The organism is Pseudomonas asgharzadehiana (assembly GCF_019139815.1).
Lineage (GTDB): Bacteria > Pseudomonadota > Gammaproteobacteria > Pseudomonadales > Pseudomonadaceae > Aquipseudomonas > Aquipseudomonas asgharzadehiana.
In genome coordinates this window covers 3,086,228-3,201,250 of sequence record NZ_CP077079.1, presented here as the reverse complement: position 1 = coordinate 3,201,250, position 115,023 = coordinate 3,086,228, and the positions used below count along the sequence as shown (strand labels likewise).

Genomic DNA, 115,023 nt, shown 5'->3' with positions numbered 1-115,023 from the left:
TCGCGCCGTCCGCCGCCTTGCTGCTGTTTGCCATCCTGTTCTTTGGCCTGATGATCGACGCGGGGTTGTTCGACCCGCTGATCCGCAAAATCCTCAAGCGCGTCAACGGCGACCCGATGAAAATCGCGGTGGGCACGGCGCTGCTGTCATTGCTGGTGGCTCTGGACGGCGACGGCACCACTACCTACATGATTACCTGCGCGGCGATGCTGCCGCTGTATAAGCGCATCGGCATGAACCCGATGATCCTGGCGACCATCTCCATGCTGTCGTTGAGCATCATGAGCGGCATGACGCCTTGGGGCGGCCCCGCGACCCGGGCCATCGCCGCGTTGGGCCTGGATGCCGGCGAATACTTCGTGCCGTTGCTGCCAACGATGATCGGCGGCGCCATGTGGGTGGTGTTCACCGCCTTCATACTGGGGCGGGCCGAGCGCAAGCGTATCGGCAACGTGCAACTGCAAAGCGGTGGCGGCGATTGCTACATCAACGCCATTCTTGAAAACACCCCTCACAAGCGTCCGAAACTCGCCTACGTCAACCTGGCGCTGGTGGTTGCAGTGATGGTCGCGCTGGTGATGGGCCTCATGCACTCGGCGATCCTGTTCCTGATCGGCTTCGTGCTCGCGCTGATGATTAACTACCCGCAATTGGACATTCAGAAAGAACGCATCCTGGCGCACTCGGGCAACGCGATGACGGTGGTGCTGCTGGTATTTGCCGCCGGGATCTTTGCCGGGATTTTTTCCGGCACCAAGATGGTCGACGCCCTGGCGCAGACCCTGGTCGACTGGATTCCGCCGTCCTGGGGCCACCTGTTTCCGCTGGTGGTCGCGATCACCAGCATGCCGCTGACCTTCGTGCTGTCCAATGACGCCTACTATTTTGGCGTGGTACCGATCCTGGCCAATGCCGCGGCGGCATACGGCATCGACCCGGTGGAAATTGCCCGGGCCTCGATCCTCGGGCAACCGGTGCACCTGATGAGCCCGCTGGTCGCCTCGACCCTGTTGCTGGTGGGCATGGTCGACCGTGATATCGGCGACTTCCAGAAAGCCACCGTCAAATGGGCGGTGCTGACCTCCCTGGTGGTGACCGCGCTGGCCTTGCTCACCGGGGCCATCAGCCTGTTTACCTGATTCATCTCCCTGCAGCCTTCCAGCGCGCCTCGCTTACGAGGCGCGTGTTGCCCTGTACGCCGAATAACAACAACGAGACGTTTGCCATGAACCCTATATATACCCGTCGGGCCCTTTTTTGCGCGTTCGGCCTGGCCCCCCTCGCCGGTGCCAATGCCGAAGGCTTTATTGATGACAGCAAGCTCAAGCTGCAACTGCGCAATGTGTATTTCAACGAGCACTTTCGCGACGAACACGGCATGAGCGCACGGGCCGCGAGGACGGCAAAAAGCGAGCGCACCGAATGGGCACAGGGTTTCCTGCTGGACTATCAGTCCGGGTTCACCGCAGGCACCCTCGGTGTGGGCGTGGATGCCCTGGGGCTCTATGGCGTCAAGCTCGATTCAGGGCGCGGTCGCAGCGGCACGGGGCTGATGCCGGTGCATGATGACGGCCGCGCGGCCGGTGAATTTGCCAGCGCCGGCGCCACCGTCAAAGCCCGGTTCGCCAAAACCACCGTCAAGTACGGCACCCTGCTGCCCAAGACCCCGGTGCTGATTTACAACGACGCACGCTTATTGCCACAGACCTACCAGGGTACCCAGGTCACTAGCACCGACATCGAGAACCTGACCGTCACTGGCGGGCACCTGGACCGCTTCAAGTTGCGCGACTCCACCGACAGCGTGCCGATCGTGCCGGATGGCTACAGCGGCGAAAAGTCAGGGGACTTCAACTACGCCGGCGCCGAATACAAATGGGGCAAGAGCACCCGCCTGAGCTATTTCTACGGCGAACTCGAAAATTTCTACCGACAGAACTTCGCCGGTATCCAGCACGACCTGCCGTTGGCCGGTGGCGTGCTGACCGCCGACCTGCGCTACTTCAACAGCGTTGATAGCGGCTCGGCGTACGCAGGCAAAATCGACAATGACCTGCTCAGCGGTCAATTGTCCTACGCAATCGCTGGGCATACGCTCGGCGGCGGCTACCAGACCCTGCGCGGCGATGCCGGTTTGCCCTACATCAGCGGTGCCACCGTGTACTCGTTCAGCAACGCCGGTATCGGCAAGTTCATCGAGGAGGACGAGAAGACCTGGATGCTCAACTACGGCTACAACTTCGCCGCCGTCGGCGTGCCGGGCCTGACCTTCTCCGCACGCTACCTGAGCGGCAATGACGGCAAGTCCACCACAACAGTCAAGGAATGGGAGCGTGACGCCGAGCTGGCCTACGTTGTGCAGGCCGGCACGTTCAAGGGGCTGGGTGTGCGCATGCGCAACTATGTCTACCGCTCCGAGTTCTCACGGGGCCGCGACAGCAACCGCCTCTACCTGACCTATGACATTGCCCTGTGGTAGTTCAATAAACGATGGGCTTCAGGCGTTTTTGCCCACTGGCCGGGGTCGCGTTGCACTCCCCCGGCCAACCGATCAGCCAGCTCAGGTTGCTTGTGCACTTAAACGCGGCGCGTCGACCAGAACAGCCACTATCTCGCCAGTATTTACGCAGCGGTTTTCTGCGCTAGCCTTGTCGTGTTCCGACTTCTTGCCCCGGTGAATTAATGGACACGTTAACGAAAGCAGAAATTGAAGCGGCGCTGTCGGCGCGCCTGCCCAACTGCGCGGTCAAATGCGCGATCAACCCGGACAGCAGCCTGTCGGTTACGGTGTTGGCGCATGATGCCGAGCAGTTCACCATCGCCAATATCCAACGCGCGCACTATCACGGCCCATCGGGAATCAACCGGCTCACCCGGGAAATACTCGAAGAAATGGTCATGTCCAGGCAGTCGTCCCGACGGTCATCTGCGGGGTAACGGTTTCAAGGCCGGGCCCCGCTCGTCGAAGCGCTAAGCCTGTTCACCTGCCAGGGCGCGTTGATGAAAATGCGCCAGCCATTTCAAGGCATGCTCCGATGCGGCCTGTTGAACGTGCTCACGCCCGCCCATGAAGCGCTCTTTTCGACTGAACACACTCAGCCCGCGTCCGGTGCGAAAGGCCCACGCAAAACACACGGTGCCGGGCGGGATGCCGTCAACCGCGTCCGGGCCCAGTAGCCCCGTCGTCGCGATGGCAACATCCGCTGGGCTATCGCGCAGAGCGCCGCAAGCCATCTCTTGAGCCACCTCACAACTGGTCAGGTTGAAGGTTTCCAGGGTGTACGCGCGTACGTTCAATAAGCGTTGTTTGGCTTGCGGCGAATAGACCACGTAGCCGCTTTCGATGCATGAACCCGCGCCCTCGACCTGCGACAGCAACGCGATGACTCTGCCGGCCGTGCATGACTCGGCCGTGGTGATAACCAATTGATTATGTTTAAGGTAATCGATGGTGGACGTGGCTACCGACATGCTCATGACTCCTGCGCGAAGGGCGTTTTCCTGATTGATTCTGGTAAAGCCCGGCGGGTTTGTAAAAAAGAATTTCGAGATTTTGCTGCGGTCTACAAAAGACCACAACAGAGGGATTCCATCATGAACTTCACCAAATTTTGCCAAGCACTTTCCAACCGGGCCGGCAGCCCAAAAACCTTCGTCGTGGCTGTAACGCTGATCGCCGTCTGGGCGCTCACGGGGCCGTACTTCCACTACGACGATACCTGGCAACTGATCATCAATACCTCGACCACGATCATCACGTTCTTGATGGTTTTTTTGATCCAGAACACGCAGAACCGCGACAACGACATTCTGCATTTGAAGCTCGATGAGTTGATCCGTGCCACCAAGGAAGCGCACAACACGGTCTTGTCCCTGGATAAGCTGGGCGCGCAAGAGCTCAAGAAACTGCGCGAGCAGTACAGCGCGCTGGGCCAGAACGACCCCGCTGGCGAGAACCTGCCCAAGGCGCGGGACGACGCCGCAGCGCGGGTGACCAACCACGATCAGCAACATTGAATGCCAGCCTCCTTCGGTCATTTGAATTGAACGATCATTTGCAGGCCCGCCTCTATCGCAGGACCCGCGAACGGAGGATGCCTTCATGATTGACTCAGCAACCGGAATGAGACCTGGCGAACGCTACGCAGTAGAGAACCAGGAACGAACGAAGAACTTTGGTGGTTTTTTCCTGGATGGAAAATATTACCTGGGCCCGGAACTGATGACGGCGGTCGGCTGGCTGGAAGGCCAGACGTTTATCTACGACGAACTCGATGCCACAGGCGAGCCGGTGTTCCCCGACCGCGTTGCCGGCACGGTCGAAGACCTGACCCTGGTGTTGCACGATGGTGCTCGGCTGAAGCTGCGCCCGGTGCCGGTGCACGCGCCGCAGGATCCACCGGCCCCAGCGCCCGTCATGCAAAAACACCACGGCCGACTGCACGGCAAAACGGTGGTGATCACCGGTGCCTCCAGTGGCATCGGACGCGCCGCCGCCCATGCATTTGCCGAGCAAAACACCCGCCTGGTCCTGGCCGCCCGCGACCAGGCGGCCCTGGACGAGGTGGTCGAGGAATGTGCGGTGCGCGGTGCCGAGGCGATTGCGGTTAAAACCGATGTAACCCGCAACGATCAGATGCTGGCCTTGGCCGAACAGGCCGCTGCCTTTGGCAATGGCCGCATCGATATCTGGATCAACAATGCCGGTGTCGGCGCGGTGGGCAACTTCGAAAACACCCCGCTGGAAGCTCACGAGCAGGTGCTGCAAACGGACCTGCTGGGTTACCTGCGAGGCGCCTACGCGGCATGGCCTTATTTCAAGGCGCAGAACAGCGGGATCCTGATCAATACACTGTCGCTGGGAAGCTGGGTCGCCCAGCCCTACGCCGCCGCCTATTCAGCGAGCAAGTACGGCTTGCGGGGCTTGACGCAAGCGCTGCGCGGCGAACTGGTGGGTTTCCCGGACATTCACGTCTGCGACATTTACCCAGCGGTGATGGACACTCCGGGCTTTCGGGACGGCGGCAACTTTACCGGCCACGCCTTGAAGCCGCCGCCACCGGTGTACGACCCCCATCGTGTGGCGCAAGCGATGGTGGCCTGTGCGCTGCAACCGCGCAAAAGCACCACCGTGGGCGCTGCCGCCACCGTTGCTCGAATCGCCAACTTGGTGCTCCCGGCCTTCCCGCAACTGTCCGGTTGGCTTACCCGCTTCGGCCTCAATCGCAGCCCCCGCTGCGCGACGTCGTCGGGCAATCTATTCGCTCCCGCCACCGGCGAACGTCGCGTCGAAGGGGGCTGGCGACAAGCCGGCCATCCACCCTATTGGCTCGTGGCCGCAGGCGCCGCGTTGCTGGTCGGCGGCTTTGCGGTGGCGCGCAACTATCAAGCGAACCATAAGCGTCGCCCATAAATCAGGGGGCAACCGCCCCCTCCTTTGTTATTGGAGGTACCCGCATGTCTTACGATTACCAAGGTTCTGCCAGTGTTATCACCGCGTCACGCCATCTGGGAACGCCATCGGATGAATGTCTGAATGCCGACGTGGGTATCCACCTGAGCCGCTCAGAGAAACCGACCATTGCCACCCTGAAGTTCGATGCGCCCCTTCAGTGGCCGGGCAACCCTAACGTGGTCACCGTCAACCTGCCGGATGGCACGTCCGTCAGCGGTGTCATCGTCGACCTGCAACGGCCGGCTGAAGGCCAGGGCTGGGTAACCTTCACGGTGGATGACTGAGACGTTCCCGGCCCTGGATAAGCCCGCCGGCTCGGCCATCGGTTTGTCGAACAACTTTTTTGAATCTTCGTGGGCGCCAAACATCTGTAGTTCATGAGCATAAGGAGGTCTCGTGAAACACAACTTATTCACTATCCGGTATCAGCTCCATGGTGAGCCCAAGTCCTTCATCGTGCGTGCGGCGCAGATGAACAATGCCGAAGCATGGCATTGGGCCAGTTGCGATGCCGGTGTGGCAGTCATACCCAGGTTTGGTCAACACACCCTCAAGCGTGTGTCCAAACCGATGGCGGAAAAATATGGCATCACGGATGTGCGCTGGAGCGGCTCCGAAGAGATCCAGTGGGCGGAGGGCCTCACACAATGAACAGCCAGACTCTTGATTACACGACCAGACAAAGGTGGGACGAGGAGATGGCGCACAACGCCAAGATGTTTTTCGAGGCCGACCGACTGGACGCACAGGCGTACCAGATCATCGAGTCCTACAGCGGCGATGCGGCGACCTGGGCGCGCTTTCTCGAGGCCAAGAAAATTGCCGATGCGCAACGCACCGCAGCGTATCGAGACTGGATGCGCGTCCGACGCGCGATGCGCAACAAGTGAGCGTCAGCCCTGCGCAAGGCAGGGCTGAGAGTCAGGCCCCCGACTCGGGATCTTTCGAAGGACCACCAGGGGCCACACCGCCCTGATCGACGTGCGCGTCAGCTGGGCGGTCGGCCGCTTCGTCTTGCGGTGTACCGTTTCGTTTAGCCGTTTCGGGACGCACCTTTTGCTCGGGTTGCGCCTGGTTGCGGCGTGTTCGCTGATTCATCCTGGCACCTGCCTTTTATTTCCGCCCGCCTCCCGGCAGTACGCCGGCCAGCACTTGCTTGGCGGTTTGTACAATGACGCCCGCTTCATCCGGATCGCCTTTGAGCAACGTGGTGGCGAATTTCTTCGCCTGCTCCAGTTTGATATGCGGCGGCAACGGCGGCACGTTGGGGTCGGTCTTGAACTCGATCAACACCGGCACTTGCGCGGCCAGGGCCTGCTCCCACGCGGCGGCCACCTGCTCCTCGCGCTCGACAAAAATGCCCTTGAGCCCAAGCGAAATCGCAAACAGGTGGTAGGGCACATCCGGGATAGCCTGCGAAGCTTCGAACTTGGGGTCGCCTTCCATCACGCGCTGCTCCCACGTGACCTGGTTCAGGTCTTCATTGTTGAACACCGCACAGATCCATTGCGGGCTTTGCCATTGCCGCCAATATTTGGCCACCGTGATCAGCTCGGCCATGTTGTTCATCTGCATTGCGCCGTCGCCCACCAGGGCAATCACGGTGCTGTGCGGATGAGCGAACTTGGCCGCGATGGCATAAGGCACGGCCGCGCCCATGGAGGCCAGGCCGCCGGACAGCGAACATTGCATGCCACGACGAATCTTCAGGTCGCGGGCAAACCAGTTGGCGCATGAGCCCGAGTCGCTGGTGATGATGGCGTGGTCGGGCAAGCGCGGCGACAGCTCGTGCACCACCCGTTGCGGGTTGATCGGCGTGGCCTTGGCCAGGGCACGTTTCTCCAGGGTTTTATCCCACGTGGCACGCCAGCCCTCGACCTGCTTGCGCCATTTGCGCGAGGTCTTGCGCTTGAGCAAGGGCAATAACGCCGAAAGGGTTTCGGCGGCATCGCCGAGCAGGTTCACCTCCATGGGATAACGCAGGCTCAGCATGTCGGGTTGCAGATCAATCTGCACGCCACGCGCCTGGCCTTCCCTGGGTAGGAACTCGGCATAGGGAAAGCCCGAACCGATCATCAGCAAGGTGTCGCACTGGGTCATCAGTTTGTAGCTGGGCTCGGTGCCCAGCAGGCCGATGCTACCGGTCACCCAGGGCCAGTCATCCGGCAACACGGCCTTGCCGAGCAACGCCTTGGCCGCACCGGCGCCCAAGGCATCGGCGACGGCAAGCACTTCATCGGTGGCGGCCAGCGCACCGGCGCCGACCAGGATGGCGACCTTCTCCCCGGCGTTCAGCACCTCGGCGGCGCGCTGCAGGTCGGCCTCGTAAGGCACGATGCGCGGCTTGGTATAACCCACGCCGGAATGCAGGGTGCCGTGGGCCCTGGCGGGCGGCTCATAGGCCGCCTCCTGCACATCGTTGGGCAGGATGATCGCCGTCACCCGGCGCTCGCCGACCGCCGTGCGTACGGCCCGGTCCACCAAGTGGCGCACCTGCGCGGGCACCGTGGCCTGTTGCACGAATGCCCCGGCCACATCCTTGAACATCGAAACCAGGTCCAGCTCCTGCTGGTAATGGCCACCCAAGGCCGCCCGCGCCTGCTGCCCGACAATGGCCAACACCGGCATGTGGTCCAGGCGCGCGTCATACAGCCCAGTGATCAGGTGCGAGGCACCCGGCCCGGAGGTGGCGATGCACACCCCCAACTCGCCCGTGAACTTGGCGTGGGCTGAAGCCATGAACGCGGCCATTTCTTCGTGACGGGCCTGGATGAATTCGATCTTGCCCTGGGCCCGGCGCAAGGCGCCGAACACGCCGTTGATGCCGTCACCCGGATAGCCAAAGATACGAGTCACGCCCCACTGGCTGAGCCGCTCGACCAGAAAGTCGCCTACTGTCATCGTCATCGGATGCCTCGCTGATATCAGAGAATCGGTTTGCCACCCGTTACGCCGTAGCGTTCGCCGGAGATGTAGCTGCCTTCATCCGACGCCAGCAGCACATAGATAGGCGCCACCTCGACCGGTTGGCCGGGGCGTCCCAAGGGCGTACTGCCACCGAAGTGTTTGATCGAGTCTTCGGTCATCGTCGATACGATCAGCGGTGTCCAGATCGGCCCGGGCGCTACGCTGTTGACGCGGATCCCACGCTTGCCAAGCATTTGCGCCAGGCCCGCGGTGAAGTTGGCAATCGCGCCTTTGGTCGCCGCGTACGGCAACAAGGTAGGGTTGGGCGCATCGGAATTGACCGAGCTGGTGTTGATGATCGAGCTGCCCTCGGCCATGTGCGGCAGCGCGGCCTTGCAGATCCGGAACATCGCCGTGACGTTGACATTGAAGGTCTTCAGCCAATCCTCGTCGGGGATGTCTTCGAGCGTCTCGTAGGTCATTTGGTAGGCCGCGTTGTTGACCAGCACATCGATGCGCCCGAACTTCTCCACGGTGTCGTTGACGATCGCCGCGCAGTGCGCCGCGTCGTCCAGATCGCCGGGCAGCAACAGGCATTGGCGCCCTGCCGCCTCGACCCAGCGCGCGGTTTCCTTGGCGTCTTCATGCTCGTCCAGATAGGACACCGCCACATCCGCGCCTTCGCGCGCAAAGGCAATGGCCACGGCGCGTCCGATGCCGCTGTCGGCACCGGTCACCAAGGCAATCTTGTTGGCCAACCGACCCGAGCCTTTATAGGTTTGCTCGCCGCAGTCGGGCATCGGGTCCATCTTGCGCTGATCACCGGGAACGGGTTGTTGCTGTGGGCTGAACGGCGGTTTTGGATAGTTGCTCATCGCGGGTTCCTCCGGGTTGTGAATATTCTTGCGAGGCCGGGCCGGAAGGGTTAGTTCAGACAAATTTGCAGAAAATCGGATAACCGTCAGGTGCATGCGCGCCGCTCGTCAGTCTGGATAAACCTTTCCAGGTTTTTTCGTCTCAACCGTGAGGTAAAGGTCGCAGGCGTTCTGTTACAGGTAGGTTTTCAGCTATATTTCATTTCCGTTGCGCCCTCCCCCACGCTTGAACTCGTACCCTCTACACACTCTTCACGTGCGCAGTTAAAAAGGTTGGTATTTATGAAGTCTGCCCCCCTGCGGTCTCCGAACGTTCCGCAACGCAAGGAATTGACCCCCAGCAATCTGGATTTCCCGGTGGTGGGAATTGGCGCGTCGGCAGGCGGGCTGCAAGCGGTGAAGAGTTTTTTTGAACACATGCCCAAAGACTGCGGCATGGCGTTCGTGGTGATCCTGCACCTGTCCCCCGACCATCAGAGCGTGGCGGACAAGATCATCCAGGAGTCGACCGGCATGCCGGTCACCCAGGTCAACAGCACCATGGCGATCCGTGGTGGAGATGCCACAGAAGTTGCTGGAGCTGTGGCGCAATGCCCAAGCGATCATCCTGCCCACCGCCAATGACCCCGAGATCCGCACCATCCCGCCGGCCAACGAGCGCGATGCGGCCGTGGCGGAGCAGTTGTTGCTGGACATCCTGATCCAACTGCGCGCCAGTACCGGCCATGACTTCAAGCACTACAAGCGCGCCACCGTGCTGCGCCGTATCGAGCGTCGCCTGCAAGTGACGGCGCAACCGGACCTGGCGACCTATTACAACTTTTTGCAATCACACCCGGAAGAAACCAAGGCATTGCTGGGCGATATGCTGATCGGCGTGACCAACTTCTTCCGCGACCGCGAGGCCTTCGAAGCCCTTGAGCGGGATGTGATCCCCAACCTGGTCAAGTCCCTGGAAGACAGCGCGCCGCACCGCGAGGAAGTGCGTATCTGGTCGGCCGGCTGCTCCACCGGTGAGGAGGCCTACAGCCTCGCGATGCTGGTGACCGAGCAACTGGCGCTGGATGCCAGCAACGCCAAGATGCAAGTGTTTGCCACCGATATCGATGAGCGTGCGATTACCCACGGCCGCAACGGTGTGTATCCCGAAGCGATCATCACCGACGTGCCGCCGTCACGCTTGCGCCAGTACTTCGCCAAGGAGAAAAACCAGCACTACCGCGTGCGCAAGGAGATTCGCGAAAAGGTGCTGTTCGCCAAGCACAGTCTGCTGGCTGACCCACCGTTCTCGCAGATAGACCTGATCGTGTGCCGCAACCTGCTGATCTACCTGGACCGCGACGTGCAGCGCGACATCCTGCAACTGTTCCACTTTGCGCTGCGCCCCGGTGGCTACCTGTTCCTGGGTTCATCGGAGTCGGCCGACGGTTGCCTCGACCTGTTTGTGCCGGTGGACAAGCGCAACCGTATCTTCCGGGTGCGCGCCGGCTCCTCCGCGGTGCGTCGCGCGCCCACCATGCCGCGTGGCGGTTACCTGCGCCCGAACACCACCGCCGTTGCCGCCGCGGCGCCGGCGCCCAACAAGGTTTCGTTCGCCGATATCCACCTGCGCGCCCTGGCCAAGGCCGCACCGCCCAGCGTGATTGTCGATATCCACGCCGATATCCTGCACATGAGCGAAGGCGCGGGACGCTTCCTGCGTTATGTCGCCGGGGAAATCACCCACAACCTGCTGGCGCTGGTCCACCCCGACCTGCGCCTGGATATCCGCACCACCCTGTTCCAGGTCCAGCAATCGAACACCTGCGTGACTTCGCGCAAGGTTCGCATCCAACGCGAACAGGGCACTTACCTGGTGGACATCAGCGCCCGCCCCTACCGCGACGAGGCCACCGAAAACGACTATGTGCTGGTGATGTTCCAGGAAGCCGAAATCGACCCGCAACAGTCCGAGGCCGACACCGTCAGCCATGCGGAAAACCAGATCATGAGCAACCTGGAGCGCGAGCTGCAACGCACCAAGCTGCACCTGCAGGACACCATTGAGCAGGCGGAAGTCTCCAGCGAGGAACTCAAGGCCTCCAACGAGGAAATGCAGGCGATCAACGAAGAGTTGCGCTCGGCCACCGAGGAACTGGAAACCAGCAAGGAAGAGCTGCAATCGATCAATGAGGAACTGTTGACGGTCAATTACGAGCTCAAGACCAAGGTTGAAGAGACGGACAAGGTCAACGACTACCTGACCAACCTGATCGCCTCCACCGACATCGCCACCGTGTTCGTCGACCGCAACATGCGCATCCGCTGGTTCACCCCGCGTGCCACCGATATTTTCAGCATGCTGCCGGTGGACACCGGGCGCTCGCTGATGGACATCACGCGCCGCCTCGACTACCCGCAAATGAGCGATGACGCGACGAACGTGTTTGAGTCGCTGAGCATGATCGAACGCGAGATCAGCAGTAAGGATGCGCGCTGGTACATCGCGCGGTTGCTGCCCTACCGCTCCAGCGAAGACCACATCGACGGCACCGTGCTGACCTTTATCGATATCACCAAGCGGCGCCAGGCCGAAGAGGAACTGCGCCTGGGCGAAGAACGCATGCGCCTGGTGGCCGAAAGCACCCATGATTTCGCCATCATCATCCTCAATGACCACGGCGCCATTACCGACTGGAACACCGGCGCCGAACTGATCTTCGGCTACACCAAGAACGAAGTGCTGGGCGCTTATTACGACCTGATTTTTTCGCCCGAGGACCGCTCCGCCGGCGTGCCGGAGAGCGAACTGCGCGCGGCCCGCGAACATGGGCGTGGCGAAGATGAACGCTGGCATGTGCGCAAGGACGGCAGCCGGTTCTATTGCAGCGGCGAAGTCACCCTGCTCAAGAGCGCAAGCTTGCAGGGCTACGTGAAGATTGCCCGTGACCTCACCGGGCATAAACGCACCCAGGACGAACAGAGTCAGCGGTTGATGGAAACCCAGACCAACAGCCATCTCAAGGATGAGTTCTTCGCGGTGATGTCGCACGAACTCAAGCACCCATTGAACCTGATCCAGCTGAACGCCGAATTGCTGCGGCGCCTGCCCGCCACCAAGTCGGCGGGCCCTGCGATCAGGGCGGTGGATACCATCTGCGAGGCCGTGTCCAACCAGGCGCGGATCATCGACGACCTGTTGGACGTCGCTCGGGTGCGTACCGGTAAGCTCAAGCTGAAAAAACAACCGGTCGACCTGATTCGCACACTCCAGGATATCCATAGCGTGGTGCTCGCAGACGGGCATCGTCGCCAGGTGACCCTGCAAACGCCATCCGAAGGTGGAGCGCTGATCGTCGACGCAGACCCGACGCGCATCGAGCAAGTGATCTGGAACCTGATCAACAATGCGCTTAAGTTCACGCCGGAGAATGGCCAGGTGCAGTTGGTGGTCAGCCGCAAGGACGGGCACGCCCAGTTGGACGTGATCGACAGCGGCGCCGGGCTCGCCGACGACAGCCTGGAAAAAATCTTCGACCTGTTCGGGCAAGCCGAAAACCAGCACCAGACCCATCAGCGCGAGGGCCTGGGGATCGGCTTGTCGCTGGTACGCCAATTGGTCGAAGCGCACGATGGCACGGTGAGTGTTCACTCCAAAGGCCTGGGCTTTGGTTGCACCTTCTCCATTCTGTTGCCACTGAGCCCGCAACAACACCACCTGCCGGACGCCAGCGACACTCAGGCCGAGGACGAGCGTTTGAATGGCGTCAAGGTGCTGTTGGTGGACGATTCGGCGGAGGTGCTTGAAGTACTGAATTTATTGCTGGAAATGGAAGGCGCCGAGGTCAGTGCGTTCAGTGATCCGCAGAACGCCCTTGAAAACGCCCGCGAGGCTCAATACGACGTGATTATTTCCGACATCGGCATGCCGAAAATGAACGGTCATGAGCTGATGCGCAAACTGCGCACGATCGACCATCTGCACAAGGTTCCCGCCATTGCCCTGACCGGTTACGGTGCCAGCACGGACCAGAAAAAGCACGCCGAATCGGGCTTCAACACCCATGTCAGCAAACCCGTGGCCCATGACTCGTTGATCAGCCTGATCGAAAAACTCTGCCGCTCACAGCGGTAGGTGGGGCTTATTCAAAGGGGATAATCGAAATTTTGCCGTTGCGCTCAAGGATCGCGAATTTGATCTGATCAATCGCCAGAATGCCTTGGGCGGAGCGGGCCGCTTCGAGAATATCGCTCTCATCCAGGCGCGCGTGCTTGAGACGTTCAGCGAGCACCTTGCCGTCTTCGACCACAATCGTCGGCCCGCCATCCAACACCCTGGAAAACCAGCGCGAACGCTGTTTGACCAAGGACAAACCGATATCGATGGCGATCAACGTGACAATCACCAGCACGGCGTTGGTCAACGAAAAATCTTCGCCCAGCAACGCCTGCTGAGTCGCCTCGCTGATCACCATCAATAGCACCAGGTCGAAGGTGGTGAGTTCCGCCAGGGAGCGCCTGCCGGCGATCTTGAACAGAATCATCAACACCAGGTAAATCGCGGCTGCGCGCAATACCGAGTCCATGGCGCCCCCTACGGATAGATGAATTGTGAAAAACGCACGGACGCGCCGTTGGCGAGCGCCACCTGGGTGTCGAAGCTACCCACGCCGTCGCTGCGCAACGTCAGGTACAACACCGCATGCCCGTCATCATCGGTGAGCAGCCACAGTTTCACGCCTTCGCCGGCGGTGCTGGCCTTGAGGGGTTGCGGCTGCAGCATTTCAACATTGAAGCCACGCAACAACTCGCCACTGAGGGCTACCTCCAGGGGCTCGCGCGCCTTGCCCCGCAGATGGATGACCAGCACATCGGAAGACCCGTTGCGCAGAAACCGTTGATGCTCGACGCGCAGTTGCCCATCGGCGCTGCGCACGTCGGCGGTGCTGAGCGGCCCCTTGGAGAACAGCCCGGCCAAGGTCAGCGCCATCAACACCACCAACCCATACCAACCCCACCGCTCGAAGCGCCAGACCTTGCGCTGCAGGGTCATGTCTTCATTCACCGGATAGCTCCGGCTGTGCAAGTCGTTATGCGCAGGGGGCTTCATAGGGCACCTTCGGCTCAGCCTTTGCTATGTTCGGGCGAAGATGGGCCTTTGGTCACACCGCGCGGCCCCGCGATACTCCAGATCGCCAGCCCTAAAAACGGCAGCAGCACGACCATAGCCGTCCAGCCCGCCTTGTTGCCGGTTGAATTGTCGCTTCGCCAGACGCTGTTGATGACCCACAGGTCGAGCAACAGCAGGATGACGGCCAGGAAAATCCAGAAATAAGTGAATGGCATGATGCACCTCCCGTTGATACAGGTTTGGTTTAACCAGGATGGCCGGAGTTCACTCTTTTTCGCTGTTCACAGATAAACGTATCCACTCAGCGAAGCGGCACGAACGCTATCCATGCACTCTCCCAGGCCTTGATAAAAGTTAGACGAAGCGGCGGTATTTTATGCACCTTGTATAAGTTCTTTCACACGACCGACCGTTCATCGCCGTTTTTATACATTCACAAAACGTTTTCGCAAGCGGCGTTATCGGAATAAGTACCTGTGACATTCACGGGCAACTAGCGAAGCGACAACCCGCTACCTGCTATTCAATTGGAGAAAGACCATGACGACTAGTAATAAGAACCCAGGCAACTTCGCCAACGATCGCGAAAAAGCGTCCGAGGCCGGTAAAAAAGGCGGTCAAGCATCGGGTGGCAACTTTGCCAACGATCGGGAAAAAGCCTCCGAGGCCGGGCGCAAAGGCGGCCAACACAGCCATGGTGGCGGCCGCAAATCGTAAGTGAGCGAAAAGGGGGCGGCCTTGGCTGCCCCTTTCTTACTGGGCAAAGAAGTTAGTCATTTGACCCGCACGCTCTAGGTTGCCGTGGACAACTAACCCTGCCTGCCCATGCCTAACTGTACCTATTAAGCCTTCTTCTCCTGACACAACTTCATCGCTGTAGATATTTGCCCGCGCTGATAAATACCCACCGCTGGGAAGTGCAATTTAAGTTGCATCCACTTCAATATGACGTCCCCTTCTTTATGCCCCTCCGCACGAGCCGCTGCCCCTTGGAAACAGCAGGCCGCCGCACATGCCCTCGCGCGGATGCGGGAAGACCAATGCTCTGCCCACTGCACCACGCCCCGAACGCCGTCCTGTCAACACGTGAAGGCCACATCGGAAGCGGCATGCAAGGACCTCAACATAAAAACAAATCATTTTATGATTACGCAAGATAACAATATCTGATAATTAGCTTATTCCTAAAAAGACTTTCACTCCGGTTTTTTATAGGCTTATCTTCGCTTCACAGACCGACCCCATGCCCGGCGGAGGACGTACACACCCCCAGCAGACATGGACCCCTCCCCTCATGCCAGACCTTACCGCCCCCGATCACCTGACTGTCAGCGTCGACGGCACCCACATCTTCGACGTACGCCCCGACCAACACGCGGTGTACAGCAACCTCGGCCTGGCGGCGTACGGCAACCCGCCGTTCTACCCGGGCGGTGGCTACTGGTACACCAAGCTGGCCTACGACTTTTAAGCCAAACCGAACACGAGGGCACTCCATTGAATAAATCGCATCTGCCAAGCCGTCTGCTGGCCGCCGGCGCCCTGGCCTTGAGCCTGGTCGCCTGTTCACCGGGCAGCGACACCCCGGCGGGCAAAACCCTGAACATCGCCTTTTTTGGCGACAACACCACCTTGGTCAGTGTCGACCCGTTCCAGGTGTATTGGCTCGAACACCGTGTGCTGCTGCGCAATGTGGCCGAATCCCTCACCGACCAGGACCCACAGACCGGCAAGATCATCCCGTGGCTGGCCACACGCTGGGAAGTCAGCGACGACGCGCTCACCTTCACCTTCCACCTGCGCGACCATGTGACCTTCAGCAATGGCGAGCGCTTCAATGCCCAGGCGGTGAAAACCGCGTTCGACAGTAACAAGGCCTTGGCCCGCGAGTTGCCGGCCACTTTCGGCGCCACTTACCTGGCCGGGTTCGACCACGCCGAAGTGGTGGACGACCTGACCGTCAAGCTGGTGCTGGCCAAGCCCAACGCCGGTTTCCTGCAAGCGACGTCCACCACCAACCTGGCGATCCTGGCGCCAGCCTCCTACGCGCTCAGCGCCAAGGAGCGCTCGCTCGGCAAGATCATCGGCACCGGGCCGTTCGTGCTGGCCAGCTACACGCCGGAAGTCGGCGCGCACCTGACCAAACGCAAGGGCTACGCCTGGGCCTCGGCCAACATGCAAAACCAGGGCGAAGCGCACCTGGATGCCGTCGACGTCAGCTATATCCCCGAAGAGAGCGTGCGCAACGGCCTGTTCCTGCAAGGCAAAGCCGACATCCTGTGGCCGCGCAACCCGTTCTCCGAGGTGGACCTGAAGCTGTTCCAGGCCAAGGGCGCCACCCTCCAGAGCCGCTCGTTGCCGGGCCCGGCGCTGAACCTGTACCCCAACACCCGTGGCGAGCGGGTACTGGCCGACCAACAGGTACGCCAGGCCCTGCAAAAAGCCATCGATCGCAAGAGCTATGCCAGCACCGTGTACAACGCCGACTTCCCGGTGGTGGACGGCATCTATGACGTGACCACGCCTTACTTCAAGAGCCAAGGCAGCAAGTTGGCGTATGACCCGGCCGCTGCCGCGCACCTGTTGGACCAGGCGGGCTGGGCCAAGGGCGCGGACGGTTATCGCAGCAAGAACGGCAAGCGCCTGAGCCTGAGCTACAACATCACACCGGCCGAGACCGCCGGCGATGTGTTGATCCAGGACCAACTGCGCAAAGTCGGCATCGAGCTCAAGCTCAACGTGGTCACCCGTGCCGAATGGGTCGCCAACAACAGCGCCGGCAACTATGACCTGACCAGCACCTACATGACTCGCGCCGATCCGATCATCCTGCAAACCATCCTCGACCCGCGCACCGCCAACAGCTCGACCCTGGCCACCAACCTTTACGAACCGGCCGCGCTGGACAAAGCCAAGAGCCTGTTCGATGCAGGCATCACCGCCACCCAACAGCAACAACGCGCCACCGCTTACGGCGACCTGCAGGACCTGTTGGTGGAACAAGGCTCGGCGTTCCCGGTGTACGAGCGCGTGTGGCAGGCGGCGACATCGCCCAGGGTGAAGAACTTTCGCTGGACCGCCGAGGGCTTTGCGTTACTGGGTGATATCGACGTGAGCACGCCATGAGCCGCTACCTGATCGGCCGTGTCGGCCAGGCGCTACTGGTGCTCTGGGGCGCGTATAGCATCACTTACTTCATTCTGTATCTGCTGCCGGGTGACACGCTGTCGATCATGCTCAGCGCGTCGGGCATGGAGGCCGATGGTCTGTCGGTGGAAGACCTGGCCAAGGCGCGGGCTTATTACGGGCTGGACAAAGGCGTGTTCGAACAGTACGTCGACTTGCTGCTGGGGGCACTGCGCGGGAATTTCGGCCAATCGTTATCGCTTAACCGCCCGGTGGCCGAGCTGTTGGTCGAACGTTTGCCGCAGACGTTATCCCTGGCCGGCCTGGCCATTGTGCTGTCACTGCTGGGCGGCATCGGCCTGGCTTACCTCACCGCGTATATCCGCTGGCAACCGCTGAAGAAAGCGCTGGCGCGCCTGCCGTCCCTGGGCTTTTCGGTGCCGGTGTTCTGGATGGGCCTGCTGTTGATCCAAGTGTTTGCGTTTGGCCTGGGGTGGTTTCCCGCCACCGGCAGCCGGGGCGTTGAAAGCCTGGTACTGCCGGCGGTCACCCTGGCGATTCCGAGCGCGGCGGTGTACGCCCAGGTGCTGCAACGCAGCTTCCAGGGGGTGTGGAAAGAAGCCTACATCGTCACCGCCTACGCCAAGGGCCTGAGCCGGGGCCAGGTGCAGGCCCGCCATGGGTTCAAGAACGCCGCGCTGCCGATCCTCACGCTGATCGGTTTGCAGGTCGGCAATACCGTGTCCGGCGCGGTGCTGGTGGAGACCATTTTCGCCCGCTCCGGCATCGGCCGCCTGGCCCAGGAAGCGGTGCTGCGCCAGGACATCCCGGTGGTGCTGGCGATTGTCGCGGTGTCGGCGGCTGCGTTTGTGCTGGTGAACCTGTTGGTGGACCTGCTTTACCCCTGGCTCGACCCGCGTATTTCACACACGCCAAAGGTGTCCTGAACCATGACCACACTTAATCGAAACCTGGCGCTTTCGGCGCCGCTCTGGCGCCGCCGCAGCCCCCTGCAACGGGTTGCCGCCACCTTGCGGCCCTTGCTGCGTCGGCCGGGGTTCAGCCTGGCCGTGCTGGTGGTGCTGTTTTCGTTGGTTGCCGCCGTGGCGCCGCAACTGCTGAGCAGCTTCGACCCCTACGCCACCGCGCCGGCGGACAAGCTCAGCGCGCCGAACCTGACGCACTGGTTCGGCACCGATGAGCTGGGCCGCGACCTGTTTACCCGAGTGGTGCATGGCGCCAGCCTGTCGGTGCTGGCCGCGTCGCTGGCGGTGGGCATCGCGCTGGTGGGTGGGCTGGGCCTGGGCATTCTGTCCGGGTTTACCGGCGGGCGTGTCGACGCGGTGATCATGCGGTTTGTCGATGTGTTGCTGGCCCTGCCCGGCCTGTTGCTGGCCCTGGCGATTGTCACGGCCATCGGCTTCGGCACGGTGCCGGTGGCCGTTGCCGTGGGGATCGGCATTATCCCGGGGTTTGCGCGCACCACCCGCGCTGAAGTCTTGCGCGTGAAAACCCTGCCCTACGTCGAAGCCGCGCGCCTGGGCGGCGCCAGCTGGAGCCGCACGTTGCTGCGGCACATCCTGCCGAACGCCTGGGGGCCGGTGGCGGTGCTGGCGACGCTGGACTTCGGCGCGGCGATCCTCGCCACCGCCGGCCTCAGTTTCCTCGGTTTCGGCGCCGCGCCACCGGCGGCGGAATGGGGCACGTTGATCGCCAATGGCCGGCACTTTCTGATCACCGCGCCCTGGGTGTCGTTGCTGCCAGGCCTGTTCCTGGTCGCGGTGGTGTTCAGCCTCAACCATATCGCCCGTACGTTCGAGGAGGCCCAGCGATGAGCGCGTTTCTGGTCGATGTACGCCAGCTCGCGGTCGATTACCGCGCCGGCGGCCAGCTCAACCCGGCGGTGCGCGGGCTGTCATTTAGCATCGCCCAGGGCGAAACCGTGGCAATTGTCGGCGAGTCCGGCTCGGGCAAAACCACCCTGGCCAACGCCATCCTCGGGTTGCTGCCGGATAATGCGCGGATCAGCGCCGGTGAGCTGTGGGTCGATGGCAGCGACCTGAGCCACGCCGGCGAGCGCCAGAAACGCAACCTGCGCGGCCGTACCATCGGCCTGGTGCCCCAGGACCCGATGGTCAGCCTCAACCCCACCCTGCGCGTTGGCCAGCAGATCGGCGAAGCGTTGATATCGGCCAAGGGCAAGCGCTACCCCGGCATCGACGCGGACGTTGTCGCGTTGCTGCAACAGGTGGGCATCGATAAGCCGGTACTGCGCGCGCGCCAGTATCCCCATGAACTCTCCGGCGGCATGCGCCAGCGCGTACTGATCGCCATTGCCCTGGCCGGCAACCCGCGCCTGATCATCGCCGACGAGCCCACCAGCGCCCTCGACGTCACCGTGCAGCGCAAAATCCTCGACCACCTGCAACGCTTGGTCAGTGAACGCGGGATTTCACTGCTGATCATCACCCACGACCTGGGCGTGGCCACCGACCGCGCGGACCGCATCCTGGTGATGCAACACGGCGCAGTGGTCGAACAAGGCCCGCCCCGCCAGATCCTCGCCCAGCCCGCTCACGACTACACCCGCGCCCTGATTGCCGCCGCGCCCGCCTTCGCCAAGCGCCGTGCGCCGCTGATCAATCTTGACCTGGGGCGCCAGCCGATCCTGAGCCTGCACCACGTCGGCAAGACCTTCGCGTTGCCCAAGGTCAAGGGCGAGGCCGCTACCTTGCTGGCCCTGGAGGACCTCAACTTACAGGTGTACCCCGGCCAGACCCTGGCCATCGTCGGCGAGTCCGGATCGGGCAAGAGCACCGCGCTGCGTATCGCCCTGGGCCTGGAGAAACCCAGCCAGGGCCGCGTCTGCTTCGAGCAACAGGACGTCACCGACCTGAGCTGGCGCCAGTTCCGCCCGTTGCGCCAACGCCTGCAACTGGTGCAACAAAACCCGTTCGCCGCCCTCGACCAGCGCTTTACGGTGTTCGACAGCATCGTTGAGCCGCTGGTGTCGTTCGGCCTGCTCAAGGGGGCGGCGTTGGAACACGCCGCGCGTGAGTTGATCAGCCGCGTGCACCTGCCGGTGAGCTTCCTCGACCGCCTGCCGCGCGAGCTGTCCGGGGGCCAGTGCCAACGCGTCGCTATCGCCCGCGCCCTGGCCTTGAAACCCGACCTGTTGCTGCTCGACGAACCGGTCAGCGCGCTGGATGTGTCAGTGCAGGCGCATATTCTGGAGCTGCTCGAAACGCTGCAACGGGACATGGGTATTGCCTATGTGCTGGTCTCCCATGACCTGTCGGTGGTCGCCAACTTTGCCCACGAGGTACTGGTGCTGCGCAATGGCCGAGTGGTGGAACAGGGGTCGGTGGAGCAGATCTTCAACCGCCCAGCCACCGCGTACACCCGTGAGCTGATCGCGGCGATCCCAGGCCAGGTGGCCGCCGAGTTCAGTTGAGAACGAACCCTGCACCTATGGCGAGGGAGCTTGCCCCTCGCCACAATAAACACGCCTTTATTGCTTGGCGTGCTTGACCTGCATTTCGGGCATCGCCGACGAATGATGGTTGAGGATCTTCCACTGCCCGCCCACCTGTTCGTAAACGAACGTATAGCGCGCCTGTACCTCACGCTTCTTGCCGTTCGCTTCGGTCAGGGTGAAGGTATAGACCCCGCTGTCCATGGCCACATTGCTGCCCAACTGGCGGATCTCGCGGTAATTGATCTGGCCTACCGGCTTGAGCGCCAGGAAGTGGTCGAAGTAATCCTTGATCTGGTCTGGCGTGGTGCGTACCTGGTTCGACACCGTAGGCTGCAACACCGCGCCCGGCGCATACAGGGCAACCACCGAGTCAACGTTGCCGGTCTGCAAGGCGCTGTTCCAGCGGTCGAACAAGCCGGCGATCTCGCGGTCTTTGAGGTTGGTCGGGGCCTGCGCCACCTCACGGTAAACATACGGGGCGGTCTCGGCGGCCTGGGCAAACGGTGCGCTCAAGGCAAACATCAGGGCGATGGCGGCGGGTTTGAATTGCATGACGAAACTCCAGTGGTGATCGGTGAGCCCACTTTGCCAACCTGCCCAGCCGCCGCCATCGGCCAACCGGAGTCATTTGCCTATGCCATTTGGCAGATAGCGCCCAAGGGCCTAGCAAGGTCTAATAAGCGTCCTCGCGACCGGAACATTCAGCATGCACGACACACCTCATGATCCCGGCAGCGCCTTGGCCATGCGCGCGCATTTTCGCCAGTCGCAAAGCCGCGCAGCGCGCCTGCGCCTGTTGGTGGAGACCGGGCAGGAACTGGCTCAACTGGCCCCCGAGGCCATGCGCGAACAGGTGCTTGTCAGGGCCTGTGCGTTCCTCGCGATGGACCACGGGGTGCTGCAGGAATGGGATGCCGAGGGCAGCGCCAGTGCCACCGCCCGCCATGGCAGCCCCGCGCGGGTGGCCAGCCTGGCCGCCCTTGCCGACCGCGACCTGCGTGCGCCACGCTGGCACGACCAGCCGCACAGCGTGCTGCAAGTACCCTTGCGCGGCAGTGACGGCCAGGCCTTTGGCGTATTGGTGCTGGCCAATAGCGTCAGCCTGCGCGCGCCGGAGCATGAAGACAGCGAATCCGTGCAATTGCTTGCCACGCTGCTGGCCACTCACCTGGAAAACCATCGGCTGTTGACCACCCTCAAGGCGCGCGACCGTACGCTGTCCGACCTGGTCAACCGCTTGCTTCGCGCCCAGGAAGACGAACGCAAACGCGTAGCCTACGACCTGCACGACGGCCTGGCGCAAACCCTCGCCGGTTTGCATCAACGGCTGCAAGGGTTCGCCGGCCGCTGCCCGCCCCTGCCACACGCCTTGGCCGCGGACTTGCAGGCGATTCTCAGCCTGGCCCAGCACTCCGTCGGCGAAGGCCGCCAACTGATTGCGGGCCTGCGCCCCACGGTGCTGGACGATTTCGGCCTGTTCAAAGCCCTCGACAAAGAAGCCGACCGCCTGCGTGACGCCGGCATCAACGTGGTGTGGCGCTCGCACTGTGCGCAGCGGCTGCCCAGCCAGGTGGAAATTGCTGTGTTCAGGATCGGCCAGGAAGCCATCAATAACGTCCTCAAGCATGCGCGCGCCAGCCAGGTACAACTGGCCCTGGGGCTGCGCGACGAGATGGCCGTTTTACAGGTGGACGACAACGGCAAAGGCTTCGCACACGACCACCCCCGGGATGAGGCCCGGCATCTGGGCCTGGCCACCATGCACGAGCGCGCCAGCCTGCTGGGCGGGCGCTTCACCTGCGCCAGCGTGATCGATGGCGGCACCCGCCTGCAGGCCAGCGTGCCGGCCGGCCTCAACGGAGTTGCACCATGAGCAAGGTGTTACGCCTGGTCCTGGCGGACGACCATGAAGTCACGCGCACCGGTTTTGTCGCGCTGCTGGCCGGCCACCCGCAGTTCGAAGTGGTCGGCCAGGCGTGTGACGGCCAACATGCCGTGGAGCTGTGCGAACAACTGCTGCCGGATATCGTCATTCTCGATATCCGCATGCCGGTGCTCAACGGCCTGGGCGCCGCGCGCGTGCTGCAACAACGCCTGCCGACGGTGAAAGTGGTGATATTCACCATGGACGACAGCCCCGACCACCTGGAAGCGGCGATGAATGCCGGCGCGCTGGGCTACCTGCTCAAGGACGCCAGCCGTGCCGAGGTGATCCAAGCCTTGCAGCAAGTGGCCGCCGGCGGCGAAGCGCTCAACGCGGCTGTCAGCGCACGCCTGTTACGGCGCATGGCCGAACGCCAGGCCAGCGGCGTGGCGCCCAGCGAACACCTCACCCCACGGGAGCGCCAGGTCCTGGGGCTGGTGGCCAACGGCATGAGCAACCGCGCCATCGGTGAACACCTGGGCATCACCACCGGCACGGCCAAGGCCCATGTGGAACGGGTGATCGGCAAGCTCGGCGCGGCCGACCGCACCCAGGCGGCCGTGCGTGGTATCGCCCTGGGCCTGGTGGCACAACCATGAAGCGCCGTTGGGCCGACCTGCCCCTGCGGGGTAAGGCGCTGGTGGTTATTTCGTTGCCGTTGGTGGTGCTGTTACTGTCCCTGGTGCTGATCTACACCACCGAACGCCAGACCGCGCGCGCCGAAGAAGACGTGCGCCGGGTGCTGCGCGTGCAAGGCGATATCCAGGCCGTGCACACCCTGCTCGCCGAAGCGGCGGCCAGCGTGCGCGGCTACCTGCTGACCCGGCGCGAGGACTTCCTGCCCAGTTACCGCAACGCCAGGCCGCAGATTGACGCCGCGCTGCTGCGGCTCGACCGCAACGTTCGCGATCAGCGGGTGCGCGAGCAACTCAACGCGATAAAGCCGCTGATTGACGGCAAGATCGACGGGCTGCAAGACATGCTCGACGACAGCCACGCCACACCGCACTCGATCAGCGCCATTTTGATCAGCAACAAACACATCCTCGATGCCTTGCGCCAACACATCGGCACCATGCTCACCCTGGAAGCGTCTTTGCTGGCCGAGCGCAGCGCGGCGGCGTACGAGACCCGTCAGCGCTTATTGCTGTCGACCTGGCTGGCGGCGGTGTGCGGCTTGTTCGGCGCCATTGTCGCGGTGCTGTTCCTGTCCAAGGGGATTGTCGCGCGGGTACAGAACGTACAACGCAATGCGCAACGCCTGGCGCTGGGCCACCCGCTGTTGCCGCAACCGCCGGAACACGACGAAATCGGCCAACTGGGCACGCGCCTGGTGGAAGCCGGCTTGCTGCTGGCCGAACGCGAACGCGCCTTGCGCGACAACGAGGAACGCTTGCGGCTGATCATCGACGGGGTCAAGGACTACGGGATCTTTGCCCTCGACACCGCGGGCCATGTCACCAGTTGGAACAACGGCGCCGAGCGCATCAAGGGTTACACCGAGCAGGAAATCATCGGGCGGCACTTCTCGGTGTTCTACCTGCCCCAGGAGTGCCCGCAGCACCCGGACATGGCCTTGCGCGAGGCCACCGGCAACGGCGATTACACCGAAGAGGGCTGGCGCTGCCGCAAGGACGGCACGCGCTTCTGGGCCAGTGTGGTGATCACCGCGCAGTACGACGGCACCGGCGCGTTGCGTGGCTTCTCCAAGATCACCCGCGACATCACCGACCGCCGCGCCGCCGAAATCGCCTTGCGCACCGCCCGCGAGGAAGCCGAACGCGCCAGCCGCGCCAAAAGCGAGTTTCTGTCGCGCATGAGCCACGAGCTGCGCACGCCACTCAATTCGATCCTGGGTTTTGCGCAGTTGCTGGACATGGACGCGGCCAAGACACAAAAGGCCCAGGTCGGGCATATCCTGCGCGCCGGCCAGCACCTGCTGACGCTGATCAACGAGGTGCTGGACATTGCCAAGATCGAAGCGGGAGGCCTGGCGTTGAACATTGCCCCGATCCCGTTGACGCAGGTGTTGCAAGAGGCGTTGACGCTGGTGTCCCCCATGGCGACCGACGCGGCTATCCAATTGCAGCCCCTGCCCCCGCTGGCGGCCGATATCGGCATCGTTGCCGACCGCCAACGCCTCACCCAGGTGCTGCTGAACCTGCTGTCCAATGCGATCAAATACAACCGCCGCGAAGGCCAGGTGAGCATCGAGGTCACGGTCGACGGGCCGCGTATCGGTGTAGCGGTGTGCGATACCGGCACAGGCATTGCGGCGGGTCACCTGGGGCAGTTGTTCACCCCGTTCGAGCGCCTGGGTGCCGACCCGAATGTGGAAGGCAGCGGCCTGGGCCTGGCGCTGAGCAAAAGCCTGCTGGAGCAAATGGACGGCCGGCTGACCGTGCAAAGCCAGGTCGGTATCGGCTCACGCTTTACCCTGGAGCTGCCGTTCGCGCGCCTGCCGGGCTCACCGCTCAGGGTGCCCACGGTGATCGACAGCGAATGGAAGCGCCCTGCCCCCGCCGCTTGCCGGGTGCAGGGCAACGTGTTGTGCATCGAAGACAACCTCTCCAGCCTGGCGCTGATCGAAACCCTGCTGCAACGCCGGCCGGGGATAAAGCTGCTGTCGAGCATGCAAGGCCAACTGGGCCTGGACCTGGCCGCACAGCATCGGCCGCAGCTGATTCTGCTGGATGTTTCGCTGCCGGACATCGACGGTTTGAAAGTGCTGCAGCGCTTGCGCGGCTCGGCGCTCACCCGCGACATCCCGGTACTGATGATCACCGCCGATGCCAGCGACCCTACCCGCCGGGCCTTGCAGGACGCCGGCGCAACGGCGGTGCTGAGCAAGCCCATCAACATCCCGGCGTTTCTCGCCCACCTCGACCAGTATTTTCCGGAGCCCGCGTGAACACCGACCTGCGCATTCTGATCATCGACGACCAACGCCCGAACCTTGAACTGGTGGAGCAACTGCTCGCCCGTGAAGGGTTGACCCATGTACTGAGCAGTACCCAGCCGCTGCGCACCCTGGAACTGTTCAACAGCTTCGAGCCGGACCTGGTGATCCTCGACCTGCACATGCCCGAATTCGATGGCTTTGCCGTGCTCGAACAACTCAACCGACGCATCCCCCAGGGCGAATACCTGCCGATCCTGGTGCTCACCGCCGACGCCACCCGCGACACCCGCCTGCGCGCCCTGGCCCTGGGCGCACGCGACTTCATCAGCAAACCACTGGACGCGCTGGAAACCATGTTGCGGGTATGGAACCTGCTGGAAACCCGCGCGCTGTACAAAACCCTGCGCAAGCTGATACCCGCGCAGCAGATCGAGTTGTTGCAACGGCGTGAATCAACGGGCAATCTCCACGCCGCCGGGGACGCTCCGGTCTAGTTCCCCCATCGATCGCACCTCAAGGACGACCCGCACATGGCGGCTTCGAACAAATGGCTGATGTCGTCAGTCGCGTATTACCTGGATTTTTTCACCATCCCCTTGTTCATCGGCTTTGCGCTCTGGCTGGCGCCGCTTGCCCCGTGGCAATTGCTCGCCGGCCTGTTGGCCTGGACGCTGGTGGAGTATTGCGCGCACCGTTTTCTGTTCCATTCGCTGTATCGCCGCGAGCACTGGACCCATCACATTGATGTACTGGCCTATATCGGGGTGTCGAGCTGGAAAACCAGCTCCACCTTTGCCGCGCTGCTGTTGTTTGCCTGGTACACCGGCCTGACCTCGGCGTTCATCGGCGCGGTGACCGGCTACTTCTATTACATCTCGGTGCATTACGTGATGCACCGCCCCGAGCATTGGGCGTATCGCTATATTCCGGGGCTGGTTGCCAACCACGACCTGCATCACCGCCAAGGCATCGAAAAAAACTTCGGGGTCTCTTCACCGCTGTGGGACCACGTGTTTCGCACGTTTATTCGCACGCCGGCACGGGTTGAAACAACGGAGTGAACGTAACGTAGCGGTCATAAACCAGACGGAAGGCATACAGGGAGGTCTAAAGTTACGGCGGTTGGGGCGGATAACTCCTATGTTGTTTATATCCGCAACACTGTTCAGGGACCGAACTCATGACCCAGAGTCAATCCAGCCGTACTGCCCTTCCTGGTCATCCGCGTTTTCTTTGGTTCGCTTTCATCCCGGTCATCCCCGGCGCCGCCTGGATACTCGTGCAGTCCGCCTCCCCGGCCAACCTGGCGGCCTGCGTGGGGCTGGCGTTGGTTGGCCTGGGCGCGTGCGCCTGGAGCGCCCGGGCGCAGCGCCAAGCCGTGCAGCGCGCCCTTGCGCTGGCCGCCCCTTGCGCGGCGCAGGCCGGGCAACAGAGCGCGGATGCACGGGCACAACTCGACGAAGTCTTGCTGGGCGCCATGCCGATCTGGGCCAAACACGTGGAAAGCTCGCGCCAGCAGACTGAAGACGCCATTGTCAGCCTGGCGAATCGTTTCACCGGTATTTCCACGCGGTTGCAAGACACCGTGCAGGCCTCGCAGCAAGCCGCCGGCGAGCTCGACGGGCAGGCCGCCGACGGAGCCCTCAAGGTGTTGGCGCGCAGCGACAGCGAATTGAGCCAAGTGATCGACTCCCTCAAGGCCGCGCAATCGAGCCGTGACCAGACCCTGTCCCAAGTGCGCAGCCTCACTGCCTATACCGGTGAGTTGCGCAGCATGGCCGCCGACGTGGCGGCCATTGCGGCACAAACCAACCTGCTGGCCCTCAACGCGGCGATCGAAGCGGCACGCGCCGGTGAAGCCGGTCGTGGTTTTGCGGTAGTGGCCGATGCGGTACGCAGCCTGTCGAGCAAGTCCAGCGAGACCGGCCAGCAGATGTCGGCCAAGGTCGACATCATCAATAACGCCATCACCCAACTGGTGCAAGCGGCCTCCAGCAGCGCCGACCAGGACAGCCACTCGGTCGCGGCGTCCGAGCAGAGTATCCAGCAGGTGCTCGAACGCTTTCAGAACATCACCGGTCGCCTGGCCGACTCCGCCGATCTGCTCAAGCAGGAAAGCTACGGGATTCGCGACGAGATGACCGACGTGCTGGTCAACCTGCAATTCCAGGACCGGGTCAGCCAGATCCTCAGTCACGTGCGCGACAACATGCATGCCCTGCATGAACACCTGCTGCAGGCCAGCCAGTCGCCGGACCAGCCGGTCAACGTGGATGCGCGGCAATGGCTGGCGCGCATGGAGGCCACTTACGCCACCGACGAGCAGCGGCGCACACACCATGGCGACGCCGCTGCGCAACAGACTTCACAAGACATCACCTTTTTCTAGGAGCACAGCATGGCAAAGAATGTATTAGTGGTGGACGACTCCAGCAGCGTGCGCCAAGTGGTCGGCATTGCCTTGAAGAGCGCCGGCTATGAGGTGATCGAGGCGTGCGATGGCAAGGACGCGCTGGGCAAGCTCAACGGGCAGAAGGTGCACTTGATCATCAGCGACGTGAACATGCCCAACATGGACGGCATCACCTTCGTCAAGGAGGTCAAGAAGCTGGCCAGCTACAAGTTCACGCCGATCATCATGCTGACCACCGAATCGCAGGAATCGAAAAAAGCCGAGGGCCAGGCCGCGGGCGCCAAAGCCTGGGTGGTCAAGCCGTTCCAGCCGGCGCAGATGCTGGCGGCGGTGTCCAAGTTGATCCTGCCCTGATCGCCGACGGCCCGGAGGCCCCATGCCTATCACCCATGAAACACTCGACGGCGCCGCCCGCGTGGGCATCGAGGGCGAGCTGACGATCTACACCGTGGCCGAACTGGCCGCTGCGCTGCTGCCCCGGATCAGCACTGCGCCGCGCCTGGAGGTCGACCTGTCAGAGGTCACGGAAATCGACGGCGCCGGCCTGCAATTACTGGCGGTGATCCGCCGTGAAGCCGCCGCCGGCGGCACGCCGGTCAGCCTTGTAGGGCAGAGCCAGGCGATTACCCAAACATTGCATTTATGTGGCGGCACGCTGTTTTAGCGCGCCATAGCCGATCAATGAGCGACAAAGGAATGTCCAGGTGAGTATTAATCTCGATCAGGCACAGCAGACCTTTATCGTCGAGGCACGCGAGCTGTTGCAGGTCATGGAGCAATCCCTGCTGCAATTGGAAAACGAGCCAGGTGATGAGGATGCCATCGGCGCGGTGTTTCGCGCCGCACATACCATCAAGGGCTCCGCTGGGTTGTTTGGCCTGGCGCCCATCGTCGGGTTCACGCATATCGTCGAAGATGTACTCGACCGCCTGCGCGAGGGCAGTGTAACCGTGGATGCGGCGCTGATCGCGCTGCTGCTCAAGTGCGGCGACCACATGCTCGAACTGATCGAGGCGGTCGACCATCACGACGGCGCGCTGCAGCCTGCCACGCTGGAACGCGGTGAGGTGTTGCGCGAGGCGCTGAGCGCCTATCAGCCGCTGCAGGCCGCCCCCGCCGGCGGCGAAATCGCCGTGACGGATGACGCGCCTCAGGCCGAGCTGCTCTGGCATATTTCCCTGCGCTTCGGCGTGGACGTGTTTCGCAACGGCATGGACCCGTTGTCCTTCCTGCGTTACCTCGACACCTTGGGCCAGGTGCTACAGGTCACTACCCTGACCGACAGCATTCCACCCGTGGACGCCTGGGACCCGGAAAGCTGCTACCTGGGATTCGAGATCGACCTGCGTTCGAATGCCAGCCACACAACCCTCAACGAAGTCTTCGATTTCGTGCGCGATGACTGTGAAGTACAGATTTGCGCCGTTGATGAGCCGAGCGACAGTGGCCCCGCCACCGGCACCGAGCTGGTCACCCAGGCCGCGCCCGCCAGCCCCACGCAAGCTGCGCAACAGCGCGTGGCCACGGGCAGCGACGCCAAGCCCCGCGATGGCGCCTACGTGCGGGTCAATGCCGACAAGCTCGACGAATTGATCAATCTGGTGGGCGAGCTGGTTATCGCCAGCGCCGGTGCCAGCCTGCTGGCCCGCTCCTGCAACAACGACCCGTTGCAGGAAGCCACCTCCACCGTGTCGGGGCTGGTGGAAGAGATCCTCGATGGCGCCCTGCACCTGCGCATGATCCCGATCGGCGACACCTTCAATCGCTTCCGCCGCGTGGTACGCGATGTCAGCCAGGAATTGGGCAAGGACATCGACCTGATCATCAACGGTGCGGAAACCGAGCTGGACAAAACCGTGGTGGAGAAAATCGGCGACCCGCTGATGCATCTGTTGCGCAATGCCATGGACCACGGCATCGAAAATGCCGACGCCCGGCGCGCGGCAGGCAAGTCAGCCAAGGGCCACCTGAGCCTGAACGCATATCACGATTCGGGCAGCATCGTGATCGAGATCGCCGACGACGGTGCCGGGCTCAACCGCGAACGGATCCTGGAAAAAGCCCAGGAGCGCGGGCTGGTCGCCAGCGGCGCGCAGCTCAGCGACCAGGAGATCTACAACCTGATTTTCGAAGCCGGCTTTTCCACGGCCGAGGCGGTGACCAACCTCTCCGGACGCGGCGTCGGCATGGATGTGGTCAAGCGCAATATCACCCTGTTGCGCGGCACCGTCGACCTCGACAGCCGCCCTGGCCAGGGCACCGTGGTGCGCATTCGCCTGCCGCTGACCCTGGCGATCATCAATGGCTTCCTGGTGGGCATCGACCAATCCACTTACGTGATTCCGCTGGACATGGTTCAGGAATGCATCGAACTGGACGAACGCCAGCGCCAATCCAGCCGCGACCAGGGCTACCTGGACCTGCGTGGCGAGGTGTTGCCGCTGGTCGACCTGCGCGAGCATTTCAGCCACGAAGGCCCGGCGGCGCGCCGCCAGAACGTGGTGGTGGTGCGCTATGCCGAGCACAAGGCCGGGCTGGTGGTGGATGACCTGCTCGGCGAGTTCCAGACCGTGATCAAACCCTTGGGCAAGCTGTTCGGCGCGCTGCGCGGCATCAGCGGCTCGACCATCCTGGGCAGCGGCGCGGTGGCCCTGATCCTGGATGTGCCGGCACTGCTCAATCAAATCGTACAACAAGAAGCGCGCACGCCTCAGGTGCCCCCCCAGGCCTCGGTCGTCGTGCGCTGAAGCATTTGCAATTTCCATGGAGGTTCCCCGATGAAATGGTTCTACGATCTTAAAATTTCCACCAAGTTGATCAGCTCATTCCTGGTGGTCCTGGCGCTCACGGCGGGGATGGGCGCGTTCGCCATCCTCCAACTGGGCGCCGTCAACCATGCGGCGCAGGAGATCCGGGGCAACTGGATGCCGTCGATGCGCGCGGCGGCCGGCATGCGCTTTTTTGCCGCCAACTACCGGCTGAAGGAAAACCGCAATATCAGTACCGAAGTGGCCGAGGAGAAAGCCCAGGCCGAGCGCGAAGCAGTGGAAGCGCGCCAGCAGTTCGAAACCCGGCTGGACACCTACGAACAACTGCTGTCGAACGACGAAGACCGTCAGTTGCTGGCCGGAGTGAAAAGCGCCTGGAACGCTTACCTCGCGGCCAGCCAGCAATTGCTGGAGCTGTCCCGGCAGAACCAGGAAGCCCAGGCGCGCGCCCTGCTGCGCGGCGAATCCAAGACGCACTTCGATGAGTTGACCAACCGCCTGCAGAAAATGGTCGAACTCAACGATGCCGGCGCCACGGTAGCCGGTGACCGGGGCTCGGTGCTGTATGAAGAATCACGCCTGTTGATCATCGTGGTACTGGGCGCGGCGCTGCTGATCGGCCTGGGCCTGGCCCTGTTCATCGCGCGGATTATTTCGCGCCCGCTGCGACTGGCCGCGACCGCCGCCGAACAATTGGCCGAAGGCAATCTCACTGCGCCCATCGCGCCCGGCTCGAAGGATGAAACCGGCATGGTGCTCAACGCCATGCGCGATATGGTCGGCAAGCTCGCGCATATCATCGGCGAAGTGCGCAACGCCGCCGACAACCTGGCCAGCGCCTCGGAGCAAGTCAGCGCCACCGCGCAGTCGATGAGCCAGGCCACCAGCGAACAGGCCGCCAGCGTCGAGGAAACCAGCGCGTCGGTGGAGCAGATGAGCGCGAGCATCAACCAGAACACCGAAAACGCCAAGGTCACCGATGGCATGGCCAGCAAGGCCGCCAAAGAAGCCACCGACGGCGGCGAGTCGGTGCAGCAAACCGTGGTGGCGATGAAGAAAATCGCCCAGCGCATCAGCATCATCGATGACATTGCCTACCAGACCAACCTGCTGGCGCTCAACGCCGCCATCGAGGCCGCGCGGGCCGGCGAGCACGGCAAAGGCTTTGCCGTGGTGGCCGCCGAAGTGCGCAAACTGGCGGAGCGCAGCCAGGTGGCCGCCCAGGAAATCGGCGAGTTGTCGTCCAGCAGCGTGGACATGGCCGAAAAAGCCGGCAAGTTGCTCGACGAAATGGTGCCCTCGATCAACAAGACCTCCGACCTGGTGCAGGAAATCAGTGCCGCCTCCGAGGAACAGGCCGCCGGTGTCGCGCAGATCAACACGGCCATGACCCAGCTCAACCAAGTGACCCAGCAGAACGCCTCCAGCAGCGAGGAACTGGCCGCCACCGCCGAAGAAATGAGCAGCCAGGCCGAGCAACTGCAACAAGCGATGAGCTTTTTCGTGCTCGACTCCGCCCCGAAGGCCGTGGTGCAAAACAGCAACCCCGACAGCCCGGGCAGCAAGCCCAGCCGTCAGCCACCGCGCCCGGCCCCGCAGGCCCCGCGCAAAGCCTTCGCCTACAACATGGCCAGCGCCCCGGACGAATCGGAATTCACCCGTTTCTGATGGCAACCCTCAATGCGGGCTCACAGGGAGAATGACATGGGTGCAGTAATGACTACCCGGCAGGCCGTGGTTGCGGCCGATGAGGATGCGCAATACCTGACCTTCATGCTTGGCGGCGAGATGTTCGCCATCGGCATTCTGGGCATCAAGGAAATCATCGAATACGGCAGCCTGACCGTGGTGCCGATGATGCCCGCGTTCGTGCGCGGCGTGATCAACCTGCGCGGCGCCGTGGTGCCGGTGGTTGACCTGTCGGCGCGTTTTGGCCGGGCTAACTCGTCGATTACCCGGCGCTCCTGCGTCATCATCATCGAAGCCAGCACTGACGATGGCCCGCACCAGGACATTGGGCTGCTGGTGGACACGGTCTCTGCCGTGCAGGAGATCCCGGCGGCGCAGATCGAGCCGCCGCCCAGCTTCGGCGCGCGGATTCGCGCCGACTTTATCGGTGGCATGGCCAAGGTCGATGGCAAGTTCGTGATTGTGCTGGAGGTGAACAAAGTGCTGTCTATCGATGAGATGTCCAGCCTGGCCGAAAGCGCCCAGGCGCCGGCGCTCGACCTCGACGCGCGTTGAGGCTCGATCATGGCAGACACCGCCTCGCTCAACGACCGTGAATTCGGTCAGTTCCAATCCTGGCTGTACCGTGCGGCAGGCATCAACCTGTCGTCGGCCAAGAAAGCCCTGGTGGCCGGGCGCCTGTCCAAGCGCCTAAAGCACTATGAGCTGCAGAGCTATGGGGATTATTTCCAACTGATCATGAGTGACCAGCGCCAGGGCGAGCTGCAAGTCGCGCTGGACCTGCTGACCACCAATGAGACCTACTTTTTTCGCGAACCCAAGCACTTTGACTTTCTGCGCCAGCAGGTATTGCCCAGGGCCGCGCCAGGCAAAGTGTTTCGCGTATGGAGCGCGGCCAGCTCATCGGGCGAAGAACCCTACAGCCTGGCGATGACCCTGGCCGAGGCGCTGGGCACCACGCCCTGGGAAGTGATCGGCTCGGACATCAGCACCCAGGTACTGGCCAAGGCGCGCACCGGGCATTATTCGATGGAGCGCGCCGGCACCCTGCCCCAGCCGCTGCTGACCAAGTACTGCCTCAAAGGTATCGGCCGCCAGGAAGGCACCTTCCTGATCGACAAGAGCCTGCGCAACCGCGTGAGCTTCGTGCAGGTCAACCTGAACGAACCGTTGCCCGGCCTTGGTGAGTTCGATGTGATTTTCCTGCGCAACGTGATGATCTACTTCGACCAGCAGACCAAGCGCCAAGTGGTTGCGCGCTTGTTGCCGCAGCTTAAACCCGGCGGCCACTTCATCATCAGTCACTCCGAAAGCCTCAACGGTGTGAACGACACCTTGAAGCTGGTGGCGCCGTCGATTTACCGCAAGCCATGAAAAAGCCGGTCGATGCCGCCGAGGTGGTCCTGGCGCCAGGCCAGGTCAGCTTTGTGACGCGGCCGACACGCCTGCGCACGCTGTTGGGATCCTGCGTGGCGTTCACCTTCTGGCACCCGCAACGGTTGATCGGCGGCATGTGCCATTTCATGTTGCCGGCGCGCATGCGGGTTGATCAGCCACTGGATGGCAAATACGGTGACGAAGCGCTGGAGCTGCTGCTTCAACACGCGCACGCCCACGGCACGCGGCCACAGGATTATCAGGTAAAGGTGTTCGGCGGCGGCGAGATGTTCCCCACGCAGGTGTACCTGCCGGCGCGCAATGTGGCCAGCCTGAACGTCCTCGCGGCGCTGGCCCTCGCCGAGCGCCATGATTTGCACCTCACGGCCCAGGACATGGGCAGTACCGGCTATCGCACTATTGTGTTCGACCTGTGGAACGGCAACGTCTGGGTCCGGCATCAACCAATGGGAAAACGTTAAAACCATGCCTTCCAAAAAAATCAGTGTATTGCTGGTCGATGACTCGGCCGTGGTACGCCAGGTGCTGCTGGCGATCTTCAACGACACGCCGGACATCCACGTCATGGGCGCGGCCTCCGACCCGATCTTCGCCATGGACAAACTCGCCCGGGAATGGCCGGATGTGATCGTGCTGGACGTGGAAATGCCGCGCATGGACGGCATCACTTTTCTGCGCAAAATCATGAGCGAGCGGCCGACGCCGGTGGTGATCTGCTCCTCACTGACCCAAAAAGGCGCGGAGACCTCCCTGCAGGCGCTGTCGGCCGGCGCGGTGGAAGTCATCACCAAACCCACCACGGGCTTGAAAAATTTCCTGATCGAGTCGGCGCCGGAATTGGTCGCCGCGATCCGCGCGGCGGCCCATTCCAACGTCAAGAACCTGGGCAAGCGCAGCGCACGGCTGACACCCGCCCCCGCACCGGCGGGCAAACTCAGTGCCGACGCGATCCTGCCCGCCGCCAACGGCCAGGCCATGGCGCAGACCACCGAACGCATCGTCGCCATCGGCACCTCCACCGGCGGCACTCAAGCGCTGGAAGCGGTACTCACGGCGCTGCCCAGGGTGTGCCCAGGCATGGTGATCGTGCAGCACATGCCGGAGAAATTCACCGCGTCATTTGCCGAGCGCCTCAACAGCGTGTGCCAGATCGAGGTGCGCGAAGCCCGCAACAACGACCGCATACTCCCCGGCCTTGCGCTGATCGCCCCTGGCGGCAAGCACCTGATGGTCACCCGCAGCGGCGCCTTCTATCACGCCCAGGTCATCGACGGGCCGCTGGTCAACCGGCACCGCCCCTCCGTCGATGTGCTGTTTCGCTCGGTGGCCAAGTTTGCCGGCAAGAACGCCACGGGCATCATCATGACCGGCATGGGCGACGACGGCGCCCGCGGCCTCAAGGAAATGCTCGACGCCGGAGCCGCCACGGTGGCCCAGGACGAAGCCAGTTGCGTGGTGTTCGGCATGCCCAAGGAAGCCATCAAACTCAATGCCGCCCAGCGCATCATGGCGTTGCAGGATATTCACCAGGCGATTTTGCATAAGTAAACCGCCCGTGGCGCAGGCAGCTTGCTCCCGATGAGGGCGTGTCAGTGAATGCATCCGTTCCTGACCCACTGCCATCGGGAGCAAGCCCCCTCCTACATTTGGATCTCTACCCGTGAGCCAGATATGTGTCGGCTATCAGGGCGTCACAGGAGTAAGCTCGGCCGCCAGGCCCCCCTGCTTCGTCGGTATTGCTATCACGGCCATCGATAGCACCCTAACGAAAGCCCCAGGCTAGAGGGCTCATCCCGTGCTTATATCATTCCGAATGATAGTTACCTTTGCTTCATTCGATTCGTGACATACCGCGTCCCCGCGCATGATCCGCCCATCTCAAATACATTGGCGGATGCACCTCATGGAACAGTCACTCAAACATTTGCGCTTCCCCCTGGCGATTTTGGCCGTGGTGGTGATGAGCGCGTGCGGCAAGACCCCGGAACAAGCGGCCGCCATGCCGGCGGCCAAAGTCAGCGTGGCCAAGGTGCTGGAGCAACCGGTCAATGAGTGGGACGAGTTCACCGGGCGCCTGGAAGCACCGGAAACCGTACAGATCCGCCCACGGGTTTCCGGCCAGATTGACCAAGTCGCTTTCACTGAAGGCGCTTTGGTCAAGAAAGGCGACCTGCTGTTCCAGATTGACCCGCGTCCGTTCCAGGCTGAAGTGCGCCGCCTTGAAGCCCAGCTTGCCCAGACCAAAGCCGCTGCCACCCGCAGCGACAACGAAGCCCAGCGTGGCGAACGCCTGCGCCAGAGCAATGCGATCTCCGCCGAACTGGCCGACTCGCGCACCACCGCCGCCCAGGAGGCCCGCGCCGCCGTCGCCGGGATCCAGGCGCAGTTGGACCTGGCCAAGCTGAACCTGAGCTTCACCCGCGTGACCGCGCCGATCAGCGGCCGCGTCAGCCGTGCCGAAATCACCGCCGGCAACCTGGTGACCGCCGATACCACCGCGCTGACCAGCGTGGTCTCCACCGACAAGGTCTACGCCTACTTCGACGCCGATGAGCGCGTGTTCCTCAAGTACACCGAGTTGGCCCGCCAGGGCCGTCGTGGCGCCACCACCCCGGTGTACCTGGGCCTGTCGAACGAAACCGGCAACCCGCACCTGGGCCAAATGAACTTCGTCGACAACCAGGTCAACCCGGCCACCGGCACCATCCGTGGGCGCGCGGTGTTCGATAACAGCAAGGGCGAATACACCCCAGGCCTGTATGCGCGCCTCAAGTTGGTGGGCAGCGGCACCTACTCCGCCGTGCTGATCAACGACGAAGCCGTGGGCACCGACCTGGGCAAGAAGTTCGTGCTGGTGATGGACGGCGACAAGCCGGCGTATCGCTCGGTAGAGCTGGGGCCGAAGATCGAAGGTTTGCGCATCGTGCGCAGCGGCCTGAACAAGGACGACACCATTATCGTCAAGGGCCTGCAGCGTGTGCGCCCAGGCTCGCCGGTCGCCCCGGAAACCATCCCGATGGCCAGCAAGGAAACCCTCGCCGCCTTGGCCCAACAACGACAAGCGCTTGAAGCCAGCAACCTGGAACAAGTGGCGCCGGAAAAACCCGCGCCCAAGCTGGCCAGCGTCGCGACTCCACGCGGTTAAGGGATACGACTCAAGATGAATTTTTCCAAGTTCTTCATTTCGCGGCCGATCTTCGCAGCGGTACTTTCGCTGTTGATCCTGATCGCCGGCGCGATCTCGCTGTTCCAATTGCCGATCAGCGAATACCCGGAAGTGGTGCCGCCGACCGTCGTGGTACGCGCCAACTTCCCGGGCGCCAACCCCAAGGTCATCGGTGAAACCGTGGCGGCCCCGCTTGAGCAGGCCATCACCGGCGTCGAGAACATGCTGTACATGTCCTCGCAGTCGACCGCCGATGGCAAGCTGACCCTGACCATCACCTTCGCCCTGGGTACCGACCTGGACAACGCACAGGTGCAGGTACAAAACCGCGTCACCCGTACGCAGCCAAAACTGCCCGAGGAAGTGACCCGCATCGGTATTACCGTGGACAAGGCCTCCCCCGACCTGACCATGGTGGTGCACTTGACCTCCCCGGATCAGCGTTACGACATGCTCTACCTGTCCAACTACGCCTTGCTCAATATCAAGGATGAGTTGGCGCGCCTGGGGGGCGTGGGTGATGTGCAGCTGTTCGGCATGGGCGACTACTCGCTGCGTGTATGGCTGGACCCGAACAAGACCGCTTCGCGCAACCTGACCGCCACCGATGTGGTAACGGCCATTCGCGAACAAAACCGCCAGGTGGCTGCCGGTGCCCTGGGCGCGCCGCCCGCACCGAATGCCACCGCGTTCCAGTTGTCGGTGAATACCCAAGGCCGCCTGGTCACTGAGGAAGAGTTCGAGAACATCGTTATTCGCGCCGGCGATAACGGTGAAATCACCCGCCTCAAGGACATCGCACGGGTGGAGCTGGGCTCCAGCCAATACGCCCTGCGTTCGTTGCTCAACAATCAGCCGGCCGTGGCGATCCCGATCTTCCAGCGGCCGGGTTCCAACGCTATCGAGATCTCCAACGAAGTGCGCGGCAAGATGGAAGAGCTGAAAAAGAGCTTCCCGCAAGGCATGGACTTCAGCATCGTCTACGACCCGACCATCTTCGTCCGGGGTTCCATCGAAGCGGTGGTGCACACCCTGTTTGAAGCACTGATCCTGGTGGTGCTGGTGGTGATTCTGTTCCTGCAAACCTGGCGCGCCTCGATCATTCCGTTGGTGGCGGTGCCGGTATCGTTGATCGGTACGTTTGCGGTCATGCACCTGTTCGGCTTTTCGCTCAACGCCCTGTCATTGTTCGGCCTGGTATTGGCCATCGGTATCGTGGTGGACGACGCCATCGTGGTGGTGGAGAACGTCGAACGTAACATCGAGCTGGGCCTGGAACCGTTCCCGGCCACTGAAAAAGCCATGAGCGAAGTGACCGGCCCGATCATCGCCACCGCGTTGGTGCTGTGTGCGGTGTTCATCCCAGCGGCCTTCATCAGCGGCCTGACCGGGCAGTTCTACAAACAGTTCGCCTTGACCATCGCAATTTCCACGGTGATCTCGGCCTTCAACTCGCTGACCTTGTCCCCTGCCCTGGCCGCCGTGTTGCTGCGCAGCCACGACGCGCCAAAGGACCGCTTCTCCAAGGTGCTCGACAAGATTTTCGGCGGCTGGTTGTTCCGTCCGTTCAACCGCTTCTTCGAGAAAGCCAGCCACGGTTATGTCGGCACCGTACGCCGAGTGATTCGCGGCAGCGGCATCGCCCTGTTCCTGTACGCCGGCCTGATGGTGCTGACCTGGTTCGGCTTTGCCCACACCCCGACCGGTTTCGTACCGGCCCAGGACAAGCAATACCTGGTGGCCTTCGCTCAACTGCCGGACGCCGCGAGCCTGGACCGCACCGAAGACGTGATCAAGCGCATGTCCGAGATCGCCTTGAAACAACCGGGCGTGGACAGCGCGGTGGCGTTCCCCGGCCTGTCGATCAACGGTTTTACCAACAGCCCGAACAGCGGCATCGTGTTCGTGACCCTCAAGCCGTTCGACGAGCGTAAAGACCCGAGCATGTCGGCCGGTGCGATTGCCGGCGCCTTGAACGGCCAGTACAGCAACATCCAGGAAGCCTACATGGCGATCTTCCCACCGCCGCCGGTACAGGGCCTGGGCACCATCGGCGGGTTCCGCCTGCAGATCGAAGACCGTGGCAACCTGGGTTACGACGAGCTGTACAAAGAAACCCAGAACATCATCGCCAAGAGCCATAACGTGCCGGAGTTGTTCGGCCTGTTCACCAGCTACACGGTCAACGTGCCCCAGGTCGATGCCGCCATCGACCGCGAAAAGGCCAAGACCCACGGCGTGGCGATCAGCGACATCTTCGACACCCTGCAGATCTACCTGGGCTCGCTGTATGCCAACGACTTCAACCGCTTTGGCCGCACCTACCAGGTCAACGTGCAGGCTGAGCAGCAGTTCCGCCTGGACGAAGACCAGATCGGCCAATTGAAAGTGCGCAACAACAAGGGCGAGATGATCCCGCTGGCGACCTTTATCAAGGTCAGCGACACCTCGGGGCCGGACCGCGTGATGCACTACAACGGTTTTATCACCGCCGAAATCAACGGCAACGCCGCACCGGGCTACAGCTCGGGCCAGGCCCAGGCCGCGATCGAAAAACTGTTGAAGGATGAACTGCCCAACGGCATGACCTACGAGTGGACCGACCTGACCTATCAGCAAATCCTCTCGGGCAACACCGCGCTGTTCGTGTTCCCGCTCTGCGTATTGCTGGCGTTCCTGGTACTGGCCGCCCAATACGAAAGCTGGAGCCTGCCGCTGGCGGTGATCCTGATCGTGCCGATGACGCTGCTGTCGGCCATTACCGGGGTGATCATGTCGGGCGGCGACAACAACATCTTTACCCAGATCGGCCTGATCGTACTGGTGGGCCTGGCCTGTAAGAACGCGATCCTGATCGTGGAGTTCGCCAAGGACAAACAGCAGGAAGGCCTCGACCCGCTCGCCGCGGTACTGGAAGCCTGCCGTCTGCGTCTGCGGCCGATCCTGATGACGTCGTTCGCGTTCATCATGGGCGTGGTACCCCTGGTGTTCTCCAGCGGTGCCGGTGCCGAGATGCGTCATGCCATGGGTGTGGCGGTGTTCTCCGGGATGATCGGGGTGACCTTCTTCGGTCTGTTGCTGACGCCAGTGTTCTACGTACTGATCCGTCGCTATGTGGAGCGCCAGGAAGCGCGCAAAGCGGCCAAGGCCTTGAAGCTGGAGACACAGCAATGAGTGTGAACGTGTTTTTGCCAAGCTTGCTGGTACTGGCGCTGAGCGCCTGTGCCGTGGGCCCGGACTACAATGCCCAAACCCCGGAGGCGGCGAACATCACCGCCGCCGCGGATGCCAAGCAATATGACCACGCCAAGTTCGAAGGCATCTGGTGGCAGCAGTTCGAAGACCCGACCCTGAACCAGTTGGTGACGCAATCCCTGCAAGGCAACCGTGACCTGCGCGTGGCCTTTGCCCGCCTGCGAGCGGCACGGGCGATCCGCGATGACGCCAGCAATGACGCCATGCCGACCATCACCAGCCGCGTCAGCAGTGACCAGGGCAAAGGCCAGATCCCCGGGCAAACCACGCGCAGGGTCAAGACCGAGCGTTACGACCTGGGCCTGGACATGGCGTGGGAACTGGACCTGTTCGGCCGCATCCAGCGCAACCTGGAAGCCACCGACGCCGACCAGCAGGCCGCCGAAGCTGACTTGTACCAACTGCAAGTCAGCATGATTGCCGAACTGGTCGACGCCTACGGTCAACTGCGCGGCGCGCAACTGCGTGAACGCATTGCCCTGGACAACCTGAAGAACCAACAGGAATCGCGCACCATCACCATCAGCCTGCGCGATGCCGGGGTGGGCGACCAGCTCGACGTGGAACGTGCCGACGCACGCCTGGCGGCGGTAGAAGCCAGCGTGCCGCAACTGCAGGCCGAGCAGGTGCGCGAGCGTAACCGCATCGCCACCCTCCTCGGCCAGCGCCCCGACAAACTGAGCGTAGACCTGAGCCCCAAAGACCTGCCGGCGATTGCCAAGGCGTTGCCGATCGGCGATCCAGGACAACTGCTGCAACGGCGCCCGGACATCCTCAGCGCCGAACGCAAACTGGCCGCCGCCACCGCGCGCATCGGCGTGGCCAAGGCCGACCTGTTCCCACGGGTCAGCCTCAGCGGCTTCCTCGGCTTTACCGCCGGGCGCGGTTCGCAGATCGGCTCGTCCGCCGCAAATGCCTGGGCCCTGGGCCCGAGCATCACCTGGGCCGCGTTTGACCTGGGCAGCGTGCGTGCTCGCTTGCGCGGCGCGGATGCCGAAGCGGATGGCGCGCTGGCCACCTATGAGCAACAAGTGCTGCTGGCGCTGGAAGAATCGGAAAATGCCTTCAGTGATTACGGCAAACGCCAACAGCGTCTGGTCTCATTGATTCGTCAAAGTGAGTCCAGCCGCGCCGCCGCCGACCTCGCCGCCATCCGCTATCGCGAAGGCACCGTGGACTTCCTGGTCCTGCTCGACGCCCAGCGCGAACGCCTGGCCGCCGAAGACACCCAGGCCCAGGCCGAAGTGGACCTGTATCGCGGGATTGTGGCGATCTACAAGGCGCTGGGCGGTGGATGGCAGCCGGATACGGTCGTCGCGACGGCCAAATGATGTAAAGAGCTCCTTTGGTTGGTCGCATCCAGCCAATTTTTAGCCCCGTGGTCCATTCGGCCATGGGGCTTTTTTTGTTTGGAGCGTCCTAAAATGTTGAAGGTTGCTTCTGTAAGTTAAAAACGAAGTACCTTGTAAGAAAACTCTTAATACTGCGCTGCGCCTGGCGATCAGACTCAAGTCATTTATTCGTCGAAAAATGGACTTTCAAAAACAGAAATATGCCTTAACCTTAAAGCTCAATGTCTAGGGCGCCAACAAAAAAATGAGAAGATGGGGATTCTTAAAAAACAAAAACGACAACTTATATTATTCTCTATCGATATTTATGAACCTGGACGTTCAGAGAAGCCTGTTTGTACTTTACTTGCTGCAGCTGGGTATCACACAGGGCGAGATAGGCATTCTGCAATCCTTTTTATTCTTCTCTTGCGTAGCCTTGGAAATCCCATCCGGTTTACTCGCAGATCGCTATGGGCGTAAATACTCTCTTATCATTGGTTTTTCAGGGTTGTTTTTAAGTGGCATTGGCTTTTTACTGTTTTCTTCTTTTATTCCTTTCGCCATTATATTTTGTCTATTTGGCGCAAGTATTGCCATGGGCTCCGGCTCCGATAGGGCGTTACTGTATGACAACTTACTCGCTGAGAACCGCACAGCGGAATATCCTAAAATACTGTCACGCGCCCGTGCTATTGGCGCTGTATCATTAGGCTTGTCCATGTTTGTGGGCGGCGTACTACAGGACACCTTGTCCTGGAACAGTGTTTACATCGTTTTTGCGGTATCAAAACTGATCGGTGCTTTTGTTGTTACATTCATTACTGAAGCCAAGCCCCCGCCCACCTCACTGACGCCCAATGAAAAAATCAATATACGCAATGAGGAAACCGAGGGGGTTTTTACTTCACTAACTAGGTTTTTCCGCTCGAAAAAAGGTGCCTTTCTTATACCCTTGTTTATTGGATTCGCGTTATTCGAGCTATCAACGATCCCCTTGTTTATTTATGGTCAGCCATTTTTTTCAATGCAGGGATTGGAGATACCTACCATTGCCGGCATTTATGCTGCCGTTGAAGCCGTCTCGGCATTGATGTTCATGGCTGCGGGTTTTATTTGCAGCCGACTTTCTCTGGGCATCATTGCCTTCACTACAACCGGCATCGTCACGCTTCTGCTTTTCATTTTGTCATTCAACATCGGCATCGTTACTTCAATTGCTGCCTTCCTACTTATTATGTCGCTGCCTGCTCTATATGAGACTTCCTATGAAACCTATATTCATGACAATGTTGAGTCACGTATTCGAGCCTCTTGCCTGTCTGTTGCGAATCTAGTCAACTCGATCATCATCGGCATCTCCTACAGCGTGTTTGGAGGACTAGTAGATGTCTACGGCTTCTCGCTGACGTTGATCATAGTTGCGGCCTTCTGCCTGGTTGGTTTGTTGGGTGTAAGCGCCACGTTGCTGTTAGGTGGACAAAAAAACCGTTTAAACCAACAAAACGCTTGAGATACGCAGTTTCATTTGCGAGCTGATCATCACACTGACAGGCATCCGACTGAAAACCTGACCTGTTTTGTCCGTACCCTTACGCCCTACATAGCATCGTTAAGAATCAAACTCCGATAATGCCCCGGATTCGACCCACTCCACTTGCGAAACGCCTTATAAAACGAACTGGTATCGGCAAACCCCAGCCGCTCTGCAATCTCGGCAAAGCTGATCTGCGGTTCGGCCAGCCACACAATCGCCAGTTCCTTGCGCACGCTGTCCTTCAACCCCTGATACGTCTGCCCTTCTTCGGCCAGGCGCCGCCGCAGGGTCGAGGCGGAGATACAGTGGGCCGCCGCCAGGCCATCGGTTTCCGGCCAGGTGTCGGGCGGCATTTGGCGCAGGTCGTGCTTGATGCGGGTGGCCAGGCTGTCGGGGTCGCGGTATTTGACCAGGATGTTGGCCGGCGCGTGGGCCAGGAAACGTTGCAGTTCTTGCGGGCTGCGCTTGATCGGCAGGTCGAGGCAATCGGCGGAGACGATCATGCGCGTGCGTGGCCGGTTAAAGCGCAGGTTGTCGGAAAACATCACCCGGTAGTCATCACAATAATCCGGCGGCGGGCAGCGCAACTCGATGGCCAGGATGGGGATGCGCCGCCCCGCCAGCCAACAGGCAACACCGTGGACAATCATCCAATAGGTGAAGTAGGTGAAGGCGCGATTGGGCTCGGCATCCGGTTCCAGCAGCACGATTTCCGCCAGACTCTGTTGGCGCACCAATTGGGCGGGCAGGCGCTCCAGCATCAGTGAGAGAAACCCCAAACCGGTTTCCAGGCCGGCCGCCAGGGTCGGTTGCGCGATGGCCGCCCGGCAGAGAAACGCCAGGCTACCGGACTTGAGCCTGCGCGGGTCCATGCCGAAGAACTCATCGTCGCAACGCCTTGCCAGCAAGCGCCACAGGCGTGCATAGGCCGTGGCCGGTACACGGGCGGCGGGCTCTTGCAGCAGCGCCGGGTCGATCCCGACTTTGCTCAGGGCCTCGACGGTGGCCGCCCCCGGCGCGCAACTCTGCGACAAGGCCTCGCGCACGAGGTGGATGGAGATGGTGTCTTTTTCCGCCATGGAAGTTGGGCAATCCGGTCGTGCATGAGGTGGCGTGCATCATAAGGGCGCTTGCGCTTTGCCACCACCGTTCAGCCGGCGTTCAGCTAAAGTCAATATTTCCTGTTTGGCAATGAGTATCATTATGTTACAACTTAGCACCCTAACTAATTGCCCTGCGGTGCCGAATGCTTGTCCCCTTTCTCATCATGCTGCGCGAAGGCATTGAAGCCGCATTGATCGTCGGCATCATCGCCAGTTACCTGCAACAGACAGGCCGCGGCCAGTGGATGCCCGCCGTGTGGATTGGGGTGTTCCTCGCCGCTGCGCTGGCCTTGCTGGTGGGCGGCGGCCTGGAATGGGTCAGCGCGGAGTTCCCGCAGAAACAACAGGAGCTGTTCGAAGGCATCGTCGGCCTGGTTGCCGTGGGTATCCTCAGCTCCATGGTGTTCTGGATGCGCAAGGTTGCGCGCTCCATCAAGCATGCGTTGCACGCCTCCCTTGATCAGGCGTTGACCGGCTCCAGGCACCAGGTCACCGCACTGATCCTGATGGTGTTTTTCGCCGTGGCCCGCGAAGGCCTGGAAACCGTGTTTTTCCTGCTGGCGGTGTTCCAGCAGAGCGAAGGCCCCGGCGCGCCGATGGGCGCCCTGCTCGGCCTGGTGTTGGCGATTGTCGTCGGCTGGCTGATTTACACCGGCAGCATGCGCCTGAACCTGGGTGCGTTTTTCCGCTGGACCGGCCTGTTCATCCTGGTGGTCGCGGCCGGCATCCTCGCCAACTCGGTGCAGGCTCTGCACGAGGCCGGGGTGTGGAACCATTGGCAAACCGTACTCTTCGATTTCAGCGCTGTATTGCCGATGGACAGCCCATTGGGTTCGGTGCTGGCCGGCATGTTCGGCTATCAGGAAGCGCCGACCGTCAGCACCCTGGGCGCCTACCTGATTTACCTGGTGGTGGCGCTGGTGATGTTTTTCCTGCCAGCCACGCCGGCCAAGCCTGCCGCCACCCCCTCCTCCGTTTCCAGCCAGTAAGGACCGTCTCTTGTCCAGCCCAACGCCTCAACCTGCCTCGCCACCCCGCGCCCTGCGCTGGGCGGTGGCCGGCTCGGTGGTCGTGATGATCGCCGCCGGTGGCCTGTTCTACTACGCCTCGCAGATGGCCGCCGCCAAGCGCCAGGCCAACGGCAATGAAATTGCCGTGACCATCCACGGCCACGCCTGCGAGCCCAACGCACTGACCGTTCCGGCCGGGCGCGCGAGCTTTCGTATCATCAACCGCTCCGACCGTGCCGTGGAATGGGAAATTCTCGACGGCGTGCTGGTGGTCGAGGAGCGCGAAAACATCGCCCCCGGCCTTAGCCAGGTTATCAACGCCAACCTGTTGCCCGGCGACTATGCCATCACCTGCGGCCTGCTGAGCAACCCGCGTGGCACTTTGCATGTGACGCCCACGGCGCAGTCCGACGCCCAGGCCAAGGCCAAGCCGTCGATGGTGGCGTTTATCGGCCCGCTGTCGGAGTTCCGCGTGTACCTGAGCAGCCAGGGCAATGCGCTTATAAAGGCCACGACGGCGCTGCAACAGGCGATCGAGGCCGGTGACCTGGCCCAGGCGCAGGCGGCGTATGTACCAGCCCGTGAGGCTTATCAACGGCTGGCGCCGGCGTCGCAACGCCTGGCGGAACTGGACAACGCCATCAACGCCCGCGCCGATTATTTTGAAAAACGCGAACAGGACCCGGCGTTCAGTGGCTTGCATCGCCTCGAATACAGCCTGTTCCAGCAACGCAGCCTCGCTGGCCTGGCCCCGGTGGCGCAGCGCCTGGTGACCGACGTCAGCGGCCTCAAACAACAACTGCTGGCCCAGTCGCTGCCGCCGGAGCAACTGGTGAGCATCGTGGTGCGCAACCTCAACAGCCTGGCGGATGTGCGCGCCATCAGTGGTGAGGAAGAGCGCTACAGCCACATCGACCTGAACGGTTTCGCCGCCAACCTGCAAGCCGCGCACAAGGTGGTCGAGTTGATGCGCCCGCTGCTGGCCAAGTCTGCCGCTGACCTGCTCCCCAAAGTCGACAGTGCCCTCGCCGCGTTCGATGCCGAACTCGCAGGCTTTAAGGTCAATAACACTTACCGCACGTACGACAGCGTTACCGCCGATCAGCGTCAGCAGATCGCCGACAAGGCCAAGGCTCTGGCCGTTGCACTCGATGGAATCGACCCCGCCCTTGGCCTTTCCGGCCTGCAGTGAAGACGACCGAATTTATGAGCGATTCAGCACACTTTTCAGCACAACGTCGCCGCGTCCTGCTGGGCATGGCCGCCACCGGCGCGGCGATTGCCGGCAGCAGCCTGGCCTGCCCGGCGATGGCCGCCGCCGCCGAGCAAGTCACCACGGCGCCACGCAGTGACAAGACCCAGGACCACCATGACTTTTTCGGCCAGCACCAAAGCGGCATCGTCACGCCGCGCCCGGCCTGCGGCATGCTCGTGGCGTTCGACGTGCTGGCCGGCGACCGCGACGACCTGGAGCGGCTGTTTCGCACCTTGAACGAGCGCATCAGCTTCTTGATGACCGGCGGCGCCGTGGCACAAGTCGACCCGAAACTGCCGCCCACCGACTCCGGGATTCTCGGCCCGGTGGTGACGCCGGACAACCTGACCATCACGGTTTCGGTCGGTGAATCGCTGTTCGATGAGCGCTTTGGCCTTGGCGCGGTGAAGCCCAAGCGCCTGAGCCGCATGGTGGGTTTTCCCAACGACGCGCTGGAGCCGACGCAGTGCCATGGCGACCTCAGCGTGCAGTTTTGCTCCAACACCCCCGACACCAATATCCATGCCCTGCGCGACATCGTGAAGAACCTGCCCGACCTGCTGCTGGTGCGCTGGAAGCAGGAAGGCAGCGTGCCGCCCCAGGCCCCTGCCAAACCCGGCACGCCTGCGCAGAGCGCGCGTAATTTCCTGGGGTTTCGTGACGGTTCGGCCAACCCCGACTCCAACGACGACAAGGCGATGAACCAGATTGTGTGGGTACAGCCGGGCAGCGACGAGCCAGCCTGGGCGGCTCATGGCAGCTATCAGGCGGTGCGCATCATCCGCAACTTCGTCGAGCGCTGGGACCGCACGCCCCTGCAAGAACAGGAAAGCATCATCGGTCGGGTCAAGACCACCGGCGCACCCATGGATGGCCAGCAAGAAAGCCAGGTGCCCGACTACAGCCAGGACCCGCACGGCAAGTTGACCAAGCTCGACGCGCATATCCGCCTGGCCAACCCGCGTACCCCGCAGACCCAGGCCAACCTGATCCTGCGGCGGCCGTTCAACTACTCCAACGGCGTCAATAAAAACGGTCAGCTCGACATGGGGCTGTTGTTCATCTGCTACCAGGCTGACCTGGAGAAAGGCTTTATCAGCGTGCAGACCCGGCTCAACGGCGAGCCCCTGGAGGAGTACCTCAAGCCGGTGGGCGGCGGGTACTTTTTCAGCCTGCCGGGGGTCACCGGGCCCAAGGATTTTCTTGGACGCACACTGCTTGCGGCCGCGCACCCTCAAACCACTGCCAATACCTAAAACAAACCCCACAGCGGAAACCGTCCCATGAAGAAGTCGACTCTCGCGTTGTCGTTGTTAATGACCCTTTCGCCCCTGGCCGCCTTCGCCGCCACCACGGCGCCGCTGGACCTGGTAGGCCCGGTGTCGGACTACAAGATCTACGTCACCGAAGAAATCGGTGAGCTGGTGACCCAGACCCAGGCCTTCACCGACGCCATCAACCAAGGCGACCTGGCCACCGCCAAAAAACTCTATGCGCCGACCCGTGTGCACTATGAGTCCATCGAACCGATCGCCGAGCTGTTCAGCGACCTCGACGCGTCCATCGACTCCCGCGTGGACGACCACGAAAAAGGCGTGACCGCCGAAGACTTCACCGGTTTCCACCGCATCGAATATGCGCTGTTTTCGCAGAACTCGACCAAAGGCCTGGAGGCGCTCACCGCCAAGCTCAACACCGATGTCAACGACCTCAAGACCCGCGTCGATGGCCTGACCTTCCCGCCGGAAAAAGTCGTGGGCGGTGCCGCCGCCCTGCTTGAAGAAGTCGCCGCCACCAAGATCTCCGGCGAAGAAGACCGCTACAGCCACACCGACCTGTACGACTTCCAGGGCAACATCGACGGCGCGAAGAAAATCGTCGACCTGTTCCGTGGCCAGATCGGGCAGCAAGACAAGGCTTTCCTGGCCAAGGTCGACAAGAACTTCGCCAGCGTCGACAAGATCCTGGCCAAGTACAAAACCAAGGACGGCGGGTTCCAGACCTATGACAAGGTCAAGGAAGCCGACCGTAAAGCCTTGGTCGGCCCGGTCAATACCCTGGCTGAAGACCTCTCGATGTTGCGTGGCAAGCTGGGCTTGAACTGATTGGCCGCCTCGACATGCGCGCAGCCTGTACGGGCTGCCGCGGGGCCTCGGCCGCCGTGGTCTCAACTTGCCTGCGGCACGAACCGCTCCAGAGGGCTCCCTTCGGGTCTTTGGGTCAGGGGATTGATCGCATACCAGGAACCCTGTTTCTGAACCGCATCGACCTGTTGATTACCGATGAAGCCTTTGCGCGATCCCGCCCAGTGATTGGCCGAGGTGCCTGGGCCGGCGAAGAGGGCATCGCGCGCACCCATGGTCCATCGCCACTGCTCAAAGGTTTTCACCGGCAATAGGGCGCTTGATCCAATGCGAAATGGGCGCCCTAGCGCAAACGTTGCAAGGGCGTTCGGAGTCGCGCGCAAAATCTCGGGGACGCTTTCCACTGGATTGAATACCCCACGCAAAAATGTACCTGCCCCTTTCAATGCAACCGTGCTGAACGGCTTGCCATTGAAGCGCATCAGCAACTTCACCCCCTTGGCAAAGCTCTTAGCTCCCGCCAGCCCACCGGTGGCGACAAAAGATGCCAAGTCTATCAGCAGCCCTTTTACCCCCTCGCCGGTATTGCCCTCGACCAAATCAGTCAATGCGCCCACAAAAGGGATCAGGCTGAGTACCGTATGCACATTTTCAGCGGTAAAAATATTCTTGCCGGAGGGGAATGGGTAGGCACGGCGCCATTCGAGGTTGGTGGGTTGGTTGGCGTAGTCGATCAGCGCCTCACGCTTATCGTCAAAGCCATAGGCCAACATTGTTTCCACAAGCTTAGAGGTCGTGGAAGAAACGAAGGTATCGGGTGTGCGTTGATTTGTCTTGTCCACTGCTCCGCGCAATGGGCTGCCGTACTTTTCAATGATCACCTGCGAATTCATCCCGGGGCGTGGCACGGAGCCTGAGCGATAGGCCTCAAAATCATAGGGCAGCGACACACCGTCCTGCACGTTGATTTGATAATAGCCACCCAGCCCAGTGGGCTCACTGCCTTTGGTGATCTTGTCGCCAAGCGGAAGATTATCGGGCAAGTCCGTTCGTTCGATCATTTTCATCGAATTGGGGAACACTTCGTAATAGCCATATTTGGGGTTGGCCTGACCCGTTTCGTAGCGCATCAACAGGCCGTGAGTGCCGCGTTTGTTGGCCACGTTCGAGTCCGGCGCCTTATCTTTTTCCAGGCGTTCCCCGGTCCCTGTCCGAAGGCTAAAAAACTGGATCTCGTTTGACGATTCCAGCGCCATGCGCTGTTTCAGTGGTAATTCAGCGAAAGCCAGTTTCATCGCCGTAGCCTGGGCCTTTCGGATGTCGGCGATGTATTTGTCAACGGCGGGTTCCACCAGGGGCGCGATCGGCGGCAGCTGGCTAATACGCTGGAAGAAAGTCGCCTGGGAAATAGCGGGGTGATTGAAGTTGTATTTCTTGTCACCTATGAACAGAGCGTCGAGAGAAGAACTGAGCTTGAGCCAAAAGCTCTCATCTTCGGCCTGCCCCGCCAAAATGAAGTCAACCAGCAACGGCTGGCGAGTCTCCAGGTGTCCATGATTGCGAGGGTCATAAGGTTCATCGGTAATGAGGTCCAGCTTAGCCGTGCGAATTTCTTCCTCGGTCATTTCAGGAAACAACAAGGCCAGTTGTTTGACCAATACACTGGCTCGGGTAGGCGGCGCACCCGTCAACACTTCGAATGCACCGCGCGTGGTGTTTTCTCGCTCAGTAAAGGCGTTAGATGCCGCTTCATAATCCGTACTGGAGTAGGTGCGATCCGAAGTTGCCGGATAGACGCCCACCATGACACCCCAGTCCAACAGTGCCCGGGCCCCCAACGCTTTGATCAATTTTTCTTGGTTAGGCCCTGCCGACTCCTGGCGTGCCAAAGCCAGGGCTTGCTGAAGGTTCAACCGCGAATCGCCTGCCATTGCACTGGCCAGGCGTAAGTTCATCCAGGCCGTGGAGCCAACCTTGATAGCGCCCGGGTCTGGGTTGAGTACGTTCAGGGGTTCGGCAGCCAAGCCTGGGTCTCTCTTGATCAGCATCTCCGGCGCCGCCTGGGCCAGATACAGGTGAGCCATCAGCGCCAAGACCTTGGGATCAACGCCTTTGTCTGCCAAGTGCCGCTCGACGTCGCCACGTACCTCTTTAAGCGTGCGGCCCCTATTAGCGGGCTGGTACAGATCGTAGCCTGCCACAACCCCTGGCAGGCCCGGCACCGGCGCGTTCACACTGAATTTGAGGGCCGTAGCCAAAACTTGATGGCGGTCGGCCCTTGTCAGCGCTTGACCATCGGCCACGGCAAACAGCTTGAGGGATTTAGCGATTGTGTCGGCCAGCGCGGTGGCGCCAGGGGAATCAAAAAAAGCCGCGAGTTGGCTGTCCGGATCGGGAAAGGATTGGAAACCCGACGAGGCAGGGGAAAAGTCCTTGAACAACGCCATGACCTGCGTCGAGGCGCTTCTGAATGTTTGACTGGAGGCGTCAGACAGGGCTTCCGTGCCCTGCCCATAGGGCGTCATGCTTGCGTAATTACCGGCCAGTGGAGGGTTGGGTAATTTCACGTTGAAACCGCTCAGGGCCGCGCGCATCTGGCCGACGGTCTGCGGAACGTCGAGGGCGTAGTGCGCCATGACCTGACGGGCGTCATAAGTACGCGTGGAATACAATGCATCACCGATTTTTTTACTCAGCACCACTAACGATTCCAGCTCCGCCCCCATCGTTCGCGCTGCAGCTTGCTCTTGCGCACTTTCCCAGCCTGACAGCTTCCCGACCTCGTCGTCGAAAGCACGCCGCAGCGATACCCACTGACCTGCACCGTCGCGCGCCTGCAAGTCACCGTCGGACAGCCTGTATTCATGCCGCCTGAATTCACCGTCCTGCCTTTGAAAGCCGGCCTTATGCAAAAAGGCTTCGAACCGGGGCGATGCCAGGAATTTCAGAAACCGTTCACGGGGCTTTTTACTGCGCTGGTCCAAGGTGGAGCCGGGGGCGGCAACCAAGCTCAGCTCTTTCAGATTCAGCGTGTCGTTGTCACCTTTGCCCTCAACCAAGGGTTGTAACAGTTCGGACAGACGCCCCCGTAAGGCACTGTCCTCGTGGGACCGCCGCTGTTGTTTGAATTGCGCCTCCCACTGATCACGCTGCGCCTGTGATATTTGCGGCCAGCCACCACGCTTGAGCTGTTTGCCCAATAGGGGTGCGGCTTTTTCATTGTGCGGTGGCGCAACCCCGTAAAACTCCAACAGCACGGTCAGTGGGATATTCGCCTGGGCCGCACCCGTGGCGATCGGAATGCCTCGGTTGTTCGGCGAGAGGATCCTTTGCAGTGCGGATACTCTTAGGCCGACTTGCCCCCAGCCGGAACCGTCAGTGGCGGTAAAACGTTGGAACGTTTCCTTGCCCTCGCGCACCACTATCCCCACCACGGCGTCGTCGAGCACCCGTATCGTGGCGGGCTTGAAGCCTGTGGATTTGAACCAGGCCTGCAGGGCCGGCTCTTTTATCGCATCGTTGTATAAGGAAATAAAGGGCGCGATTGAGGCTTTTTTCGGCACTGCGTTATCAGGAGCGGTACCGGAATGCAGCCACCGCATCAGGTTCTTTTGCAGCCTTTTGTCGGCATCCTGAGCATCTGCGACGACCGGGAAAAGACCTCCCGCGCCGGCAGCGCTGGCGGGAGACTCCTCCGTCACAGAGCCCGCATGACGCTTGACTCGGGTTTTCGATTCGCTCGACGGGCCGGCGAGCCCGTCCATACGCAACGCGCGCAGCGAACGACTGTTGTGTGCAAGACCTTGAGGTTGAGTTGGAAACGCGGGTTGTGGCGCCGCGTGAGCCTGGGAGGTTTCTACGGCGGGAAGCGGCGTTTCAGCCGCATGGAGAACGGACAACGCCGGCGCAACAGGAGCTCTGTTTATGGCTATCATTCTGACGAACGCTCTCTATACCAAGGGAATGGCGAGAGTCCTGTCCCTAGAACTGTCAGCAGAAAACGTACAGACCAACACCTAAACAAAACGTAGGGAAATTCCCAACGCTGTGAGTGCAATGCCTGAGCCGCGCGATAGACCCAGGCTTACAAGATGCGATAGAGCAAACGTTCAATCCGCACCCGGCTGACACGCCGTAGGAATTTGCCGACCGCCTCCGGGTAATCCGGCAGCGTCTCCAGTTGCTGGTAGCGCTCGATACGCGTGGTGTGCTGGAAAATCTGCCCCAGCTCACTTCGGCGCGGCGCCAGCCACTGCCCTTGCGGGTCATCGATCAACAAGGCGTTTTCCAGGTCGAGGCGGAACGCACGCGGGTTGAGGTTGTTGCCGGTCAGCAAGGTGTAGCGCTCATCGACCCACATGCCCTTGAGGTGGTAGGTGTTATCGCCGTCGCGCCACAGGTGCAGGTTGAGCTGGCCTTTGTCGATCATCGGCTGATGGCGCTTGGCGAAGCGACGCAGGCTGATTTCGTACAGGTAAGGCAAGGCCGCGATGACCTTGAACGGCTCGCTGGGTGGGATGTAGAAGTCGTTGGCGGTCTTGTCGCCCACGATGATGTCGATCTTCACGCCACGCGCCAGGGCGCGGTTGATCTCGCGGGTCACCGGCAGCGGCAGGTTGAAGTACGGTGTGCAGATGGTCAGTTGATGCTGGGCGCCGGCAATCAGCTCCAGGATCACCCGGCTCAGCGGGTTGTTCTTGCCCACGCCGAGCAGCGGGCTGACCGACAGCTGGCCGTTGGGCAACTGCCCCGCCGTGGTGTCATAGGCCGCGTGTTTGAGACGGCTGCGCAGGTCGCCGATGTCGTTGCGCAGGCTGCGGGTAGTCGGCGGGTTCGGCAGGTCCAGGCGGTGCACGGCCTTGGACGCCACCAGGCCGTGTTCCACCAGGTGTTGCATCGAGTCGGCCAAGGGTTTGCTGTGGATCAGGTGGTACCGGTCGAAGCGGTATTTGTCGAACTTGTGCAGGTACACATTATTCAGGCTGGCGCCGCTGTAAAGCACGCTGTCGTCGATCACAAAACCCTTGAGGTGCAGCACCCCGAACAGTTCGCGGGTTTGCACCGGCACCCCATACACCGGCACTTCGCTGGCGTGGCGTTGGGTCATGGCCTGGTACCAGGCGCTGTTGCCCGGCTGTTTGCCGGCACCGATCAGCCCGCGCTGGGCGCGCAGCCAGTCCACCACCACCACGATGTCCAGTTCCGGGCGCGCGGCCTTGGCGGCGTGCAACGCGTCGTAGATTTCCTGCCCCGCTTCGTCGTGCTGCAAATACAGCGCAACGATGTAGATGCGGCGGGTGGCCTGGGGGATGAGCTCCAGCAGGCGACGACGATACGCGTCAGCACCGGACAGCACTTCAAGGGTGTCTGGCGTGAGGGCAAAACCACGTAGTTTGGGCAACAGGGAGCGTTTGAAGAACGACGGCATAAGGCTCGCAATGGGTCGAATCCGAAGAGGCCCCGAGCTTACACCATGGGTGTGCTCAGGTCTCGCTGCCTGACATGGAAAAAGCCGATTGACCAAGAAGAACGATCGTTCTACTGTCACGAGCATGAACGACATGACCCGTAATGAAACGCGCGACATCATCCTCGACGTCACCGAAAAACTGCTCTATCGCCATGGCATCGCCGCCACTGGCATGGACTTTCTGGTGAAAACCGCCGGTGTGTCGCGCAAAAGTATCTACCGCTACTTCGCCAATAAAGACGAGTTGGTGATGGCCGCCCTGCAACGTCGCGATCAGCGCTGGATGGATTGGCTACGTGGCGAAGTGGAACGCGTCGACGACAGCGGCGAGCGCTTGCTGGCGCTGTTCGGCGCGCTGAAAACCTGGTTTGCCTCAGCGGACTTTCGCGGCTGCGCCTTTATCAATACCAGCGGTGAAACCGGCGACCCGCACGACCCGGTCCGCCTGCTGGCCAAGGCCCATAAACAGAAACTGTTCGAGTACGCGCTCGAACTGTGTCAAGTCCATGGCACCCCCGAGCCCGAACGGCAGGCCGCGCAACTGCTGATCCTGATCGATGGCGCCATTACCGTTGCCCTGGTGATGGGCGACTCAACCGCCGCCGATAACGCGCAATGCATGGCGCGAACCTTATTGGGGCTATGAATACACCGCTGCGCAACTTCGTTTTAACAGGAGCCGTCAAATGTCAGCCACCCCACAAACACGCCCGCCGCTGCCGCCGTTCACCCGTGAATCGGCCATCGAAAAAGTCCGCCTGGCCGAAGACGGCTGGAACTCCCGGGACCCGCAACGGGTATCCCTGGCCTACACCCCGGACACGCAATGGCGTAACCGCGCCGAATTCGTTTCCAGCCGCGAAGAAGCCAAGGCGTTTCTCACGCGCAAGTGGGCCAAGGAGTTGGACTATCGGCTGATCAAGGAGCTATGGGCCTTCACCGATAACCGCATCGCCGTGCGCTATGCCTATGAATGGCACGACGACTCGGGCAACTGGTTTCGTTCGTATGGCAATGAGAACTGGGAGTTCGACGAGAACGGCCTGATGGCCCACCGCTTTGCCTGCATCAACGATAGGCCGATCAAGGAAAGCGAACGCAGGTTCCACTGGCCGTTGGGCCGGCGCCCGGACGAACATCCGGGGCTGTCCGACCTGGGCCTGTAAACCTGTGGGAAGGGGCTTGCTCCCGATAGCTGCCCTGCTGTCATCGGGAGCCGGCCCCCTTGCCTGTGGTGGCTAGTCCTGGTTCAACCCCACCCGATACAGCGCGCCGTCATCCTCGTCGGTGAGCACGTACAGAAACCCGTCAGGCCCCTGCCGCACGTCGCGAATACGTGCCTTCAAGCCGCCTAGCAAGCGTTCCTCATGCACCACTTTGTCACCCTCGAACTGCAAGCGAATCAGTTCCTGGCTGGCCAGCGCGCCGATAAACAGGTTGTGCTGCCACGCCTTGAAGCGGTCACCGTCATAGAACGCCATGCCACTGATGGCCGGCGACTTCTCCCACACATGGTGCGGCGCCACGGTGCCTTCGGCGGTCTTGCCCTTGGCTTCGGGAATCGGCGCCAGGGAGTAGTTGATGCCGTGGGTGGCCAGCGGCCAGCCGTAGTTTTTGCCACGTTCGATGATATTCACCTCATCGCCACCCCGTGGGCCATGTTCGTTTTCCCAAATCGTGCCGCTCCAGGGGTTCAGCGCCAAACCCTGCGGGTTGCGCTGGCCGTAGGACCAGATTTCGGGGCGCACGCCCGGCTGGCCGACAAAAGGGTTGTCATCCGGCACGCGACCATCCGGGAAAATCCGCACGACCTTGCCTTGCAGCTTGTCCAGGTCCTGGGCGGTAGGCCGTTCGTTGTTTTCTCCCAGGGTCACGAACAGGTAGCCATCGCGATCAAACGCCAGGCGCCCACCGAAGTGGTTGCCGGTGGAGAGCTTCGGCTCCTGGCGCAGGATCACCTTGAAATCCACCAAGCCGCTGAGGTCGGCCGCCAGGCGTCCACGGCCCACGGCGGTGCCGGCCGTCCCGCCTTTGCCGCCGCCTTCGGCATAAGACAAATACACCGTGCGGTCCTGCTTGAAGTCCGGCGACAGCACCACATCAAGCAAACCACCCTGCCCCTTGGCCCAGACGTCAGGCACGCCACTCAACGGGGCGGAGAGTTTGCCGTCGGGGCCGACAAACCGCAGGTGCCCTGGCCGTTCGGTAACCAGAAAGCCCTGCCGGTCCGGCAGGAAGGCCACCGCCCAGGGGTGGTCCAGGCCTTTGGCGATCGGAGTTACCGTGATACTGCCTTGCTCACTGGGGAACTGCTGGATATCGGCCGCATAAACAGGCGTCAGGATCATTGCGCACAAGGCGGCTGACAGGGTTTTGCGTAGCAACATAGAGGAATCCTTACCGGCGATTGCCGTTGGCATCATAAGTGGGGGCTTTGGTCTCGGTGGCCGGGCGGCTGGGGGCGGCTTCGCGCTGGGGATAGCGGTTGCCGATGCCGCGGTTTTCCAGGGTGGGCGGGCGCGTGGTCGGCCCGGTCTGAATACCCCGAACCGCCGGCGCACTGGGCTGGGTGCCCTGCATGCTGTTGGGGTTGGCCCGGTGGATCGGGCCGTTGTTCGGGTTGTTGTTGCCGGGCAGGTTTTGCGCCTGGGCGAACGGCCCCAGGCTCAGGCCCAGCAATAACGCGGCGACATGGCGTACACAGGTGTTCATGACAAAGCCTCTCTGGGACGAGGAGTACGTGCTTTCGATGCCACGCTACGCCTGGGGTTCGGCTTTGGTAACTAAATACTTCCTCATCAGATGTAACACGATCTGTCCGCATATCCGTCCGGCGAAACTTTTCCCACCGCGTTCAAGTCACCAGAACACACAGGCTTCTTATAAAGGAATCGTACTTATGCCACGGGCAATCTGGAAAGGCGCCATCAGCTTCGGCTTGGTTCATATCCCCGTGTCACTGGTCTCGGCCACATCCGCCGAGGGCGTGGACTTTGACTGGCTGGACAAGCGCAGCATGGACCCGGTGGGCTACAAGCGCATCAACAAAACCACCGGCAAAGAGGTGACCAAGGAGAACATCGTCAAGGGCGTGGCGTTTGAGAAAGGCCGCTATGTGGTACTCAGCGAAGAGGAGATTCGCTCGGCGCACCCCAAGTCCACCCAGACCATCGAAATCATCGCCTTCGTCGCCAGCGACCAGATCCCCTTGCCGAACATCGACACCCCGTACTTTCTGGCCCCGGATAAACGTGGCGGCAAGGTCTATGCGTTGCTGCGCGAAACCCTCAAGAAAACCCGCAAGGTCGCGCTGGCCAACGTGGTACTGCACACCAAACAGCACTTGGCGGCCGTGATGCCCCTGGAGTCCGCCATGGTGCTGGTGATGCTGCGCTGGCCCGCCGAAGTGCGCAGCCTGGACCAACTGGAACTGGGCAGCGACGTCACCCAGCCGAGCCTGGCCAAAGGCGAACTCGACATGGCCAAGCGCCTGGTGGAAGACATGAGCGCCGACTGGCAGCCTGACGAATACCGCGACACCTTCCAGGAAAAAATCATGGCCCTGGTGGCGAGGAAGGCCAAGGCCGGCAAGATCGAAGACGTGGAATCCCAGGAGGCCGGCGAAGAACGCAAGTCGGCCGATGTGGTTGACCTCACCGAGCTGCTCAAGCGCAGCCTGGCGGGTAAGCCGGCGGCGAAAAAAACGGCCGCGAAAAAGTCCACCAAGAAGGCCTCCTGAGCCCGCCGTACGTTGGAGAAAGCCATGGCAAAGCCTCTGAGTGAATACAACCGCAAGCGTGATTTCAACATCACCGCCGAACCCTCCGGCAGCGCGCCCGCCGGCAAGCGCAAGGCGTCGGCGCTGTCGTTCGTGATCCAGAAACACGATGCGCGCAACCTGCACTATGACTTTCGCCTGGAACTTGACGGTGTGCTCAAGAGCTGGGCGGTGCCCAAGGGCCCCAGCCTGGACCCCAGCCAGAAACGCCTGGCCGTGCATGTGGAGGATCACCCGCTGAGCTATGGCGCGTTCGAAGGGAGCATCCCGGCCGGCCAGTATGGCGCCGGCGATGTGATCGTCTGGGACCGTGGCGTCTGGCAACCCCATGACGATCCGCACAAGGCCTACGCCGCCGGCAAGCTCAAATTTACCCTGGTCGGCGAAAAACTCTCGGGGGACTGGGCCTTGGTACGCACCCGCTTAAGGGCCAGCGGCGACAAGCAACAATGGCTGCTGATCAAGGAAAAAGACACACAGGCACGCCCCGCCGCCGACTACGACATCGTAGAGGCCGAACCGAAAAGCGTGCTCAGCGATGCCTCGGTCGGCACATCCAAGGTCGACAAACCCAAGCCCAAGCCCAAGCGCCGGGCAACAGCGCAAAAGGCCGCGGCCGACCTCCCCGAACACTTCACGCCGCAGTTGGCGACCCTGGTGGACCGCGCACCGGAAGGCGACTGGCTGTATGAAATCAAGTTCGACGGTTATCGCATGCTGACGCGCATACGCGATGGCGAAGTGCGCCTGTTTACCCGCAACGGCCATGACTGGACTGACCGCTTGCCGCGCCAGGCCAAGGCGCTGCAGGCGCTCAAGCTCAAGGACAGTTGGCTCGATGGCGAAGTGGTCAGCCTCAACGGCGAGGGGTTGCCGGATTTCCAGGCGCTGCAAAATGCCTTCGACATCGGCCGCAGCCTGGACATCGTTTATTACGTGTTTGACGCGCCGTTCCTCGCGGGGCAAGACATGCGCCACAAACCCGTAGAAGAACGCCGCGCGGCACTCAAGTCGGCGCTGGCGGGCAGCAAGAGCAAGCTGCTGCGGTTTTCCGAAGCGTTCACCGCCCATCATCAGGATATTTTTGAAAGCGCCTGTGACCTCGCCCTGGAAGGCGTGATCGGCAAACGTCGGGGCAGCCCCTATGTGTCCAGCCGCAACGCTGACTGGATCAAACTCAAATGCCGCTTGCGCCAGGAGTTTGTGATCGTCGGTTACACCCGCCCCCAGGGTTCGCGCAGCGGTTTTGGCGCCCTGCTGCTGGCGGTCAATGACGATGCCGGGCTGGTCTATGCCGGCCGGGTGGGCACCGGTTTCGACCAGGCGTCGCTGGCCAGTATCCACGCGCAACTCAAGCCATTGGAGCGTACGTCTTCGCCGCTGCAAAAACCCTTGACCAGCGCCCAGGCGCGCGGAGTGCATTGGGTAGAACCGAGCCTGGTGGGCGAGGTGCAGTTCGCCGAATGGACCCGCGAGGGCGTGGTGCGGCAGGCCGCTTTCGTGGCGCTGCGCAGCGACAAACCCGCCGCGCAGATCGTGCATGAACAGCCGCGCACGGCCAAATCGCTCAAGGCGCAGCCCGCCAAAAAGGCCACCAGCGGGGTGAAGATCACCCACCCCGAGCGCGTGATCGACCGGCAAAGCGGCACGCAAAAACAGCAGCTGGCGCAGTTTTACGACAGCATCAGTGAGTGGATCCTGCCCTTTCTGCGCAATCGACCGGTGTCGTTGTTAAGGGCGCCGGAGGGCATCGAGGGCGAGCAGTTCTTTCAGAAGCACGCCGAACGCCTGGCGATTCCCAATATCACCCAGCTGGACCCTGCGCTGGATCCAGGCCATGCGCGGCTGATGCAGATCGACAATGCCCAAGCGCTGGTGGGCGCCGTGCAAATGGGCACCGTCGAGTTGCATACATGGGGCGCCACCACGGACAAAATCGAAACGCCGGACCTGTTTGTACTCGACCTCGACCCGGACCCCGCCCTGCCCTGGAAAACCATGCTGGAAGCGGCGCGACTGAGCTTGTCGGTGCTCGACGAGCTGGGGCTTGATGCGTTCGTCAAAACCAGCGGCGGCAAAGGCCTGCACCTGGTGGTGCCACTGGCGCGGCGTGATGGCTGGGACACGATAAAGGCCTTCGCCAAAGCCATTGCCCAGTTCATGGCGCAACAACTGCCCGAGCGCTTTACCGCCACTTCGGGGCCGAAAAACCGGGTGGGCAAGATCTTTATCGACTACCTGCGCAATGCTCGCGGCGCCAGCACCGTGGCCGCCTATTCCGTGCGTGCGCGGCCGGGGCTGCCAGTGTCGGTGCCGGTCAGTCGCGAGGAGTTGGAGCACGTGCGCGGCGCCCAACAGTGGACGGTGGCCAACCTGCAGCAGCGCTTGCAGGCGTTGAAAGACGATCCCTGGGCGGGGTATGCCAACCGGCAGAAGATCAGCAAAAAAATGTGGGACAAGCTGGGCGCCCGCCCCCCGCAGTAAAGGGCGCCCCGGCCAGGTCTCAGATCAGGATAAAAACCAGCGCCAATGCCGCGAAGATCGCCCACTTCTCCAGGTAGTAGCGCATGCGGTTGCGCTTTTTCAGCTCTTTGCCGCGCAAGCGAATTTTGTACAGCCGGGTGAAGGCGCGGTTAAGCCCGCCGGTCTTGTCGCCATCATCGTTGGGGGAGCCCGCGGCAGCCATCACCGTGCGGCTGAACCAGCGATTGAACGCGGCAGCCCAGCGGTACTTCATCGGGCGTTCGATATCGCAGAACAAAATGATGCGGTTGTGCTGCGTGGTGTTCTCGGCGAAATGGATATAGGTCTCGTCGAACATCACCGGCTCGCCGTCGCGCCAGTAGTAGTTTTCGCCGTCCACATTGATGTAGCAGCCCGGATCATTCGGCGTGTCCAGGCCCAAGTGATAACGGTAGGAACCCGCATAGGGGTCGCGATGACGCACCAACTTGGAGCCCGGCGGCAACTCGGCGAACATCGCCGCCTTGATCGAACCGATGCTCTGCACCAACTGCGTGGTACGCGGGCACAGCTTCATCGCCGATGGGTGGCTGTCGCCGTACCACTTGAGATAGAAACGCTTCCAACCCGATTTGAAAAACGAGTTGAAGCCCACGTCGTTATATTGCTCGGAGCGCTTGATCGCCCCGGCGCGCATCAGGTCCTGGCCTTCCTGGCGGATCTCTTCCCAGTGTTCCTGCAACGGGCTCAGGTCGGGGAAGTCACTGGGCGACAGGTAAGGTCGGCTGGGCAGCTTGGAGAAGAGATAAAGCAAGCAATTGACCGGCGCCAGGAAGGTCGAATGATCACTGAGCTGGCGGCCCAGCTTGTGTCGCACCCGGCCGCGCAGATGAACATACGCAATGGAGGCAACATAGAGAGCAACAATGATGAGTTTCAAGGGATTTCGTCACACGTCAGAAGAGAACAGGCTGCTCCCGCGTGCCCACGACGGCCGGGGATGGATGCAGCACCTGAAATCACAATTCAAACCGTCATCACGAAGCGGTTGGAGGGCGCCGGTTCGTGACCAGTGGTAGTTATTTAGCCACAGATTGTAACCAAAAGTTAATCAAGAATTGTGAAAAGCTGTCTATTGGCCAGTCAAGTCGGCCAAGCCGCCGCGCGCAAAAAAGCAGACATTTTTCTACGCCCGGTTACACTTCAGCCGGTTCAGTACGCGGCAACCGGCTACCGCCGTCGCTTAGCCCTTCAGCAAAAAGGAAGTTGCATGTCATCCCTTTCAGACCCCGATTTTCAAGCCCTGCAAGGTACCTGGGAGCAAACGCGCCTCGAAGACAGCGGCGTGCTCAACCCCGCCGACGCCCACAGCGCCCCTGGGGCAATTACCACTATTTCGGGTGACCGCTTCGAAGTCCGAACAGTCGACGGCGCGGTGTTGCTCAAGGGCCGTTTTTTGCTCGACAGCACCACCACGCCCAAGAGCATTACCTGGGTAGACGCCATCGGGGATGACGCCGGCAAATACCTGCCCGCCAGTTATCGCCTGGAGCAGGACGAGTTTGTGTTTATTGCAGCGGACGAGCACCAGCCCAGACCGCAGGTATTCAGCACGGGCCCCGGCCAAACCATGCGTACGTTCATACGGCGTGCCCCGCATAACCGTGGCGCCTAGAAAAGAAGCCCGACGGCCCGGGATTGAAAACACTGGGCCGCGCGCGAAACTAATCCGCAGCCTTACAAGTCATTAAAGCAATCCGTGTTCAGCCGTTGAACGCGCTTCGGAAGATCTCGCCGTGGCCCATCGCTCCGACCTGCGTAATACCTTGTCCCTGGACAGCCTGAATTTCTTCCTGGCGGATGTGCGTGACGGCCTTGGCCCCTACCTGGCAATTTACCTGCTGGCGGTGCACCAATGGGACCCGGCCAGCATCGGTGTGGTCATGACGCTCGCCGGTATCGCGGCCTTGATCACCCAGGGCCCGGCAGGCGCGCTGATCGATCGTACCCGCAGCAAGCGCGCGGTGATCGCCGTGGCGGCGCTGCTGGTGACGGCCAGTTGCCTGATGCTGCCGTTTGTCAGTTCATTCGGATGGGTCGCGTTGACCCAGGCCGCCAGTGCCGTCGCCGCCTCGGTGTTCGCGCCGGCAATCTCGGCGATTTCCCTGGGCATTACCGGGCCGCGCGCGTTTACCCGTCGTACCGGACGCAACGAAACCTTGAACCACGCCGGTAATGCGGTGGCCGCGCTATTGGCCGGCGGCCTGGCTTATCTGTTCGGTCCCGTGGTGGTGTTTTACCTGATGGCCTTTATGGCGGTGGCCAGCGTTATCGCAGTCAGTTGCGTGTCGGCCAGGGCAATCGATCATGACGTCGCGCGCGGCTTCGACCCGGCCCATCACACCGACCACGAGCAACCCTCGGGCCTTGAGGTGTTGCTGGCCAACCGCCCGCTGCTGCTGTTCGCCATTTGCTGCGCGCTGTTTCACCTGGCCAATGCCGCGATGCTGCCGCTGGTCAGCCAGAAGCTGTCGCAGATCAACCTGCAGATGGCCACGCCCCTGACCTCGGCATGCATCGTCGCCGCGCAATTGGTGATGGTGCCGGTGGCCTGGCTGGTGGGGGTCAAGGCCGATGTGTGGGGGCGCAAGCCGCTGCTGCTCGCCGGTTTCTTGATCCTGCCATTGCGCGGCGTGCTGTACACCTTGTCGGGTGATCCCTACTGGCTGGTGGCGGTGCAGTTGCTCGACGGCGTGGGCGCGGGAATCTTCGGCGCGCTGTTCCCGGTGATCGTCAAGGACCTGACTCAAGGCACCGGACGCTTCAACGTCAGCCTGGGTGCCCTGTCGACGGTGTTTGGCCTGGGCGCGGCGTTGAGCAACAGCCTGGCCGGTTTCGTGGTGCAACAGGCGGGCTACAACGCGGCGTTCCTGACCCTGGCCGGCGTAGCAGCCGTGGCATTGGCGCTATTGTGGCTGGCGATGCCGGAAACCTTGGCAAAACCATCTTTCGCGTGCCATACAACTGTCGCCTGACATATGCGACAATGCGCGCCAAATTCCAACACACATCCCCCATTTTTTGCTCAGCGACCGGGTTTCGCGCCTTGATGTCGCTGTTGATGCCTGCCTGACGGCGCTTGCCGCCATGCTCGCAACCCATTGATAGGTAAAGTAATTGATCTCCACAGCTAACATCACCATGCAGTTCGGCGCCAAGCCGCTCTTCGAGAATGTCTCGGTCAAGTTCGGCGCCGGTAACCGTTATGGTTTGATCGGTGCCAACGGTTGCGGCAAGTCGACCTTCATGAAAATCCTCGGTGGCGACCTTGATCCGTCCGGTGGCCAGGTCATGCTCGAGCCGAACGTGCGCTTGGGTAAACTGCGCCAGGACCAGTTCGCCTACGAAGAATTCACCGTGCTCGACACCGTGATCATGGGCCACGAGGAGCTGTGGAAGGTCAAGGCCGAGCGTGACCGTATCTACTCGCTGCCCGAAATGAGCGAAGACGACGGCATGGCCGTGGCCGAGCTGGAAACCGAGTTCGCCGAAATGGACGGCTACACCGCCGAATCCCGCGCCGGTGAGCTGCTGCTGGGCCTGGGTATTCCCCTGGAACAACACTTCGGCCCGATGAGCGAAGTGTCGCCTGGCTGGAAGCTGCGCGTATTGCTGGCCCAGGCGCTGTTTTCCGACCCTGAAGTGCTGTTGCTCGACGAACCGACCAACCACTTGGACATCAACACCATCCGCTGGCTGGAAAACATCCTGACCCAGCGCTCCAGCCTGATGATCATCATCTCTCACGACCGTCACTTCCTGAACAGCGTGTGCACCCACATGGCTGACCTGGACTACGGCGAGTTGCGCCTGTTTCCGGGCAACTACGACGAATACATGACCGTGGCGACCCAGTCGCGCGAGCAACTGCTGTCGGACAACGCCAAGAAAAAGGCGCAGATCTCCGAGCTGCAATCGTTCGTCAGCCGCTTCTCGGCCAACGCCTCGAAAGCCAAGCAGGCGACTTCCCGTGCCAAGGCGATCGACAAGATCCAGCTGGCCGAAGTCAAGCCGTCGAGCCGTGTGAGCCCGTTCATCCGTTTCGAGCAGAACAAAAAGCTGCACCGCCAGGCGGTCATGGTCGAAAAGATGGCCAAAGGTTTCGACGGCAAGCCGCTGTTCAAGGATTTCAGCTTCCAGGTTGAAGCCGGCGAGCGCGTGGCGATCATCGGCCCGAACGGTATCGGCAAGACCACCCTGCTGCGCACCCTGGTCAACGAACTGACCCCGGACGCGGGCAGCATCAAGTGGACCGACGCCGCGGAGCTGGGCTACTACGCCCAGGACCACGCCCACGACTTCGAAGACGACATGAGCCTGTTCGACTGGATGGGCCAGTGGACCCAGGGCGAACAAATGATCCGTGGCACGCTGGGCCGCATGCTGTTCTCCAACGACGAGATCCTCAAGTCGGTCAAGGTGATCTCCGGTGGTGAGCAAGGCCGCATGTTGTTCGGCAAGCTGATCCTGCAAAAGCCGAACGTGCTGATCATGGACGAACCGACCAACCACTTGGACATGGAGTCCATCGAAGCACTGAACCTGGCGTTGGAGAACTACCCGGGCACGCTGATCTTCGTCAGCCACGACCGTGAGTTCGTGTCGTCCCTGGCCACCCGCATCATCGAGCTGAGCGCCGATGGCGTGATCGACTTCAGCGGCACCTATGACGATTACCTGCGCAGCCAGGGCGTGGTGTTCTAAGTACAACGCTCAGCGGCAAGCACAACGCAGGACCCACATGTGGGAGGGGCAAGCCCCTCCCACATTGATATTGCGGTGGCGTCAGAGTCGGGTTATGCCATCATGGCCCTTACCGCCCGCCAGCGAACGAATGTCCATGCCCAACGCCGCCCCCTCCTCCCTGTCGATCACCCTGCAGATCGTCTCCATCGTCTTCTACACCTTTATCGCCTTTATCTGCATCGGCCTGCCGATTGCGGTGATCCCTGGCTATGTACATGAGCAACTGGGTTTCAGCGCGGTGGTAGCGGGGCTGACTATCGGCTCGCAGTACCTGGCCACCCTGCTCAGCCGCCCGATGGCCGGGCGGATGTCGGACAACGTCGGCACCAAGCGTGCGATTGTGCTGGGACTGGCCGGCATCCTGATCAGTGGCGTGCTGACATTTTTCGCGACGCTGCTGCACGGCATTCCCGGCTTGAGCCTGGGCATTCTGATCGTCGCCCGGCTGTTGCTGGGCGTGGCCCAAGGGTTAATCGGCGTGGGCACCATCAGTTGGTGCATGGGCCAGGTTGGCGCGGAGCATACGGCGCGTTCGATCTCCTGGAACGGCATCGCCTCTTATGGCGCCATCGCCATTGGTGCGCCGCTGGGCGTGGTGATGGTCGCCGAGTACGGCTACAACAGCCTGGGGCTGGCACTCACCGTGCTGGCGGCGTTGGGCCTGGTGCTGATCCGCAACAAGCCATCGGTGCCGGTGGTGCGCGGCGAACGCCTGCCGTTCTGGGCGGTGTTCGGGCGTATCGCCCCGTTTGGCGCCAGCTTGTGCCTGGCGTCCATCGGCTACGGCACCCTCACCACCTTTATCACGTTGTATTACCTCAATCGCGGCTGGACCGGCGCGGCGTACTGCCTCACGGTGTTTGGCGTGTGCTTTATTCTGTCGCGGCTGGTGTTTATCTCGGCGATCAGCCGTTTTGGCGGCTTTCGCGCGGCGATTGCCTGCATGGTCATCGAAACCCTGGGCCTCACGCTGCTCTGGCTGGCCCCTACCACCGGCGTAGCGTTGATCGGTGCCGGGCTGACCGGCTTCGGTTTATCGCTGGTGTACCCGGCGCTGGGCGTGGAAGCCATCAAGCAGGTGCCCAACAGCAGCCGTGGCGCCGGGTTGAGCGCCTACGCGGTGTTCTTCGACCTGGCCCTGGCGATTGCCGGGCCGTTGATGGGCTTTGTAGCGCTGAACCTTGGCTATGGCTGGATTTTCTTCTGCGCCGCGCTGCTGTCGGTCACGGCATTGGGCTTGACCTTGCTGCTTCAGCGGCGCGCTTACTGATCAGCCGTTTGCAGGCCGGCGCGGGTAGGTTCGCTGAGGGTGTGGGCGAAAAAGCGTCCGGCCTCGGAAATAAGGTCGCGGTGAATGCCTTCGCGGTCGACGCCGTCGGCATCCGTGCAGATGGCCGGCATTGCCGCCAGTTGGTCGCTGTCGCACGGAGCCATGAACACGAAGTGCCCTGCCCCGGCCAGCAGTTTGAAATCCGGCGGCTGCGGCAGTTTGCGCGCCAGGGCCGCAGCGTTTTTGTCCACGGCCACCAGCTTGTCACCGTCACCGCTGTAGAGCAGCACCGGCACATGCACGTCGGCCAGGGTGTGCCGACCAAACATCAGGCTCAGGGGTGCCATCAACATCAGCGCGTGGATACGTGGGTCGGACTGCGGCTGCAAGTCATCCCGGTCGACCACCAGCTCGCCTTTGGTGGTACAGGCATCACGGTCTTCGGGGCGCTCCTGGCAATAGCGGCGCAGGCGATCGAAATCCGGCTTGGCACCCGCCAGGATCAATGCCGTCTCGCCGCCGGCGGAATAGCCGATAACGCCCACTTGGTCGACGTCAACGAAGGGGGACAGCATCGGGTCCGCCAGGGTCGCGGTGATGGCTTCGGAAATCTGGATCGGCCGCCCATATAGGTTGCTCAGCGTCCCCAGGCGGCTGTGATCTTTATAGTTGTCGCCGGGGTGCAGCACCGCCACCACCACAAACCCTTTGCGCGCCAGCGAGGTGGCCAGGTCATGCAACGCCAGTGGCGTGCCGGTGTTGCCATGGGACAGCATCAGCATCGGGAAACGGCCGATGGCGATCTTGGAGTCTTCCGTGGCGGCGACGTGATAGGCGCCCACCTGCGTGCTGTGCTCGGTGTCGGTGGAGGGATAGAACGCGACGGCCTTCATTGGCTGCAAATCCAGCGGGTCGAGAAACGTCATGCGATGAAAGCCCACACTCCAATGAGGGTGCGGCGCGGGCGCGGCGTGCACTGAAATCAGGCTGCCGAGCAGGGAAAGAACCATAACAGCACAAAGACGCATCATGGGGATGTCCACCTTTGCTGCGTGAGAACCGACATGTCGAATGAAAAGCCCAGGGTGTCGAACCCATGCTTGCACAACCTGGGCCACATTAAAAAAGACCGCGGGCAAACGAAAAAACTCCGCACTCCGGTCGCGTTCAGGCGAGCAGAATACAGAGTTTAGGCGCCCGGTTTCAGATTGAAACCGGGGGACAGCGAAATTTACACAAGCCTTACGCGGCGGCGAACAATTGTTCGTTGATCAGTACGTTGGCGTCGCTCATGGACTTGCTGCGCACTTCATCACCGTAGGCCAGGCCTTCGGCACGCACGATTTCGATATCGGTGATGCCAAGGAAGCCGAACAGCAGTTTCAGGTAGCCCTCGTGGGCCGCACCGGTGGCTTGACCGGCATGCATGCCACCGGAGGTAGACACGATGATGACTTTTTTGTTGCCGCACAGGCCTTCCGGGCCGGCTTCGGTGTAGTGGAAGGTCTGGCCGGCCACGGCGATGCGGTCGATCCAGGCTTTGAGCTGAGTCGGGATGGTGAAGTTGTACATCGGCGCGCCCACCACGATGGCGTCGGCGGCAAGAAATTGCGCCAACGACGAGGCACTCAGCTCGGCTTCGTGCTTTTGCGCGGCATCGCGCAGCTCAGCGGCGGTGCCCAATGCACCCAGCGTGGCGCCGGAAAAGTGGTTGATAGCGTCGTCGGCCAGGTCGCGGTAAGTCACTTCCACACCCGGTTCGGCCGCCTGCCAGGCTTTGACAACGCCGGCGCTGAGCTGACGGGAAGCCGAGTTGTCGCCGAGGATGCTGGAATCGATGTGCAACAGTTTCATGGTAGGTCTCCGAATGGGATCGACGGTGGCGATCAGATGGTGGTGATACTACGTATGAAACCAATGTTCGATAAGCCGTCTGAAATGCGATAGTTTGTCCCACTGACAGGACAATAGGCTCCACCATGCAAGACCTTAACGACCTCTACTATTTCGCCAAAGTTGTCGAAGCCGGCGGTTTCGCGGCCGCCGGTCGGCTGTTGGGCATTCCCAAGTCACGGCTGTCGCGGCGCATTGCCGAGCTGGAAGAACGCCTGGGCGCGCGCCTGCTGCAACGCACTACCCGGCAGTTGACCCTGACCGCCGTTGGCGAGCGCTACCTGCGTCACTGCCAGGCAATGCTGCTGGAAGCCGAGATGGCCGATGAGGCCGTGGCGAGTATGTCCAGCGAGCCGCGCGGGCGGTTGCGAGTCACTTGCCCGGTGGGCTTGGCACAAAACATGATGCCCGACGTGGTTGCCGGGTTCCTCGCCGCCCACCCCCAGGTGCAATTGGAAATGACCCTGGTCAATCGCCGTGTCGACCTGGTGGCCGAAGGCATCGACGTGGCCCTGCGCGTGCGCGAATTGGGCGACGAGGACCCGCTGTTGGTCACCAAGCGCCTGCGTCCGGCCCAGACCGTGCTGGTTGCCAGCCCCAACTTTCTAAACGGCCGCCAGGTCAGCACCCTCGATGACCTCAAGCACTTGCCGATACTTGGCGCATTGGAGGCCGACCGCATGGTGCACCAGCGTATGCTCGACCCTCGGGGCAACCCGCACGACCTGGTGATGGAAGCGCGGTTGGGCGTGGATGACTTCAACGTACGCAAGGCCAGCGCGATCATGGGCCTGGGCTTTACCGTGCTGCCGATGATGTATTGCGAGGAAGAGCTGGCCAGCGGTCGCTTGGTGCAACTGCTGCCCGAATGGTCGTTGCCCGGCGGCTGGCTACAGGCGGTGTACCCCCATCGACGTGGCGTACTGCCGGCCATTCGCGCTTGGATCGATTATCTGGAAGAAGGCTTTAAAAGCTGCGGAGACCGCCTGCTATGAAGATGACCGAAGAACACGTCGCCACGTTCTGCCTGAGCCTGCCCGGCGCGCGGGAGGACTACAAATGGGGTGGCGTGCGGGTGTTTTCAATTGCCGGCAACAAGATGTTCGCGTTACAGAACCTGCGCGGCGACTCGCTGGCGTTCAAGGTCGATAAAGCGTTGTTCCTGGGCCACGTGGACCGCCCCGGCATCCACCCCGCGCCGTACCTGGCGCGTGCGCAGTGGGTGATCATGAACACGCCCTACCCGCTCGGCGCCGAGGAGCTGCGCGGCTTGTTGCGGCGTTCCCACCAACTGGTGGTGAGCAAACTGCCCAAGCGCACGCAGATCGGCTTGCTGCTAGAGGACTGACAGCCAGCTGCCGCCCAGGAACAACTGGTCCAGCCAGAATACTTGATGCAGCAGCACGATCACCCAGAACAGCACCTGGTAAGACACTTTGCGCGTCTTGTGGCGCAACACCTGCTGGGCAATCAACGCGCCTGGCCAACCGCCTGCCAGTTCCACCGCATGCAGGATGTTTTCCGGGGTGCGCCAACTGTCGGTGCGCGCCTTGCGCTTATCGCTCCAGTACAGCAAAAACGCGACCACACTGACCAGACCGTAGGCCGCCAGCGGGATCACGGTTTCACCGCGCCGCCACACCCCTATCGAGCCCAGCAGCGGCGCCGCGCACAACAGCGCAAAGATCGCCGCCTTCAAGCGCGGATGCTGGATGCTCATGCCTTGGCCGCTGCCCAGTCGATCCAGCCGAACTGCCAGGTCGCCAGGATCAACAGGCCAAACCCGATGCGGTACCAGGCAAACGCCGCATAGCTATGGCTGGCGATGAACTTGAGCAGCCCCTTGACCGCGATCATCGCAAAGATGAACGAGGTCACAAAACCGATGGCGAACACCGGCAGGTCCGCCGGTTGGAACAGGTCGCGGTACTTATAGCCCGAGTACACCGCCGCACCGACCATGGTGGGCATGGCCAGGAAGAATGAGAACTCGGTGGCGGTCTTGCGCGACAGGCCGAACAACAGGCCGCCAATGATGGTGGAGCCGGAGCGGGACGTACCCGGGATCATCGCCAGGCACTGGGCGAAGCCGACCTTGAGTGCGTCTTTCCAGGTGATGTCGTCGACACTCTCGGCGTGCACCTCATGCTCGCGGCGCTCGGCCCACAACATGATGATGCCGCCCACCACCAGCGCCGTGGCCACGGTGATCGGGTTGAACAGGTAATGGTGGATCAGGTCGGCGAAAATCACGCCCAGCACCACGGCGGGCAAAAACGCGATCAACAGGTTGAGTGTGAAACGCTGGGCGTTGCGCTGGGTGGGCAAGCCGGTGACCACATCCAGAATCTTGCGACGGAACTCCCAGACCACCGCCAGGATGGCGCCGAGCTGGATGATGATATTGAACGCCATCGCGCGTTCGCCGCCGAAGTCGAGCAAATCGGCGACGATGATCTGGTGACCGGTGCTGGAAATCGGCAGGAACTCTGTAAGCCCCTCTACTACGCCAAGAATCAATGCCTGAATGGCGGTCCAAAAATCCATGCTTCCCCCAAAGGTCATGCGCGGTGGCATGCCTTATCAATCTTTTTTAATGGTTCACTGACCGAGCGCGCGAAAGGCCCGGCGTTGATGGCGATCAATGCCGGCCTGCAAAATTTCGTGAAAAATCAGACAGTACTCAGGTTTTGCGACTTCAGGCCGAAAGCCTATCAGACAAGGCGTAAAAGTCGATGCGACGCCCACAATTATAAAAAGCCCGGAGTGACAGGACGATGAACAGTTTGCGCAATATGTCGATCAGCCGCCGCCTTTGGCTGATCCTGATAGTCGCCGTGCTGATGCTGCTGGCCTTGGGTTTGCTGATGCTCAAGCAGATTCATGACGATCTTTACCAGGCCAAAAGCCAACAGACCCAGCACGTGGTCCAGACCGCCAGCGGGATACTGACGTTTTATCACAGCCTCGAAACCACCGGCGTGATGACCCGCGAAGCCGCGCAAAAACAAGCCCTGAGCGCAGTGCGTGGGTTGCGTTATAGCCATGATGATTATTTCTGGATCAACGACCTCACGCCCGTGATGATCATGCACCCGACCAACCCCAAGCTCGACGGCCAGAACCTTTCGGCTATCCGCGATCCGGACGGCTTTGCGATCTTCAACGAGTTCGTCAGCCTGGCCAAGGCCAAGGGCGCCGGCATCGTCAACTACCGCTGGCCCAAGCCCGGCTCCGAAGCGCCGGTGGCCAAGACCTCGTATATCCAACTGTTTGAACCCTGGGGCTGGATCATCGGCTCCGGCGTATACGTGGACGATGTGCAAGCCGAGTTCAGCGCCCAAGTGTGGAAAGCCTCGTTCATTGTGCTGGGCATCGCGCTGCTGATGGGTTTGCTGGTGGCGTTGATTGCCCGCAGCATCGTGCAACCGTTGCAGGCCGCAGTGAACGCCATGGGTAATATTGCCAGCGGCGAAAGCGATCTGACCCGCAGCCTCGACACCCACGGCCGCGACGAAGTCACCCAACTGTCCCAGCACTTCAACAGCTTTACCGCGAAGCTGCGCCAGGTGGTGAGCCAGTTGCAGTCGTGCGCCAACGCCCTTGGGCAATCGTCCACGGAGATGGGCAATAACGCCAGCCAGGCCCATGACCGCAGCCAACAGCAGTCGCAGCAGATGGAACTGGTGGCCACCGCCATCAATGAAGTCACCTACGGCGTGCAGGACGTGGCCAAGAACGCCGAACATGCCGCCAGCGAAATGCGCGAAGCCGAAGCACAGGCCCAACAAGGCCAGGTCAATATCGACGGCAGCCTGCAGCAGATCGATCAGCTGTCCCATACCATCAGCCAGGCCGTTGAAGTGATCCGCACCCTGTCCAGCGAAAGCACACAGATCGGTGGCGTGCTGGAAGTGATCCGCTCCATCGCCGACCAAACCAACCTGCTGGCCCTGAACGCCGCCATCGAAGCGGCACGTGCCGGCGAGCAAGGTCGCGGGTTCGCCGTGGTGGCCGACGAAGTGCGCCTGCTTGCCCAGCGCACGCAAAAATCCACCGCCGAAATCCAGGTGATGATCGAGCGCCTGCAAGGCCACTCGGAAGCGGCGGTCAAGGTGATCAGCGACAGCCACAGCGCCTCGCAACTCACCATCGAGCAAGCAGGCCAGGCCGGCGCCAGCCTCACGGCCATCGGCCAGGCCCTGCGCAACCTCAACGGCCTGAACGCCTCGATTGCCAGCGCTACCCTGCAACAAGCGCACGTGGTGGAAGACATCAACCAGAACGTTACCGAGGCTGCGGGCTTGTCCCACAGCACGGCGATAGCCGCAGAGCAGTCGAGCCTGGCCAGTACCCAGTTGCGCGGTTTGAGCGACCAACTCGACGGCCTGCTCCGCCAATTCAAGGTCTGACGTACATATCAAGATGTGGGAGGGGGCTTGCTCCCACATTTGCCCTTCAGTGTTTTGAAGATTGCTTACCTCTGGTTACAATCACCGCCCTCTCCCACTCCCCCAAGGATCCGCCATGTCCGGGCTTGAACTGATCGCCGCCGCCCTGGGGGTGATCGCTGTCTGGCTGACGGTCAAGCAAAACCCGTGGTGCTGGCCCATCGGCCTGGTGATGGTGCTGCTCTATACCTGGGTGTTCTACGACGTGAAACTCTATTCCGACATGCTGCTGCAAGTGGTCTATGCGGCGCTGCAGGTGTATGGCTGGTGGCAATGGACCCGCGCCGGCGAAGTCAAGCACGGCCGCCAGGTCACCCGGCTGGGAGTGCCTGCGGTGATGGCCAGCCTGGCCGTGGGCGCAGTGGGCAGCCTGTTGCTAGGCGCCGCCATGGCCCACTGGACCGACGCCGCGCAACCGTGGCTCGACGCCGCCCTCACCGGCTTCAGCCTGGTCGCGCAAATGTGGATGGCGCAAAAGCGCGTGCAATGCTGGCCGTTGTGGATTGCGGTGGATGTGATCTTCGTCGGGCTGTTCCTCTATAAAGGCCTCTATCTCACCGCCGCGCTCTATGCGCTGTTCACTGTGATCGCCGTGCAAGGCTGGCGTGAATGGCGCGCCGACCCGGCGTTGCAGCCATGAAGGTAGTGGTGCTGGCCGGCCCCGAATCCAGCGGTAAAAGTTGGTTGGCGGCGCAGCTGCACGCGCATTTCGGCGGCTTGATGGTCGGCGAATATGTGCGGCATTTCATCGATGTTCATCAACGCGACACCTGCCTGGCGGATATTCCCGCTATCGCCCACGGCCAACTGGCCTGGGAAGACGCCGCGCGCGCAGCAAAGCCCAGGCTGCTGATCCTCGACACTCACCTGCTCACCAACAAGCTCTGGAGCCAGACCTTGTTCGGCGATTACCCCGCCTGGCTCGATGACGAGTTGCTGGCGCGCCACTACGACCTGCACTTGCTGCTCTCGCCCGAAGATGTCGAATGGACCGCCGACGGCCAACGCTGCCAACCGGAGCTGGCGGACCGCCGCGCGTTTTTCCAGGCCAGCCTGCACTGGATGCAGCAGCATCGCCAGCCCGTAGTGGTGATTCGCGGGGATTGGGCCGCGCGGCGCGCCCAGGCGTTCGCCGCCGTGACGCAGTTGCTCGCCACGCCCTCACCCGCCTGACGGCAGGCCGGATGCTGATCGGCGCGGGCATCAGCGCTTTTTACGCGTGCCCAGTTGAATCCAGGTCGGCGCATGGTCACTGGCGTGGGGCTCGTTACGCACCCAGGCGTCCACGCCCGCGTCTTTCAAGTACGGCTTGAGTGCCGGGTTGAGCAGCAGATGGTCGATGCGCAGGCCGGAATTTTTTTGCCAGTGCTGACGGAAATAATCCCAGAACGTATACACACGCTCCTCGGGATACAGGTGCCGCAGGGCGTCGGTCCAGCCTTGGTCGAGCAGCCGCCGGTAACAGGCGCGGCTCTCGGGTTGCAGCAAGGCATCCTTGAGCCAGGAGCGCGGGTTGTAGATGTCCAGGTCAGTGGGCACCACATTGAAATCCCCCGCCAACAGCACGGGATGCTTGCTGGCTTGCAGCGCGCCCGCGTAGTCGATCAAGCGCTCGAACCAGGCCAGTTTGTAGTCGAATTTCGGCCCCGGTTGCGGGTTGCCGTTGGGCAAATACAGGCAGCCAACCAACACGCCGTGCACGGCTGCCTCGATATAGCGGCTTTGGTTGTCGTCGTCATCGCCGGGCAAACCACGTCGGCTTTCCAGCGGCTGGGCGTCCCGCGCCAGGATCGCCACACCGTTCCACGCCGCCTGGCCCAGGCAAATCGCACCGTAGCCGGCGCTTTCGAAGTCGGTGTAGGGGAACAGGCTTTGCGGTGCCTTGAGTTCTTGCAGGCAGACGATGTCGGGCTGCTCGCGCGCCAGCCATTGCAGCAGGTTGGGCAGGCGCGCCCGCAGACCATTGATGTTGAAGGTGGCAATTTTAAGCGCTTTCATGGAACGGGCTCCTTCCAGGGCTCTTTGGGTAGAGCCTGGAAGGTGGGTCGATGTTCCGTCTTAGTAACCCAGCGACAGCCCGGTATTGCGACGCGGGTCATTCGCGCCGTAGAAGCGGTTGTTACCCACCGGTTTGCCCCCCAGGGATGGCGCGCCTACCAGGATCGCCGCCAAGTGGTTGGCATCCTGCGGGCCCGCGAACTGATGGCCCCAGCTTTCGAGGATCTTTTGCGTGTCCGGGCTGACCGCGAAGGTCTCCAGATTGGTGGTTTGCGGCATCCACTGTTGGTGGAAACGCGGCGCGTCGACCGCTTCCTGGATGTTCATCTTGTAGTCAATGACATTCAGGATCGTCAGCAAGGTCGCCGTGATGATACGGCTGCCGCCCGGCGTGCCCACGACCATCACGGCCTTGCCATCCTTGGTAACGATGGTCGGGCTCATCGACGACAGCGGCGCCTTGCCTGGGGCGATGGCGTTGGCTTCACCCTGCACCAGGCCATACATGTTCGGCACGCCGACCTTGACGGTAAAGTCGTCCATTTCATCGTTGAGGATCACGCCGGTCTTGCTCGCCATCACGCCCGCGCCGAACCAGTCGTTCAAGGTGTACGTGACGGAAACCGCGTTACCCCACTTGTCGACGATGGAGTAATGGGTGGTGTTGTTGCCTTCATGGGGCGACACGCCCGGCTTGATCGCCTGGGAGTCACCGGCCTTTTGCGGCTCAATCGCGTCGCGCAGCTTGGTCGCATAGTTTTTGTCGAGCAGATGCTCGATCGGGTTCTTCACAAAGTCCGGGTCGCCGAGGTAGCTGTTGCGGTCCACGTAGGCGTGGCGCATCGCTTCGATCTGGTAGTGCAGGCCCTGGGCCGAGTGATAGCCCAGGTCGGCCATCGGGTAGCCTTCGAGAATGTTCATGATCTGGCAGATCACTACGCCGCCCGAGCTTGGAGGCGGCGCCGAGACCACGTGGTAGCCACGGTAGTCGCATTCGATGGGCGCCAGTTCGCGGGTCTTGTATTTATCCAGGTCCGCCTGGGTGATGATGCCCTTGCCGGCCTGGCTGGAATCCACCAGCGCCTTGGCGACCCAGCCTTTATAAAAGCCGTCCGCGCCCTTGGCGGAGATTTCCTTGAGGGTCTTGGCCAGGTCTTTCTGTACCAGCTTCTGGCCCACCTGCATCGGTTGGCCGTTGTGCAGGAAGATACCGCGCAGGTCCTTGTCTTTTTCGAACTCGCCGGTGGCGGTGTGCAACAGGTCGATATCCCCTTGCTCCAGGGCGAAGCCGTTTTCCGCCAGTTTGATCGCCGGGGCGATCACCTGGGCGCGCTTGAGCGTGCCGTATTTGCTCAGGGCCAGCTCCATGCCGGAAACCGTGCCGGGTACGCCGACGGCCAGGTGGCCCTTGGCGCTGAGCCCTTCGATGACGTTGCCGTCCTTGTCCAGGTACATATTGGCGGTAGCCGCCAGCGGCGCTTTTTCGCGGAAGTCGAGGAAGGTCTTGCGCCCATCCGCCAGTTGCACGGTCATGAAGCCGCCGCCGCCCAGGTTACCCGCCGCCGGGTAGACCACCGCCAGCGCGTAGCCCACGGCCACCGCCGCATCCACCGCGTTGCCGCCCGCCTTGAGCACATCCACGCCCACATGCGTTGCCAGGTGCTGGGCCGTCACCACCATGCCATTTTCACCGGCCACCGGGGCCTGGGACGCGGCGTGCACGCCACTGACCGTCAACACCAGCGCGGTGGCAATCAAGGTACGGCTGAAGGGTTGGTATTTCATCCATGGCTACTCTGGTTATTGAGATGCACCAAAATAGCCCGTGGCGGGTTTAATCCCCAGCGCAATGGCGTTTTTATTACAGAACTTGTCGGTCACAGAACGGCCATCAAAACACCCATGCTATATTTCGCGCCACTTTCCGCCGCCTCCCAGACACGAGCGCCTCCATGAGCTTTGATTTCGACAAGATCCACCCACGCCTCGGCACCGGCAGCACCAAGTGGAACCGTTACCCGGCCGATGTATTGCCGATGTGGATCGCCGACATGGATATCGCCGCGCCGCCCGCCGTGCTGCAAGCCCTGCATGCGCGCCTGGACCAGCAGATCCTCGGCTACAGCGTGGCCGGCCCGGAGGTACGCGACGCCATCGTGGCCGACCTGTGGGCCAAGTACGCCTGGCGCGTGCTGCCTGAAGAACTGCTGTTTTTGCCCGGCGTCGAACCGGGGTTCAACATGGCGCTGCACGCGTTTGTAGCGCCTGGCCAGCCGGTGGTGCTGCAAACCCCGAACTATCGCCCGATTCGCCTGGCGCCCGGGCACTGGAATTTGCCGCGTATTGAAGTGCCGTTTCAATTGGTCGACGGCGACTATGTCACGCCGATGTCCACCATGAACGAAGCGCTGAATGGCGCCGGCGCCCTGCTGCTGAGCAATCCGCACAACCCGATAGGCAAAGTGTTCCCGCGTGAAGAACTGCTGGCGCTCGCCAACGCGTGCCTGGAGCAAGGCGCGCTGATCATCAGTGACGAAATCCATGCCGAACTGTGCTTCGATGGCCGCCGCCACATCCCTACCGCCAGCCTCGGCCCAGAGATCGCGCAGCGCACCATCACGCTGATGTCGGCGAGCAAGGCCTACAACGTGGCTGGCTTGAAAACCTGTTTTGCCGTGATCCAGAACGCCGAGATCCGCGAGCGTTTCAACAACGCGCGTTGCGGCATGGTCGACAGCGTCAGCCCACTGGGCCTGGAAGCCACCCGCGCCGCCTACAGCCAGTGCGGCGAATGGCTTGAAGCGCTCAAGCACTACCTGCAAGCCAACCGCGACTACCTGCTCGATGCCGTGAACACTCGCCTGCCCGGTGTGGTGATGCATGCGCCGCAAGGTACCTTCCTGGCCTGGCTCGATTGCACGGCCCTGGGCCTGGAAGACCCGCAGCAGTTCTTTCTGGACCGGGCCAAGGTCGGCTTGAGTGCGGGAATTGAGTTCGGCGATGACAGCCAACAGTTCGTGCGCCTGAACTTCGGCTGCCCGCGGGCGATACTGGAAGAAGGCTTGCAGCGCTTGGAGCGCAGCTTGCAAAACCGCTAAAGCACGCCCCAAGAACAGCCCCCGCCGGTACGCGGGGGCCTGCGCCTACAACTTGGCGATAGACACTTCGGTCGACTTCACGAAGGCGATCACTTCACTGCCCACTTTCAATTCCAAGTCACGCACCGAACGGGTGGTGATCACCGACGTCACGATGCCGGACGCGGTTTGCACGTCGATTTCCGACACCACTTCCCCCAGCAGAATCTCTTTGATCACGCCCTTGAACTGGTTGCGCACGTTGATCGCTTTAATGGTCATGTCGGCTTTCCTTTTGGCTGTTGGGTCAATCCGCACGAATGCGCAGGCCCCCAAAGTGCGCCATCGGCACACACATTAAAAGGAATATATAACTCTTTATTTATTCTTTTTAGATATATGCATGACAACCGATCAAGCCGCTGCCGTCCTCGCCACCCAACAGGTATCACGCCAATTTTTTGCGCAAGCTCACCCAATACCGCGTCCGCGCTTGCACCTCCAGGCCCAGTGTCGAGGCCAGCAGGCTGAGGATGCGGTCGGTGTCGTCCAGGCGGAAACTGCCGGTTACCCGCAAGGTTTCAAGGCCCGGCTCCCAGCGCAACACGCCGGGACGATAGCGCTCCAGTTCGCGCAAAAAGTCGCCGAGCGTTTGGTTCTGAGCGCTCAGCACACCATCGCGCCAACCGAGTTGCAGTACATCAAATGGCGCCGAGGAGCCGAGCCCACTGGCCTTTAACGGCGCTTGCCGCCCTGCCTGCAAGGTCGTGCTTTTGCCGTTCAAATCCCGCACTTGCACCGCGCCCTTGAGCACCGACACCCGACAGCCGGCGGCCAGTTGGCGCACACAGACTTCAGCCTGGCTGACCAGCAACTCGCCATAGCGGGTTTGCAGCGTCATCGGCGCCATGCCGGGTACATTCAACGCCAGTTCGCCATCGACCAACCTGATACGCCGCTGCGCCACGTCTACGTCAGCCGCCGTAGCGGTGTTGAGTTGCAGGCTGGCACCGTCGGCCAGCGGCAGGCGTTTGCGTTCGCCGGTGGCGGTGTGCAGGTCGGCGCGCCAGGTGTCGACGGGCAACTGACGGCTGATCAACCAGGCGGCCGGCAGCAACGCCGCCACACCCAGGGCGCGTTTGAGCACCGCGCGGCGACCGGGTTGCGGGCGATCGAGGCTGGCCATGGCCAAGGCTTGAGGCAAATCGCTGAAACGTCGGCGCAGGGATTGGGCTTTCTGCCAGGTGTGCTCATGCTGGGGATGGCTGTCGCGCCAATGCTGCAACGCGGCGTGGTCACGCTCGGTGGCGGCACCGGATTCCAGCAGCGCCAGCCACTGAGCGGCGGCACGCGCCACCTCGCGGCTCACAGGTCCACCAGCAGGCAGTGTTCGTAGGCTTGGGCCATGTAGCGTTTTACCGTGCGTTCGGAAACCTGCAGGCGCTCGGCAATCTCGCGGTACCCCAGGCCTTCCAACTGGCTCCACAAAAACGCACGGCGTACCAGCACCGGCAAGCCATCGAGCAATTCGTCCAGGGCTTGCAGGGTTTCCAGCACCAGCCAGCGCTGTTCGGGCGATGGCACGCAGGCTTCAGGCAAATTGGCCAGCGCGTTCACGTAGGCCTGTTCCAGGCTGCGGCGCTGATGAAAATTCACCAGCAGGCGCTTGCCCACTGTCACCAGGTAAGCGCGGGGTTCGTGCAACTGCGCCAGCGGCTGGGCACTGGCCAACACGCGCAGGAACGTATCCTGGCTCAGGTCCGCCGCGTCCCAGGCGTTGCCCAGGCGCCTGCGTAGCCAGCTTTCCAGCCAACTGCGGTGGTCACGGTACAGGCTCGATAGCGTCGGTTCAGGGGCGTGCGTCGGGGCAACAGCATCATTCATGGCAAGCAACCTGCGCGGCGCGAGTGAGTCTCAAATGAGATTCATTCTATTTAATATCGCGCCGTTGCACCATGGTCTTTTCAACGCTGCGTTTATAAGGTCGTCTCAGCGTCCTTCACAAAATTGAAATGAGCCCGCTTGCTGCCACTGAACAAAAAGCTGGTTTTCAACTCGGCGCCCGGACCGATAATGCAGTGCGCATCCACCCCGCAACCGCCACGCAGCAGTGAGCCGCCGGCAATAAAACAATGGGCGCCGATGATCAGCGGGGGTTTGGGCAACGTTGGCGATGTAGTCGGTGAGTCGGATCAAGCTCCAAACCTTCAGTGCTCAGAGACCGCGCTTGCGCAGCCATTGCATAAAGCCCTTCTTCACCGGCACCACCGGCGCCTCCTGGGTCAGGGCCTGCGCGGCGTGCAGGCGGAAATCCAGCAGGGTTTTCATCGCGTCGGCGATGTCTTTGCGCGCGTCCAGGCACGGGGTCAGGTATTCCTTTTCGATGCGGTACAACGTGCAGAAGGTCTTGGCGGTAAAGTCCGCCAGGGCCGCCTGCTCCGTCAAAATACCCGCCTCGCCAATCACCTCGCCCGGGCCCATGCGCCCGGCCTCGAACGCGTGCCCGCCCTTGATCAGCATCACCGAGACCACGCCGGACTCGACGATAAACAAGTGGTCGCTCACCTCGCCCGCCGGCAGGATCATCTCGCCGGCGCGGTAGGCATGCAGGGTCATGTTCTGGCTGAAGGTTTCCTTTTCTTCTTGGCGCAACGTGGAGAAAATCGACGAACTGTCCAGCAGCGCCCGTGGCCGTGAAGTCGCTACCGGCGTGGCGCTTTCGACCGCCGACAACAGGCTCACGCCCGCCGCCTGCAAATGCCGGAAGGCCAGGTCATAGAGTTGGTTGCGCACCTCGCGCTTGAGGGGCATGGCGGGCACGAACCCACTGATTTCATACTCCACTCCGCCACTGGCCGAGGTCTTGAATGCCACGCTCGGCGCCGGTTTGGCCAGCAACGGTCGGCAGCCCTGCATCGCGCGCTCCAATGCTTCGATCACGGTTTGCGGGCGCGCGTGGGGGCTGACCTGCAAACTGACGGCCAGGCCGAACATATCCGCCGGGCGCGAAAAGTTGATGATCTTGGCCTTGGCCGCCAGGGAGTTGGGGATCACCGCCATGCTGCCCTGCGAGGTCTGCAAGCGCGTGGCGCGCCAGTCGATATCGGTGACCCGGCCTTCAGTACCATCGATGGAAATCCAGTCATCCAGCTGATAAGGCTTGGTGGTGTTGAGCACGATCCCGGAGAACACATCGCTCAAGGTGCTTTGCAACGCCAGGCCCACAATGATCGCCACCGCCCCGGACGTGGCCAGCACGCCTTTGACCGGCAGGTCGAGTACGTAGGCCAGCGCGGCGATGATCGCAATCAGAAAAATCACCGCGCCGATCAGGTCCTGCAACAACCGCCCGGTATGCCCGACCCGCTGCACCATCAGCGCACCGAGCAACACCGTGAGCGTACGCGCCGCGAACAGCCACCAGCCGATCTGCAAGGCCGTGGCCGCCATATGCAAGGCGGTGTTGTCGGCATACGGCGGGACCAGCATGGGGTTCATGCCGTCGTTGAACAGTACAGCGCTGAACACCGCAAAAATGACCAGGCGTGCGACGAGTTTCCAATTGGCGAGCCTGACCGAAATCAAGCGCCACACAGCGATGTCGATGAGGATCAACGCCAGGGCGCACAGCATCGGGTGATCAGAGATAAATGAGGGCATCCAGGCGACTCCAGGGCGAATGGCGTGAAGATCGCATGAATTGAGAACGCTGGAAAACAAAATGTGGGCGCCAACTTATCCGCGATGCAAACGCCTCAACGTATGCGTAACGCCACGGCGTTGCTATCGCAGTTCAAGCCAGCGGCCACAGGGGTCGCGGTGAGGCTTCATGCACCCATACGCCCAAATTTTCCCGACTGGAAGTCCGCAAACGCTTGGTGAATCTCCTGTTCGGTATTCATCACGAACGGCCCATGCCCAACGATGGGTTCGTCGATCGGTTCGCCGCTGAGTAGCAGCACCATGGCGTCATCGTTGGACTCCAACACCAGTTGCGTACCGTCACGTTCGAACAATGCCAGTTGCCCTTGACGTGCCACTTCTTCGCCGTTGACCAGCACGGTGCCGCGCAGGATCACCAGGGCGGTGTTACGTCCGGCGTGCAGGTCTAGCGTGACGGGCTTACCGGCGTTTAGGCGCATGTCCCACACGTCGATTGGCGTGAAGGTCCGTGCAGGCCCTTTGACCCCGGCGAACTCTCCGGCAATCAAGCGCAGGTTGCCGGCGCCATTGGCCAGCGGCAGTGCGGGAATATCACCGTCGACAATCGTCTGGTAGCCGGCCTCGGCCATTTTGGACTTGGCCGGCAGGTTGACCCACAGTTGCACCATCTCCATTGCGCCGCCTTTACGGGCGAAAGCTTCGGAATGGAACTCTTCATGAAGAATGCCTTTGGCGGCGGTCATCCATTGCACATCGCCTGGGCCAATGGTGCCGCCGGTGCCGGTGGAGTCGCGGTGTTCGACTTCACCGGCGTAAACGATGGTCACGGTTTCGAAGCCGCGATGGGGGTGTTGACCGACACCACGACGTTGTTCGGTCGGGGTGAAATCGACCGGGCCGGCGTGGTCCAGCAATAGGAACGGGCTGATGTGTTTGCCAAGGTTGTCGTAGGAAAACAACGTGCGCACCGGGAAACCGTCGCCGACCCAGTGGGCGCGAGGGCTGGTGTAGATGCCGATGAGTTTTTTCATGGTAATCCTCCAAAGTGCATACACCTTATAGCTGATACCAATTCAGCGCTAGATGGCATAAACAGCCTTGAGTGTTCCATGCATAGAACGATTAACCGTCGCCTCACGCCGCTGAGACCAGGGCCCCGCGCCGGTTACGCAACAGGTGAAACGCGACAAACGCCATCAGCGCAAAACCCGCCTGGATCATGATCATCGGTGTCGCACTTGCATCACGCAGTTGGCTCAGCAACAGGCCGCTACAGGTGGCGCCGAACATCTGCGCAAAACCCATCAAGCCCGCGGCCAGGCCGGCGCGGTGCGCGTTGGGCATGACCCCGCCGGTGACCGCGCCAGGTAACACCAAGCCGCCGCCCAAGGTGGCCAGGGCAATTGGAATATCCAGGCCCAGCACCGACAAACCAAACAGCGCGTAAATCAGCGCGGCCGATACCCCGCCGATGGCGACCAGCGTCACCCCCATCGCCACAATCCGTTGCGGCCCCAGGCGCAGGATATTGCGTCGGGTGTAAGTAGACCCAACGATCAGCATCGACACGATCAGGCCAAAATTGATGCCGTACTCCAGGCTGCTAAAGCCCAGCAGGTTGATAAAGACCGCCGATGACCCGGCAATTACCGCGAACATCGCGCCATAGGTGCACGCCAACGCCACCGCGAATGCGCGATATTGGCGACCCTTGAGCAAATCCAGATAGTGCCCGCCCAGGGTGCGCCAGTGGCCGGCCTTGGGGTCCAGGTAGTGATTGCTTTCTCGAAAGAACAACAGCGCCAGCAGCAACACCGCGCTGCCGATCGCCAGCGCAAGCATGATCGGCGCGCGCCACCCCACCAGCTTGATCAGCAGGCCGCCGACCATCGGCGCAACCACGATGGCATAGAGCATGCCGATCATGGTCAACGCCAATGCCGGCCCCGCTTCGGCCTTCCACACATCCCGCACCACCGTGCGCGCCAACACCAGCGCCGCGCAGGCGCCCAGGCCTTGCAGTACGCGAGCCGCAATAAACTGATGAATATCGTTGACCAACAGCATCGACAAGGTCGCCACCCCATACAGCACCAACCCGCCGAGCAATACCGGGCGGCGGCCAATGCGATCCGACAGCGGCCCGAACACCAACTGCCCCAGGCCAAAAGCCGCGACAAACGCCGACAACGCCATCAAGGCCGAGCCCGGCGGCGCCACCAGCGCCTGCTCGATAACGCCAAGACCGGGGATGATCAATTGGGTCGAGACTTCGCCGAGTGCCGTCAGGGCCACCAATAAACACAACAAGCTGCGTGAGGGCGCCGGGGTATTGAGCATGGGGATCATCCGGGGGGCTGGATTAATTTATATTTCGACCATAATATGCGTAAAAAATTATGTCCATAATTTTTTGCCCACTGGTTACCCCGGAGTCCGCCATGCCCCCTCTCCCCCTGCGTCTTCTCACGCCCCTGGCTTTGTTGATCATCCTCAATGGCTGCAACAGCAAGGCGGATACCGCCGCCCAAACGCCACAGCCGCGCCCGGTACTTGCCGCCCATGTCGAAGCCGCCGGCAGCCAGCAAAGCGCCTATACCGGTGTGGTCGCGGCCCGTACGGAAAGTGACCTGGGCTTTCGCGTCAGCGGCAAGGTGATCGAGCGCAAGGTCGATCCCGGCCAACATGTGTCCCGTGGCGACACTCTGCTGGTGTTGGATATCGGTGACTTCGAACTGGCCCTGCGCTCGGCCAGGAACCGCGTCAACGCTGCACAGGCGCAATTACGCCAACGCCGCGACGATGCAAACCGCTACCAACGCCTGGCCAGTACCGGCGCCGTGTCGCGGCAGATCTTCGACCAGTCCGCGACCAACCTGCGGGTTGCCGAGGCCGAGTTGGCCGCGGCGCAATCGGACGCCAGCCAGATCGACAACCGCCGCACCTACTCAGTGCTCAAGGCCGATGGCGACGGCATCATCACCGATGTGCGGGTGGATCGCGGCCAGGTGGTCGCCGAAGGGCAAATCGTCGCGCGGCTGGCCCATGACGGGGCCCGTGAAGCCATCGTCAACCTGCCGGAAAACCAACGCGACCTGGCCGCCCAGAAAGCCCTGGCGTTCCCCTTCGGCGCTCCCGACCAAACCGTGACGGCGTCCTTGCGCGAGCTGTCCGCCAGCGCCGACCCGACCACCCGCACCTACCGCGCCCGGTATGTACTGCATGGCAATGTCGAGCGTTTCGCCCTCGGCTCCACCATCACCGTGCGCCTGCAGGGCAACGGCCAGGCCCAGCAGACCCGCGTGCCCATTGGTGCGTTGCATGACGCCGGGCAGGAAACTGGCGTGTGGCTGATCGGCGAGGACAACAAGGTCAGTTTTGCCCCCGTCAAAGTTGCCGGCCTGGGCCAGGAAGACGCCCTGCTCGACAGCGGCGTGAGCCCGGGCGCTACCGTCGTCGCCCTCGGCGCGCACCTGCTGCACAACGGCGACGTTGTGCGCCTTCAGCCCGCCCAGGCGCTGGCCCTCAACCGCAAACAGGACCAATGATCATGCGCGGCATCAACCTCTCTGAGCTGGCGGTCAAGCATCGCGCGGTCACCTTGTTTTTGATCATCGCGATCCTGGCCGCCGGTATCTTCTCGTTCGGCAAACTGGGCCGCGCCGAAGACCCATCGTTCACCGTCAAGGTCATGACCATTACCGCCGCCTGGCCCGGCGCCACCGCCCAGGAAATGCAGGAACAGGTGGCCGACCGCCTGGAAAAGCGCCTGCAGGAACTGGACTACTACGACCGCGTGGAGACCATCGCCCAACCAGGTTTTGTGTCGATGCGCATGACATTTCTCGAATCCACGCGCCCCAGCGAGATCCAGGACCTGTTCTACCAGACCCGCAAAAAACTCAGCGATGAAGCCGCCAGACTCCCCAAGGGCGTGATCGGGCCGTTCTTCAACGATGAGTATTCCGATGTGTACTTTGCGCTGTATGCCCTGGAAGCCGAACACCTGCCCCATCGCCAACAAGTGCAGATGGCCGAGGAACTGCGCCAGGGTTTGCTCAACCTGCCGGGCGTGAAAAAGGTCAATATCCTCGGCGAGCAGGCCCAGCGCATCTTCGTCGAATTTTCCTATGAGCGGCTGGCAACCCTGGGCATCAAGCCCGATCAGATCTTCGCCGCCCTCGCCGCGCAAAACGCGGTGGCGCCGTCGGGCTTTGTGGAAACCGCCGGTGCCCGCGCCTATATCCGTATCGACGGCGCATTTGACAGCCTGGCGCTGATTGAAAACGTGCCGCTGGTGGTCAATGGCCGCGTGCTGCGCATCGCCGACGTGGCCAGCGTGAGCCGTGGCTATGAAGACCCGCCCAGCTACCGCATCCGCCACCAGGGCGACCCGGCGCTGATGCTCGGGGTGATCATGGAAAAACACTGGAACGGCTTGGAGCTGGACAAAAGCCTCCAGGCCCAGGAAGCCAGGATCCAGGCTGACCTGCCTTTGGGCGTGAACTTCGCCAAGGTCTCCGACCAAGCCAAGAACATCAGCCTGGCGGTGAATGAATTCATGCTCAAATTCTTCGTCGCCCTGGCGGTGGTGATGGTCATCAGCCTGCTGGCCCTGGGCTTTCGCGTGGGGTTGGTGGTGGCGGCTGCGGTGCCGCTGACCTTATCCATCGTGTTTGTGATCATGCTGATGACCGGCCGCGAGTTTGACCGCATCACCCTCGGTGCGCTGATCATCTCGCTGGGCTTGCTGGTGGATGACGCGATCATCGCCATTGAAATGATGGTGGTGAAACTCGAAGAAGGTTTTGATCGGATTCACGCCGCCACCTTCGCCTGGAGCTCCACCGCCGCGCCCATGCTCACCGGTACGCTGGTGACCATCATCGGTTTTCTGCCGGTGGGCTTTGCGCGGTCGGGCGCTGGGGAATACGCGGGGAATATTTTCTGGATCGTCGGCTTTGCGCTGATCTCATCCTGGCTGGTGGCGGTGGTGTTCACGCCGTATCTGGGGGTGAAGTTGCTGCCGCAGATCAAACCAGTGCCGGGTGGCCACGACGCAATTTATGCCGGGCGCTATTACCAGAAACTGCGCAACCTGGTAGACACCTGCGTGCGCCGGCGCTGGCTGGTGACCGGCCTGGTGGTCGCAGCATTTGTGCTGTGCGGGCTGGGCATGGGCGTGGTGAAGAAGCAGTTCTTCCCCAACTCCGACCGTTCCGAACTGATCCTTGAGGTGTACATGCCGCCCGGCAGTGCCTTCAAAAGCACCGAGGCGGTGGCCGCGCAGCTGGAGAAAGCCCTGCTGCAAGAGCCGCAGACATCGATGGTCGACACCTATGTGGGCGGCGGCGCTCCGCGTTTTTTCCTGTCGCTGAACCCTGAGTTGCCCGACCCGGCATTCGCCAAATTGATCGTGCAAACCCCGGACTCCCACACCCGCGACGCCCTGAAACTGCGGATGCTCGAGCGCATCGCCGCCGGTGAGTTTCCGGCGGCGCGGGTACGTGTGACGCAATTGTTGTTCGGCCCGCCGGTGCCGTTCCCTGTGGTGTTCCGCGTGTCCGGCCCGAACGTGGACGTGCTGCGCAGCCTGTCCGAAGACGTGCGCAAAGTGGTCGCCGCCAACCCACTGACCAAGGACGCGTTTCTCGATTGGGGCGAGCGCACCAGCAGCTATCGCCTGGTGCTGGACCAAGACCGCCTGCGCCTGCTGGGTTTCACCCCCGATGAGGTCAAGTCCCAGCTCAACGCCTTGCTCAGCGGAAACCCCATCACCGAAGTACGCGAAGGCAACCGCACCGTCTCGGTGGTCGCTCGCGCCCAGGGCAACCAGCGCGAGAACCTCGGCAACCTCAACAACATGACCCTGACCAACAGCGCCGGCACCTCGGTACCGCTGGCCCAGGTCGGGCATTTCCAGGCGGTGATGGAAGAGCCGATCCTCAAACGCCGCGACCGCGCAACCACCGTGGAAGTGCGTGCCGACATTATCGACGGCGTGCAACCACCCGATGTGGAAATGGCCGTATACAAAGACCTGCAACCGCTGATCGCCAGGCTGCCTGCCGGCTACCAGATCGACATCGGCGGCCCGGTGGAAGAAAGTGCCAAGGCCAACGTGGCCCTGGCGGCGCTGTTCCCGATCATGATCCTGCTGACCCTCACCGTGATCATGTTCCAGGTACGCTCCTTCGGCGTGATGTTCATGGTCTTCGCCACCGCGCCACTGGGCTTGATCGGCGCGGTGCCGACCTTGCTGCTGTTCAACCAGCCCTTTGGGTTCAACGCGATCCTGGGGCTGATCGGCATCGGTGGGATCCTGATGCGCAACACGCTGATCTTTACCGACCAGATCCGCCAGAACCAGGACCACGGCATGCCGATTCGCGAGGCCATCATCGAAGCCACGGTACGGCGCGCACGGCCGGTGATCCTGACCGCGCTGGCGGCCGCGTTGGCGTTCATTCCGCTGACGTTGTCGGTGTTCTGGTCGTCCCTCGCCTTTGTGCTGATCGGCGGCGTGCTGGTGGGCACCGTGTTGACGCTGTTGTTCCTGCCGGCACTGTGCAGCCTGGTACTGGGGCGTGAGAAGACAAAGGTTGTCGAAACCTCCCACGTAAGCGCCGGATAAGCTCTACTCCCCTCCCCTGAGAACCTCTGCAAAGTCCCTCGCCTGAATACACAGCGCGAGGGAGTGCAGATGGTTTGTTTTGTGATGGCCCAGGTTGATGGGGCCGTGTTTTGAACCCGGCCATAGGCCGGTTGGCCCTGACCCCAATGGACGTCAAGACAGTCGATATCGACGGCGTCTTGCGTGATTTTCGTGAATGCCTGAATACGTTTGACGACTGGGCCGAGCGCTTTTGGAGCTTCTCGACACTGGACGTCGAGCAGGTATTCAAGGTGGGCGATCAGGTGGCATTGGCCGCCCCCATCAATCGTTCGATTATTCCCAACAGCACCGTCGCCACGTGCCCGGCCAACGGCACCTTGACCCTGGTGCACCTGTTTCAAAGCACGCAGTTTGTGCCCATCGGCAATACGCCGGTGGTACTGCAACGCATCGACCCAAACGGTGGCCCGCTGGGCGAGCCGATCCACAAGACCATTGGCCCCAGCGGCATCCTCGAAGTCACCGAGTGTGATCGCAACCAGCAATACCGCATCAACTTCTATCCCAACGTTTCCAAGGATCACGTCAAGGCGCTGTATGCGTCTTATCAGTCGGTGATCGCGGGGTTGGACATCCGTCTGCGTGAAGCGTGGACCACTACCTTCCAGGCCCAGTGGCAAGACTATGCCGAGGCCAAGCCACTTGATCGGCGGCGCATGCTGGAAGCGGCGTTTATCAGCGGTCTCGGAAAAGCCCTCTTCAACCTGTGGGACAACGTCACGCAGTTGTATGAGCTGCTGGCGGACCTCAAGGCCAACAGCGAGAAGCTGTTGGCCTACCTCTCCCAGGCAGAACTTGATGCGCTGCTGAAACTGGGCAACGAAAAGATTGCCAACGGCTTACTGGTGCTCAGCGATGAGCCGCTGCTGTTTATCTACCTGTCGGCGATAGTCAGTTGGACGCGCATGTTGCCGCCGCCGCAGATGAATGAACTGTGGGGTGAGATCACCGGCGAGGTGCTGATCAATCTGCTGTTGATGCGTGTAATGGGTGCGATGGGCATCGCAGTTCGGCTGGGGGCTCAGGTGCTGGGCTCGATCAAGTCCGCCCGGGCGCGCGAGTTATTGGAACTGCTGGCCAAGCAGATGGTAGGGCCGGGTCTGGAACCGCATGTCGCAGTGGCCAGGCCATTGCTGCTGGGCAGCGCGCCAACGCCGATCAAGACGATTCCGGTTGCGCCGTTGAAGGCTGGGGATCAGGTGGTTTCGAACCCTGTTCCGTTGGTTCGTAACAAGTCCCAGCAGACGGCGTTGGTTCGGCAGGAGTCTGTCGATGATGTGCCGGTCGTGGCTACGAATCCCAAGGGTGACGCGGCGACTTCGGCGGACAAAACAGCGACCAATGGCTGCCCGGTGTCGATGGTCACTGGGGAGGAATTGCTCACCCTCACCGATGGTGTTTTGGACGGGATATTGCCGTTTGAGTGGACCCGTTTGTACCGCACCAGCGCGGTGGAAGTGGATGTTGGGCTGGGGTTTGGCTGGAGTCATTCGCTGGCGCAGCGGCTTTCTGTTTCGGGCGATTCGGTGGTGTGGACCGACCATGAAAACCGGTCGACTGAGTTTCCACTGCCGACCGAGGCGCGACCGGCGATCACCAACAGCCTGGCTGAAGCGGCGATCTATTTGGGGGCTTCGCCGGATGAGTTAGTGCTGGCCCAGGCCTCGCGGTTTTATCACTTTCGTGACGGGGTGCTGGTCTCGATCAGCGATGCGTATGACAACCGCCTGCGGATTTCGCGGGATGTGGTGGGGCGTATTGCACGGCTGGATAACGGCGTCGGGCGCTCGTTGTGTTTGCGCTATGAACTGGGCCGCATGGTGGCGGTGGATTACCAGGTTCAGCGGGCCAAGGGGTATGAGCCTTACGAATGGATCACGGAACAGAACGTTGTTTCCTACGCCTATGACGACGCGGGACGACTGCTTTCGGCAACCAACGCCGTCGGCGAAAGCGAGGTTTATCGGTACGACGAGCAGCACGTCATTCTGGAGCGGGGCTTGGCCGGCGGGGCGAGTTTCTTCTGGGAATGGGAACGCTCTGGCAAGGCGGCGCGGTGTGTCCGGCACTGGGCCAGTTTTTCGCAGATGGATACGCGGTATGTCTGGGAGGACAACGGCCGCGTGGTCGTGCATAACGCCGATGGCAGTCAGGAAGTGTATGTGCATGACGACCGGGCGCGGTTGGTGCAGCGTATCGACCCGGACGGCGCTCAGCACTTCAAATCCTACGATGACAAGGGTCGACTGACGGTCGAGCAGGATCCGCTCGGGGCGGTGACGGCGTATCAGTACGACGATGCCGGACGCTTGGTGGCGTTGTTTCCGGGAGATGATGAACCGACGTCCTACGAGCATGACAACGGCTTCGTACGGGTGGTGCGGCGTGGTGAGGCGGTCTGGAAATACGAGCGTAACGACCAGGGCGACGTGACGCGTAGGACCGATCCCGATGGTGAGGTGACGGACTACAGCTACAACAAGTACGGGCAACTAACGGGCGTTTGGTATCCCGACCACAGTTGTCATCGGCTGGTGTGGAACGAACGCGGCCAGCTCATTGAAGAGCAACTGCCCAATGGCGGCGCCAAGCGCTATCGCTACGATGATCTGGGCCGCCAGATTGCCCGCGAGGATGAACAAGGCGCGCTGACCCAATACCAATGGGACAGCGTCGGCCGATTGATTCGCATCGTGTTGCCAGGCGGTGCCACGCGAGAATACAGCTACAACCCCTACGGAAAAATCACCGCCGAACGCGACGAACTCGGCCACGTCACCCGCTACGAATACCCCAACGGCCTGCACCTGATCAGCCGCCGCCTCAACGCCGATGGCAGCCAGGTCAAATACCGCTACGACAACGCTCGACTGCTGCTGACCGAAATCGAAAACGAAGTCGGCGAAATCTACCGATTGGATTACCACCCCAACGGCCTAATCCAGCAGGAAATCGGCTTCGACGGCCAGCGCACCGCCTACGTCTACGACCTTAACGGCAACCTTCAGGAAAAAACCGAACACGGCGACGATAGCCGTCAGCTAGTTACCTTTTACCAGCGCGACCACGCCGGCCGACTCGTACGAAAAACCTTACCCGACGGCAATACCGTTGATTACGCCTACGACCGCCAAGGCAACCTCCTCAGCGTCGACGACGGCCACTGGGCGCTGGCGTACGAGTACGACTCGCAAAACCGCCTCACCGGCGAGCATCAGGGCTGGGGCACTTTGCGCTATGGCTACGACGCCTGCGGCCAATTGCAACACCTGCGCCTGCCGGACAACAACCGACTGGTTTTTAGTCACGGTAGAGGCGGCGACCCCGCTACCGTCGAACTCAACGGTGCACTACTGACTTCTCACCTCTTCAAATCCGGCCAAGAACACCAACGCCAACAAGGCCAACTCCTCAGCCACTACCACTACGACGACCAACACCGCCTGCACGCCCACACCGTCACCCAACAGGAAAACCACCTCTACCAACGCCATTACGATTACGACAAATCCGGCAACCTCACCCGCCTGAACGACACCCGCAAGGGCGAACACCACTACCGCTACGACCCGCTAGCCCGCCTCACCCGCGCAGACCATTCGCAAGACCTGCAAGAACGCTTCGGCCACACCCCTGCCGGTAACCTGCTGATGCACGACCGCCCCGGCCCGGACATCGTCGCCGGCAATCGGTTGATGATCCAGGGCGACCGGCACTACGACTATGACGCCTTCGGCAACCTGATCCGTGAACGGCGCGGCAAGGGCCATCAACTCGTTACCGAGTACCGCTACGACTGCCAGCATCGATTGATCGGCCTCACCCAGCCCAACGGCCAAACCGCGAGTTACCGCTACGACCCGTTTGGGCGACGCATCAGCAAAACCGTCGATGGCATAACGACCGAGTTTTTCTGGCAAGGCGACAAACTGATCGCCGAACACCATGCAGATCGTCATCGAAGCTACCTCTACGAACCCGATAGTTTTAGGCCGCTCGCCCTGCTGGAAGGCTTCGGCCCACAAGACACCAAGCCCTACCATTACCAACTCGACCACCTCGGCACGCCGCAGGAACTCACAGCTCCTGATGGCGAAATCGTCTGGTCCGCCCACTACCGCGCCTACGGCCAAATCAGCCGACTCGACATCGGAAAAATCGACAACCCGCTGCGCTTCCAGGGCCAGTACTTCGACCCGGAAAGCGGGCTGCACTACAACCGCCATCGCTACTACAGTCCGGACATTGGTCGCTACCTGACGCCAGACCCGGTGAAGCTGGCGGGTGGGATCAACGCTTACCGGTACGTGCCCAACCCTACGGGGTGGGTCGACCCGTTGGGCTTAAGCACATGCCCAGGTGGAGATGGCTGTAAACAACTGTCAAAAGGTGAGTCCACCAACGAACAGGTCAAAGTTGATAGCCACTTACCATCACCTCCGGCACTTCATAAAAAGAGAAGCTACCTATACCGTGGAGATTTGAGAGAACCAGAGGAAATATTTGAAAAAGGATTTGAAAGCAGAGGAGCAAGCACTGATCTTTTCCTGCACTCGTTAAACAATGCAAGCCCTCCCAGCAATTTTGTTCCTACCTCAACATCGAGGGAACAAGCGCTGGTATTCGCGTCAGGCTTCGGATTTGAAAAAGGCTTTCTATACACACTCAAAAGAATCCCTGGAAGAGACGTAAACAAAGAGTTAGGTATGCGATCGAAGCACAAGAATGAAAAAGAAATCGCTATTCCAGGACATATAGACGCCAAAAATATTTTAGGAGCCTCGCCAGTCAACGAAGACGGAACTTTTAAGGGATACACAATATTGAACCCCAACAGAGAACTTCCATGAAGACACGCGAAATAATCATCATCAACAACGGTGTACGTGAAAGCGCATTGCTCGAATATGAGGGAGGAAAACCAACTCTTACTCTGTTGCTTAACAATGGGTTACGGAAAACCTACACAGCACTAGACCTGTTCAACAGCTTTGGTTTAATGAGAGCGGAGTTGAAAGAGATCAGTTTTTTATGCAAGGGCGCAAAAATGAATGTTCACCCATCTGGAATGTCCTCACATATGTCGAATGGGCTTGTCGCCTACGAGCTTACTATGGGAAATCCAGACGGTGAGTTTGTGCATATTTTTGCTTACGAGGAACGTGACCTCACTAACGACATAAAGAAGCAACATGAGTTCTGCCAGCGATGGTCCGAATCAATTCAAGACTAGCATCTCCATCTGCCCCTATGGCGAGCGAGCTTGCTCGCGCAGGGCAAGCCTGCTCACCACAAAGGCTCACTCATCAGCGTGAGCCCGGCCTGATTTCGAATCACCGCGTCGAAAGCTCCATAATCATCCGGCTAAGCAGGTAAACCCGCGGCACCACGCTCTCCACCTCCGCATACTCTTCGGGCGTATGAATATTCCCGCCCACAATCCCAAACCCATCCAACGTCGGCGTTCCCACCCCGGCCGACAAGCTCGCGTCCGCCGCGCCACCGCTGCCTTCAATGGTCAACGTCTTACCCAACTCCCCATAAATCCCCTGGGCGATCGCCACCAACTTGTCCGACTCGGGCGTTTGCGGCATCGGTGGCAGGCCGCGCTTGAGGCTGGTGGTCACTTCGGTGTCCGGGATCAGTTTGTTCGCTGACACGCGCACCAGGTCTTTTTCGATGCGATCAAACTCTTCCGGCAATGCCGCGCGCACATCCGCCTTGGCCGTGGCTTGGTCAGGAATCACGTTGGTGCGGTCGCCGGCTTTGATCACGGTGAAGTTGATGGTGGTTTTCTTCTCTTCATCGCCCAACTTGCCCAATTGCAGGATCTGGTGCGCGGCTTCCATGGCGGCGTTGCGCCCCAGTTCCGGGGCGACGCCGGCGTGGGCGGCTTTGCCTTTGACGTCGACCACTGCGGTGGCGCTGCCTTTGCGCCACACCACCAGGCCGTCGGCCGGGCGGCCGGGTTCGAGGTTCAGGGTCACGTCGTGAGCCTTGGCGGTGTTGCGGATCAGTTCGGAGGCGATGTCGGAGCCGGTTTCTTCGCTGGCGTCGAGCAGGAAGGTGATCTGTGCGTAGTCTGTGAAACCCTGGCTTTTCAGGACTTTGAGCGCATAGATGCCGGCAACGATGCCGCCCTTGTCATCCATCACGCCCGGGCCGTAGGCGCGGCCGTCCTTGATATGGAACGGGCGCTCGGCGGCGGAGCCTTCCTTGAATACCGTGTCCATGTGCGCCATCAACAGGATTCTGGCCTTGCCGGTGCCCTTGAGGGTGGCGATCACATGGTTGCTGTTGGCGGCGGCGTCCGGCACGCGTTCGATACTGAAGCCCAACTGCTTCAACTCATCTACGGCGATGTCGCTGACCTGGGTCAGGCCCGGCCCGTAGCCGGAGCCCGAATCGATATTCACCAGGCGTTCCAGCAGTTTCAACGCCTCGGCCTTGTACTGCTCGGCGTGCGCCTGGATCTGCTTGTGGGGTTCGGCGCTGTAGGCCGGGAGTGCGAAGGGCAAGGCCAGGGTGGCGGCCAGAAGGGTACGCGGGAAGATGAAGCGCATAAACCGATCCTTGTTTGGTGTAGGGGCCGCCACACCCTACCCCACTAGACAGACCGCAACCAAGCCCCCTGCACCGCGTTGACGCGGTTGCGCCCGCTGCTTTTGGCTTCATACAAGGCCAGGTCGGCGTCGTTGAGCCAACCGGTGGAATCGGCGTGCCCGGGTTGATAAGGCGCCAGGCCGATGCTCAAACTGGCGCGCAAGGCCGGGTCCTGGGCATAGGCCAACGCGTTGAAGCGATCGCGCAACGCCTCCATCACGTCGGTGGCGTGGTTGAGCGGCATGCCCGGCAGGATCACACAAAACTCATCGCCGCCGTAGCGCCCGGCCAGGTCCGTGACGCGCAGGTTCTGGCGAAGTATTTTGCCCAGTTGACGCAGCACGATGTCGCCGGTGACGTGGCCGTAGGTGTCGTTGATCAGCTTGAAATGGTCGATGTCGATCAGCGCAATCGTCGCGCCCTGATGATCGCGACGGCAGCGTTGGAATTCAATTTCCAGGTGATCTTTCCACGCGCCATGGTTGAGCAGGCCAGACAAACTGTCGGTGCGGCTCAGGGCCAGCAATTCGCGTTTATGGCGCGCCAGGGTCACGGCCTGGCGATAGCAGATCCAGCCGAGCGCCAACGGGTACAGCATTAGAATCGGCAAGCAGGCATACAACTGCGCCTGTGTGGTCAAGGCCATGAACGCCGGAGCGAAGATCAGCAGCGCCGTGCCGATGCCCAGGGTCTGCGCCATTAAGCCGGCGAACATGAAGCGCGGCCCACCGATGGCGACATTGTTCATGGTCATCATCGACAAGGTGGTGACACTCGGCAGCGGGTTGAAATGCATCGCGCCCACCCAGAACCCGCCGCAAAACGAATCGAACAACAGGTTGCGGCGCTCACTGCGCAGTGCCTGGGTGGTGCGCAAAGACAGCTGGAAGGCCAGATGAGGCCAGGCAAAGGCGTTGATCACCATCCACGCCCAGACCCACATGGGAGGATTGAGCGGGTACATGCCAAATACTACGCACACAAAACCGAGCGTCAGCCCCAGGGAGCGGGATTTGTAGAGGCGCAAAGCGAGCGGAAGTCCTTTTCCTCCGTTGGCTGGCATGGTGGGGTGTCATCCAGGAAGAATACTCGGAGTCTATCAGCATACGGGCATATCGCCACCATCGCTCGTGCGCCCTTCGTCCAAAACACTCAGTGGGAAAACCCGCGCGCCAGCATCAACGCCACCCCCAACAGCAACACGGCCGCGATCCGCTGCAACAGCACCCGGCGCCTGGGGGTTTCCAGCACATGCTTGATGCGCTGGCCGAAATAGCAATACAGGCACCCACTGGCGAATTGCAGCAGCAGAAAGGTCGCCCCGAGGATGGCGATGTCGGCCGCCGAACTCTGCTCCCCTGCCCCGGCGAACTGCGGGAACACGGCACTGAACATGATGAGGGCCTTGGGGTTGGAAAACCCGGTCAACAAGCCCTTGCCGAACAGGCTGCGCGAACCCTGTGCGGCAGCGCCCTGGTCGATCGACACACCGCTGCTGGTCCACTGTTTGTAGGCCAGGTACAGAATGTAGGCCACGCCGACGAACTGGATGCCCTGGGCGATGGCGACGTTACCCTTGATCAATTCCGAGAAGCCCACGGCAAAGATCAGGATTGAAATCAGGTACGACACACTGGCGCCGATCTGCGCCGGGATCGACCTGCGCAGGCCGTCCTTCAAACCCAGGCTCAACAGCAACAGGGTCATGGGGCCGGGGCTGAAGGTCATGGTGGCGCAAAACAGCAGGAAATAGAGAAACGAAGACAGCGTTAACGCACTTGTCATGGCCTGTGACCTAGGGAAACGGAGCGTGCAGTCTAGGCAAGCAGCATTGCGCAAGGCAGGTAAAGTAATGCCTAATCCGGCCATACTTCACCGGTAAAAGCACCGGCAAACACAAGGAAGATTTATGTTTGTATCCGCTATTGCCTTCGTGGAAGGCACGCCGAAGGTGCAGCAGATCGTCGAAGCGTTCAGCCAGGCCATCGAGCACGGCGAATGGGCACCCGGCAGCAAGTTGCCCTCGGTGCGTGAACTGGCCCAGACCCTGGGCGTCAGCAAGTTCACCCTCAACGAAGCGCTGGACCGCCTGCGCGGGCGCAACCTGCTCACCTCAAGCCAGGGCCGTGGTCACTTTGTGACGATGGACAGCCCACGTCCGGCGTCGGTGGCGTGGGTCGACCTGCTGCCCCAGGACCTGCTCAGCGTATTGCGCCGACCACTGGCCACCGCCGATGGCGACCTGCGCCCCGGCGGCGGCCATCTGCCGGAAGCATGGCTGGACGCCGAGCCCCTGCGCCAGGCGATGCGCAGCGTGGTGCGCGCGCCGTCGCTGCGCATCGCCGGGCTGGGCACGCCGGCGGGCTTCCTGCCATTGCGCCAGGCCCTGCAACAGAAGCTGCATGGCGAAGGCTTGTCGGTGCCGGTGGAACAGGTCATCACCACCCCCAACACCGTGCAGGGCCTGGACATGCTGATGCGTCTGCTCGTAAGGCCCGGCGACACGGTACTGCTGGACGCGCCGTGCTATTTCAACTTCCACGCCAACCTGGCCTTGCATGGCGTCAAGGTGGTGAGCATTCAGCGCCGTCCCGACGGCTTGGACTTCGCCGCGCTTGAACACCTGCTGGCCGAGCACCGCCCCGGCCTGTACCTGACCACCAGCGTGCTGCAAAACCCCACGGGCCATTCCTTCAGCCCCAGCCAGGCGTTTCGCCTGTTGCAACTGACCCAGCAGTACCACTGCCATATCGTCGAGGATGACCTCTACGGCGACCTGCACCCCAACCCACCGCCACGCCTGGCCGCCATCGCCGGCCTGGACCACGTCACCTACCTGTCGGGTTTCTCCAAGATCCTCAGCGCCAACACCCGCGTCAGCTACGTGGTGGCCGCGCCACAGTTGGCGGCCAACCTCACCAACATGAAGTTGATGAGCGGCGGCGTGACCTCGGAGCTGTTCGAGCACATTGTGTATCGCATGCTCAGCGAAGGCAGCTACGCCAGGCATCGCAAGCGCATGGTCCAGCGTTTGATGGAGGCTGGCGGGCGCGTCGAACAATGGCTCAGGCGCTGTGGCTGCGAACTGCCGATGGCCTACGAAGGCGGGATGTTTATCTGGGCGCGCCTGCCGCCGGGGGTGGACGGCGAGTGGCTGGCCCAGGAGGCGTTGAAACGCGGCATGGTCCTGGCGCCGGGTGCGCTCTTCGGCTACGACACGGCCCATCGCGATTCGATGCGTTTCAATGTGGCCCATAGTGATGAGCCACGGGTGCAGCAAGTGTTTGAAGCGCTGCTCAAGGCCACCCGCCTCGCGGGCTGCTCAGCGTCGATGGGCCAATGAATGCACACAACGATCGCCCAGGCTTTGCACGCCTTGCACCAGCAGCACCAGCACGATCACCGTGACCACCATGATCTGGTTATTGAAGCGCTGGTAACCATAGCGAATCGCCAGGTCACCCAGCCCACCGCCGCCGATCACCCCGGCCATGGATGAAAAACCGATCAGCATCACCAGGGTCAAGGTCACCCCGGCGACCAGCGCCGGCAAGGCCTCGGGCAACAACACCTTGAGAATCACATGGCGGATATCCCCGCCCATGGCCACGATAGCTTCGATGCGGCCCTTGTCCACTTCGTCCAGCGCGGTTTCGACAATTCGCGCAAAGAACGGAAAGGCGCCGATGGTGATCGGCACCACGGCGGCGGTGCTGCCCAGGGTGGTGCCGACGATCAAGCGGGTCAGCGGGATCAGTGCGATCAACAGCACCACAAAGGGCAATGAACGCCCCAGGTTGATCACCGCGCCCACCGCCCGATTGAGGCGGGGCAGCGGCAATAAGCCATCGCGTCGACTGATAAACAGCAGCACGCCCAGGGGCAGGCCGATCAGCAAGGTGAAGAGCCCGGCCAGCAGCACCATGTATAAGGTTTCGCCGGTGGCGTTGAGCAGCAATTGCAGGATGTCGTTCCAATCGGTCTTCATACGGCCCTCACCACGTGCAGGCTGTGGCCCAGCGAACGGCCCAGGCGCGACGACGGGTCGCTCTGCAGTTGCAGCAACGTGCCGCTTTCCACTACGCGGCCGTCGGCCAGGGACACCGCGCTGTCGCAGATCGCCTTGACCACCTCCAGCTCGTGGGTGATCAACACGATGGTCACGCCCAGTTGCCGATTGATGTCGCGCAGCAGTTCAAGGATCGACGCCGTCGTCTCCGGGTCCAGCGCGCTGGTGGCTTCATCCGACAGCAGGTACGCGGGCCGCGCGGCCAAGGCGCGGGCGATGCCTACGCGCTGTTTCTGCCCGCCCGATAACTGCGAGGGAAACGCCTGGGCCTTGTCGCTGAGCCCCACCAGTGCCAACAACTGCGACACCCGCGCCGCGCGCTCGGCCTTGGGCACATTGGCGATCTCCAGCGGCACCGCCACGTTATCCGCCACATTGCGCGAATGCAGCAGGTTGAAACCCTGGAAGATCATGCCGATACGCTGGCGGTGCTGGCGCAGCTGTTTGTCGTTCAGCCGGGTCAGGTCCTGGCCATCCAGCAGGATACGCCCGGACGTCGGTCGCTCCAGCAGGTTCAAGCAGCGCAGCAAGGTACTTTTACCCGCGCCGCTGCGCCCGACAATGCCGAAGATCGCCCCATCGGCGATCTGCAACGACACGTTATCCAATGCCGCCGGCTGGCCGTTTGCGTAGGTTTTGCTGACGCCCTCGACAACGATCATTCGACCGCCACCGGGATCACAGAGCCGGCGTATTTCTCACTGATGAACTTGGCCAGTTCCGGTGAGCGCAAGTCCTTGGCCAACTGCCGAATACGCGGGTCATCCGCCAGCTTGGGGGTTGTGACGAGGATATTCGCATACGGGTTGCCCTTGGCCTGCTCCAGGCCCAACGCATCCTTGGCCGGTTCGAGCCCGGCTTCCAGGGCGAAGTTGCCGTTGATCACCGCAAGGTCCACATCGTCCAAGGCCCGGGGAATTTGCGGCGATTCAATTTCCAGAATCTTCAGGTGCCTGGGGTTTTCGGCGATGTCCTTGGGCGTGGCCTGTTCCTTGGCGGCGTCGTTGAAGCCGGGTTTGAGTTTGATCAAACCGTTGGCTTGCAACAGGTACAGCGCGCGGCTGAGGTTGGTGACGTTATTCGGGACGGCGACAGTGCCCTTGTCCGGCACTTGAGCGAAGCGGGTGTGCCGACGCGAATAAATACCCAACGGCTCGATATGCACCGTGGCCGCCACGGCGAACTTCTGGCCGAGGGCCTGTTCCTGGGAGTGAAGGTACGGCAGGTGCTGGAAGTAATTGGCGTCGACATCACCGTGGGCGAGCAACTCGTTGGAATTCACGCCGCTGGGGATCTCGATGATGTTCAGCTTCAGGCTCGGGTCGAGCTTTTGTACGTATTCGAGGATCTGCGCATGGGGAATCGGATCAGCGGCCACGCGCAACGCGTCGGCGGCCGACACGCTGAAGGAGGCCAGCAATGCCGCCAGGGTAAGGGTGGTGGTTTTCAACATCGGTGATCTCCTGATCAGGCGGACAGTGCTTCGGGCAACGTGGCGTCGGCGTAGAAACGTTGAGCCACATCGGGGTGGGAACGCAGGCGCCCCTTGAGGTAGTTCCAGCCCACATCGCGCAGCAATGGGTTGCGCGGGTCGCTCTCGGGGCCATGGGCATCGCGCAGCAACTCGGGCGCCAATTGGTATACCGGCACCACCGCGTCCAGTTGCGCCCCGAGGAAAAACGCCAGCGACAACCGCTCGCTGCCCACCGGCGGCGACACCACGCGGTGAACGGTCGCGCGCAGGTAGCCATTGCTGGCCAGTTCAAGCAGTTCGCCGATATTCACCACCAGCGTGTCGGGGCGCGGCACCGCATCAATCCAACGGCCCTCCTCCACTTCCACCTGCAAACCGGCCTGCTGGTCTTGCAGCAAAAAGCCCAGGAACCCGGAGTCCTTGTGCGCGCCGACGCCCTGGCGACTTTGCTGCGCATGACGGCCGGGGTAGCGGATCAGCTTGATATGTTCGTTGGGTTTGTCGCCATACAACGCATCAAAGGCGTTTTCCGGCAGGGACAGGGCCTGGGCGAACGCGCGTAGCAGGCGCAGGGCCATTTGCGTCATCGCCTGCTGCCAGCCGAGCACCAGGGGTTTGAGTTGTGGCAGAGCCGGCGGCCATTGGTTGGGGCCTTGCAAGCGTGCCCAGGCGGCCGGGTATTGCGCGGCGGGCAAGGGCTCGCGCTCGGCGCCGACGTCGAATTGTTCGCGCAGGTCGGGCTGGCCTCGGGTGATCTCCGAGGCGGCGCGGTTGTAGCCGCGAAAGTGGGGGGAGTTGAGCATGCCCACCGCCCGTTTATCGGCCTCGGGCAAGGCAAAAAACGCGCGTGCCTGTTGCTGCACCTGGGCCAGCAAGTCACGGTCGATGCCATGCCCGGTGAGGTAGAAAAAGCCGATATGGCGCGCCGCCAGACGCAACTCGTCGAGAAACTGCCGACGCTGCTGCGGGCTGCCGTCGAGCTGCGCCAGGTCCAACAGCGGCAAGGCGGTAATTGACTGTACGTGGGCCATCGGCGGCTCGCTCCTTGAATAACATCCTGGGGAAGCGTCCAAGCTAAACGATCTTAAAAACCGCTAACAAATACCTTTTTAGCATTAGCTTAGGCATGCACACCCACGCCGCACGCGCTTGGCCCCTGCGACAGTCGAGCCGCTCTTGTGCGTTGACCAGAGGTGTTACACCCCATATAGTGTGCCGACCTACAAGACAGACCACTACATAGTGTGCAGAATCGGTATTTACCGACCACACTCCGCGCAATATTTCAATGCCTAGCAGTCTGCAAAATCACCTATTTTTAGACCGGGTTCACACCCCGCCGAAACAGATCAGGAAGGAGTATTTCAATGCTGAGTTGGGATGAAGTCGACAACGAAGACACCGGTGCAGCGGTGATCAAGGGCGCCAACGCCGGCCACGCCACCGAAGCCAACATGGACCGCCTCGACGGTGCCGGCGCCGCTGCCGCCGTCGAAGCCCGCGCCGTCACCGCCAACGACTCCGCTGCGATCATCCGCGCCAAGGCTGCCCTGGACAAACTCGACGTCGCCGAAGGCCTCGCCGAACTCGAAGGCGCCTCCGCCCGCGTCGCCGTTGACGAAAAACGCATGATCAACTGCCGCGCCGACCTCAACCAACTCGTGCCCTTCAAGTACGACTGGGCCTGGCAGAAGTACCTCGACGGCTGCGCCAACCACTGGATGCCGCAAGAGGTCAACATGACCGCCGACATCGCCCTGTGGAAAAACCCCGAAGGCCTCACCGACGACGAACGCCGCATCGTCATGCGCAACCTGGGCTTCTTCTCCACCGCCGACTCGCTGGTCGCCAACAACCTGGTGCTGGCCGTGTACCGCCTGATCACCAACCCGGAGTGCCGCCAGTACATCCTGCGCCAGGCCTTCGAAGAAGCGATCCACACCCACGCCTACCAGTACTGCATCGAATCGCTGGCCATGGATGAAGGCGAGATCTTCAACATGTACCACGAGATCCCATCGGTGGCTAAAAAGGCCGCGTGGGGCCTGAAATACACCCGCTCGATCTCCGACCCCAAGTTCGAAACCGGCACCGTCGACACCGACAAAGAACTGCTGCGCAACTTGGTCGCCTACTACTGCGTACTGGAAGGCATCTTCTTCTACTGCGGCTTCACCCAGATCCTCTCCATGGGCCGCCGCAACAAAATGACCGGCGTGGCCGAGCAGTTCCAGTACATCCTGCGCGATGAGTCGATGCACCTGAACTTCGGTATCGACGTGATCAACCAGATCAAAATCGAAAACCCGCATTTGTGGGATGCCGAGATGAAGGAAGAAGCGACCCAGATGATCCTGCAAGGGACTCAGCTGGAGATCGAATATGCGCGTGACACCATGCCGCGTGGGGTGCTGGGGATGAATGCGGCGATGATGGAGGATTACCTCAAGTTCATCGCGAATCGTCGTTTGTCGCAGATTGGGCTGAAGGAAGAGTATCCAGGCACGACCAACCCGTTCCCGTGGATGAGCGAGATTATGGATTTGAAGAAAGAGAAGAATTTCTTCGAAACCCGTGTGATCGAGTACCAGACTGGCGGCGCGCTGAGCTGGGATTGATCAGCATCACACACCACAATGTGGGAGGGGGCTTGCTCCCGATGACGGTAGTTCAGTTAAAGCCTCTGTGACTGATGCGCCGCTATCGGGAGCCCCCTCCCACATTGGGAACGCGGTGTTCCGTAAACTTTGCAAATTGCCCTTTATGCCCAACCAAACCATCAAGACCCCGTGCATCGGTCTGTGTTCCACCGTTTACGGTGACCTGGTCTGCCGGGGCTGCAAGCGTTATCACCATGAAGTCATCCAGTGGAATGGCTACAACGCCGAGGAAAAACAGGCGGTGTGGCTGCGCCTTGAGCAACTGCTGGTGCAGGTAATGACCAGCAAGCTGGAAGTGTTCGACCCGCAACGCCTGCGCCGGCAGTTGGAAGAGCGCAAGATCCGCTTTATGCCGCACCAGTCGCCGTATTGCTGGGCCTACCAACTGATTGCCCGAGGTGCGCGGGTGATTTCCAAGCTGGATGCCTATGGGTTGGCGCTGTTGCCGGAGTTTCGCGAGCGCAACCTCACAGACCTGCGTGACGCGATCGACCGCGAGTTCTTCCTGCTCTCCGAGGCGCATTACGAGCGGTACATCGCCCCCGGCTTTCTGCGTGAGTCCTTTGGCCCAGCCTTGATCGCCACGCTCTGAGCAACAACCGCGCTCGATTGTGTTTAAAATGCCGCCCGCTCAACGACCGACGCTCAACGATGAACCCAGACGCACTCGCTACCCTGCACACCCACCTGCTCACCGCCCTGGCCAGCGCGCCGGCCGAGACCCGGCGCCTGTTTCATGGCCGGGGCCGCTGCTGGCCAGGGCTGGAGCAGGTGACGGTGGACTGGCTGCAAGGCGTCGTGCTGGTCGCCCTGTTCAAGGAAACCGAACATCTGCAAGCCTTGAAGCACCAATTGGCGCAGATCGACTGGGCCGGCTTCGGTGCACACGCCGTGGCCCTGCAACACCGTTATCTGCCGCAAAGCACCACCGAATGGCTGGTGGGCGACGCCATCGAGGAACGGGTCATCACCGAAGGCGGCCTGCGCTACCTGATCGACCTGGGTAAAAAACAGAACAGCGGGCTGTTCCTCGACATGCGCTACGGCCGCAACTGGGTGCGCGAACAGGCCCACGGCCAGCGCGTGCTCAACCTGTTTGCCTACACCTGCGGGTTCTCGGTGGCGGCCATCGAAGGCGGTGCCGACCACGTGGTCAACCTGGACATGGCCCGCGGCGCCCTGAGCCGTGGCCGCGACAATCATCGCCTGAATGGCCATGACCTGAGCAAAGTGACCTTCCTGGGCCACGACCTGTTCAAGTCCTGGGCCAAAGTCACCAACAGCGGCCCCTACGACCTGGTGATCATCGACCCGCCGTCCTTCCAGAAAGGCAGCTTCCTGCTGACCAAGGACTACCAACGCGTGCTGCGCCGCCTGCCCGATCTGCTCACGTCCCAGGGCACGGTGCTGGCGTGCATGAACGACCCGGCCTACGGCGAGGACTTCCTGATCGACGGCGTGACCCGCGAGGCCCCCGGCCTGCGCTTTGTCGAGCGCCTGGAAAACCCGCCGGAATTTCCCGATATCGACGCGCAAAGTGGCTTGAAAGCACTGGTGTTCCGTCAGGGTTGATGTCGAAACGTCCTACGCTTGCTACGCTTAGCGATACACCGGGCGGTGAACCTTATAACCCCCTTCCCGGTCGATACCTGCATTCCCCGGCCAGACTCGACCGCGTCACGTTGTCGGCTGCCCCGTTTGACCTTTTGGAGAACCGCCCGTGATATCGACCCTGCATGTAGCCAGAATCAAAGCCTGGGGCGCCCACGGCTTCACCGCCACCGGCGTGGTCCTGGCCTTCTTGGCCACCCTGGCGTTGCTGGAAAACTCACCCAAGGCCTGCCTGCTCTGGCTGGGCTTGGCGCTGGTAGTGGACGGCGTCGACGGTTCACTGGCGCGACGACTGAATGTCAGCACGGTGTTGCCCAGCTTCGACGGTTCGGTGCTGGACCTGGTAATCGACTACCTCACGTATGTGTTCATTCCCGCACTGTTTATCTACCGCTACATCGACCTGCCGGACTTCACTCACCTGTTCACGGTGTCGGTGATCCTGGTGTCGTCGCTGTTCTGTTTCTGCAACGTGAACATGAAGAGCAAGGACAACTACTTCGTCGGCTTCCCCGCCGCCTGGAACGTAGTTGCCTTATGCGTATACATCATCCAGCCGCAGGCCTGGGTGACGCTGCTGACCGTGATCGGCCTGGCGCTGCTGACCGTCACGCCGATGAAGTTCCTGCACCCGTTCCGGGTCAAGCGGTTCATGCCGATCAACATCGCGGTGACCACGATCTGGTTGCTGTGCAGTTTTCTGATGGTGGTCGACTACCCCAACACCAACCCGTGGACATTCGGGTTGTGGTCGCTGATGTCAGCGTACTTCTTGGGGATTTGCGTGTGGCGCACGGCGCTGGAGTGGCTGGGCACCCACAAGTAGCCAAACATACACAGATCAACTGTGGGAGCGGGCTTGCTCCCACAGTTGGTTCTGCGCACATCAGGCAGGTAAGATGGCGACCCTCACCCGCCCCGCCAACAATAAGCCCATCCCATGCCCTTCGAACTCAGCGTTGACCTGACCACCCTCGCCATTCTCGCCTGCGTCGCGTTTATCGCTGGCTTTATCGATGCCATTGCCGGCGGTGGCGGCCTGCTCACCACGCCCGCCCTGCTCACCGCCGGCATGCCGCCGCACCTGGTACTGGGCACCAACAAGCTCAGTTCCACCTTCGGCTCGGCCACCGCCAGCTTTACCTTCTACCGCCGCAAGCTGTTCCACCCGCGCCAGTGGGTGCATGCCATCGTCGGCACGCTGGTCGGCGCCCTCGCCGGTGCGGTGGTGGCGCACTACTTGCCCGCCGAAACCCTGAACAAGATGCTGCCGGTGATCGTATTCGCCTGCGGCGTCTACCTGCTGTTTGGTGGCACGCCCAAGACACCGTTGGACGCCGAGGCGCCGATCAAGAAGAAATGGCAAGCCACCCAGGGCTTCGGCCTGGGCTTCTACGATGGCGTGGCAGGCCCCGGCACCGGGGCGTTCTGGACGGTGAGCACGATGCTGCTGCACCCCATCGATCTGGTCAAAGCGAGCGGCGTGGCGCGCAGCATGAACTTTGTCAGTAACGCGGCGGCCCTGTCGGTGTTTATTTTCAACGGCTCGGTGGACTGGATCGTCGGCCTGGCCATGGGCATATCGGTGATGGGGGGCGCGTTCTTTGGCGCACGCAGCGCGATCAGCGGCGGCGCCAAATTCATTCGCCCGGTGTTTATCACCGTGGTCCTCGGCCTGACGGTGCGCCTAGCCTGGCAACACTGGTTCAGCGTGGCCTAAACGACGGGCCAGGTAGAGGTCGATCAGGTAACGCGCAATCGAGCGTGACGCCGGCAACGGCGGCAGGTCGTGGATGTTGAACCACTGCGCGTCTTCGATCTCGTCGGCCTGGGGCACGATATCGCCGCCGGCATATTCGGCGTGAAAGCCCAGCATCATCGAATGGGGGAACGGCCAGCATTGGCTGCCCATGTACTGGATATTCTTCACGCGCACCTGCACTTCCTCGTGCACTTCACGAATCAGGCAGTCCTCGGCCGACTCGCCCGGCTCGGCAAACCCCGCCAGCGTGCTGTACACGCCGCTGACAAAACGCGGCGAACGGGCCAGCAAAATCTCATCGCCACGGGTCACCAGCACGATCATGCTCGGAGAAATCCGTGGGTAGCTGCGCAGGTCGCAGGCCTCACAGAACATGGCGCGTTCCCGAGGCACCTGAACCATGGCCTGGCCGCAACTGCCGCAAAACCGGTGTTCGCGCGCCCAAGTGCCGATCTGCGCCGCATAACCGAGCACTTTGAACAGGGTGTGATCGCCCTGCAGCATGAAGCCGCGCAGGCCCTGCCAGCTGCACCCCGGTACCTCGCCCGCCGAGTCGAGCTCCAGCAAGTACACCGGCTCGCCATCGAGGTGGCCGAGGCCGTGTTCGGCGAACACCGCGAGGTCCTGGCGCTTGAGCCATTCGCGTGGGAACAGCGGGCCGTTGGAGTCATGTAAAAAACCGTCGCGGCTGCGGGCGACGGCCCAGCCGCCGGGGGTTTCGTTATCCAGCAGCGTTGTGGTGATCCAGCCTGGAGTCATGTCAGTCAATCCACGAATTCGGGTTTCTGCTTATTCATATGGGCCGCGATGGCCACGCGCAGGTCGTTGGATTGCAACATAGCCGAGTTCCAGGTGGCAACGTATTCCAGACCGTCATTGACCGTGTGGTCACGCATGTAGCTGATCATGGCCTTGGTACCGGCGATGGCAATCGGCGACTTGGCGGCGATTTCCTGGGCGATCTCCAGCACCCCGGCCAGCAGGCTCGCGTGATCGGCGTACACCCGATTGACCAGGCCAATGCCGCGAGCCTCTTCGGCGCCGAACTGGCGACCGGTGTACGCGAGTTCACGCAGCATGCCGTCGCCGATAATGCGCGGCAGGCGTTGCAGGGTGCCCACATCGGCGGCCATGCCGATGTCGATTTCCTTGATGGAGAACAGCGCATCTTCGGCGGCGTAGCGCATGTCGCAGGCGCTGATCAGGTCGATGGCGCCACCTATGCAGTAACCCTGGATCGCCGCCAGTACCGGCTTGCGGCAGTTGTCGACGGCGTTGAACGAGGCTTGCAGCTCAAGGATTTTGCGCCGCAACAGACGTGCGTTGCGGCCCACGTCCTTACCGAATTCGTTGGCCACCGAGGCCAGCATCATCAGGTCGATGCCAGAGGAGAAATGCTTGCCGGCGCCACTGAGCACTACCGCACGCACGGCATCGGTGTCTTCGACCCATTGGAAGATGTCGATGATCTCGGTCCAGAACGCGGCGTTCATCGCATTGATCTTTTCCGGACGATTGATCTGCACATGGGCAACGTTGCCGCTGAGTTCGACGACGAAAGCTTGGTATTCGGACATGGCAGTGATCCCTGACTGGCGAGTGATAAGGCCCGAACTATAACAAGGGTGCATGACGGCGCATCGGCCAAAAGCGGGACTGGCAAAAAACCTTGCCAGGCGCCATCCTTGGCGCTTTAAGCCGCCCTGAACGCGGCGCTCGATGTTTTAAGGAAATGCCATGCACGCCCAACCCCTCGCCGCCGCCGAATTCGACCTTATCGAAGAAACCCTGCTCAAGTACGGCGATGATCATTCGGTGCTGAACCTGGCCGAACTCGACGGCTACTTCACCGCGCTGGTGTCGAGCCCGACGCAAGTGGATATCGCCCAATGGTTCCCGGCCATCTGGGGCGGGCAGAATCCGGAATGGGAAAACATGGAAGAAGCACAGCGTTTCCTGGAGCTGTGCGTACGCCACATCAACACCCTGGCGGCACAGTTGGCCAACAACGCCCAAGACTTCAAGGCACGCTTTGATGACACCGAGCATCAAGGCCAAATCGTGACCCTGGCTGAAGAGTGGTGCTTTGGCTACATCCGTGGCGCAGCGATCGGCAATTGGCCGCAACTGCCGGTCGAACTGGCCGCGCAGTTGGAGAAAATCTCCTGGTGCGCCGAGCAGGACAACTTCGAGTTACCCGCCGACCTGGACGTGCAGGCCCACCAACAGCGCGTCAGCGAGATCGAGCCGGCCGCGCGGGCGCTGCACGATTACTGGCTCTCCCAGCGCTAAACCTCGACAAGCACCGCACCTTTGGCCGATTATTCGGGTCCGCCCGTCGGCCACTCCGTACCACCTTGCCTTGACCAGGAGCCTTGTACCTTGAGTTCGCAGAAAACCGTGACCGTTACACCGCCCAATTTCCCCCTCAATGGCAAGGTCGCACCGCCCGGCTCCAAATCCATTACCAACCGCGCCCTGCTGCTGGCCGCCCTGGCCAAGGGCACCAGCCGCCTGAGCGGCGCACTCAAGAGCGATGACACCCGGCATATGTCGGTGGCCCTGCGCCAAATGGGCGTGACCATCGATGAGCCCGATGACACCACTTTCGTCGTGACCGGTTGCGGCAAGCTGCAATTGCCGACACAACCGCTGTTCCTCGGCAACGCCGGCACCGCGATGCGTTTTCTCACCGCAGCGGTCGCCACCGTCGAGGGCACCGTGGTACTCGATGGCGACGACTATATGCGCAAGCGCCCGATCGGCCCGCTGCTGGCCACCCTCGGCCAGAACGGTATCCAGGTCGACAGCCCAACCGGTTGCCCACCGGTAACCGTGCACGGCGCAGGCAAGGTCCAGGCCAAACGTTTTGAGATCGACGGCGGGTTGTCCAGCCAGTACGTCTCTGCCCTGCTGATGCTGGCGGCATGCGGTGAAGCGCCGATTGAAGTGGCGCTGACCGGCAAGGACATCGGCGCCCGCGGCTACGTGGACCTGACCCTCGATTGCATGCGAGCGTTCGGCGCGCAGGTCGAAGCGGTCGACGACACCACCTGGCGCGTGGCGCCCACCGGCTACACCGCCCATGACTACCTGATCGAACCGGACGCCTCCGCCGCCACGTACCTGTGGGCCGCCGAAGTGCTGACCGCCGGCCATATCGACATCGGCGTGGCCGCGCAGGATTTCACCCAGCCCGACGCCAAGGCCCAGGCCGTGATCGCGCAGTTCCCGAACATGCAGGCCACGGTCGTCGGCTCGCAAATGCAGGACGCCATCCCGACCCTGGCGGTATTGGCCGCATTCAATAACACCCCCGTGCGCTTCACCGAGCTGGCCAACCTGCGGGTCAAGGAATGTGATCGCGTGCAAGCGCTGCATGACGGCCTCAATGAGATTCGCCCGGGCCTGGCCACCATCGACGGCGACGACCTGCTGGTGGCCGCCGACCCTGGGCTGGCCGGCACATCGTGCAATGCGCTGATCGACACCCACGCCGACCACCGCATTGCCATGTGCTTTGCCCTGGCCGGGCTGAAAGTGTCGGGTATCCGCATCCAGGACCCGGACTGCGTGGCCAAGACCTATCCGGAATACTGGAAGGCCCTGGGCAGTCTTGGGGTCGCGCTCAGCTACTGAGCCGGCCGCGTCGGTTTGGGGAGGGCCACACATGACAATTCGCCAACCCTGCCCACCCGGCGCCTGCGTCTGTAACCGCGAGCATTTGCTTGCAACCCCAGGCGCCGACCTGCGCATCCTCAACCTGACGCGCCAGGAAGAAAAACGCCTGCTCGAACGCCTTGAAGACCTCAAGAGCCTGCAAGACCTGGAGCGCATGCAACAGCTGATGTACCAGCAATTGGGCATTCGCGTGCATGTCGCGCCGGGTCATACCGAGGTCAAGAGCATGCGCGGGATTCAGATCGTCATCGACGAGTTACCGGGCATGTGTCGCAAGACCCGGCAATCGATTCCGGCGGCGATTCGCCGAGGCATGGAGAAGCGCCCGGAAATCGCCTATCGCCTGCTGGATGCCCACGATCTGTTTCGCGACGGTTGAATCAACCGGCAACCGTCTCTGCCTTGAACAACCCTCGCCCCACGGTATGTGCAGTTTTCAAATGTGCCTGCGCCGCGCCGCCTTCCGAGTCCAGCAGCAGCTCGGACGTCACCACCTGCGCGCCGCAATAATCAAAGATGCCGTAGTCGATCTGCGTGCGCATCGCCTTGGCATAGCCGTGGCGGTCAAACGCGCTGTGATCCGCCGCGCCGAGGGCGAGCAGATGCACCTGCAAGTGGCGCAGCTTTTTCACCACCGGGGTGTCCGGGCCGTAATCGATCGCCCAGCCGTTGACGAATACCCGATCTATCCAGCCCTTGAGCAGGCCCGGCAATGACCACCAGTAGATCGGAAACGCCAGCACCAGCGCATCGGCACGGTCCAGGCGCGCTTGTTCGGCCAGCACATCGGCCGGTGGCGTGGCGTGGGTGCGGTGTACCCGATGGTCGGCAGCGGTATAGCGCGGGTCGAAGCCTTCGGCGGCAAGGTCGGCGATTTCATAGGTGTGCCCCGACGCGCCGAGGCCGGCGGCGACGTGCGCGGCAATGCTGTGCGTAAGGGATTGCGGGTCGTGATGAGCAACAACGATCAGTGCGTGCATGACATTGACACCTTTTCGGTTTAGGCTGGCGTTAAGTTACGATTAGTAAGTTACTTTTGGTATATAAGCATGTCAAGCAGTGAATCCCCTGCCCCACGTCGGCGTTTGTCTCGTGAAGATCGCCTGCGTCAATTATTGGAAGTGGCCTGGCAGCTGGTGCGCGAAGAAGGCACAGACGCCCTGACCCTGGGCCGCCTGGCGGAACTGGCGGGCGTGACCAAGCCGGTGGTGTACGACCATTTCGTCACCCGTGCCGGCTTGCTGGCGGCCTTGTACGAAGATTTCGATGGGCGCCAGAACCAAGTGTTTGCCGACGCCATCGACGCCAGCAGCGCGACATTGGAAGACCGTGCGTGGGTGATTGCCGCGTCGTATGTCGATTGTGTGTTGTTGCAGGGGCGGGAAATCCCGGGAGTGACCGCAGCACTGAGCGGCTCGCCGGAGCTCGAAGCCCTCAAGCGCAAATACGAGGTGATCTTCCTCGACAAATGCCGCGACGCACTGGCGCCCTTCGCGCCCACGGGCACCGTCTCTCAAGCCGGCCTGCGCGCCATGTTGGGCGCGGCAGAGGCGCTGTCTCACGCGGCGGCCAGCGGCGAAATCAGCCGTGAAGAGGCGCAGCAGGAGCTGTTGGCGATGATTCTGGCGATGGTTCTTGGGTACCAACGCCTAAGCAAGTAAGGCAAAGGGGGCAGCATGGGGTTCTTTGATCGTTTGTTCGGCGGCCGTTTTACGATGCCGCCTCCCGATGAAACCAATGCCAGTCATGCGGCAATCATGCGGGAATTTCGCACACCTGAATCCAAGGCTCGCAAGCAAGCGCTCGCAACCCTGACCGAAACGCTGTTAAGCGCCGCACCCGAGCCAGAAAGAGCCAGGCTCGTACGGCGTGTGCTGCGCAAGTACGCCGTCGATCAAGACGCCACCAGCGCCTTGACCGACGGGCTGCTTGACCCGTCAAGAGGCCAGAAACTCGCCTACCTTGCATTGCTCAACGTCGATTGGCGTGGCTTCGACGGGTTCCAATACCTTGCCCCCCACCTGGCTTCGGCCAGTGGCGTGCAGGAACCCTACACCTACCTGCACACCGGCACACGACCGATGCAAGCCGTGTTGGACAGCTATGACCAATGGCTCACCGGCTTCGGCAAGCGCTTTGTGCATCTGGACTCCGGCGGTGACGAATACGTCGGGTTTATCGTGGATGCACAGCGCGTCGAAGCCATCGTTGAGCTGGCACAACAAGCAGGTGTGAAGGTCAGCCTGGAGGGCTTTTGAAGGGCGCCGTTGACGCTCAGCCCTCGGCAACCGCCTCGCGCACAAAAGCTTCGTAGGTGCGCAGCGGGTGCCCGACGATAGCCTCCAGACGCTTTACCGTACCTTCGGCCGCTTGCATGCCGAACGTCTGGATACCCGCCATCATCAAGCGCATGTCATACGCCAGCCAGGCCGGACCGTACGCGGCCAGTTGCGCTTCGAACGCGGCGACATCATCACCGCCATAGGTCACTTCGCGCCCCAGCGCCGTACTCCAGATCCCAGCCACAGACTCACCGCTCAGCGCTTGCGGCCCCACCAGTTCCAATGTCGTACGCGCCAGCGCCGACGGGGCCCGGTCGCGACGCAGCAACTCAGCCACTGCCACATCGGCGATATCGCGCGCATCGATCATCGACACACCCGCCGAGCCGATCGGCATTGGGTACACCGCGTAATCGCGGATAGTCTGCAAAACCATGTGTTCGTTCTGCATGAAGTAGGCCGGGCGCAGAATCGTGGCCGGTATGTCGAGTGTCTCGATCATCCGCTCGACCGTGGGTTTACCGGTAAAGTGCGGGACATTGCTGAACCGATCGGCATGGATCACCGACAGGTAGACAATGCGCTCGATGCCCGCCTCTTGCGCCAGGTTCAGCGCGATCAGGGCTTGCGTCACTTCATCCGGCGTCACCGCATTGAGCAGGAACAGCGTGCGCACCGACGACAACGCGGCACGCATCGACACGACATCGGTCAAGTCTGCAACTACTTCGCTGACACCTGCCGCAAAGTCGCGTTTACCGGGCTGGCGCACAAGAGCCTTGACCTCTGCGCCGGCCTCGCTGAGGCCCTGGATGATAAGAGAACCGATGGTGCCCGTGGCACCGGTAACAAGAATGCTCATGGCTATTGCTCATGTTGAGGAGTGGAGACCAGACGATAGGCCGCTGCACATACAAAACGAAGACGCGACTATGTAGACACCCCGTCTCAAATGTGGAACAGCATGAACCTCAACGCACTGATTGATTTCGCCCTGGTCGCCAACAACGCCGGGCTGGGAAAAGCCAGCCGTGCCAGCGGCAGGTCCAAGGCGACACTTTCCAGGCGCATTGCCGAACTGGAGGAACAACTAGGCGTCAGGCTGATTGAACGCAGCGCGCGGGGCCTGAAGCTCACCGAGGCTGGAGCCACGCTGATGGCTCGCGCCGAGGGGCCGTTGAACGAAGTAGTCGAAGCAATGGCATCTGCTCGCGACGGCGTATCGACGCCGCGCGGACACTTGCGTGTGGCGGCCCCCGTGTTGTTTTCCCAACTGGCGATGGGCCGGATCGGCGCCGATTTTTGTGCGGCCTACCCGCAAATCACGCTGGACGTGGTGGCGGAGGATCGCCTGGTCGATTTGGTCGAGGAGCAATTCGACATAGCCATCCGCATCAACCCCAGCCCCGACAGCAATCTGGTCGGCCGTTGCTTCGCCAGGGACCGATTGGTGGTGGTGGCGGCGCCTGAAGTGCCCAGGCCAATGCCCGGCGCAACCCGACCCGTTCCCGGCATCGTGATGTCGGCTTCCCAGCCCGGCCATTGGACGCTCGATGGCGGCCAGTTGATCCTGAAGCCGGTTCCAACGCTGCGTTTCTCATCCTTCTTGATGATTCGTGATGCCGCTGTCGCAGGTGGTGGGGCTGCCCTCTTGCCGCAGTCCATGGCGTGGGGCCAGCTTGCCCGCGGTGAGCAGGTGCAGTGGGGCGTTGCTTCGGATGTGGAGGCTGAACTGTGGGTCTTGCACACCTCCAGGCGCCTGGCGGCACCCAAGGTGCGCGCTTTTGTCGATTTTATAGGTGCAAGGTACCCGGACATGTCGCTGCTGCTGAACGGATAAGCGCCCCTCTCAGGGCTGCTTGCGATACATCCCGGTGAAGTAATCCGGAAAATCCGGCGCCGAGTTGTGGTTGATCACTGCGAAGTGCTTCACCAGTTGGATGTGGTAAGGCCCCGCGCGTCGCGTCGCCAGTGGTTCGCGCACGATGATCAGGTTTTCGGTTTCCATCGGCACCGTGTGGTGTGCGCTGACGATAACCTTGCCGGTGCCGGTTTCCTTGAGCGTCACGGTGAACTCGGCCACTTCCCTGCCCTGGGCATCACGCTCGGGGAGAATTCTGAGGTCCAGGTCGCCGTCGCGGTCGAGGAAGTCATCGCGCATCTGGTAATGGCCGTCGCGTTGGTCGCGGGCAACGTCGCCAAACAGCTCGTAGTCGGGTTCACGGTATTCATCGTGCAGTTGGATCACGCGCTCGCGCTTGTCGCCCTTGGCACCGCTGACCCAAGTACCGGTGTAATCCGACTTGATGCGCCAGATGCCGGTTTGATGCCCGTCGTCGGTGTACTCGTGCAGGTAAAGGTAAGTGTCATCGCCATATTCGCCACGGTCCCCCACCAGCTTGATCGGCTTGCCGCTGCCGCTGTTGGTGTAGCGCAACTCGCCAATCACCACCGCGCCCTGCTGCTGGTACCAGATTTGCACCGCGATCTTGCCATCGAGGGTGCCGACCAACCGTTGCGCATCTTCATTGACCGGCCCTTCCAAGCGCG

Annotated in this window: 103 protein-coding genes and 2 pseudogenes (2 of these 105 only partly in view); 67 read left to right on the top strand and 38 right to left on the bottom strand. The window is 61.7% G+C overall.

Features of this window, described 5'->3' with window-relative positions; genetic code table 11:
- The 3 genes from KSS96_RS14405 to KSS96_RS14395 all read left to right on the top strand — a co-directional run.
- Positions 1–1,139: the 3' portion of a CitMHS family transporter gene (locus KSS96_RS14405; protein WP_017529054.1), read on the top strand. The gene continues 166 nt to the left of window position 1, outside the view; the window shows 1,139 of its 1,305 coding nt (coding positions 167–1,305); the start codon falls outside the window, past its left edge; it ends in the stop codon at positions 1,137–1,139.
- An 86-nt stretch (positions 1,140–1,225) separates the two neighbouring features.
- Positions 1,226–2,479, top strand: a complete 1,254-nt coding sequence (locus KSS96_RS14400; RefSeq protein ID WP_217854979.1) for an OprD family porin — start codon at positions 1,226–1,228, stop codon at positions 2,477–2,479.
- Positions 2,480–2,682: 203 nt separating this feature from the next.
- Entirely contained in the window at positions 2,683–2,937 is a 255-nt protein-coding gene (locus KSS96_RS14395; protein ID WP_017529052.1) for a hypothetical protein, read from the top strand.
- A gap of 33 nt (positions 2,938–2,970) precedes the next feature.
- Here the strand turns inward: KSS96_RS14395 and KSS96_RS14390 are convergent, their stop codons facing one another.
- Positions 2,971–3,471: a CinA family protein gene (locus tag KSS96_RS14390; protein ID WP_116078859.1), complete on the bottom strand. Its 501-nt coding sequence runs from the start codon at positions 3,469–3,471 to the stop codon at positions 2,971–2,973.
- Positions 3,472–3,594: 123 nt separating this feature from the next.
- Here KSS96_RS14390 and KSS96_RS14385 point away from each other — a divergent pair, with 123 nt between their 5' ends.
- The 5 genes from KSS96_RS14385 to KSS96_RS14365 all read left to right on the top strand — a co-directional run bounded on the left by KSS96_RS14385 (position 3,595) and on the right by KSS96_RS14365 (position 6,345).
- Positions 3,595–4,017, top strand: a complete 423-nt coding sequence (locus KSS96_RS14385) for a low affinity iron permease family protein (RefSeq protein ID WP_065879127.1) — start codon at positions 3,595–3,597, stop codon at positions 4,015–4,017.
- Positions 4,018–4,102: 85 nt separating this feature from the next.
- Entirely contained in the window at positions 4,103–5,413 is a 1,311-nt protein-coding gene (locus KSS96_RS14380) for an SDR family oxidoreductase (RefSeq protein ID WP_116078862.1), read from the top strand.
- Between the two features lie 44 nt (positions 5,414–5,457).
- Positions 5,458–5,739, top strand: a complete 282-nt coding sequence (locus KSS96_RS14375) for a hypothetical protein (protein ID WP_068931813.1) — start codon at positions 5,458–5,460, stop codon at positions 5,737–5,739.
- Positions 5,740–5,851: 112 nt separating this feature from the next.
- Positions 5,852–6,106 carry a DUF6555 family protein gene (locus tag KSS96_RS14370; protein ID WP_017529047.1) on the top strand — a complete coding sequence of 85 codons (255 nt, stop codon included), beginning with the start codon at positions 5,852–5,854 and terminating at the stop codon, positions 6,104–6,106.
- Complete coding sequence (locus tag KSS96_RS14365; protein WP_217854977.1) at positions 6,103–6,345, top strand: hypothetical protein; 243 nt, start codon at positions 6,103–6,105, stop codon at positions 6,343–6,345. The genes KSS96_RS14370 and KSS96_RS14365 overlap by 4 nt, the downstream gene beginning before the upstream one ends.
- 223 nt (positions 6,346–6,568) lie before the next feature.
- Here the strand turns inward: KSS96_RS14365 and KSS96_RS14360 are convergent, their stop codons facing one another.
- A complete protein-coding gene (locus KSS96_RS14360; protein ID WP_065879132.1) occupies positions 6,569–8,362 on the bottom strand; it encodes a thiamine pyrophosphate-requiring protein in 1,794 nt (597 codons plus the stop codon).
- A 17-nt stretch (positions 8,363–8,379) separates the two neighbouring features.
- Positions 8,380–9,237: an SDR family oxidoreductase gene (locus KSS96_RS14355; RefSeq protein WP_017529044.1), complete on the bottom strand. Its 858-nt coding sequence runs from the start codon at positions 9,235–9,237 to the stop codon at positions 8,380–8,382.
- 282 nt (positions 9,238–9,519) lie between these two features.
- Here KSS96_RS14355 and KSS96_RS14350 point away from each other — a divergent pair.
- Positions 9,520–13,351: pseudogene (locus tag KSS96_RS14350) on the top strand (CheR family methyltransferase).
- Between the two features lie 7 nt (positions 13,352–13,358).
- On the opposite strand, the gene KSS96_RS14345 reads toward KSS96_RS14350, so the two are convergent.
- Genes KSS96_RS14345 through KSS96_RS14335 form a run of 3 tightly spaced genes read right to left on the bottom strand, consistent with a single transcriptional unit; the run spans position 13,359 to position 14,562 of the window.
- A complete protein-coding gene (locus tag KSS96_RS14345; RefSeq protein ID WP_017529042.1) occupies positions 13,359–13,802 on the bottom strand; it encodes a DUF421 domain-containing protein in 444 nt (147 codons plus the stop codon).
- Positions 13,803–13,810: 8 nt separating this feature from the next.
- Positions 13,811–14,326, bottom strand: a complete 516-nt coding sequence (locus KSS96_RS14340) for a hypothetical protein (RefSeq protein ID WP_065879134.1) — start codon at positions 14,324–14,326, stop codon at positions 13,811–13,813.
- 14 nt (positions 14,327–14,340) lie between these two features.
- Complete coding sequence (locus KSS96_RS14335; RefSeq protein WP_065879135.1) at positions 14,341–14,562, bottom strand: hypothetical protein; 222 nt, start codon at positions 14,560–14,562, stop codon at positions 14,341–14,343.
- Positions 14,563–14,887: 325 nt separating this feature from the next.
- Here KSS96_RS14335 and KSS96_RS14330 point away from each other — a divergent pair, with 325 nt between their 5' ends.
- The 6 genes from KSS96_RS14330 (at position 14,888) to KSS96_RS14305 (ending at position 20,927) form a co-directional block, all read left to right on the top strand.
- On the top strand, positions 14,888–15,064 hold the full coding sequence (locus tag KSS96_RS14330) for a con-10 family general stress protein (protein WP_017529039.1): 177 nt from the start codon (positions 14,888–14,890) through the stop codon (positions 15,062–15,064).
- Between the two features lie 577 nt (positions 15,065–15,641).
- On the top strand, positions 15,642–15,818 hold the full coding sequence (locus KSS96_RS14325) for a hypothetical protein (protein ID WP_017529038.1): 177 nt from the start codon (positions 15,642–15,644) through the stop codon (positions 15,816–15,818).
- 26 nt (positions 15,819–15,844) lie between these two features.
- Positions 15,845–17,473: an ABC transporter substrate-binding protein gene (locus KSS96_RS14320; protein ID WP_175404217.1), complete on the top strand. Its 1,629-nt coding sequence runs from the start codon at positions 15,845–15,847 to the stop codon at positions 17,471–17,473.
- On the top strand, positions 17,470–18,420 hold the full coding sequence (locus tag KSS96_RS14315) for an ABC transporter permease (RefSeq protein ID WP_017529036.1): 951 nt from the start codon (positions 17,470–17,472) through the stop codon (positions 18,418–18,420). Before KSS96_RS14320 ends, KSS96_RS14315 begins: the two co-directional genes overlap by 4 nt.
- A gap of 3 nt (positions 18,421–18,423) precedes the next feature.
- A complete protein-coding gene (locus KSS96_RS14310) occupies positions 18,424–19,308 on the top strand; it encodes an ABC transporter permease (RefSeq protein ID WP_065879136.1) in 885 nt (294 codons plus the stop codon).
- Complete coding sequence (locus KSS96_RS14305) at positions 19,305–20,927, top strand: dipeptide ABC transporter ATP-binding protein (protein WP_217854974.1); 1,623 nt, start codon at positions 19,305–19,307, stop codon at positions 20,925–20,927. The genes KSS96_RS14310 and KSS96_RS14305 overlap by 4 nt, the downstream gene beginning before the upstream one ends.
- A gap of 57 nt (positions 20,928–20,984) precedes the next feature.
- Here KSS96_RS14305 and KSS96_RS14300 read toward each other — a convergent pair whose 3' ends face one another.
- Positions 20,985–21,503 carry an SgcJ/EcaC family oxidoreductase gene (locus KSS96_RS14300; RefSeq protein WP_017529033.1) on the bottom strand — a complete coding sequence of 173 codons (519 nt, stop codon included), beginning with the start codon at positions 21,501–21,503 and terminating at the stop codon, positions 20,985–20,987.
- A gap of 154 nt (positions 21,504–21,657) precedes the next feature.
- Here KSS96_RS14300 and KSS96_RS14295 point away from each other — a divergent pair, with 154 nt between their 5' ends.
- The 18 genes from KSS96_RS14295 to KSS96_RS14210 all read left to right on the top strand — a co-directional run bounded on the left by KSS96_RS14295 (position 21,658) and on the right by KSS96_RS14210 (position 43,310).
- On the top strand, positions 21,658–22,824 hold the full coding sequence (locus tag KSS96_RS14295; RefSeq protein WP_217854972.1) for a sensor histidine kinase: 1,167 nt from the start codon (positions 21,658–21,660) through the stop codon (positions 22,822–22,824).
- Positions 22,821–23,474: a response regulator gene (locus KSS96_RS14290; RefSeq protein ID WP_017529031.1), complete on the top strand. Its 654-nt coding sequence runs from the start codon at positions 22,821–22,823 to the stop codon at positions 23,472–23,474. Before KSS96_RS14295 ends, KSS96_RS14290 begins: the two co-directional genes overlap by 4 nt.
- The gene (locus KSS96_RS14285) at positions 23,471–25,786 is read left to right on the top strand and encodes an ATP-binding protein (protein ID WP_065879139.1); all 2,316 of its coding nucleotides are present in this window, start codon (positions 23,471–23,473) and stop codon (positions 25,784–25,786) included. The genes KSS96_RS14290 and KSS96_RS14285 overlap by 4 nt, the downstream gene beginning before the upstream one ends.
- Positions 25,783–26,271 (top strand): response regulator, encoded by a 489-nt coding sequence (locus tag KSS96_RS14280; protein WP_017529029.1) that lies wholly within the window; start codon positions 25,783–25,785, stop codon positions 26,269–26,271. The genes KSS96_RS14285 and KSS96_RS14280 overlap by 4 nt, the downstream gene beginning before the upstream one ends.
- Before the next feature lie 36 nt (positions 26,272–26,307).
- Positions 26,308–26,838: a sterol desaturase family protein gene (locus KSS96_RS14275; protein WP_017529028.1), complete on the top strand. Its 531-nt coding sequence runs from the start codon at positions 26,308–26,310 to the stop codon at positions 26,836–26,838.
- 119 nt (positions 26,839–26,957) lie between these two features.
- On the top strand, positions 26,958–28,166 hold the full coding sequence (locus KSS96_RS14270) for a methyl-accepting chemotaxis protein (protein WP_217854970.1): 1,209 nt from the start codon (positions 26,958–26,960) through the stop codon (positions 28,164–28,166).
- 9 nt (positions 28,167–28,175) lie between these two features.
- Positions 28,176–28,544 (top strand): response regulator, encoded by a 369-nt coding sequence (locus KSS96_RS14265; protein ID WP_017529026.1) that lies wholly within the window; start codon positions 28,176–28,178, stop codon positions 28,542–28,544.
- Between the two features lie 22 nt (positions 28,545–28,566).
- On the top strand, positions 28,567–28,854 hold the full coding sequence (locus KSS96_RS14260; protein ID WP_068931601.1) for an STAS domain-containing protein: 288 nt from the start codon (positions 28,567–28,569) through the stop codon (positions 28,852–28,854).
- Positions 28,855–28,894: 40 nt separating this feature from the next.
- Complete coding sequence (locus KSS96_RS14255) at positions 28,895–30,937, top strand: chemotaxis protein CheA (protein WP_217854968.1); 2,043 nt, start codon at positions 28,895–28,897, stop codon at positions 30,935–30,937.
- A 30-nt stretch (positions 30,938–30,967) separates the two neighbouring features.
- Positions 30,968–32,626, top strand: a complete 1,659-nt coding sequence (locus tag KSS96_RS14250; protein WP_068931602.1) for a methyl-accepting chemotaxis protein — start codon at positions 30,968–30,970, stop codon at positions 32,624–32,626.
- Between the two features lie 36 nt (positions 32,627–32,662).
- Positions 32,663–33,202: a chemotaxis protein CheW gene (locus tag KSS96_RS14245; protein WP_065876893.1), complete on the top strand. Its 540-nt coding sequence runs from the start codon at positions 32,663–32,665 to the stop codon at positions 33,200–33,202.
- A 9-nt stretch (positions 33,203–33,211) separates the two neighbouring features.
- Entirely contained in the window at positions 33,212–34,021 is an 810-nt protein-coding gene (locus KSS96_RS14240; RefSeq protein ID WP_017529021.1) for a CheR family methyltransferase, read from the top strand.
- Positions 34,018–34,506, top strand: coding sequence for a chemoreceptor glutamine deamidase CheD (cheD, locus tag KSS96_RS14235; RefSeq protein WP_017529020.1), 489 nt, complete (start codon positions 34,018–34,020; stop codon positions 34,504–34,506). The genes KSS96_RS14240 and cheD overlap by 4 nt, the downstream gene beginning before the upstream one ends.
- Before the next feature lie 4 nt (positions 34,507–34,510).
- The gene (locus KSS96_RS14230) at positions 34,511–35,593 is read left to right on the top strand and encodes a protein-glutamate methylesterase/protein-glutamine glutaminase (protein ID WP_217854966.1); all 1,083 of its coding nucleotides are present in this window, start codon (positions 34,511–34,513) and stop codon (positions 35,591–35,593) included.
- A gap of 355 nt (positions 35,594–35,948) precedes the next feature.
- A complete protein-coding gene (mexE, locus tag KSS96_RS14225; protein ID WP_065876897.1) occupies positions 35,949–37,190 on the top strand; it encodes a multidrug efflux RND transporter periplasmic adaptor subunit MexE in 1,242 nt (413 codons plus the stop codon).
- A 15-nt stretch (positions 37,191–37,205) separates the two neighbouring features.
- Complete coding sequence (locus KSS96_RS14220) at positions 37,206–40,385, top strand: efflux RND transporter permease subunit (protein ID WP_017529017.1); 3,180 nt, start codon at positions 37,206–37,208, stop codon at positions 40,383–40,385.
- Positions 40,382–41,797, top strand: coding sequence for an efflux transporter outer membrane subunit (locus KSS96_RS14215; RefSeq protein WP_065876890.1), 1,416 nt, complete (start codon positions 40,382–40,384; stop codon positions 41,795–41,797). The genes KSS96_RS14220 and KSS96_RS14215 overlap by 4 nt, the downstream gene beginning before the upstream one ends.
- A gap of 328 nt (positions 41,798–42,125) precedes the next feature.
- On the top strand, positions 42,126–43,310 hold the full coding sequence (locus KSS96_RS14210) for an MFS transporter (RefSeq protein WP_065876889.1): 1,185 nt from the start codon (positions 42,126–42,128) through the stop codon (positions 43,308–43,310).
- Positions 43,311–43,396: 86 nt separating this feature from the next.
- Here the strand turns inward: KSS96_RS14210 and KSS96_RS14205 are convergent, their stop codons facing one another.
- On the bottom strand, positions 43,397–44,413 hold the full coding sequence (locus KSS96_RS14205) for an AraC family transcriptional regulator (protein ID WP_017529014.1): 1,017 nt from the start codon (positions 44,411–44,413) through the stop codon (positions 43,397–43,399).
- A 167-nt stretch (positions 44,414–44,580) separates the two neighbouring features.
- Between KSS96_RS14205 and efeU the strand changes: the two genes are divergently transcribed.
- From efeU to efeO (KSS96_RS14185), 4 genes are read left to right on the top strand one after another with little or no spacing between them, the layout of a single operon-like run.
- Positions 44,581–45,426 (top strand): iron uptake transporter permease EfeU, encoded by an 846-nt coding sequence (efeU, locus tag KSS96_RS14200; RefSeq protein WP_017529013.1) that lies wholly within the window; start codon positions 44,581–44,583, stop codon positions 45,424–45,426.
- A gap of 10 nt (positions 45,427–45,436) precedes the next feature.
- The gene (gene efeO, locus KSS96_RS14195) at positions 45,437–46,639 is read left to right on the top strand and encodes an iron uptake system protein EfeO (protein ID WP_065876888.1); all 1,203 of its coding nucleotides are present in this window, start codon (positions 45,437–45,439) and stop codon (positions 46,637–46,639) included.
- A gap of 14 nt (positions 46,640–46,653) precedes the next feature.
- Entirely contained in the window at positions 46,654–47,958 is a 1,305-nt protein-coding gene (gene efeB, locus KSS96_RS14190) for an iron uptake transporter deferrochelatase/peroxidase subunit (protein WP_068932177.1), read from the top strand.
- A gap of 27 nt (positions 47,959–47,985) precedes the next feature.
- Positions 47,986–48,807, top strand: coding sequence for an iron uptake system protein EfeO (gene efeO, locus KSS96_RS14185; protein WP_017529010.1), 822 nt, complete (start codon positions 47,986–47,988; stop codon positions 48,805–48,807).
- A gap of 62 nt (positions 48,808–48,869) precedes the next feature.
- On the opposite strand, the gene KSS96_RS14180 is transcribed toward efeO (KSS96_RS14185), so the two are convergent.
- Both KSS96_RS14180 and pssA read right to left on the bottom strand, forming a co-directional pair.
- Positions 48,870–52,721, bottom strand: coding sequence for a hypothetical protein (locus KSS96_RS14180; protein ID WP_223497179.1), 3,852 nt, complete (start codon positions 52,719–52,721; stop codon positions 48,870–48,872).
- Between the two features lie 149 nt (positions 52,722–52,870).
- On the bottom strand, positions 52,871–54,214 hold the full coding sequence (gene pssA, locus KSS96_RS14175) for a CDP-diacylglycerol--serine O-phosphatidyltransferase (RefSeq protein WP_017529007.1): 1,344 nt from the start codon (positions 54,212–54,214) through the stop codon (positions 52,871–52,873).
- A gap of 124 nt (positions 54,215–54,338) precedes the next feature.
- Here pssA and KSS96_RS14170 point away from each other — a divergent pair, with 124 nt between their 5' ends.
- Entirely contained in the window at positions 54,339–54,902 is a 564-nt protein-coding gene (locus KSS96_RS14170) for a TetR/AcrR family transcriptional regulator (RefSeq protein ID WP_065876885.1), read from the top strand.
- Between the two features lie 40 nt (positions 54,903–54,942).
- A complete protein-coding gene (locus tag KSS96_RS14165) occupies positions 54,943–55,422 on the top strand; it encodes a nuclear transport factor 2 family protein (RefSeq protein ID WP_017529005.1) in 480 nt (159 codons plus the stop codon).
- A gap of 72 nt (positions 55,423–55,494) precedes the next feature.
- On the opposite strand, the gene KSS96_RS14160 is transcribed toward KSS96_RS14165, so the two are convergent.
- Together KSS96_RS14160 and KSS96_RS14155 are read right to left on the bottom strand one after the other, a co-directional pair.
- Complete coding sequence (locus KSS96_RS14160) at positions 55,495–56,643, bottom strand: PQQ-dependent sugar dehydrogenase (protein WP_017529004.1); 1,149 nt, start codon at positions 56,641–56,643, stop codon at positions 55,495–55,497.
- A gap of 10 nt (positions 56,644–56,653) precedes the next feature.
- Positions 56,654–56,968, bottom strand: coding sequence for a hypothetical protein (locus KSS96_RS14155; protein ID WP_017529003.1), 315 nt, complete (start codon positions 56,966–56,968; stop codon positions 56,654–56,656).
- 187 nt (positions 56,969–57,155) lie between these two features.
- On the opposite strand from KSS96_RS14155, the gene ku reads away from it, so the two are divergent.
- Positions 57,156–57,995, top strand: coding sequence for a non-homologous end joining protein Ku (gene ku, locus KSS96_RS14150; RefSeq protein WP_135196300.1), 840 nt, complete (start codon positions 57,156–57,158; stop codon positions 57,993–57,995).
- A gap of 24 nt (positions 57,996–58,019) precedes the next feature.
- On the top strand, positions 58,020–60,518 hold the full coding sequence (ligD, locus tag KSS96_RS14145; RefSeq protein WP_135196301.1) for a DNA ligase D: 2,499 nt from the start codon (positions 58,020–58,022) through the stop codon (positions 60,516–60,518).
- A gap of 19 nt (positions 60,519–60,537) precedes the next feature.
- On the opposite strand, the gene lpxO is transcribed toward ligD, so the two are convergent.
- On the bottom strand, positions 60,538–61,437 hold the full coding sequence (gene lpxO, locus KSS96_RS14140) for a lipid A hydroxylase LpxO (RefSeq protein WP_017529000.1): 900 nt from the start codon (positions 61,435–61,437) through the stop codon (positions 60,538–60,540).
- A gap of 330 nt (positions 61,438–61,767) precedes the next feature.
- On the opposite strand from lpxO, the gene KSS96_RS14135 reads away from it, so the two are divergent.
- The 4 genes from KSS96_RS14135 (at position 61,768) to KSS96_RS14120 (ending at position 66,573) form a co-directional block, all read left to right on the top strand.
- A complete protein-coding gene (locus tag KSS96_RS14135; protein ID WP_017528999.1) occupies positions 61,768–62,172 on the top strand; it encodes a TIGR03067 domain-containing protein in 405 nt (134 codons plus the stop codon).
- Between the two features lie 121 nt (positions 62,173–62,293).
- Complete coding sequence (locus KSS96_RS14130; RefSeq protein ID WP_217854964.1) at positions 62,294–63,532, top strand: MFS transporter; 1,239 nt, start codon at positions 62,294–62,296, stop codon at positions 63,530–63,532.
- A 142-nt stretch (positions 63,533–63,674) separates the two neighbouring features.
- Positions 63,675–65,261: an ABC-F family ATPase gene (locus KSS96_RS14125; RefSeq protein ID WP_026067350.1), complete on the top strand. Its 1,587-nt coding sequence runs from the start codon at positions 63,675–63,677 to the stop codon at positions 65,259–65,261.
- Positions 65,262–65,397: 136 nt separating this feature from the next.
- Positions 65,398–66,573: an MFS transporter gene (locus KSS96_RS14120; protein WP_017528996.1), complete on the top strand. Its 1,176-nt coding sequence runs from the start codon at positions 65,398–65,400 to the stop codon at positions 66,571–66,573.
- Here the strand turns inward: KSS96_RS14120 and KSS96_RS14115 are convergent.
- Together KSS96_RS14115 and KSS96_RS14110 are read right to left on the bottom strand one after the other, a co-directional pair.
- A complete protein-coding gene (locus tag KSS96_RS14115; RefSeq protein WP_017528995.1) occupies positions 66,567–67,604 on the bottom strand; it encodes an alpha/beta hydrolase family protein in 1,038 nt (345 codons plus the stop codon). The genes KSS96_RS14120 and KSS96_RS14115 overlap by 7 nt on opposite strands.
- Positions 67,605–67,815: 211 nt before the next feature.
- The gene (locus KSS96_RS14110) at positions 67,816–68,427 is read right to left on the bottom strand and encodes an FMN-dependent NADH-azoreductase (RefSeq protein ID WP_017528994.1); all 612 of its coding nucleotides are present in this window, start codon (positions 68,425–68,427) and stop codon (positions 67,816–67,818) included.
- A 125-nt stretch (positions 68,428–68,552) separates the two neighbouring features.
- Here KSS96_RS14110 and KSS96_RS14105 point away from each other — a divergent pair, with 125 nt between their 5' ends.
- Both KSS96_RS14105 and KSS96_RS14100 read left to right on the top strand, forming a co-directional pair.
- Entirely contained in the window at positions 68,553–69,461 is a 909-nt protein-coding gene (locus KSS96_RS14105; protein WP_017528993.1) for a LysR substrate-binding domain-containing protein, read from the top strand.
- Positions 69,458–69,814 (top strand): MmcQ/YjbR family DNA-binding protein, encoded by a 357-nt coding sequence (locus KSS96_RS14100; protein WP_017528992.1) that lies wholly within the window; start codon positions 69,458–69,460, stop codon positions 69,812–69,814. Before KSS96_RS14105 ends, KSS96_RS14100 begins: the two co-directional genes overlap by 4 nt.
- Here the strand turns inward: KSS96_RS14100 and KSS96_RS14095 are convergent.
- Both KSS96_RS14095 and KSS96_RS14090 read right to left on the bottom strand, forming a co-directional pair.
- The gene (locus tag KSS96_RS14095) at positions 69,803–70,186 is read right to left on the bottom strand and encodes a DUF1294 domain-containing protein (protein ID WP_017528991.1); all 384 of its coding nucleotides are present in this window, start codon (positions 70,184–70,186) and stop codon (positions 69,803–69,805) included. The two genes, KSS96_RS14100 and KSS96_RS14095, sit on opposite strands and share 12 nt — an antisense overlap.
- Positions 70,183–71,013 (bottom strand): undecaprenyl-diphosphate phosphatase, encoded by an 831-nt coding sequence (locus KSS96_RS14090; RefSeq protein ID WP_017528990.1) that lies wholly within the window; start codon positions 71,011–71,013, stop codon positions 70,183–70,185. Before KSS96_RS14090 ends, KSS96_RS14095 begins: the two co-directional genes overlap by 4 nt.
- Before the next feature lie 230 nt (positions 71,014–71,243).
- Between KSS96_RS14090 and KSS96_RS14085 the strand changes: the two genes are divergently transcribed.
- From KSS96_RS14085 to KSS96_RS14075, 3 genes are all read left to right on the top strand, one after another.
- A complete protein-coding gene (locus KSS96_RS14085; RefSeq protein WP_017528989.1) occupies positions 71,244–72,878 on the top strand; it encodes a methyl-accepting chemotaxis protein in 1,635 nt (544 codons plus the stop codon).
- A 115-nt stretch (positions 72,879–72,993) separates the two neighbouring features.
- The gene (pnuC, locus tag KSS96_RS14080; RefSeq protein ID WP_017528988.1) at positions 72,994–73,557 is read left to right on the top strand and encodes a nicotinamide riboside transporter PnuC; all 564 of its coding nucleotides are present in this window, start codon (positions 72,994–72,996) and stop codon (positions 73,555–73,557) included.
- A complete protein-coding gene (locus KSS96_RS14075; RefSeq protein ID WP_017528987.1) occupies positions 73,554–74,090 on the top strand; it encodes an AAA family ATPase in 537 nt (178 codons plus the stop codon). Before pnuC ends, KSS96_RS14075 begins: the two co-directional genes overlap by 4 nt.
- Positions 74,091–74,120: 30 nt before the next feature.
- Here the strand turns inward: KSS96_RS14075 and xth are convergent, their stop codons facing one another.
- Complete coding sequence (xth, locus tag KSS96_RS14070; RefSeq protein WP_017528986.1) at positions 74,121–74,915, bottom strand: exodeoxyribonuclease III; 795 nt, start codon at positions 74,913–74,915, stop codon at positions 74,121–74,123.
- Positions 74,916–74,975: 60 nt separating this feature from the next.
- On the bottom strand, positions 74,976–76,700 hold the full coding sequence (gene ggt / locus KSS96_RS14065; protein WP_017528985.1) for a gamma-glutamyltransferase: 1,725 nt from the start codon (positions 76,698–76,700) through the stop codon (positions 74,976–74,978).
- A 167-nt stretch (positions 76,701–76,867) separates the two neighbouring features.
- Between ggt and KSS96_RS14060 the strand changes: the two genes are divergently transcribed.
- Positions 76,868–78,013: a MalY/PatB family protein gene (locus tag KSS96_RS14060; protein WP_065876879.1), complete on the top strand. Its 1,146-nt coding sequence runs from the start codon at positions 76,868–76,870 to the stop codon at positions 78,011–78,013.
- Between the two features lie 45 nt (positions 78,014–78,058).
- Here the strand turns inward: KSS96_RS14060 and KSS96_RS14055 are convergent, their stop codons facing one another.
- The 7 genes and pseudogenes from KSS96_RS14055 to KSS96_RS14025 form a co-directional block, all read right to left on the bottom strand.
- On the bottom strand, positions 78,059–78,274 hold the full coding sequence (locus tag KSS96_RS14055) for a TOBE domain-containing protein (protein ID WP_003173733.1): 216 nt from the start codon (positions 78,272–78,274) through the stop codon (positions 78,059–78,061).
- A 166-nt stretch (positions 78,275–78,440) separates the two neighbouring features.
- Complete coding sequence (locus KSS96_RS14050) at positions 78,441–79,361, bottom strand: FecR domain-containing protein (protein ID WP_065876878.1); 921 nt, start codon at positions 79,359–79,361, stop codon at positions 78,441–78,443.
- Complete coding sequence (locus KSS96_RS14045; protein WP_017528982.1) at positions 79,358–79,876, bottom strand: sigma-70 family RNA polymerase sigma factor; 519 nt, start codon at positions 79,874–79,876, stop codon at positions 79,358–79,360. The genes KSS96_RS14050 and KSS96_RS14045 overlap by 4 nt, the downstream gene beginning before the upstream one ends.
- Positions 79,877–79,983: 107 nt before the next feature.
- Positions 79,984–80,157: pseudogene (locus KSS96_RS14040) on the bottom strand (LpxA family transferase); the annotation flags it as partial.
- Between the two features lie 49 nt (positions 80,158–80,206).
- Positions 80,207–81,652 carry a mechanosensitive ion channel family protein gene (locus KSS96_RS14035; RefSeq protein ID WP_135196306.1) on the bottom strand — a complete coding sequence of 482 codons (1,446 nt, stop codon included), beginning with the start codon at positions 81,650–81,652 and terminating at the stop codon, positions 80,207–80,209.
- 167 nt (positions 81,653–81,819) lie between these two features.
- On the bottom strand, positions 81,820–82,686 hold the full coding sequence (locus KSS96_RS14030) for a pirin family protein (RefSeq protein ID WP_217854962.1): 867 nt from the start codon (positions 82,684–82,686) through the stop codon (positions 81,820–81,822).
- A gap of 103 nt (positions 82,687–82,789) precedes the next feature.
- Positions 82,790–83,995, bottom strand: coding sequence for an MFS transporter (locus tag KSS96_RS14025; RefSeq protein WP_017528974.1), 1,206 nt, complete (start codon positions 83,993–83,995; stop codon positions 82,790–82,792).
- Between the two features lie 101 nt (positions 83,996–84,096).
- On the opposite strand from KSS96_RS14025, the gene KSS96_RS14020 reads away from it, so the two are divergent.
- From KSS96_RS14020 to KSS96_RS14005, 4 genes are all read left to right on the top strand, one after another.
- Positions 84,097–85,203 (top strand): efflux RND transporter periplasmic adaptor subunit, encoded by a 1,107-nt coding sequence (locus tag KSS96_RS14020; protein WP_217854959.1) that lies wholly within the window; start codon positions 84,097–84,099, stop codon positions 85,201–85,203.
- A gap of 2 nt (positions 85,204–85,205) precedes the next feature.
- The gene (locus tag KSS96_RS14015; protein WP_217854957.1) at positions 85,206–88,289 is read left to right on the top strand and encodes an efflux RND transporter permease subunit; all 3,084 of its coding nucleotides are present in this window, start codon (positions 85,206–85,208) and stop codon (positions 88,287–88,289) included.
- Positions 88,290–88,435: 146 nt separating this feature from the next.
- Positions 88,436–93,181 (top strand): RHS repeat-associated core domain-containing protein, encoded by a 4,746-nt coding sequence (locus tag KSS96_RS14010; RefSeq protein WP_217854955.1) that lies wholly within the window; start codon positions 88,436–88,438, stop codon positions 93,179–93,181.
- The gene (locus tag KSS96_RS14005; protein ID WP_065878554.1) at positions 93,178–93,564 is read left to right on the top strand and encodes a hypothetical protein; all 387 of its coding nucleotides are present in this window, start codon (positions 93,178–93,180) and stop codon (positions 93,562–93,564) included. Before KSS96_RS14010 ends, KSS96_RS14005 begins: the two co-directional genes overlap by 4 nt.
- 100 nt (positions 93,565–93,664) lie before the next feature.
- Here the strand turns inward: KSS96_RS14005 and KSS96_RS14000 are convergent, their stop codons facing one another.
- The 3 genes from KSS96_RS14000 to KSS96_RS13990 form a co-directional block, all read right to left on the bottom strand.
- On the bottom strand, positions 93,665–94,894 hold the full coding sequence (locus KSS96_RS14000) for a M20/M25/M40 family metallo-hydrolase (protein WP_217854954.1): 1,230 nt from the start codon (positions 94,892–94,894) through the stop codon (positions 93,665–93,667).
- Between the two features lie 44 nt (positions 94,895–94,938).
- Complete coding sequence (locus KSS96_RS13995; protein WP_065878551.1) at positions 94,939–95,997, bottom strand: diguanylate cyclase; 1,059 nt, start codon at positions 95,995–95,997, stop codon at positions 94,939–94,941.
- 89 nt (positions 95,998–96,086) lie between these two features.
- Positions 96,087–96,719 (bottom strand): LysE family translocator, encoded by a 633-nt coding sequence (locus KSS96_RS13990; RefSeq protein ID WP_017530715.1) that lies wholly within the window; start codon positions 96,717–96,719, stop codon positions 96,087–96,089.
- 124 nt (positions 96,720–96,843) lie between these two features.
- Between KSS96_RS13990 and KSS96_RS13985 the strand changes: the two genes are divergently transcribed.
- Positions 96,844–98,277: an aminotransferase-like domain-containing protein gene (locus KSS96_RS13985; RefSeq protein ID WP_017530714.1), complete on the top strand. Its 1,434-nt coding sequence runs from the start codon at positions 96,844–96,846 to the stop codon at positions 98,275–98,277.
- Here KSS96_RS13985 and KSS96_RS13980 read toward each other — a convergent pair.
- Genes KSS96_RS13980 through KSS96_RS13965 form a run of 4 tightly spaced genes read right to left on the bottom strand, consistent with a single transcriptional unit; the run spans position 98,257 to position 101,508 of the window.
- The gene (locus KSS96_RS13980) at positions 98,257–98,922 is read right to left on the bottom strand and encodes a methionine ABC transporter permease (protein ID WP_017530713.1); all 666 of its coding nucleotides are present in this window, start codon (positions 98,920–98,922) and stop codon (positions 98,257–98,259) included. The two genes, KSS96_RS13985 and KSS96_RS13980, sit on opposite strands and share 21 nt — an antisense overlap.
- Positions 98,919–99,665 carry a methionine ABC transporter ATP-binding protein gene (locus KSS96_RS13975; protein WP_135197019.1) on the bottom strand — a complete coding sequence of 249 codons (747 nt, stop codon included), beginning with the start codon at positions 99,663–99,665 and terminating at the stop codon, positions 98,919–98,921. Before KSS96_RS13975 ends, KSS96_RS13980 begins: the two co-directional genes overlap by 4 nt.
- Entirely contained in the window at positions 99,662–100,456 is a 795-nt protein-coding gene (locus KSS96_RS13970; protein WP_068932038.1) for a MetQ/NlpA family ABC transporter substrate-binding protein, read from the bottom strand. The genes KSS96_RS13975 and KSS96_RS13970 overlap by 4 nt, the downstream gene beginning before the upstream one ends.
- A gap of 14 nt (positions 100,457–100,470) precedes the next feature.
- Complete coding sequence (locus tag KSS96_RS13965) at positions 100,471–101,508, bottom strand: isopenicillin N synthase family dioxygenase (protein WP_217854953.1); 1,038 nt, start codon at positions 101,506–101,508, stop codon at positions 100,471–100,473.
- Positions 101,509–101,844: 336 nt separating this feature from the next.
- Here KSS96_RS13965 and KSS96_RS13960 point away from each other — a divergent pair, with 336 nt between their 5' ends.
- The 5 genes from KSS96_RS13960 to KSS96_RS13940 all read left to right on the top strand — a co-directional run bounded on the left by KSS96_RS13960 (position 101,845) and on the right by KSS96_RS13940 (position 106,468).
- Complete coding sequence (locus tag KSS96_RS13960; protein WP_217854952.1) at positions 101,845–103,095, top strand: ribonucleotide-diphosphate reductase subunit beta; 1,251 nt, start codon at positions 101,845–101,847, stop codon at positions 103,093–103,095.
- A 145-nt stretch (positions 103,096–103,240) separates the two neighbouring features.
- Complete coding sequence (locus tag KSS96_RS13955; RefSeq protein WP_017530391.1) at positions 103,241–103,729, top strand: DUF1289 domain-containing protein; 489 nt, start codon at positions 103,241–103,243, stop codon at positions 103,727–103,729.
- 59 nt (positions 103,730–103,788) lie between these two features.
- The gene (locus tag KSS96_RS13950) at positions 103,789–104,709 is read left to right on the top strand and encodes a class I SAM-dependent methyltransferase (protein WP_017530392.1); all 921 of its coding nucleotides are present in this window, start codon (positions 103,789–103,791) and stop codon (positions 104,707–104,709) included.
- 148 nt (positions 104,710–104,857) lie between these two features.
- The gene (pcsA, locus tag KSS96_RS13945; RefSeq protein WP_017530393.1) at positions 104,858–105,574 is read left to right on the top strand and encodes a phosphatidylcholine synthase; all 717 of its coding nucleotides are present in this window, start codon (positions 104,858–104,860) and stop codon (positions 105,572–105,574) included.
- A 114-nt stretch (positions 105,575–105,688) separates the two neighbouring features.
- Positions 105,689–106,468, top strand: a complete 780-nt coding sequence (locus KSS96_RS13940; protein ID WP_017530394.1) for a TSUP family transporter — start codon at positions 105,689–105,691, stop codon at positions 106,466–106,468.
- On the opposite strand, the gene nudC is transcribed toward KSS96_RS13940, so the two are convergent.
- Together nudC and KSS96_RS13930 are read right to left on the bottom strand one after the other, a co-directional pair.
- Entirely contained in the window at positions 106,436–107,269 is an 834-nt protein-coding gene (gene nudC / locus KSS96_RS13935) for an NAD(+) diphosphatase (RefSeq protein WP_065878510.1), read from the bottom strand. The genes KSS96_RS13940 and nudC overlap by 33 nt on opposite strands.
- Positions 107,270–107,274: 5 nt before the next feature.
- Positions 107,275–108,087 (bottom strand): crotonase/enoyl-CoA hydratase family protein, encoded by an 813-nt coding sequence (locus tag KSS96_RS13930; protein WP_017530396.1) that lies wholly within the window; start codon positions 108,085–108,087, stop codon positions 107,275–107,277.
- Positions 108,088–108,247: 160 nt separating this feature from the next.
- On the opposite strand from KSS96_RS13930, the gene KSS96_RS13925 reads away from it, so the two are divergent.
- The 3 genes from KSS96_RS13925 to KSS96_RS13915 all read left to right on the top strand — a co-directional run bounded on the left by KSS96_RS13925 (position 108,248) and on the right by KSS96_RS13915 (position 110,570).
- Positions 108,248–108,802, top strand: coding sequence for a UPF0149 family protein (locus KSS96_RS13925; protein WP_017530397.1), 555 nt, complete (start codon positions 108,248–108,250; stop codon positions 108,800–108,802).
- Between the two features lie 90 nt (positions 108,803–108,892).
- Positions 108,893–110,149 (top strand): 3-phosphoshikimate 1-carboxyvinyltransferase, encoded by a 1,257-nt coding sequence (gene aroA / locus KSS96_RS13920; RefSeq protein ID WP_065878507.1) that lies wholly within the window; start codon positions 108,893–108,895, stop codon positions 110,147–110,149.
- 31 nt (positions 110,150–110,180) lie between these two features.
- On the top strand, positions 110,181–110,570 hold the full coding sequence (locus tag KSS96_RS13915) for a hypothetical protein (protein WP_017530399.1): 390 nt from the start codon (positions 110,181–110,183) through the stop codon (positions 110,568–110,570).
- A gap of 1 nt (position 110,571) precedes the next feature.
- Here the strand turns inward: KSS96_RS13915 and KSS96_RS13910 are convergent, their stop codons facing one another.
- Positions 110,572–111,171 (bottom strand): NAD(P)H-dependent oxidoreductase, encoded by a 600-nt coding sequence (locus KSS96_RS13910; protein WP_017530400.1) that lies wholly within the window; start codon positions 111,169–111,171, stop codon positions 110,572–110,574.
- A gap of 69 nt (positions 111,172–111,240) precedes the next feature.
- Between KSS96_RS13910 and KSS96_RS13905 the strand changes: the two genes are divergently transcribed.
- Positions 111,241–111,852: a TetR/AcrR family transcriptional regulator gene (locus KSS96_RS13905; RefSeq protein ID WP_017530401.1), complete on the top strand. Its 612-nt coding sequence runs from the start codon at positions 111,241–111,243 to the stop codon at positions 111,850–111,852.
- Positions 111,853–111,867: 15 nt separating this feature from the next.
- Positions 111,868–112,449, top strand: coding sequence for a DUF6630 family protein (locus KSS96_RS13900; RefSeq protein ID WP_065878503.1), 582 nt, complete (start codon positions 111,868–111,870; stop codon positions 112,447–112,449).
- A gap of 16 nt (positions 112,450–112,465) precedes the next feature.
- On the opposite strand, the gene KSS96_RS13895 is transcribed toward KSS96_RS13900, so the two are convergent.
- The gene (locus KSS96_RS13895) at positions 112,466–113,335 is read right to left on the bottom strand and encodes an NmrA/HSCARG family protein (RefSeq protein ID WP_217854951.1); all 870 of its coding nucleotides are present in this window, start codon (positions 113,333–113,335) and stop codon (positions 112,466–112,468) included.
- Between the two features lie 102 nt (positions 113,336–113,437).
- Here KSS96_RS13895 and KSS96_RS13890 point away from each other — a divergent pair, with 102 nt between their 5' ends.
- On the top strand, positions 113,438–114,313 hold the full coding sequence (locus KSS96_RS13890) for a LysR family transcriptional regulator (RefSeq protein ID WP_217854950.1): 876 nt from the start codon (positions 113,438–113,440) through the stop codon (positions 114,311–114,313).
- Positions 114,314–114,322: 9 nt separating this feature from the next.
- On the opposite strand, the gene KSS96_RS13885 is transcribed toward KSS96_RS13890, so the two are convergent.
- On the bottom strand, positions 114,323–115,023 hold the 3' portion of the coding sequence (locus tag KSS96_RS13885; protein WP_068934855.1) for an XAC2610-related protein. The gene runs 688 nt beyond the window's last position; only the last 701 of its 1,389 coding nucleotides appear in the window; its start codon lies off the right edge, out of view; it ends in the stop codon at positions 114,323–114,325.

Coding starts and splice junctions, on each gene's coding strand:
- KSS96_RS13910 (WP_017530400.1), bottom strand. CDS start 111,171: ATGCACGCACTGATCGTTGTTGCTCATCACGACCCGCAATCCCTTACG.
- KSS96_RS14395 (WP_017529052.1), top strand. CDS start 2,683: ATGGACACGTTAACGAAAGCAGAAATTGAAGCGGCGCTGTCGGCGCGC.
- KSS96_RS14285 (WP_065879139.1), top strand. CDS start 23,471: ATGAAGCGCCGTTGGGCCGACCTGCCCCTGCGGGGTAAGGCGCTGGTG.
- efeU (WP_017529013.1), top strand. CDS start 44,581: ATGCTTGTCCCCTTTCTCATCATGCTGCGCGAAGGCATTGAAGCCGCA.
- KSS96_RS14180 (WP_223497179.1), bottom strand. CDS start 52,721: ATGATAGCCATAAACAGAGCTCCTGTTGCGCCGGCGTTGTCCGTTCTC.
- pnuC (WP_017528988.1), top strand. CDS start 72,994: ATGTCCGGGCTTGAACTGATCGCCGCCGCCCTGGGGGTGATCGCTGTC.
- KSS96_RS14265 (WP_017529026.1), top strand. CDS start 28,176: ATGGCAAAGAATGTATTAGTGGTGGACGACTCCAGCAGCGTGCGCCAA.
- KSS96_RS13900 (WP_065878503.1), top strand. CDS start 111,868: ATGGGGTTCTTTGATCGTTTGTTCGGCGGCCGTTTTACGATGCCGCCT.
- KSS96_RS14005 (WP_065878554.1), top strand. CDS start 93,178: ATGAAGACACGCGAAATAATCATCATCAACAACGGTGTACGTGAAAGC.
- KSS96_RS14060 (WP_065876879.1), top strand. CDS start 76,868: ATGAGCTTTGATTTCGACAAGATCCACCCACGCCTCGGCACCGGCAGC.
- KSS96_RS13975 (WP_135197019.1), bottom strand. CDS start 99,665: ATGATCGTTGTCGAGGGCGTCAGCAAAACCTACGCAAACGGCCAGCCG.
- KSS96_RS14385 (WP_065879127.1), top strand. CDS start 3,595: ATGAACTTCACCAAATTTTGCCAAGCACTTTCCAACCGGGCCGGCAGC.
- KSS96_RS14305 (WP_217854974.1), top strand. CDS start 19,305: ATGAGCGCGTTTCTGGTCGATGTACGCCAGCTCGCGGTCGATTACCGC.
- KSS96_RS14075 (WP_017528987.1), top strand. CDS start 73,554: ATGAAGGTAGTGGTGCTGGCCGGCCCCGAATCCAGCGGTAAAAGTTGG.
- KSS96_RS14220 (WP_017529017.1), top strand. CDS start 37,206: ATGAATTTTTCCAAGTTCTTCATTTCGCGGCCGATCTTCGCAGCGGTA.
- KSS96_RS14010 (WP_217854955.1), top strand. CDS start 88,436: ATGGACGTCAAGACAGTCGATATCGACGGCGTCTTGCGTGATTTTCGT.
- KSS96_RS14025 (WP_017528974.1), bottom strand. CDS start 83,995: ATGCTCAATACCCCGGCGCCCTCACGCAGCTTGTTGTGTTTATTGGTG.
- KSS96_RS14245 (WP_065876893.1), top strand. CDS start 32,663: ATGGGTGCAGTAATGACTACCCGGCAGGCCGTGGTTGCGGCCGATGAG.
- ligD (WP_135196301.1), top strand. CDS start 58,020: ATGGCAAAGCCTCTGAGTGAATACAACCGCAAGCGTGATTTCAACATC.
- KSS96_RS14230 (WP_217854966.1), top strand. CDS start 34,511: ATGCCTTCCAAAAAAATCAGTGTATTGCTGGTCGATGACTCGGCCGTG.
- KSS96_RS14360 (WP_065879132.1), bottom strand. CDS start 8,362: ATGACGATGACAGTAGGCGACTTTCTGGTCGAGCGGCTCAGCCAGTGG.
- KSS96_RS14135 (WP_017528999.1), top strand. CDS start 61,768: ATGTCATCCCTTTCAGACCCCGATTTTCAAGCCCTGCAAGGTACCTGG.
- KSS96_RS13995 (WP_065878551.1), bottom strand. CDS start 95,997: ATGCCAGCCAACGGAGGAAAAGGACTTCCGCTCGCTTTGCGCCTCTAC.
- KSS96_RS13985 (WP_017530714.1), top strand. CDS start 96,844: ATGTTTGTATCCGCTATTGCCTTCGTGGAAGGCACGCCGAAGGTGCAG.
- KSS96_RS14380 (WP_116078862.1), top strand. CDS start 4,103: ATGATTGACTCAGCAACCGGAATGAGACCTGGCGAACGCTACGCAGTA.
- KSS96_RS14300 (WP_017529033.1), bottom strand. CDS start 21,503: ATGCAATTCAAACCCGCCGCCATCGCCCTGATGTTTGCCTTGAGCGCA.
- KSS96_RS13950 (WP_017530392.1), top strand. CDS start 103,789: ATGAACCCAGACGCACTCGCTACCCTGCACACCCACCTGCTCACCGCC.
- KSS96_RS14270 (WP_217854970.1), top strand. CDS start 26,958: ATGACCCAGAGTCAATCCAGCCGTACTGCCCTTCCTGGTCATCCGCGT.
- KSS96_RS14105 (WP_017528993.1), top strand. CDS start 68,553: ATGCAAGACCTTAACGACCTCTACTATTTCGCCAAAGTTGTCGAAGCC.
- KSS96_RS13905 (WP_017530401.1), top strand. CDS start 111,241: ATGTCAAGCAGTGAATCCCCTGCCCCACGTCGGCGTTTGTCTCGTGAA.
- KSS96_RS13925 (WP_017530397.1), top strand. CDS start 108,248: ATGCACGCCCAACCCCTCGCCGCCGCCGAATTCGACCTTATCGAAGAA.
- KSS96_RS14030 (WP_217854962.1), bottom strand. CDS start 82,686: ATGAAAAAACTCATCGGCATCTACACCAGCCCTCGCGCCCACTGGGTC.
- KSS96_RS14295 (WP_217854972.1), top strand. CDS start 21,658: ATGCACGACACACCTCATGATCCCGGCAGCGCCTTGGCCATGCGCGCG.
- KSS96_RS13915 (WP_017530399.1), top strand. CDS start 110,181: ATGACAATTCGCCAACCCTGCCCACCCGGCGCCTGCGTCTGTAACCGC.
- KSS96_RS14165 (WP_017529005.1), top strand. CDS start 54,943: ATGTCAGCCACCCCACAAACACGCCCGCCGCTGCCGCCGTTCACCCGT.
- KSS96_RS13890 (WP_217854950.1), top strand. CDS start 113,438: ATGAACCTCAACGCACTGATTGATTTCGCCCTGGTCGCCAACAACGCC.
- KSS96_RS14015 (WP_217854957.1), top strand. CDS start 85,206: ATGCGCGGCATCAACCTCTCTGAGCTGGCGGTCAAGCATCGCGCGGTC.
- KSS96_RS13990 (WP_017530715.1), bottom strand. CDS start 96,719: ATGACAAGTGCGTTAACGCTGTCTTCGTTTCTCTATTTCCTGCTGTTT.
- KSS96_RS13940 (WP_017530394.1), top strand. CDS start 105,689: ATGCCCTTCGAACTCAGCGTTGACCTGACCACCCTCGCCATTCTCGCC.
- KSS96_RS14355 (WP_017529044.1), bottom strand. CDS start 9,237: ATGAGCAACTATCCAAAACCGCCGTTCAGCCCACAGCAACAACCCGTT.
- KSS96_RS14375 (WP_068931813.1), top strand. CDS start 5,458: ATGTCTTACGATTACCAAGGTTCTGCCAGTGTTATCACCGCGTCACGC.
- KSS96_RS14115 (WP_017528995.1), bottom strand. CDS start 67,604: ATGATGCGTCTTTGTGCTGTTATGGTTCTTTCCCTGCTCGGCAGCCTG.
- KSS96_RS14365 (WP_217854977.1), top strand. CDS start 6,103: ATGAACAGCCAGACTCTTGATTACACGACCAGACAAAGGTGGGACGAG.
- KSS96_RS13965 (WP_217854953.1), bottom strand. CDS start 101,508: ATGGCCCACGTACAGTCAATTACCGCCTTGCCGCTGTTGGACCTGGCG.
- KSS96_RS13960 (WP_217854952.1), top strand. CDS start 101,845: ATGCTGAGTTGGGATGAAGTCGACAACGAAGACACCGGTGCAGCGGTG.
- KSS96_RS14400 (WP_217854979.1), top strand. CDS start 1,226: ATGAACCCTATATATACCCGTCGGGCCCTTTTTTGCGCGTTCGGCCTG.
- KSS96_RS14290 (WP_017529031.1), top strand. CDS start 22,821: ATGAGCAAGGTGTTACGCCTGGTCCTGGCGGACGACCATGAAGTCACG.
- nudC (WP_065878510.1), bottom strand. CDS start 107,269: ATGACTCCAGGCTGGATCACCACAACGCTGCTGGATAACGAAACCCCC.
- KSS96_RS14330 (WP_017529039.1), top strand. CDS start 14,888: ATGACGACTAGTAATAAGAACCCAGGCAACTTCGCCAACGATCGCGAA.
- KSS96_RS14035 (WP_135196306.1), bottom strand. CDS start 81,652: ATGCCCTCATTTATCTCTGATCACCCGATGCTGTGCGCCCTGGCGTTG.
- KSS96_RS14110 (WP_017528994.1), bottom strand. CDS start 68,427: ATGAAACTGTTGCACATCGATTCCAGCATCCTCGGCGACAACTCGGCT.
- KSS96_RS14250 (WP_068931602.1), top strand. CDS start 30,968: ATGAAATGGTTCTACGATCTTAAAATTTCCACCAAGTTGATCAGCTCA.
- xth (WP_017528986.1), bottom strand. CDS start 74,915: ATGAAAGCGCTTAAAATTGCCACCTTCAACATCAATGGTCTGCGGGCG.
- KSS96_RS14340 (WP_065879134.1), bottom strand. CDS start 14,326: ATGAAGCCCCCTGCGCATAACGACTTGCACAGCCGGAGCTATCCGGTG.
- ggt (WP_017528985.1), bottom strand. CDS start 76,700: ATGAAATACCAACCCTTCAGCCGTACCTTGATTGCCACCGCGCTGGTG.
- ku (WP_135196300.1), top strand. CDS start 57,156: ATGCCACGGGCAATCTGGAAAGGCGCCATCAGCTTCGGCTTGGTTCAT.
- KSS96_RS14100 (WP_017528992.1), top strand. CDS start 69,458: ATGAAGATGACCGAAGAACACGTCGCCACGTTCTGCCTGAGCCTGCCC.
- KSS96_RS14390 (WP_116078859.1), bottom strand. CDS start 3,471: ATGTCGGTAGCCACGTCCACCATCGATTACCTTAAACATAATCAATTG.
- KSS96_RS14275 (WP_017529028.1), top strand. CDS start 26,308: ATGGCGGCTTCGAACAAATGGCTGATGTCGTCAGTCGCGTATTACCTG.
- KSS96_RS14090 (WP_017528990.1), bottom strand. CDS start 71,013: ATGGATTTTTGGACCGCCATTCAGGCATTGATTCTTGGCGTAGTAGAG.
- KSS96_RS14085 (WP_017528989.1), top strand. CDS start 71,244: ATGAACAGTTTGCGCAATATGTCGATCAGCCGCCGCCTTTGGCTGATC.
- mexE (WP_065876897.1), top strand. CDS start 35,949: ATGGAACAGTCACTCAAACATTTGCGCTTCCCCCTGGCGATTTTGGCC.
- KSS96_RS14045 (WP_017528982.1), bottom strand. CDS start 79,876: ATGAATGATGCTGTTGCCCCGACGCACGCCCCTGAACCGACGCTATCG.
- KSS96_RS13955 (WP_017530391.1), top strand. CDS start 103,241: ATGCCCAACCAAACCATCAAGACCCCGTGCATCGGTCTGTGTTCCACC.
- KSS96_RS14020 (WP_217854959.1), top strand. CDS start 84,097: ATGCCCCCTCTCCCCCTGCGTCTTCTCACGCCCCTGGCTTTGTTGATC.
- KSS96_RS14120 (WP_017528996.1), top strand. CDS start 65,398: ATGCCCAACGCCGCCCCCTCCTCCCTGTCGATCACCCTGCAGATCGTC.
- KSS96_RS14095 (WP_017528991.1), bottom strand. CDS start 70,186: ATGAGCATCCAGCATCCGCGCTTGAAGGCGGCGATCTTTGCGCTGTTG.
- pssA (WP_017529007.1), bottom strand. CDS start 54,214: ATGCCGTCGTTCTTCAAACGCTCCCTGTTGCCCAAACTACGTGGTTTT.
- KSS96_RS14210 (WP_065876889.1), top strand. CDS start 42,126: ATGAACCTGGACGTTCAGAGAAGCCTGTTTGTACTTTACTTGCTGCAG.
- KSS96_RS13970 (WP_068932038.1), bottom strand. CDS start 100,456: ATGTTGAAAACCACCACCCTTACCCTGGCGGCATTGCTGGCCTCCTTC.
- KSS96_RS14345 (WP_017529042.1), bottom strand. CDS start 13,802: ATGGACTCGGTATTGCGCGCAGCCGCGATTTACCTGGTGTTGATGATT.
- KSS96_RS14205 (WP_017529014.1), bottom strand. CDS start 44,413: ATGGCGGAAAAAGACACCATCTCCATCCACCTCGTGCGCGAGGCCTTG.
- KSS96_RS13980 (WP_017530713.1), bottom strand. CDS start 98,922: ATGAAGACCGATTGGAACGACATCCTGCAATTGCTGCTCAACGCCACC.
- cheD (WP_017529020.1), top strand. CDS start 34,018: ATGAAAAAGCCGGTCGATGCCGCCGAGGTGGTCCTGGCGCCAGGCCAG.
- KSS96_RS14335 (WP_065879135.1), bottom strand. CDS start 14,562: ATGCCATTCACTTATTTCTGGATTTTCCTGGCCGTCATCCTGCTGTTG.
- KSS96_RS14170 (WP_065876885.1), top strand. CDS start 54,339: ATGAACGACATGACCCGTAATGAAACGCGCGACATCATCCTCGACGTC.
- KSS96_RS14310 (WP_065879136.1), top strand. CDS start 18,424: ATGACCACACTTAATCGAAACCTGGCGCTTTCGGCGCCGCTCTGGCGC.
- KSS96_RS13930 (WP_017530396.1), bottom strand. CDS start 108,087: ATGTCCGAATACCAAGCTTTCGTCGTCGAACTCAGCGGCAACGTTGCC.
- efeO (WP_017529010.1), top strand. CDS start 47,986: ATGAAGAAGTCGACTCTCGCGTTGTCGTTGTTAATGACCCTTTCGCCC.
- KSS96_RS14240 (WP_017529021.1), top strand. CDS start 33,212: ATGGCAGACACCGCCTCGCTCAACGACCGTGAATTCGGTCAGTTCCAA.
- KSS96_RS14215 (WP_065876890.1), top strand. CDS start 40,382: ATGAGTGTGAACGTGTTTTTGCCAAGCTTGCTGGTACTGGCGCTGAGC.
- KSS96_RS14155 (WP_017529003.1), bottom strand. CDS start 56,968: ATGAACACCTGTGTACGCCATGTCGCCGCGTTATTGCTGGGCCTGAGC.
- KSS96_RS13895 (WP_217854951.1), bottom strand. CDS start 113,335: ATGAGCATTCTTGTTACCGGTGCCACGGGCACCATCGGTTCTCTTATC.
- KSS96_RS14315 (WP_017529036.1), top strand. CDS start 17,470: ATGAGCCGCTACCTGATCGGCCGTGTCGGCCAGGCGCTACTGGTGCTC.
- KSS96_RS14325 (WP_017529038.1), top strand. CDS start 15,642: ATGCCAGACCTTACCGCCCCCGATCACCTGACTGTCAGCGTCGACGGC.
- KSS96_RS14000 (WP_217854954.1), bottom strand. CDS start 94,894: ATGCGCTTCATCTTCCCGCGTACCCTTCTGGCCGCCACCCTGGCCTTG.
- KSS96_RS14055 (WP_003173733.1), bottom strand. CDS start 78,274: ATGACCATTAAAGCGATCAACGTGCGCAACCAGTTCAAGGGCGTGATC.
- KSS96_RS14260 (WP_068931601.1), top strand. CDS start 28,567: ATGCCTATCACCCATGAAACACTCGACGGCGCCGCCCGCGTGGGCATC.
- KSS96_RS14160 (WP_017529004.1), bottom strand. CDS start 56,643: ATGTTGCTACGCAAAACCCTGTCAGCCGCCTTGTGCGCAATGATCCTG.
- efeB (WP_068932177.1), top strand. CDS start 46,654: ATGAGCGATTCAGCACACTTTTCAGCACAACGTCGCCGCGTCCTGCTG.